At 39.0% G+C, this 115,343-nt stretch carries 88 protein-coding genes (2 of these 88 only partly in view); 11 read left to right on the top strand and 77 right to left on the bottom strand.

Features of this window, described 5'->3' with window-relative positions:
- The 21 genes from BV60_RS0109315 to BV60_RS0109215 form a co-directional block, all read right to left on the bottom strand.
- A protein-coding gene (locus BV60_RS0109315; RefSeq protein ID WP_029321199.1) for a response regulator transcription factor crosses the window boundary here: on the bottom strand, positions 1–600 show its 5' portion. Its footprint begins 75 nt before the window's first position; 600 of the gene's 675 nt are visible here — the first part of the coding sequence; the start codon lies at positions 598–600; its stop codon lies off the left edge, out of view.
- A gap of 41 nt (positions 601–641) precedes the next feature.
- Positions 642–1,310, bottom strand: a complete 669-nt coding sequence (locus BV60_RS0109310) for a hypothetical protein (RefSeq protein WP_029321196.1) — start codon at positions 1,308–1,310, stop codon at positions 642–644.
- Positions 1,300–3,471, bottom strand: a complete 2,172-nt coding sequence (gene glgX, locus BV60_RS0109305) for a glycogen debranching protein GlgX (protein WP_029321194.1) — start codon at positions 3,469–3,471, stop codon at positions 1,300–1,302. The genes BV60_RS0109310 and glgX overlap by 11 nt, the downstream gene beginning before the upstream one ends.
- Positions 3,472–3,646: 175 nt before the next feature.
- Positions 3,647–5,047: an oxaloacetate decarboxylase subunit alpha gene (locus tag BV60_RS0109300; protein WP_029321192.1), complete on the bottom strand. Its 1,401-nt coding sequence runs from the start codon at positions 5,045–5,047 to the stop codon at positions 3,647–3,649.
- 107 nt (positions 5,048–5,154) lie between these two features.
- Complete coding sequence (locus tag BV60_RS0109295; protein WP_029321190.1) at positions 5,155–6,306, bottom strand: sodium ion-translocating decarboxylase subunit beta; 1,152 nt, start codon at positions 6,304–6,306, stop codon at positions 5,155–5,157.
- A gap of 28 nt (positions 6,307–6,334) precedes the next feature.
- Positions 6,335–6,697 (bottom strand): biotin/lipoyl-containing protein, encoded by a 363-nt coding sequence (locus BV60_RS0109290; protein WP_029321188.1) that lies wholly within the window; start codon positions 6,695–6,697, stop codon positions 6,335–6,337.
- A 41-nt stretch (positions 6,698–6,738) separates the two neighbouring features.
- Complete coding sequence (locus BV60_RS21900; RefSeq protein WP_051656623.1) at positions 6,739–7,578, bottom strand: OadG family protein; 840 nt, start codon at positions 7,576–7,578, stop codon at positions 6,739–6,741.
- 14 nt (positions 7,579–7,592) lie between these two features.
- Positions 7,593–9,023: an acyl-CoA carboxylase subunit beta gene (locus BV60_RS0109280; RefSeq protein ID WP_029321184.1), complete on the bottom strand. Its 1,431-nt coding sequence runs from the start codon at positions 9,021–9,023 to the stop codon at positions 7,593–7,595.
- 177 nt (positions 9,024–9,200) lie between these two features.
- Positions 9,201–9,770 (bottom strand): SMC-Scp complex subunit ScpB, encoded by a 570-nt coding sequence (gene scpB, locus BV60_RS0109275; protein ID WP_029321182.1) that lies wholly within the window; start codon positions 9,768–9,770, stop codon positions 9,201–9,203.
- A gap of 7 nt (positions 9,771–9,777) precedes the next feature.
- Positions 9,778–10,530 (bottom strand): segregation and condensation protein A, encoded by a 753-nt coding sequence (locus tag BV60_RS0109270; RefSeq protein ID WP_029321180.1) that lies wholly within the window; start codon positions 10,528–10,530, stop codon positions 9,778–9,780.
- Positions 10,531–10,553: 23 nt separating this feature from the next.
- Positions 10,554–11,420, bottom strand: a complete 867-nt coding sequence (locus tag BV60_RS0109265; RefSeq protein WP_029321179.1) for a metallophosphoesterase — start codon at positions 11,418–11,420, stop codon at positions 10,554–10,556.
- Between the two features lie 117 nt (positions 11,421–11,537).
- Complete coding sequence (gene rpsU / locus BV60_RS0109260) at positions 11,538–11,714, bottom strand: 30S ribosomal protein S21 (RefSeq protein ID WP_022755619.1); 177 nt, start codon at positions 11,712–11,714, stop codon at positions 11,538–11,540.
- Positions 11,715–11,873: 159 nt separating this feature from the next.
- Positions 11,874–14,528 carry an alanine--tRNA ligase gene (gene alaS, locus BV60_RS0109255; RefSeq protein WP_029321177.1) on the bottom strand — a complete coding sequence of 885 codons (2,655 nt, stop codon included), beginning with the start codon at positions 14,526–14,528 and terminating at the stop codon, positions 11,874–11,876.
- A gap of 73 nt (positions 14,529–14,601) precedes the next feature.
- Positions 14,602–15,999, bottom strand: a complete 1,398-nt coding sequence (locus BV60_RS0109250; RefSeq protein ID WP_029321175.1) for a glycine--tRNA ligase — start codon at positions 15,997–15,999, stop codon at positions 14,602–14,604.
- A gap of 64 nt (positions 16,000–16,063) precedes the next feature.
- Entirely contained in the window at positions 16,064–16,675 is a 612-nt protein-coding gene (locus BV60_RS0109245) for a hypothetical protein (protein WP_029321173.1), read from the bottom strand.
- 102 nt (positions 16,676–16,777) lie between these two features.
- Positions 16,778–17,431, bottom strand: coding sequence for a DNA repair protein RecO (gene recO, locus BV60_RS0109240; protein WP_029321170.1), 654 nt, complete (start codon positions 17,429–17,431; stop codon positions 16,778–16,780).
- Between the two features lie 11 nt (positions 17,432–17,442).
- Positions 17,443–18,513 carry a GTPase Era gene (era, locus tag BV60_RS21040; protein ID WP_035777198.1) on the bottom strand — a complete coding sequence of 357 codons (1,071 nt, stop codon included), beginning with the start codon at positions 18,511–18,513 and terminating at the stop codon, positions 17,443–17,445.
- The gene (locus BV60_RS0109230; protein ID WP_029321166.1) at positions 18,494–21,439 is read right to left on the bottom strand and encodes an insulinase family protein; all 2,946 of its coding nucleotides are present in this window, start codon (positions 21,437–21,439) and stop codon (positions 18,494–18,496) included. The genes era and BV60_RS0109230 overlap by 20 nt, the downstream gene beginning before the upstream one ends.
- A 27-nt stretch (positions 21,440–21,466) precedes the next feature.
- A complete protein-coding gene (locus tag BV60_RS0109225) occupies positions 21,467–23,185 on the bottom strand; it encodes a hypothetical protein (protein ID WP_029321164.1) in 1,719 nt (572 codons plus the stop codon).
- A gap of 61 nt (positions 23,186–23,246) precedes the next feature.
- Positions 23,247–23,987 (bottom strand): YebC/PmpR family DNA-binding transcriptional regulator, encoded by a 741-nt coding sequence (locus BV60_RS0109220; RefSeq protein ID WP_029321162.1) that lies wholly within the window; start codon positions 23,985–23,987, stop codon positions 23,247–23,249.
- 18 nt (positions 23,988–24,005) lie between these two features.
- On the bottom strand, positions 24,006–25,412 hold the full coding sequence (locus BV60_RS0109215; RefSeq protein ID WP_029321160.1) for a hemolysin family protein: 1,407 nt from the start codon (positions 25,410–25,412) through the stop codon (positions 24,006–24,008).
- Positions 25,413–25,661: 249 nt separating this feature from the next.
- On the opposite strand from BV60_RS0109215, the gene BV60_RS0109210 reads away from it, so the two are divergent.
- A complete protein-coding gene (locus BV60_RS0109210; protein WP_156036055.1) occupies positions 25,662–26,675 on the top strand; it encodes a hypothetical protein in 1,014 nt (337 codons plus the stop codon).
- Between the two features lie 41 nt (positions 26,676–26,716).
- Here the strand turns inward: BV60_RS0109210 and alr are convergent, their stop codons facing one another.
- The 4 genes from alr to BV60_RS0109190 all read right to left on the bottom strand — a co-directional run bounded on the left by alr (position 26,717) and on the right by BV60_RS0109190 (position 30,966).
- Positions 26,717–27,922, bottom strand: a complete 1,206-nt coding sequence (gene alr, locus BV60_RS0109205) for an alanine racemase (protein WP_029321156.1) — start codon at positions 27,920–27,922, stop codon at positions 26,717–26,719.
- A 15-nt stretch (positions 27,923–27,937) separates the two neighbouring features.
- Positions 27,938–29,590, bottom strand: a complete 1,653-nt coding sequence (locus BV60_RS0109200; protein WP_051656622.1) for a bifunctional ADP-dependent NAD(P)H-hydrate dehydratase/NAD(P)H-hydrate epimerase — start codon at positions 29,588–29,590, stop codon at positions 27,938–27,940.
- Positions 29,562–30,251: a hypothetical protein gene (locus BV60_RS0109195; RefSeq protein ID WP_051656621.1), complete on the bottom strand. Its 690-nt coding sequence runs from the start codon at positions 30,249–30,251 to the stop codon at positions 29,562–29,564. The genes BV60_RS0109200 and BV60_RS0109195 overlap by 29 nt, the downstream gene beginning before the upstream one ends.
- 70 nt (positions 30,252–30,321) lie before the next feature.
- On the bottom strand, positions 30,322–30,966 hold the full coding sequence (locus tag BV60_RS0109190; protein ID WP_029321148.1) for a redox-sensing transcriptional repressor Rex: 645 nt from the start codon (positions 30,964–30,966) through the stop codon (positions 30,322–30,324).
- 310 nt (positions 30,967–31,276) lie between these two features.
- Between BV60_RS0109190 and BV60_RS0109185 the strand changes: the two genes are divergently transcribed.
- Positions 31,277–31,612 carry a hypothetical protein gene (locus BV60_RS0109185; protein ID WP_029321147.1) on the top strand — a complete coding sequence of 112 codons (336 nt, stop codon included), beginning with the start codon at positions 31,277–31,279 and terminating at the stop codon, positions 31,610–31,612.
- Between the two features lie 162 nt (positions 31,613–31,774).
- On the opposite strand, the gene abc-f is transcribed toward BV60_RS0109185, so the two are convergent.
- The 10 genes from abc-f to BV60_RS0109135 all read right to left on the bottom strand — a co-directional run bounded on the left by abc-f (position 31,775) and on the right by BV60_RS0109135 (position 50,879).
- Positions 31,775–33,772 (bottom strand): ribosomal protection-like ABC-F family protein, encoded by a 1,998-nt coding sequence (gene abc-f / locus BV60_RS0109180; protein ID WP_029321145.1) that lies wholly within the window; start codon positions 33,770–33,772, stop codon positions 31,775–31,777.
- Between the two features lie 106 nt (positions 33,773–33,878).
- Entirely contained in the window at positions 33,879–36,143 is a 2,265-nt protein-coding gene (bglX, locus tag BV60_RS0109175) for a beta-glucosidase BglX (protein WP_029321143.1), read from the bottom strand.
- A 47-nt stretch (positions 36,144–36,190) separates the two neighbouring features.
- On the bottom strand, positions 36,191–38,389 hold the full coding sequence (locus BV60_RS0109170) for a glycoside hydrolase family 3 protein (protein WP_029321140.1): 2,199 nt from the start codon (positions 38,387–38,389) through the stop codon (positions 36,191–36,193).
- Positions 38,390–38,508: 119 nt separating this feature from the next.
- Positions 38,509–39,720, bottom strand: coding sequence for an NADP-dependent isocitrate dehydrogenase (locus BV60_RS0109165; RefSeq protein ID WP_029321132.1), 1,212 nt, complete (start codon positions 39,718–39,720; stop codon positions 38,509–38,511).
- A gap of 48 nt (positions 39,721–39,768) precedes the next feature.
- Positions 39,769–40,449: a GntR family transcriptional regulator gene (locus tag BV60_RS0109160; protein WP_029321130.1), complete on the bottom strand. Its 681-nt coding sequence runs from the start codon at positions 40,447–40,449 to the stop codon at positions 39,769–39,771.
- Positions 40,450–40,512: 63 nt separating this feature from the next.
- Entirely contained in the window at positions 40,513–41,943 is a 1,431-nt protein-coding gene (locus BV60_RS0109155; protein ID WP_035777196.1) for a 2-isopropylmalate synthase, read from the bottom strand.
- Positions 41,944–42,102: 159 nt separating this feature from the next.
- Entirely contained in the window at positions 42,103–43,815 is a 1,713-nt protein-coding gene (locus BV60_RS0109150; protein WP_029321127.1) for a methyl-accepting chemotaxis protein, read from the bottom strand.
- A gap of 252 nt (positions 43,816–44,067) precedes the next feature.
- The gene (leuS, locus tag BV60_RS0109145) at positions 44,068–46,485 is read right to left on the bottom strand and encodes a leucine--tRNA ligase (protein ID WP_029321125.1); all 2,418 of its coding nucleotides are present in this window, start codon (positions 46,483–46,485) and stop codon (positions 44,068–44,070) included.
- 171 nt (positions 46,486–46,656) lie between these two features.
- The gene (locus tag BV60_RS0109140; protein WP_029321123.1) at positions 46,657–48,603 is read right to left on the bottom strand and encodes an EAL domain-containing protein; all 1,947 of its coding nucleotides are present in this window, start codon (positions 48,601–48,603) and stop codon (positions 46,657–46,659) included.
- Between the two features lie 185 nt (positions 48,604–48,788).
- On the bottom strand, positions 48,789–50,879 hold the full coding sequence (locus BV60_RS0109135) for an elongation factor G (RefSeq protein WP_029321122.1): 2,091 nt from the start codon (positions 50,877–50,879) through the stop codon (positions 48,789–48,791).
- A gap of 291 nt (positions 50,880–51,170) precedes the next feature.
- On the opposite strand from BV60_RS0109135, the gene BV60_RS0109130 reads away from it, so the two are divergent.
- Complete coding sequence (locus BV60_RS0109130) at positions 51,171–52,271, top strand: prephenate dehydrogenase/arogenate dehydrogenase family protein (RefSeq protein WP_029321120.1); 1,101 nt, start codon at positions 51,171–51,173, stop codon at positions 52,269–52,271.
- Between the two features lie 52 nt (positions 52,272–52,323).
- Positions 52,324–53,655, top strand: a complete 1,332-nt coding sequence (gene aroA, locus BV60_RS0109125) for a 3-phosphoshikimate 1-carboxyvinyltransferase (RefSeq protein WP_029321118.1) — start codon at positions 52,324–52,326, stop codon at positions 53,653–53,655.
- A 179-nt stretch (positions 53,656–53,834) separates the two neighbouring features.
- Here aroA and BV60_RS21895 read toward each other — a convergent pair whose 3' ends face one another.
- The 9 genes from BV60_RS21895 to BV60_RS21885 form a co-directional block, all read right to left on the bottom strand.
- Positions 53,835–55,151: an IS4 family transposase gene (locus BV60_RS21895; RefSeq protein WP_029321114.1), complete on the bottom strand. Its 1,317-nt coding sequence runs from the start codon at positions 55,149–55,151 to the stop codon at positions 53,835–53,837.
- Between the two features lie 211 nt (positions 55,152–55,362).
- Positions 55,363–56,613, bottom strand: a complete 1,251-nt coding sequence (locus BV60_RS0109115; RefSeq protein ID WP_029321112.1) for a nucleotide sugar dehydrogenase — start codon at positions 56,611–56,613, stop codon at positions 55,363–55,365.
- 11 nt (positions 56,614–56,624) lie between these two features.
- On the bottom strand, positions 56,625–56,969 hold the full coding sequence (locus tag BV60_RS0109110; protein ID WP_029321110.1) for a PilZ domain-containing protein: 345 nt from the start codon (positions 56,967–56,969) through the stop codon (positions 56,625–56,627).
- Between the two features lie 42 nt (positions 56,970–57,011).
- A complete protein-coding gene (gene queA / locus BV60_RS0109105; protein WP_304412895.1) occupies positions 57,012–58,091 on the bottom strand; it encodes a tRNA preQ1(34) S-adenosylmethionine ribosyltransferase-isomerase QueA in 1,080 nt (359 codons plus the stop codon).
- Between the two features lie 73 nt (positions 58,092–58,164).
- Positions 58,165–59,661 (bottom strand): aminopeptidase, encoded by a 1,497-nt coding sequence (locus BV60_RS0109100; protein WP_029321107.1) that lies wholly within the window; start codon positions 59,659–59,661, stop codon positions 58,165–58,167.
- Between the two features lie 83 nt (positions 59,662–59,744).
- Positions 59,745–62,165 carry a phenylalanine--tRNA ligase subunit beta gene (gene pheT / locus BV60_RS0109095; protein WP_029321104.1) on the bottom strand — a complete coding sequence of 807 codons (2,421 nt, stop codon included), beginning with the start codon at positions 62,163–62,165 and terminating at the stop codon, positions 59,745–59,747.
- A gap of 31 nt (positions 62,166–62,196) precedes the next feature.
- Positions 62,197–63,216, bottom strand: a complete 1,020-nt coding sequence (gene pheS / locus BV60_RS0109090) for a phenylalanine--tRNA ligase subunit alpha (protein WP_029321102.1) — start codon at positions 63,214–63,216, stop codon at positions 62,197–62,199.
- A gap of 291 nt (positions 63,217–63,507) precedes the next feature.
- Positions 63,508–64,701, bottom strand: coding sequence for an alpha/beta hydrolase (locus BV60_RS21890; protein WP_029321101.1), 1,194 nt, complete (start codon positions 64,699–64,701; stop codon positions 63,508–63,510).
- A 75-nt stretch (positions 64,702–64,776) separates the two neighbouring features.
- Complete coding sequence (locus tag BV60_RS21885) at positions 64,777–65,214, bottom strand: DUF2752 domain-containing protein (RefSeq protein ID WP_051656620.1); 438 nt, start codon at positions 65,212–65,214, stop codon at positions 64,777–64,779.
- Positions 65,215–65,432: 218 nt separating this feature from the next.
- On the opposite strand from BV60_RS21885, the gene BV60_RS0109075 reads away from it, so the two are divergent.
- Entirely contained in the window at positions 65,433–66,008 is a 576-nt protein-coding gene (locus BV60_RS0109075) for a TetR/AcrR family transcriptional regulator (protein ID WP_029321098.1), read from the top strand.
- A gap of 115 nt (positions 66,009–66,123) precedes the next feature.
- On the opposite strand, the gene BV60_RS0109070 is transcribed toward BV60_RS0109075, so the two are convergent.
- The 12 genes from BV60_RS0109070 to rsxC form a co-directional block, all read right to left on the bottom strand.
- Positions 66,124–67,725, bottom strand: coding sequence for an AMP-binding protein (locus BV60_RS0109070; RefSeq protein ID WP_029321096.1), 1,602 nt, complete (start codon positions 67,723–67,725; stop codon positions 66,124–66,126).
- Between the two features lie 68 nt (positions 67,726–67,793).
- Positions 67,794–68,033, bottom strand: a complete 240-nt coding sequence (locus BV60_RS0109065; RefSeq protein ID WP_029321094.1) for a phosphopantetheine-binding protein — start codon at positions 68,031–68,033, stop codon at positions 67,794–67,796.
- 27 nt (positions 68,034–68,060) lie between these two features.
- On the bottom strand, positions 68,061–69,446 hold the full coding sequence (locus BV60_RS0109060; RefSeq protein WP_029321092.1) for a condensation domain-containing protein: 1,386 nt from the start codon (positions 69,444–69,446) through the stop codon (positions 68,061–68,063).
- A gap of 178 nt (positions 69,447–69,624) precedes the next feature.
- Positions 69,625–70,785, bottom strand: a complete 1,161-nt coding sequence (locus tag BV60_RS0109055; protein ID WP_029321090.1) for an N-acetylmuramoyl-L-alanine amidase family protein — start codon at positions 70,783–70,785, stop codon at positions 69,625–69,627.
- A 75-nt stretch (positions 70,786–70,860) separates the two neighbouring features.
- On the bottom strand, positions 70,861–72,276 hold the full coding sequence (gene pyk, locus BV60_RS0109045; RefSeq protein WP_029321088.1) for a pyruvate kinase: 1,416 nt from the start codon (positions 72,274–72,276) through the stop codon (positions 70,861–70,863).
- A gap of 122 nt (positions 72,277–72,398) precedes the next feature.
- Positions 72,399–73,157, bottom strand: coding sequence for a heparan-alpha-glucosaminide N-acetyltransferase (locus tag BV60_RS0109040; protein WP_051656619.1), 759 nt, complete (start codon positions 73,155–73,157; stop codon positions 72,399–72,401).
- Positions 73,158–73,290: 133 nt separating this feature from the next.
- Positions 73,291–74,088 carry an RnfABCDGE type electron transport complex subunit B gene (locus tag BV60_RS0109035; RefSeq protein ID WP_029321085.1) on the bottom strand — a complete coding sequence of 266 codons (798 nt, stop codon included), beginning with the start codon at positions 74,086–74,088 and terminating at the stop codon, positions 73,291–73,293.
- A 10-nt stretch (positions 74,089–74,098) separates the two neighbouring features.
- Positions 74,099–74,686, bottom strand: a complete 588-nt coding sequence (locus BV60_RS0109030) for an RnfABCDGE type electron transport complex subunit A (RefSeq protein WP_029321083.1) — start codon at positions 74,684–74,686, stop codon at positions 74,099–74,101.
- Positions 74,683–75,591, bottom strand: coding sequence for an electron transport complex subunit E (locus BV60_RS0109025; RefSeq protein WP_330376235.1), 909 nt, complete (start codon positions 75,589–75,591; stop codon positions 74,683–74,685). The genes BV60_RS0109030 and BV60_RS0109025 overlap by 4 nt, the downstream gene beginning before the upstream one ends.
- A gap of 12 nt (positions 75,592–75,603) precedes the next feature.
- On the bottom strand, positions 75,604–76,206 hold the full coding sequence (locus BV60_RS0109020; protein ID WP_029321080.1) for an RnfABCDGE type electron transport complex subunit G: 603 nt from the start codon (positions 76,204–76,206) through the stop codon (positions 75,604–75,606).
- The gene (locus BV60_RS0109015; RefSeq protein WP_029321078.1) at positions 76,203–77,153 is read right to left on the bottom strand and encodes an RnfABCDGE type electron transport complex subunit D; all 951 of its coding nucleotides are present in this window, start codon (positions 77,151–77,153) and stop codon (positions 76,203–76,205) included. The genes BV60_RS0109020 and BV60_RS0109015 overlap by 4 nt, the downstream gene beginning before the upstream one ends.
- Before the next feature lie 17 nt (positions 77,154–77,170).
- Positions 77,171–78,487, bottom strand: coding sequence for an electron transport complex subunit RsxC (rsxC, locus tag BV60_RS0109010; protein ID WP_029321077.1), 1,317 nt, complete (start codon positions 78,485–78,487; stop codon positions 77,171–77,173).
- Positions 78,488–78,749: 262 nt separating this feature from the next.
- Here rsxC and BV60_RS0109005 point away from each other — a divergent pair, with 262 nt between their 5' ends.
- Positions 78,750–79,976 carry a ribonuclease H-like domain-containing protein gene (locus BV60_RS0109005; protein WP_029321074.1) on the top strand — a complete coding sequence of 409 codons (1,227 nt, stop codon included), beginning with the start codon at positions 78,750–78,752 and terminating at the stop codon, positions 79,974–79,976.
- A 132-nt stretch (positions 79,977–80,108) separates the two neighbouring features.
- On the opposite strand, the gene BV60_RS0109000 is transcribed toward BV60_RS0109005, so the two are convergent.
- Together BV60_RS0109000 and BV60_RS0108995 are read right to left on the bottom strand one after the other, a co-directional pair.
- Positions 80,109–81,386: an O-acetylhomoserine aminocarboxypropyltransferase/cysteine synthase family protein gene (locus BV60_RS0109000; protein WP_029321073.1), complete on the bottom strand. Its 1,278-nt coding sequence runs from the start codon at positions 81,384–81,386 to the stop codon at positions 80,109–80,111.
- Between the two features lie 92 nt (positions 81,387–81,478).
- A complete protein-coding gene (locus BV60_RS0108995) occupies positions 81,479–81,730 on the bottom strand; it encodes a hypothetical protein (RefSeq protein ID WP_029321071.1) in 252 nt (83 codons plus the stop codon).
- Positions 81,731–81,882: 152 nt separating this feature from the next.
- Here BV60_RS0108995 and BV60_RS0108990 point away from each other — a divergent pair, with 152 nt between their 5' ends.
- Positions 81,883–82,764 (top strand): helix-turn-helix transcriptional regulator, encoded by an 882-nt coding sequence (locus BV60_RS0108990; RefSeq protein WP_029321070.1) that lies wholly within the window; start codon positions 81,883–81,885, stop codon positions 82,762–82,764.
- 6 nt (positions 82,765–82,770) lie between these two features.
- Here BV60_RS0108990 and feoB read toward each other — a convergent pair whose 3' ends face one another.
- Both feoB and pdxR read right to left on the bottom strand, forming a co-directional pair.
- Positions 82,771–85,101, bottom strand: coding sequence for a ferrous iron transport protein B (feoB, locus tag BV60_RS0108985; protein WP_029321068.1), 2,331 nt, complete (start codon positions 85,099–85,101; stop codon positions 82,771–82,773).
- Between the two features lie 38 nt (positions 85,102–85,139).
- Positions 85,140–86,231: a MocR-like pyridoxine biosynthesis transcription factor PdxR gene (gene pdxR, locus BV60_RS0108980; protein WP_029321066.1), complete on the bottom strand. Its 1,092-nt coding sequence runs from the start codon at positions 86,229–86,231 to the stop codon at positions 85,140–85,142.
- Positions 86,232–86,359: 128 nt separating this feature from the next.
- Here pdxR and BV60_RS0108975 point away from each other — a divergent pair, with 128 nt between their 5' ends.
- Positions 86,360–86,965 carry an ECF transporter S component gene (locus BV60_RS0108975; RefSeq protein ID WP_035777192.1) on the top strand — a complete coding sequence of 202 codons (606 nt, stop codon included), beginning with the start codon at positions 86,360–86,362 and terminating at the stop codon, positions 86,963–86,965.
- Positions 86,962–87,663 carry an anaerobic ribonucleoside-triphosphate reductase activating protein gene (locus BV60_RS0108970; RefSeq protein WP_029321063.1) on the top strand — a complete coding sequence of 234 codons (702 nt, stop codon included), beginning with the start codon at positions 86,962–86,964 and terminating at the stop codon, positions 87,661–87,663. Before BV60_RS0108975 ends, BV60_RS0108970 begins: the two co-directional genes overlap by 4 nt.
- 116 nt (positions 87,664–87,779) lie before the next feature.
- Here the strand turns inward: BV60_RS0108970 and BV60_RS0108965 are convergent, their stop codons facing one another.
- From BV60_RS0108965 to BV60_RS0108950, 3 genes are all read right to left on the bottom strand, one after another.
- The gene (locus BV60_RS0108965) at positions 87,780–88,991 is read right to left on the bottom strand and encodes an ion transporter (RefSeq protein WP_035777191.1); all 1,212 of its coding nucleotides are present in this window, start codon (positions 88,989–88,991) and stop codon (positions 87,780–87,782) included.
- Between the two features lie 23 nt (positions 88,992–89,014).
- A complete protein-coding gene (locus BV60_RS21880) occupies positions 89,015–91,519 on the bottom strand; it encodes a GGDEF domain-containing phosphodiesterase (RefSeq protein WP_029321059.1) in 2,505 nt (834 codons plus the stop codon).
- A 463-nt stretch (positions 91,520–91,982) separates the two neighbouring features.
- Positions 91,983–92,432, bottom strand: a complete 450-nt coding sequence (locus tag BV60_RS0108950; protein WP_029321058.1) for an Hsp20/alpha crystallin family protein — start codon at positions 92,430–92,432, stop codon at positions 91,983–91,985.
- 439 nt (positions 92,433–92,871) lie between these two features.
- Here BV60_RS0108950 and BV60_RS0108945 point away from each other — a divergent pair, with 439 nt between their 5' ends.
- Positions 92,872–93,090, top strand: coding sequence for a hypothetical protein (locus BV60_RS0108945; RefSeq protein WP_029321056.1), 219 nt, complete (start codon positions 92,872–92,874; stop codon positions 93,088–93,090).
- A gap of 116 nt (positions 93,091–93,206) precedes the next feature.
- Here BV60_RS0108945 and BV60_RS0108940 read toward each other — a convergent pair whose 3' ends face one another.
- Positions 93,207–94,112 carry a LysR family transcriptional regulator gene (locus BV60_RS0108940; RefSeq protein WP_029321054.1) on the bottom strand — a complete coding sequence of 302 codons (906 nt, stop codon included), beginning with the start codon at positions 94,110–94,112 and terminating at the stop codon, positions 93,207–93,209.
- A 209-nt stretch (positions 94,113–94,321) separates the two neighbouring features.
- Positions 94,322–98,344 carry an endo-1,4-beta-xylanase gene (locus tag BV60_RS23485; protein WP_242840965.1) on the bottom strand — a complete coding sequence of 1,341 codons (4,023 nt, stop codon included), beginning with the start codon at positions 98,342–98,344 and terminating at the stop codon, positions 94,322–94,324.
- A gap of 381 nt (positions 98,345–98,725) precedes the next feature.
- Between BV60_RS23485 and BV60_RS0108925 the strand changes: the two genes are divergently transcribed.
- Positions 98,726–99,187 (top strand): hypothetical protein, encoded by a 462-nt coding sequence (locus BV60_RS0108925; RefSeq protein WP_029321052.1) that lies wholly within the window; start codon positions 98,726–98,728, stop codon positions 99,185–99,187.
- Between the two features lie 36 nt (positions 99,188–99,223).
- On the opposite strand, the gene BV60_RS0108920 is transcribed toward BV60_RS0108925, so the two are convergent.
- The 12 genes from BV60_RS0108920 to BV60_RS0108865 all read right to left on the bottom strand — a co-directional run.
- Positions 99,224–100,138, bottom strand: coding sequence for an aldose 1-epimerase family protein (locus BV60_RS0108920; RefSeq protein ID WP_029321050.1), 915 nt, complete (start codon positions 100,136–100,138; stop codon positions 99,224–99,226).
- Positions 100,139–100,157: 19 nt separating this feature from the next.
- Positions 100,158–101,060 carry a ribosome small subunit-dependent GTPase A gene (gene rsgA / locus BV60_RS0108915; protein WP_029321048.1) on the bottom strand — a complete coding sequence of 301 codons (903 nt, stop codon included), beginning with the start codon at positions 101,058–101,060 and terminating at the stop codon, positions 100,158–100,160.
- Between the two features lie 35 nt (positions 101,061–101,095).
- Entirely contained in the window at positions 101,096–103,099 is a 2,004-nt protein-coding gene (gene pknB, locus BV60_RS0108910) for a Stk1 family PASTA domain-containing Ser/Thr kinase (RefSeq protein ID WP_029321046.1), read from the bottom strand.
- The gene (locus BV60_RS0108905) at positions 103,096–103,839 is read right to left on the bottom strand and encodes a Stp1/IreP family PP2C-type Ser/Thr phosphatase (protein WP_026509747.1); all 744 of its coding nucleotides are present in this window, start codon (positions 103,837–103,839) and stop codon (positions 103,096–103,098) included. The genes pknB and BV60_RS0108905 overlap by 4 nt, the downstream gene beginning before the upstream one ends.
- 245 nt (positions 103,840–104,084) lie before the next feature.
- Entirely contained in the window at positions 104,085–107,153 is a 3,069-nt protein-coding gene (locus BV60_RS0108900; protein ID WP_029321045.1) for a glycoside hydrolase family 2 TIM barrel-domain containing protein, read from the bottom strand.
- A 126-nt stretch (positions 107,154–107,279) separates the two neighbouring features.
- Positions 107,280–108,110: a carbohydrate ABC transporter permease gene (locus tag BV60_RS0108895; RefSeq protein WP_029321044.1), complete on the bottom strand. Its 831-nt coding sequence runs from the start codon at positions 108,108–108,110 to the stop codon at positions 107,280–107,282.
- Positions 108,103–109,002 (bottom strand): carbohydrate ABC transporter permease, encoded by a 900-nt coding sequence (locus BV60_RS0108890; protein WP_029321042.1) that lies wholly within the window; start codon positions 109,000–109,002, stop codon positions 108,103–108,105. The genes BV60_RS0108895 and BV60_RS0108890 overlap by 8 nt, the downstream gene beginning before the upstream one ends.
- Positions 109,003–109,306: 304 nt before the next feature.
- A complete protein-coding gene (locus tag BV60_RS0108885; RefSeq protein ID WP_029321040.1) occupies positions 109,307–110,731 on the bottom strand; it encodes an ABC transporter substrate-binding protein in 1,425 nt (474 codons plus the stop codon).
- A 254-nt stretch (positions 110,732–110,985) separates the two neighbouring features.
- Positions 110,986–111,927 (bottom strand): helix-turn-helix domain-containing protein, encoded by a 942-nt coding sequence (locus tag BV60_RS0108880; protein ID WP_029321038.1) that lies wholly within the window; start codon positions 111,925–111,927, stop codon positions 110,986–110,988.
- Positions 111,928–111,995: 68 nt separating this feature from the next.
- Positions 111,996–112,976: a glycosyltransferase family 2 protein gene (locus BV60_RS21870; RefSeq protein WP_051656616.1), complete on the bottom strand. Its 981-nt coding sequence runs from the start codon at positions 112,974–112,976 to the stop codon at positions 111,996–111,998.
- A gap of 10 nt (positions 112,977–112,986) precedes the next feature.
- Positions 112,987–115,287 (bottom strand): CotH kinase family protein, encoded by a 2,301-nt coding sequence (locus BV60_RS0108870; RefSeq protein ID WP_081846632.1) that lies wholly within the window; start codon positions 115,285–115,287, stop codon positions 112,987–112,989.
- Positions 115,268–115,343, bottom strand: the 3' end of a protein-coding gene (locus BV60_RS0108865; RefSeq protein ID WP_029321032.1) for a DUF4956 domain-containing protein. The gene runs 596 nt beyond the window's last position; only the last 76 of its 672 coding nucleotides appear in the window; its start codon lies beyond the right edge, outside the window; it ends in the stop codon at positions 115,268–115,270. The genes BV60_RS0108870 and BV60_RS0108865 overlap by 20 nt, the downstream gene beginning before the upstream one ends.

The raw sequence follows: 115,343 nt of genomic DNA, 5'->3' as shown, positions 1-115,343 counted from the left end.
TTTTTTTACATGTGTATCTATTGTTCTGGCGTCGCCGAAATAATCGTAATTCCAAACATTATTGAGTATTTTTTCTCTCGAAAGAGCTATTCCTTTATTTTCTATAAAATATGTAAGAAGCTCAAATTCTTTAAAAGAAAGCTCAATCTCATTGCCATCAATCGTAACATTATGTGCAGCCTTATTTATTACAATCCCGCCTGCTTCTATAATATCCTCAGTTGAGCCTTGAGATGTTCTGCGTAAAATCGCCTCAACTCTTGCTACGAGAATTTTAGGGCTAAAAGGTTTTCCGATGTATTCATCAACACCAAGTTCAAAGCCCTGAAGCTCATCTCTCTCTTCTGTCTTGGCTGTCAGCATTATGATCGGCACCTTTGAATATGCTCTTATTTCTCTGCATACCTGCCAGCCATCCATTTTGGGCATCATCACATCAAGAATAATAAGTGCAATATCTTTTTCTTCAAAAAATAAATCAACAGCCTGCTGACCATCTTCAGCTTCAATCACTTCAAAATTATTCTTTACAAGAAAATCCCTAACAAGTTTGCGCATTCTGGATTCATCATCCACTACCATTATTTTTAATTTTTCCATTTATTTCACTCTCCTAAACAGAATATACTACGAAATTGTGTTTATTCTGTTTCTATTTCATCGCCATACTCAGTATCATCCTGAATCCTAAGGTCTCTTTCTTTAATTCTTACAGCCTTTTCCCGTTCCTTTAAAGAATCCTCCCATTCCGCATATCTGTTTGTAACGTTCTGTTTATAGTTTATTATGTTGTCACTTTCGGAATTTAAGGCAATTAAAAACATGCCCGCAACCATAATTGCAAGTATAAGGTTCATAGCAATGAGCACTATCATAGATGCTTTAACATCTAATTTTTTCTTTTTCGGAACCGGTGCTATGTACTGCCTTGGATGATACTCATCTTTCAAATCAACTTTTGTGAACTTTACATTTACAGGAATGGGTATAAGATCATTTTCACTTACACCTGCATTTATAAGTCTATCCCTTAATTTTGCAAGATAATACCACCCCACAGGTGTAGAAAAAATCTTATTCGTGATGGCTTTTTCGTATACCGCCTCCAAATCAACAATTCTTGTCGAGTGAACCTTCTGCCCGAGGACTTCAATTTTATGTTTATCCAATTCAGCTTTCTTTGCATCTTCTTTGGACAAAAATTCAAAGCCCTCAACTACGAGATTTTCTTCTTTCTCAGCAAAAGAAATGGATACAGATTCAGTATTTTCTCCTACATTATCCATCTTTTTTTCATTTTCATCTGCCATAGCCTTCTCCATAAGCAGCAATAAATACACTTACACTTCTGGCCTTAAGTCTCCAATTAGGTACAGATACAGGTTTAGGCCTGTTGTTAAAATATCTCTTATCCTCGGCAGCAGTATCAACCACCAGAGTCCAGTAAGCACCATCCGGAGGATCCGGTAAAGAAATCTGAATATCTTCCCAAAATACGTTTACAGACATAAGGACAATATCATCGTGTCCCTTTTTTCTGATAAATCCGGCAAACATAATACTGATAACCTTAGTGCTGTCACAAATATTTGTATTGTAAGGATGATCAGTAAATACTGAAATATTCGGATAGCCGGACATTGCAGGCTTTAAGTCCTTACGAATGCATGGATGCTTTCTTCTGAACTGTATCATGTCACGATAAAAATCAAAGTATTGCCTGTTTTTGGTATATAAATCCCAATTCAGCCATGATACTTCATTATCCTGACAATACGCATTGTTATTACCAAACTGTGTATTGGCAAACTCATCTCCCGCAAGGATCATGGGTGTTCCTCTGCTACACATAAGAACGGTAATGGCATTTCTCATCATTTTAAAGCGAAGCTCGTTTACCTCTTCGTTATCGGTTTCACCTTCATGACCACAATTCCAGCTTCTGTTATCGTTGGCACCGTCTGTATTATTCCAACCGTTAGCTTCATTGTGCTTTTCGTTATATGAAAACATATCATATAAAGTAAAACCATCATGGCAGGTAATAAAGTTAACAGAAGAATCGTAGCCGGCATAATTATACCCATACATATCCATAGAGCCTGTAATACGACGAACGGCTTCAGGAGCAGCCCAATATTCACCCTTGAGAAATGAACGTATGCTGTCACGATATCTGCCGTTCCATTCTGCCCATCTTCCCCAGGATGGGAATGAACCTACCTGATACATTCCACCGGCATCCCAGGCTTCAGCAATAAGCTTTACATCACCTAGAATCGGGTCAAAGGCAAGTCTTTGAAGAAGTGGCGGTGCTTCCATAGGCGCACCGTTTTGATCTCTTCCAAGAATACTTGCAAGATCAAATCTGAATCCATCAATTTTATATTCCTCAACCCAATAATGCAGGCATTCGACGATCATTTGCTGAACCATAGGATGGTTACAATTAAGCGTGTTGCCACAACCGCTGAAATTATAATAATCACCGTCAGGTGTCAGCATATAATATATATTGTTATCAAAGCCTTTAAATGAAATAAACGGACCGTTTTTGTTACCTTCAGCTGTATGATTGAAAACAACATCAAGAATAACTTCGATACCATTCTCTTTAAGGAGTTTGATCATTTCCTTTAATTCAAACCCCTCTCTGTTATATTCTTCAGTCGAGGCATAGCTTGTATTAGGCGCAAAAAAGCTTACGGTATTGTATCCCCAATAATCGAGAAGAGTTCTACCGTTCACAATTCTTTTGTCTCTTGTTTCGTCAAATTCAAAAATCGGCATAAGCTCAAGAGCTGTTACACCAAGCCTTTTTAAATAATCGACTTTTTCCATTATCCCGGCAAAAGAACCGCGACATTTGATGCCCGAGGATTCATCCATAGTAAATCCACGAACATGCATCTCATATATAATCGAATCACTCATAGGCGTTTTCAGCCAGCTGGTTGTCCCCCAGTCAAAGTCATTTCTGACTACTCTTGCCCTATAGGCCTCTTCAAACTTTATAGTCTGTCCCCAAACTCTCTGACCTGCAACAGCCTTTGCATAAGGATCCAAAAGAATATGGTTATAGTCAAAAAGCAGACCCTTGTCCTCATCCCAAGGTCCGTCAATACGATATGCATATTCCATATTTTCAATTGAAAGACCGAAAACAATCATGGAATGAACTTTTCCTATGCGATAATTTTCAGGAAAAGTAAGCGAAACATAAGGTCTCTCATCTCCTCTGTGATATAAGAGAAGCGTAACCTTAGTTGCTCCGTTAGAATAAACAGTAAAATTGACGCCATCAGGCAGAACTGTAGCGCCGTTGATGTCATAATACCCCGGACGAACCCTGAAGCCATTAATTGTTTCAGCAGCCAGAATTTGTCTGTTTTCTTCAGACTTTCTGTTTTCACGAAAATGAGGAAGTCCATAGTTATTCTGTTTTGGTCTTTGCCTTCTAAACTCCGTCATTAATCATTGCCCGGATATTATCCGGGATCCCCCCTTTTCATACTTAGAATTCAAAATACCAATAAAATACTATCATAATTGTATCACATATAAACATATATATGCAAAAAAGAACAGATATCCAAATATGAATATCTGTTCCTTATAAATTTTAAATTTATCTTTTGTTTAAACTTTAAGCAGGGTATGCACCATTCTTGGTATCTGCTGCTGTAAGGTCAACCTTTTCCTGCTGTGCAAGACGATATTTGAAGAAATCTGTTGCAACCTGAGGGAACAATGCATAAGACAATACGTCTTCATCCTGCTGCTTCCATTGTTTAACATCTTCCTCAAACTTAGGAAGTCCGGGAGCAAGCTTATCTGCAGGTCTGCATGTAATAACCTCTCTGTCGCCTATAATCTTCTTCTGAACTTCAGGATTGAAAGGTTTGATTGTCTTACCATATTCACCGGCAAGCAGATCCTTCGTCTGGTCTGTAGCAACCTTATATCTTTCACCCATAAGTACGTTCATAACAGCCTGAGTACCAACGATCTGTGAAGAAGGTGTAACAAGCGGAGGTTCACCAAAGTCCTTACGAACCTGAGGAATCTCCTCAAGAACTGTATTATACTTATCGCTTGCATTCTGTTCCTTAAGCTGGCTAACCATGTTGGAAAGCATACCACCGGGAACCTGATACATAAGAGTCTTAATGTTAACTCCAAGAACCTTAGCATCCATAAGTCCGCTCTTTAAGCACTCTTCTCTGTAAGGTCTGAAGTAATCAGCAATCTCAGCAAGAAGCTTCTGATCAAGACCAGAATCAAATTCCTGTCCCTTGAAGGCTTCTACCATAACCTCTGTAGCAGGCTGTGATGTACCAAGTGCAAAAGGTGAAATAGCGCAGTCAATGATATCAACACCTGCTTCAGCAGCCTTAAGATATGTCATACTTGCAACACCTGAGGTGTAATGTGTATGAAGATCAATAGGAAGGCTTGTAGCACTCTTAAGAGCTTTAACCAGCTTCTCTGCCTCATAAGGAAGAAGAAGTCCTGCCATGTCCTTGATACAGATAGAATCTGCACCCATTGACTCGATTTCCTTAGCAATGTTCATCCAGTATTCTTCTGTATAAGCATCACCAAGTGTATATGCAAGAGCGATCTGAGCGTGTCCACCCTCTTTCTTACATGTTTTTACAGATGTCTCAAGATTTCTTAAATCATTCAGGCAGTCAAAAATACGAATAATATCAATACCATTAGCAATTGACTTCTGAACAAAATACTCAACAACATCATCAGGATAGTGCTTGTAACCAAGAATGTTCTGACCACGAAGAAGCATCTGAAGCTTTGTGTTCTTAAATCCATCTCTTAATTTACGAAGTCTCTCCCAAGGATCTTCCTTCAGGAATCTCATGGAAGCATCAAATGTAGCACCTCCCCAACACTCTACTGAGTTGTATCCTACTTTATCCATTGTAGGAATAATGGGAAGCATAAGCTCTGTAGGCATTCTGGTGGCAATCAGTGACTGATGAGCATCACGCAGAACTGTCTCTGTAATCTTAATTGGCTTTGCCATAGTAATATCTCCTTTTCAATATTTTCATAAGGAAGTTCCGCTTTCGAGCTTTCAGCTCTCGCCGGAACAAAGTTCGATTACGGAAACCAAAGATTTCCTATCTCACTTTAAAATACTCCGAATACTGCCATAAAGGTTCCGGCAACAACTGCAGTTCCAACTACACCTGCTACGTTAGGTCCCATAGCATGCATGAGAAGGAAGTTGCTGGGATCATACTCTGCACCAACCTTCTGAGATACTCTGGCAGCCATAGGAACAGCAGAAACGCCTGCCGATCCGATAAGGGGATTAACCTTACCGCCTGTGATAACGCACATCAGCTTACCAAACAATGTTCCGGCAGCAGTACCTATAACAAACGCTATAAGACCAAGAACTACAATCTTTATAGTTGTTATATTGAGGAATGCCTCAGCACTTGTTGTAGCACCTACAGAAGTACCAAGCATTATTACAACGATATACATAAGTGCATTGGAAGCTGTTTCCTGAAGCTGACGAACAACTCCACTTTCACGGAACAGGTTACCAAGCATCAACATACCGATAAGAGGTGCTGTTGTAGGAAGAATCATACTTACAACGATCGTAACAATAATAGGGAAAAGAATCTTTTCAAGCTTTGAAACAGGACGAAGCTGCTGCATGCGAATCTTTCTTTCCTTTTCAGTTGTAAGAAGCTTCATAACCGGCGGCTGAATAATCGGTACAAGTGACATGTACGAATATGCTGCTACGGCAATAGGACCAAGAATTGTGGTCTGGTTAAGCTTTGTTGCAAGGAATATAGATGTAGGACCATCTGCTCCTCCGATAATTGAAATAGCTGCAGCCTGCTGATCGTTAAATCCCATGGCAATAGCCATGAAATAAGCTGAAAAGATACCAAACTGAGCAGCTGCTCCCATAAGGAAGCTCTTAGGGTTAGCAATAAGCGGGCCAAAGTCCGTCATCGCTCCAACTCCCATGAAGATAAGTGAAGGCATTATAGCCCACTCATCAAGCAGGTAGAAATAATATAAAAGTCCGCCTACACCGTTGGATGACTTCTCGATTGAAATCATAATATCAGGATAGATATTAACCAAAAGCATACCGAAGGAGATAGGCACTAAAAGAAGTGGCTCGAAATCTTTGGCGATTGCAAGATACATGAATATCAGCGCAACGACTACCATGATATAGTTACCGGGAGTCATTGTTGTAAATGCTGTTTGCTGCCAGAGATTCGATAATGTGTTTACAATGTAATCCATTTAACGACCTCCGTGTGAGTCTCCTAATTTAGTTCATTGTTGCAACAACGCCGCCGGCTTCAACCTGATCACCCACAGCAACGTCGATACTTGCGATTGTTCCATCCTGAGGAGCAACCATAGGAATCTCCATCTTCATTGATTCCATAACAACAACGGCATCACCCTTCTTAACTGCCTGACCTACAGAAGCCTCGATCTTAAGGACCTTACCTGCTGCACCTGCTGTTACCTTAACGCCGCCTGCGCCGGCACTAGCCTTCTTAGCAGGTGCTGCGGGAGCCTTAGGTGCTGCTACGGGAGCTGCTGCTACAGGAGCGCCACTGCCTGCACCTTCCTCTACAGTTACATCATATACGTTTCCGTTAACGGTAATTGTATAATTTTTCATTATATATATCCTCCTAAAAAATAAGCTTGAATTCTGATATTTTAAGCTCTTTTCCAATTGCTTGCTTTGCCAACCTTACGAACCGACCTTACAACAAATCCATCACCGGTGTTGCCCTGACTTGCTTCATAAGCTGCTATAGCTGCTGAGATTACAGCAACAAGCTCTGTATCATCAGAAAGCTCTTCTTCCTTCTCTGCAATCTGAGAAGTAACGGTATCCATTGATTTCTGTGTAATCTCTTTATTGGTCTCCGTTTTTTTCTCAGTCATCTTATTAATGAGCGGGAATAAAGAAATAACCAAAGCAATTATAATAAGTACAGTAAATGCCATTCCCATACCAAGAAGTGTATTAAGTCCGGCACTTCTAAGCTTCTCACCGGTTGAATGATTAACATTGACTGAAATAAGTGTGGGAACACCTTTTCTATCAAGTGAATATTCAAGGATTGCCGTATGTGCATTATTTCCGGTTCCTTCAATGATCGCATCAACCATCAGAGCACCATCTTTGTTTACATAGTAGGTAAGATCCTTGACGCTGATATCTTCTGCAAGTGTCTCGGTGCTGTTAAAACCGATTTCATTAATCGCATCATACCAGTTCTTATATCCGGCGAAGAATACATCATAAGTATTCTCATCAAAGCTGTCTTCTAATTTATCCTGGAAATTGTCAGGTGTTATACCCTGCAAATACATAGTTTCAAAGTACTGGTCTTCGATTGTCTGGGCATATCCCATCAGACCATCCTTTGAAAATACACTTTCATCATATCTGCTTCCGGCTACAGTATTATACTGAATATTGTCACCACATGCAGATAGACCCAGCATGCAGATAAGGGTAACACCTAAAGCAAAAATCTTATGCTTCACTGTCAGGCTCCTCCTTATACTGTAGTGTGCTTCCTCACAGGGCGCTCTTCACGCTTAGAGTAAAGCATTTCAAAAGCTCCTATTACATATTTTCTTGTGTCTGCAGCGTCGATGATCGTATCAACATATCCTCTGCCTGCAGCACTTTCTACATTGTTCTGGAGTCTCTCGTAAGCAGCTGCTGTATCTGCCACAGTTGCAGCGTCCTTGCCATCAGCAATGATCTTAGCAGCGTGCTCTGCATTCATAGTACCGATTTCTGCATCCGGCCATGCAAATGTCATATCTGCACCTATAGCCTTTGAGTTCATAACAACATATGCACTACCGTAAGCGGTTCCTGTAACAACATTAACCTTCGGAACTGTAGCTCCTGATAATGCAGCAACAAGCTTAGCTGCACTCTTTGCAACATGTCTTTCATCACATTTTGTTGCGCCGAAACCTTTAACATTTGTAAGTGAAAGAACAGGAATTTCAAAAGCATCGCAGAAGTCAACCATATCTGCTGCTTTTTCACATGCATGAGCTGTAAGAACATTATCAAACTTTTCAGCAACTTCACCGTTCTCATCATAAACAGCTCTTCTGTTTGCGATAACGCCAACAGTTGCACCGTTTAATTTAATAAAGCCTGTTACCATCTCCTTTGCATATCCGCGCTTTGTTTCAAAGAAGATTCCGTTATCGGAAATCTGTCTAAGCATAAGTGCCGGATCATCAACTGATCCATCGAGATTTTCACATGCGCGATTAAGATCGTCTGCACATTCTTCAAAATTCTCTGTATCTTCATTGTTTGAAGGAAGTAGTGAAACGAGTTCTCTGATCTGAGCATAGATTGCCTGTTCGTCAGCTGCAACGTCTACGTTTCCGACCTCACCGCTCTGCCATGAAGCAGATGATGTATCGCATTTTTCCTTACTGTTACCTTCAAGGACATTAGGAGAATTAACAAAGAGTTTTCCACTGTTTTCTTCCATGAAAGTAAAATCTGTCATTGTCGGGAAAAGTGCAAGACCGCCACCACATGATCCAAGAATTGCTGTGATCTGCGGAACAACTCCTGAAGCACTTACCTGCTTGCGATAGATCTCGCCGAATGCATTAAGTGCATCAGTTGCCTCCTGAAGACGAAGTCCAGCTGAATCGATAAGACCGATTACCGGTGCTCCCATCTTAAGAGCCATATCATAGAGACCTGCTATTTTTTTAGCATGCATCTCACCTACAGAGCCGCCGAGAACGGAAGCATCCTGAGCATAAACGTATACAAGCTTACCGCCAATAACGCCATAGCCGGTTACTACACCATCAGAGGGTGTCTCTGTCTGCTTCAGATTGAAATCCGTGCTTCTTGCCTTAACCTGAGCGCCGATTTCAACGAAACTGTTTTCATCAAGCAGAGAAAAGATTCTCTGACTTGCCTGAGAAGAACTACTCATTTCTTCACCTCCGTAATATATTTTTAAGTGGGAAATAGCTTTTGTCTATAAGAAAATGTGGAGCAACTTTCAGATAGCCAAAACCACAACTTAAGTCAGAATATAGTATAGCACAAAACAAGGGCATGGAGAATACTCCACGCCCTTATTTTATGCGGAATTATATTATTTTTATATTTAAACATCAAGTTTAACACTTATTTCCTGTTCGGCTTCCTGTTTGAATTCTTCAACCCTCACAGCATCCAGTGCCGGAAGCTCTTCGAGAGATTTAACCCCAAAGCTTCTAAGAAACTGCTCAGTCGTCCCAAACAGCAACGGTCTTCCCGGAGCATCAAGTCTTCCCAGCTCCTGAATAAGATTGAACTCCACAAGCCTGTTGACAGCATGATCACTGTTTACGCCCCTTATTCTTTCGACATCAAGACGGGTAATCGGCTGTTTATAAGCAATAATCGATAAAGTTTCCATAAGTGCATCCGTAAGAGTAATCTTCTTAGGAGTTTTAGCAACCTTTATCAAATACTCATACATCTCACTTTTTGTACAAAGCTGGATGGAATCTTCAAGTTCAATAAGTCCGATACCGCTATCCGTTCTATCGTATTTTTCCTTAAGATAAGCAATCTGTTTACGAACATCCTTCAGATCCTCATCCAATGCATTACAGATTGCCGCTACAGAAACCGAATCCCCCATTGTAAAAAGGATTGCTTCTATAGCTGCCGCTCCTTCTTCTTTTGTCATATCTTCCTCACTTGGCTGCTCTGTTTGATGTGATCATAATATCACCAAACGTCTCAGTCTGTTCAATTTCTATATCGCCTATCTTCATGGCTTCAAGTATTACCATGAAGGTAACTATAATCTCTACCTTGCTGCCCTGTTTTTCAAGAAGTTGTTTAAAGCTGAATCTCTTGTGTTCTCTGATATATTCTTGAACATAAACAGTTTTCTGGTCAAGATCCACCGATTCCTTCTCTATTTTGCCAAATTTACTTCTGATAGGATCAACCTTATCCTCTTGTCTTCTAAGTAAAGCCTGAAAAATATCGTTAAGCTTAGCAAGATTGGCATCACCTATAAGTGTGTCGTAGTCTATAGGTTCTTCATATGACATAACTTCCGGTGGAATGCTTTTTTTCCTGTACATATGTGTATCAGCATTGATCTGACGTTCACGTAGCTCATCAGCCATAAACTTATACATCTTATATTCAAGAAGTTTCTCGACAAGTTCTGCTCTGGGATCTTCTTCTTCGCCTTCCTCATTAACTTCTTTAGGCAAAAGCATCTTACACTTTATATCAACAAGCGTTGCAGCCATAACCAGGAATTCACTGGTAACTTCCATGTCATCTCTCTGCATGGCTCTGATGTAATCCATATATTGCTCTGTTATGACAGCAATAGGTATATCATATATATCTATTTTGTTTTTATCTATCAGATGAAGCAACAGATCAAGAGGTCCCTCAAAGACCTGAAGCTTTACTTCCAGTGCCATTATAAGCTATCCTCGTTACTGATTTATTTATCCGAAATAATTTTTATCACACAAAGCTCTCCGGGATTATTAAACCTTATCGGAACCGAATGTGTGGAAAGCCCTCTGCTTAATACCATTTTCTTATTTGTTAACTCAAACAGTCCGCCGTCATATTTAGGAAACAATACCATCGCAGGTGATATCACACCTCCAATAAAAGGAATCCTTATGATGCCACCGTGGACATGACCCGAAACAGTAAGATCAGCACCCCATTTTACATAGTCTTCAAAATAAATCGGATTATGTGCGATTAATAATTGGAATCTGCTTTCGCACGGTTTTCCAAAATATTGTTCTATATGGTTCTCAGGCATGGGGCGTTTTACAACTTTTCTGAAATATTCATACCCAAGCTCAAGACCATGGATTTCCATGTTATAGTCTTCCAGATAAGTGCCTGTATTTCTCAAATGAACACATCCTGCATCGGTTATTTTTTTAGCATACTTTGTATATACTTCTTTTCTGTGGCCGCCAAGAAGATCCATTTTGTATTCATGATTGCCATTTGCAGCATAAACAGGATATCTTGAACATAGTTTTGCTACAAAATCCCCGATTTCTTCGTAATGATCCTGTCCGGATTCATTAAATGCCGTAAGTAAGTCGCCTGCTATAAGAATGATATCCGGAGATATTTTGTCTATAGCTTTAAGTAATTCTGAATTTCCTTCACCGAATTGTTTCTCATGGAGATCCGATAAAAGACAAAATACAGCATCCTTTTTTATTTTATCCGAATGAATCTCATAGTTTCTCACAACAAAGTGATTCATATCATGATAAATGATCGCAATAACTGACAATATCAATATCGCAAACACTATCGAAATAATATATATCATATTTTGTCCTATGAATTTGCGGAGTAATTAGTAAGAAATGTATTACATAGAAATTCAGACAGATTTCTTATGTAATAAAATAGTCCTTGATTTAAATAAACCAAGGACTTATTTTTATTAATTATATTTACGTTTTCTAGCTGCTTCAGACTTTTTCTTACGCTTTACGCTTGGCTTCTCGTAATGTTCTCTTTTACGAATCTCCTGCTGGATGCCAGCCTTAGCACAGCTTCTCTTAAAGCGACGTAATGCGCTGTCTAAAGTTTCGTTCTCTTTTACAATAACTGTTGACATTCTCTACTCTTACCCTCCCTTCAGACCCTTCCTTAACGGGCACCAGGGTTATTTGCTATGTCTTTGAGCATTAGCCCACATAACATCTATAGATTATACCATAATTTCAGGCCCCGTCAAGAGCAAATTAAAAAGATCTAAAAATATTTATTTATCTATTTATTTTATCTGTAATTCAAGTGCTTTTTCTGTTTCAGCAATAGCATCAGGAATACCTGCAGGATTCTTGCCACCTGCCTGTGCCATATTAGGGCGACCACCACCGCCGCCACCTACTTTACCGGCAATTGCTTTTACAAGGTTACCTGCATGAGCACCCTTTGAAATAGCTTCTTCGGTTGCCATAGCCATAAGGTTAACTTTGCCGTCAAGTTCGGAAACAAGAACTACAACACCTTCACCAAGTTTACCCTTAAGCTGGTCTCCAAGATCTCTAAGGCCGTTCATGTCAACTCCCTTTACACTCTGTGCAATAAGTTTAACGCCCTTAATATCCTTTACGCTATCCATTACATCCCCAAGAGCAGCCTGCGCTTCCTTGCTCTTAAGCGATTCATTTTCGCTCTTTAATGCTTTAAGCTCTTCCTGAAGCTTCTTTATCTGAGTAAGAACATCAGATGTATTTGCTTTAAGAAGTTTTGCTGCATCATTAAGAGTAGCCTCTACATTCTTGTAATAATTTCTGGCATTATCACCAGTAAGAGCCTCTATTCTTCTCACACCGGCAGCAACACCGCTTTCCGAAACAATCTTAAACATGCCTACATGGCTTGTATTTGATACATGAGTACCACCGCAAAGCTCAATAGAGAAATCCCCCATCTTTACAACACGTACTCTGTCGCCATATTTCTCACCAAACAGAGCCATTGCTCCGGTCTTTTTGGCTTCTTTCATTGTCATCTCTTCCGTAACAACAGGAAGGGCCTCAGCAATCTTCTTATTTACAAGATCTTCAACCTTTTGAATCTCATCAGGAGTCATAGCCTGATGATGGCTAAAATCAAATCTTGTCTTATCAGTATCCTGATAAGAACCTGCCTGCTCTACATGGTCTCCGAGAACTTCTTGAAGAGCCTTCTGAAGAAGATGCGTAGCTGAGTGATTTCTGCAGGTCTTTGCTCTTTCCTGTGCATCAACCTTAAGAGAAACTTCATCAGAATTCTTAAAGCTGCCGCTTACAACAGTTCCTACATGCGCAGTTCTTCCACCTGCTACATGAACAGTCTCTGTAACTTCAAATTTCGAACCATCTTTTCCGAGAATAACACCTGTGTCACCTACCTGGCCGCCCATAGTGCCATAGAAAGTTGTTTTGCTTGTAATTATTGAGCCCTGCTCGCCTTCCTTAAGTTCATCTGTTAATGCATCACCTGATGCCATAGCTACAATACTGCCATCGCAGTCAAGTGCATCATAACCAAGGAACTGCACCTGAACAGATTCATCAAGCCCATCAAATACACCTGCTCCTGTACTAAGGTTTGCAGAGAAGTTTTGGTTATCTCTTGCCTTCTGCTTCTGCTCTTCCATAGAATCTGCAAAACCCTTTTCATCAACAGTGAATCCTTCCTCACCGGCAAGTTCAACAGTAAGTTCTACAGGGAAGCCGAAAGTATCGTAAAGGAAAAATGCATCCTTTCCTTCTATTTCTTTCTTGCCTTCAGCACCGGTCTTATCAAGAATCTTCTTAAATTCTTTCATACCGTTTTCAAGAGTTGATTCAAAACGAGTAATTTCTCTTTCAAGTTCTGTAAGAACAAACTTGCGATTCTTATCAAGATGTTCATAGCTCTCAGCATACTCATCTATATATATCTTCGCAACGCCAAGAATCTGATCCTTGTTAAGACCAAGTGTTCTTGCATGTCTTACGGCACGACGAATAAGTCTTCTTAAAATATATCCCGCTCCTGTATTTGAAGGAAGAAGCTTAGCTTCATCTCCGATAAGCATAACGGAAGTACGTGTATGATCAGCAAGTATCCTCATTGATCTTGTGGTTTTTTCGTCAGCCTCATATTTGATTCCGCTTTCTTTTTCAATGTATGCAATAACAGGTGCATGCAGATCAATCTTATAAACGTCATCAACTCCGTTAAGGAAAGCAAGAATACGCTCAAGTCCCCAACCTGTATCAACGTTTTTCTGAGAAAGAGGTGTTAAATGTCCGTCATGATGTTTCTCATACTGCATGAAAACATCATTACCTATTTCTGTATATTTTCCGCAATGACATCCGGGACCGCAATCAGGGCCGCAATCAGGAATATCCTTTACATAGAACATCTCACTATCGGGACCACAGGGACCATATTCAAGTCCCCACCAGTTATCCTCAGCAGGAAGGTAAAAAATATTCTCAGGTTTAAAGCCTGATTCAATACGATATTTAGCGCCTTCCTCATCCCTCGGTGCATTCTCATCACCTGCAAAAACAGTAGCAGCAAGATGATCTGCATCGAATCCAAAGAGCTGAGTTAAAAGTTCGAAGCTCCACTGACAACGCTCCTTCTTAAAGTAGTCACCAAGTGACCAGCTTCCCATCATTTCAAAGAATGTACCATGACTCTTATCACCTACAGAATCAATATCATTGGTACGAACACATCCCTGAACATTGCAGAGTCTGGTTCCCATAGGGTGCTTCTTACCAAGAAGATACGGCATAAGAGGCTGCATACCTGCAACATTAAACATAACACCTGTTGACCCGTCAGATACAAGTGAAACCGCACCACAATCAACATGTCCTCTGTCTATATAAAACTGCTTCCATGCCTTACGCAGTTCATTTGCTGTAAATTGTTTCATATATTCTATAAACTCCTTTGTTTTTCAATACCTTTCCGTCTCGAAAACTTATTAAATAAAGTTTTTAAATGTATCAGAAGGTAAACTTATCTGCAAAGTATGCTTCAAGTTCATCAATTGCAACTCTTTCCTGTTCCATACTGTCACGGAAACGAACAGTAACCTTTCCGTCTGTCTCAGAATCAAAATCATATGTTACACAGAAAGGAGTACCAATTTCGTCCTGTCTTCTGTATCTCTTACCGATATTTCCTCTGTCATCAAATTCGCAGTTATATTTCTTTGAAAGCTGAGCAAAGATTTTTTCAGCGCCTTCGTTAAGCTTTTTGGAAAGAGGAAGGACCCCAATCTTAACCGGAGCAAGTGCGGGATGGAAATGAAGAACTGTTCTTACATCTCCTTCAGCAATTTCTTCTTCATCATAAGCGCCGCAAAGGAAAGCAAGTACAACACGGTCAGCTCCGAGTGAAGGTTCAATAACATAAGGAATGTATCTTTCATTCTTTGTATCATCAAAGTATGTGAGGTCTTCCTTAGATACCTCCTGATGTCTTGAAAGGTCATAGTTGGTTCTGTCAGCAATTCCCCAAAGCTCACCCCAGCCAAACGGGAACATGAACTCTATATCACTTGTAGCTTTGGAATAGAATGAAAGCTCTTCCTTATCATGGTCTCTTACTCTCATTTCTTCTTCCTTCATACCAAGAGATTTAAGCCAGTCAATGCAGAACTGTCTCCAATACTCAAACCACTCAAGATCTGTTTCAGGCTCACAGAAGAACTCGAGCTCCATCTGTTCGAATTCTCTTGTTCTGAAAGTAAAGTTACCCGGTGTGATCTCATTTCTGAAAGACTTACCAATCTGACCAATACCGAAAGGAATCTTCTTTCTGGATGTACGCTGAACATTTTTGAAATTAACAAAAATACCCTGCGCTGTTTCAGGTCTTAAATATACAGTATTCTTAGCATCCTCTGTAACACCCTGGAATGTCTTGAACATAAGGTTGAACTGACGAATGTCAGTAAAGTTGTGTTTTCCGCATGACGGGCATGGAACATTATGATCATCGATGAACTTCTTCATCTCCTCCTGGCTCCATCCGTCAACAGATGATTCAAGTGTAATATTGTTCTCAGCAGCAAAATTCTCTATAAGCTGATCAGCTCTGAAACGCTCATGGCACTCCTTACAATCCATAAGAGGATCTGAGAAGCTGGAAAGGTGACCTGAAGCTACCCAAGTCTGAGGATTCATAAGTATAGCGCAATCAACACCTACATTGTAAGGGCTCTCCTGAATAAATTTCTGCCACCATGCCTTCTTTACATTATTCTTAAGTTCAACACCGAGATTACCGTAATCCCATGTGTTTGCAAGACCACCATAGATCTCACTTCCGGGATAGATAAAGCCCCTGCCCTTTGCAAGAGCAATGATTTTTTCCATTGTTTTTTCATTTGCTTTCATAACCAAAACCTCTTTCCGAGCAATACGCTCATTTGTTATTTATTTAGAGCAACATGCTCATATATTACTTATCTAAAACCATGCATACGGCTGTATCATCGGCTACTGCTGAGAAATCTGCTGTATTTTTATCAACAAGAGAAATGCCGCCGGATACATATTTTATTTTATATGGAACGGAAATAATATTTTTTGACCCTGAAATAATCACATGTTTATTTTCAAGTTTATCGACTTTCTCGCTGTCTATAGCATTCCCATCCTTATCAACAAGTGAATTTACATCTATCTGTCCGGATAATCTGGCTTCCGATACTGTTTCATATACAAGAGTCTCATTATTGAAATGAGCATAATCGGATGCACTTGCGAATTTAATTACGAGTTTTACTTTTTCGCCATCCTTATCGATTGATTTAAGTGATGCTGTATTCTCCCCGTTTGATACAACAAATGCATTTATTTCATTTTCAGTCATCTCACGAAGTTCATCAATACTGTAATAGCTTTCATTAAAATCTTCAACCATTGTGCTGATTACAGAACCGTCTTTTTTTATTTCGATTGAAGATCTGTCACTTTTCCCACTTTCAGAATCGTCTTTGCAGGCTGTAAGCATAATGGAAAATACGATTACGAAACACAATATAAAATTTATTGATATTTTTCTTTTCACAAGGATAACCTCATATACACAAAAATTAACATGCCCTCTACGCACACTTTTATGATTATATAACGCATTTTATGCTTTTTCAAATATTTACCAATTAAAAAATCAGGTTTCTATCATTTGTATCATTTCAAGACTATTTAATTTACGATCAATGAACGTCTTCCTATATATATCACAAATATGAAGAAGCTCATAAAGTACGTCCTTTGTAACAGCAAACGAATATAGTTTTCCTATAGAGCTGGTTCTTATAAACTCAAGTGTATATGCAGTAGATTCTTCATACTTTCTGTCCGTTGGAATACCGGGATATTCTCCATTTATTACGAGACTTTTTATCTCGTACACACATCTTACAAGTTTATTATCGAAATTCTCAGCCTCCAGAGCGCGAAGTGATTGATATAAAAGCTTAAGAAGCTCACGCTCATCATTATTTTCTCTTGAATAGTAATCAGCAAGTTCAAGAAAAAACATTCCATACATGGAACCATTAAAATCATTTCTGAAAAATTCAAAGTAGTTTACAATTCTCGCTTCCTGAATTGTATAAGATGTTCTGCCTTCATAGAGCTTGAATTCTCCAAAACAAAAAGGCTCAACAACACCGGAAAGATGATTTCCGGGGCGTCTTGAGCCTTTAGCAAAGGCTGAAATCTTTCCACGTTCGGAAGTGAGAATTGTAACAATAAAGTCATAATCTCCAACAGGAGCCCTCTTTATTATTATTCCGTTTACAGTGGTAAATTCAACCATTTATTCCTCGATTACTTAGTGTTCTTATATCCAAAGTTCTTCATTTGAACAGTGTCATTTCTCCAGTCTTTTCTGACCTTTACAAACAGCTGAAGATTAACCTTACAACCAACCATATTTTCAATATCGCCTCTTGCCTGTGAACCAATCTCTTTAAGCATTGATCCACCTTTACCAATAATGATCCCTTTGTGAGAATCTCTTTCACAAATAATGGATGCTTCAATATCCATTATTTGAGTCTCGTCGGAAACATCAGCAGCATCTGTTGCACCACCTTTTAAGGCTGCAAGCATAGCTTCAAGATCATTGTTGCTTTCACTTTTTCCTTTTTTGGGAGGATGCACATGCTTTGATTTTTTCTTTTTAACGGGAGCAGTCTGTTTCCTTGTTTTCCTTGTTTTCATTGTTTCCACTGTAACTGCAATACCATGAGGAACTTCATCCGAAAGAAGCCTGAGTGCCTTTTCGCGGATTATTTCACTGACAATATCTCTTTCAGATTGATCAGTAAGAGTTTCATCATCATAAAAAGGATCTCCATAAGGAAGTCTGTCAAACATCTTTTGCATCAATTCATCAAGATTATTACTTTTCAGTGCGGATACCGTCACAATGTCGGCGTAATCCATTTCCTTTTTATAAGCATCTATAAAGCTTTGCAAATCGTCAGCGGAAACGGTATCTATCTTATTTATTACAAGAATCACCTGCTTACCGCACTCCCTCAGCTGATCGATTATCATGTGTTCTCCGTCACCTATAAATGTGCTCGGTTCAACAAGCCAGAGTATAAGATCTACTTCTTCCATGGTTTTAGTTGCCACATTGACCATGTATTCTCCAAGTTTGTTTTTTGACTCATGTATTCCGGGAGTATCCAAAAAAACAATCTGTCCGCGATCATCTGTATAAACCGTTTGTATTCTTCCACGTGTAGTTTGTGGTTTATGAGAAGTAATAGCAATCTTTTGACCTATCAGATGATTCATCAGTGTAGATTTTCCTACATTCGGTCTTCCTATAAGAGTAACATAGCCGCATTTTAAACTTAAATTTCTATCATTCAGATTTTCCTGCATAAATAAGCTGCTCCACTTTCCCAAATAAATCCTTGCTTTGTACAATCTTATTGCCATCGCCTACAACACACAGACATTCATCTTCCATAAATGCATCCACGTATGCTGAAAGACTTCTTATCTTTTCAAGATCGGTAGCAAGGAGCGAATCTCTGTCCTTTTGAATATCTTTCATATTTGCTTTGCAAAGATAAGCAGTAAGTCCGTAAGCGCCCTTTGTTGAAGGTGTTTTGGGTGTATCAAGATCACTGATCGCACCGATAACAAACTGATTAATTGTTCTCTCATCAGCGTCAAAGTTCTTGATATATTCCGATGCTTCCTTAAAGACATCAATACTTCTTGAAAGATGTGGATCCCTGTAAGTAACAAAGTATGAATCGCCGTTTTTGGAAAAGCCGCTCATGCAGCCGTAAGCACCTCCAAGTACACGGATGTTTTTCCATAAATAATCATATCCAAGCATCACCTTAAGCACTCTTAATGCACCATCATACTTTAATCCCTTCGAAGCATAATTGCCTGCTCTGCAAACGTACTGCACCTGTCCTGCTGTCTGGAAGCCTTCATTTTCCTTATTGCACTCCACTTTAAATCCGGTTGTATTTATTTCCTCAGTATGGAGCTTATTTGCAAATGAAATTACCTTTTCTTCAAATCCGTCATACTCTTTCTCTGATGCAGTATAGTCAACAAGAAGATTCTCCGGTCTGAAAATAATTTCACATAACTCTTTCATATTACCGGCAATTTCATGTGCTGTTGCTTTATTATCAGCAAGCTTTTCCCTCACCTCTTCAAGCATTCTGTATCCACCGATGCCTGATACCATATCAGAAATCTTAGCAGCCTCCGACACATATGAAAGCGCACGAAGTGCTGCACTGTGATGTCCTGCACCTGCAAGCTCGGAGCGAAGTCTGCTACAGGTTTCATCGAGAATTTCCAAAAGTCTTTTCTCATCCTCAAACCTGGTCTTTAATAAAATTTCCGTAACAAGATCAAATGCCTTATCAAGCTGCAAATATAATGCCTTTGCTGCAACCTCAAAGGTGGTTGTAAACTTTTTAACATCACCTGAATCGGTGTATGTACTTATTGATGCATTTATTCCACCGGTCTGAAGATTTATCTCATTATAAAGATCAGTATATGAATAGTTCTCTGTATCCATAAGTCCGAGTAGCAGCTTCAAAAGAGGTGTATACGGAAGAAGTCTGTCCGGAACATTTTTCATGTCAAAAACAAAATTTATATAACCGATTTCATTTGTAAAGATATTGTGGAACAGAATCTTTTGTTTACCGGCATATCTTTCTTCGTTAATGAATTTTTCAGCTTCTTTCTTTATATCATCTCTTGTAAGAAGCGGTATTTTTGCAAGATCCTCAGGATTGTCAGGTTCCTCCTGATATTCTTTAAGTTCAGCTGTTTCTCTCACTATCGCGGAAATTTCTTCATCACTTAATGCTTCTTTATATTTCTGAAGTTTCCGGCAGAGTTCTTCATCCTTTTTCTCTGTTAAACCTTTTTCAGGTTCCATTATCAGAACTGTGCTGTGCGTATTATTCAGAAGATATTTCTCTATAAGCCTTTCAAAATATCCTGTATCTACTTCTTTTTTCAACTCTGCAAATGTAGCATTTGCTTCTATGTTTATCCACGGCTTTGTATCATCATACAACCAGCTGTCCATAACCTGTAATCCATAAAGAAGTCCCTTAGGAAATCTTCCGAAATCAGCTTCTCTGTACTTAAATTCATCAGCATTTATCCCGGCAAGAAGTGCCTTTTTATCAATGCCGTTCTTTACCTGATTTTTCAGAACATCTTCTATCGTTTTTAAAAATTCGTCTTTTTGCTCCGGGTTGGCATTTTTAGCAACTATTGAAAAGACAGGCTGAATTATTCCATTGTCATAATCACTGAATACTTCGCTTCCGATTCCCTTATCAATAAGTGCCTTCTTTATCGGAGCTCCGGGCGCCGAACAAAGTGCGTAATCCAAAATATCAAAAGCTATATAGAATTTCGCATCAAGACTGCTTCCGACAGAATAATTTAAAGTAAGGTATGTATTATCTTTTTCCGATTCCTCATTCATGATCGGATACTTACAGCAAACTGTTTTTTGCTTCTCAAACGGAGTTTGAAGTCCGATTTCGGAATTCACATGAATGGAATCAAAATGAGACAAATATTTTTCATCAATATATTTAAGTTTTTCTGCCATATCCATATCTCCGTAAAGATAGATATAGCTGTTTGAGGGATGATAATATTTCCTGTGAAAATCAAGATATTCATCGTAAGTCAGATTATATATTTCATCAGGATCTCCGCCGGATTCTTTTCCATAGGTTGTATCAGGAAAGAGAGATTTTCTTATTTGTCTTGCAACTACCTCATCAGCTGAAGAAAATGCGCCCTTCATTTCGTTATAAACAACACCATTGATCTTCAATTCGTCATCGGCGCTGTCCATTTCGTAATGCCAGCCTTCCTGCTTAAAAATCTTATCCGTGTTATAGATATTGGGATAAAAAACGGCATCCAGATAAACATGCATAAGATTCTGGAAATCCGCATCATTACAGCTCGCAACCGGATAAACGGTTTTATCCGGATATGTCATGGCATTGATAAATGTATTGAGCGATCCTTTAACCAGTTCAACAAAAGGATCTTTTATAGGAAATTCCCGTGATCCGCAAAGTACAGTATGTTCAATTATATGTGCAACTCCGGTGGAATCCTTGGGTGGAGTTCTGAATCCAATGTAAAAAACCTTATTATTATCATCATTCGCAAGCAGTGCAACTCTGGCACCTGTCTTTTTATGTCTGACAATATAACTGTCTGAATTAAGGTCCTCTATTCTTCTATGCTCCAATACTTCATATGTATTAAGCTCTTCAACTCTCATCAACATTAACCTCGTAAAAACTAATAATTATATATCGAAATCATCACCGGGACCGGTAATAATATCAAAGTCATCTTTATCCTCCGAAGTACTCTTTGCATCGGGTTCTTCCGGATTCTTACTGTCTTCCTGAACTTCATTTTCTTGTTTCTTCTTTGCAGGTCCTATCGATAATACTCCGATATCAGACATTTCCTGCCTTTTCATATTGAAGTTCGGAACAAGATCCTCCTCGTCTTCATCGCCTGTAGGTAAAACCATACCTTCAGGAACAAATCTTGGAGTTTTCTTTTCTTCGTCTTTTTTCTCTGTTTCTTCTGAAACTAAATCTTCGCCGATTTCATTTTTTTCTGATGTTTCATCAGTAGTTAAAGATTTATCCAAAGCTTCTGTCTCATTTTTTGTTTTAGCTTTAGATTCATCTTCATCTTTGCCTATCGGATCTTTTGAAGATACTTCATCTTTTTCTGCTACTTCTTTAGATTCTTCCGTGATATCTTTAGCGATATCATTATACGCTGCACATGATATTCCGCAGCTTATAAGTAATACTATTGCAGTGATTATAAAAACTTCACTGTTCATGACCGTTTCACCGAGAAATAGTGATAAAACAATTCCAATTACCGAAAAAGCAAGCCAGGGAACTATTCTCTCACATCTGTCACGAATAAGAGTAAGCCATGCAGGAAGTAAAGCAGCTGCAAGCAGCCCCACTGCAAAATAGGTGTTGGGAATAGAATCATTTATCATTTTGATCCAGGAACTGTCATTGAATCCGTAAAATCTCCAGGTCCAGGCATGATACGTATCATAAATTCTGTCTATTCCACCTTCAAGGGCAAGCATGCCTATAAAAGCGGCCACTCCGGAAAACAAAGCTAATATTTCGTTTATGCAAACATTAAATGTATCGCCGCACATATCAGCAAGCATCCATGCGCTTAAAGCAAACACAATAACCACAGCACTGCCGGCTTCAAAGTAAATCATCGCACCTGTAAGTGCGCCAAAAATCACACTTATAATTTTATATACAATATGATTGCCTATACTTTTTTCAAAGCCCTTTACATAAATTACAGCAAGTAAAAGTTCAAATGCAAAGGCTGTTAAAATCAGCTGATCCGAACCTATTTCCCGGGTTGAGTAACCAAATGCGGGTATTGCTAACAGTAAGCCTCCTGCTATGATGGCAGAAGCCATTCCCATGCTTAATCTTACCGCTATGTACACAAAAACAGCCATAGCAATCCTAAGTGCAATATTCAATAACAAAGCAGCTCCCAATGTATTCCCAAGAAAGCTGATCACACTTCTCAAAAGTCCTACATACAGGCTGTCTGCAATACCAAAAGTCTGTACATTCTGCGTATTTTGAACAACAATTGCACTATCATAAAGAGAGATATTCCCGCTAAATTCAGTTACAAGCATTGCATATCGGCTGTAAGTAAATATCCCTGTAATAATAAGCGCTATAACAATAACAATTTCAAGCCATATAGGTCTTCTAAAATTGTTTACATTTTCAATATCATTGATTTTGTCTCCAATGATACTGAGAATCCATGAGATAACAAGTGAAGCAATCGCACATGCCGCGATCCCAACACCTGCAACAAGATATCTGTTATAAGATGGAAGCAGCCCCGAAACAAAGCCGGTAACTCCTATGGCAAATATCATTCCAAGAACATACATTACCCCGACACAAATTCCAATCCATGTCTTTTTCAGCTTCATCTCAAGGCCTCCCCATAACCTGTTATATTATTTTTTTATAATAAACAATTGATGCAACGTTTTATTCTACAGAGCTGTCATCCCAGTTGTGATAAACAGCCTGAACATCATCATCTTCTTCAAGAATATCAAGAATTCTCTGAATGCGCTTAACATTTTCCTCATCAGTAACTTCAACATAATTCTGAGGAATCATTGTAATCTCAGCAGATACTGTTGCAATCTTCTCATTCTCAAGTGCTTCAACAACACCCTGGAATGCCTCGGGAGTTGTAAGAATTTCGTAGCTGTCCTCTTCCTCATTGAAATCATCTGCACCAGCATCAAGTACAAGCATCATAAGGTCGTCAGCACCCATTGAGCACTCTTCCTTATCGATAAGAATCTGACCCTTTTTATCAAACATGTATGATACGCAGCCCTGTGTACCGATATTGCCGTTGCCCTTTGAAAAAGCGGCTCTTACATTTGCAGCTGTACGGTTTGTATTATCTGTAAGTGTGTCAACGATAATAGCGGTACCGCCCGGACCATATCCTTCATATGTAAGATTCTGATAATCAACACTGCCATCAGCACCTGCAGCCTTCTTAATACCACGCTCGATTGTGTCATTAGGCATATTGTTAGCCTTTGCTTTTGCAATAACCTGAGCAAGCTTAAAGTTATTGGACGGATCAGGACCGCCTTCCTTAACTGCTACCGCAATCTCACGTCCGATTACTGTGAAGATCTTACCTTTCGCAGCATCGTTTTTCTCCTTCTTATGCTTAATGTTAGCAAATTTTGAATGTCCTGACATTGTATCCTCCTAAATAAATTAAATTTCTGTATTTTCCTGATCGTCTCCGGTTTTTTCGGATTTGTTTTCCGTGATTCTTTTAACCAGAACGCTTTGGATCATGTGATTTTTTACTGAAAGAATCTTGAAGGAATAACCTCCGATCTCAGCAGTAAATTCTTCCCCCTCCTTCGGAATTCTGTCGAGTTTTGAAATAAGAAGTCCGTTGACTGTTTCAAAGTTTGCATCATCAAACTCTATTCCAAATCTGTCCTCTAGATCCTCAAGAGGTGTTTTTCCTTCTATTATGAACTCATCTTCATTGGATGTTGCCTCTATGTAGTCCTCATCCTTATCATATTCATCCATAATATTTCCAACAATCTCTTCAATGATATCTTCCATTGAGACGAGACCTGCGGTTTGTCCGTACTCATCGATAACTATAACCATCTGAGTCTTGGACTTTTGCATATCATGAAAAAGGCTGTCTATATTTCTTGTCTCCGGAACATTTCTCGGTGATCTTAAAAGACCTCTGGTCTTCCTTAAAGGCGTATCATCATCAGTATGCTCTGAAAGCTTTTTCATGGCATCTCTTATATGAAGTATACCGATAATATGGTCTATATTATCAAGATATACAGGAAATCTGCTGTTATTCATATTAAGCATAAAATCAACAGCTTCCTTCAGCGTGGTATTGCCATCAATACATACCATAGCATTTCTGTTGGTCATAATGTCCTGTGCCTGTTTATCGGAGAACTCAAATATGTTGGAAATCATATCTGCTTCCGAATCCTGCAAAACACCCTGTTCCTGACCTTCCGATACCATGGATTTTATCTCTTCTTCAGTTACATCATTGTCATCAGCATCCCAATGAAAGCCAAAAATCCTTAAAATTCCCATGGCCGTTAATCTGATAAGACCTGTAAACGGACTGAAAAATCTGATTATAAGTGTAATGGCTCCAACACCGAAATACGCCCATTTCTCAGGGTATCTTGTCCCAAGCTTTCTAGGAATCAAAACACCTATGGTAAGGACAACGTACATAAGAATCAGAACAGCAATTACATATGACAATATCTGTGATACAGCACTATTTTGGAAAAGGCCGCCTATGAGACCATTAGTGATACTGCTTAAAATCCTGATATAGATCACACCGAGGATCATATTTATAAGAAGAGTCAGAAGCTGAATCGTATTTATGTATTTTCCGGGAAACTCCAGGATTTCATCCAGCTTTTTTGCTGTCTTCTTTTCTCTAAGTAAAAGCGGTGATTCTTTATCATCATCTTTATCGCCGCCAAGCTTAAGATCATCGGGCTTTAAATTCTCAATTGCAGCTCCAAATCCGTAACAGAGCATGTCAATCAGAATCATAAAAACAAATATCAGAATAAAAGCAGTGGCAGTGGGCCCACCATCGTCCATCTATATTCATCTCCTTTGCTAAAAAAATCGCAAAATGCGTCAAGATAAAATATAGCATTTTGCATGGATACAGTCAAGAAAACGTGTTTTCTCTTACCTCTTGTCATCGTTTTTTCGTTAAGCTAAAATAAGAACATGATTTCAGTCTTTTTTGAGTTCCTGACAAGGGGACTTATATGGATAATAAAAAATATATTTGATATGATCGCCTTTTTCCTGCGCCAGTTATTTAGACTGCTGCGCTTATTTTTGGTACTTTTACCAATATCGGGTGCTGTTTACAGTATTTTCTTTTTTATTCTTACCGTTGAGATTATAGCCGGCGAATCTGTTTTTTCATCAATTATTCCAATTGAGCTTGATGCTTTACCGGTTCGAGCACTAATACTTGATACCCTGGTCGGATACCTCAATCTGTTATCCGGATATGGGGGAACTCTTATGTATTTTATCCTTATTCTCATCCTTTTAATACTCATTTTACCTATTTCCATAACCTTTATAGCAATAGGTACATTTGTATATGCAGTAAAGTATCTTCTTGTCTTTATCGTTGCTGATTTGGCATTATATCTTTTGGGTAGTCTTATACCCGGAAAAACTCCGGGTAAAATATTAAAAAGGCGCTATAAAAGGCTGTTCCCAAAATCAGGCAGACGTCTTGATGAAAAAAGCTATAGCAGATGGCTTGATCGTCACAGTGAAGAATTTGATGACGACAGCTATGGAAAGACTTCAAGAAAGAGTCCTCTTGAAGAATTTTACGAAGAGACAGAAAATGACTACGATAATGACAATACATATGATAATGACGATGATTTCTATGAAAGTGCATATTCAGACGATAATTTTGAAGATGATGATTATGACGGCTATATAGAAGCTTCAGATTATTATGAAGATTCTTTTGAAAAGTATGACAGAAAACGATTCCCTAATATTCGAAATCGGAAAAGAAGTCATGATCTATTTTTCAAAATCTCTGAGGACGACCTTGATAATACCGATGATACAGATGAGTATGATGATCTTCGTATAGAAGACAAACGAAAAAGCAATAGGGAAAAGAAACAGCAGCAAAGCAACAAACCAAATTCTGTATCCTCGTTTAACTTTTTCGCCGGCTGTACTACGCTTGAATCAGCCACAAAAAAATACAAATCTCTGGTAAAGCTTTACCATCCTGACAATATGGATGGCGACACAACCGCTCTTCAGGAGATAAATGTCCAGTATAATTCAATAAAAAAGCGACTTAGCTGATAATTTAAGCTAAGTCGCTTTTTTCTTATAGAAAATCACTATCACACTTCATAAGGCTTTAAAATTTTACCCTCTTTAGCATAGAGTCTCGGAACTCTGTGATTCAGATTACAGGTGAATTCATAATTGAATCTGCCACTTAATTCTCCGAGCTCCTCAACCGTTATCTTTGCGACTTCATTATCACCATAACCGGATTCAGCCCGGCCTATAAGTATTACTTCATCGCCTTCCTTAGCATTTGGTATTGAAGATACATCAACCATAAACTGATCCATGCACACTCTGCCAAGTATTCTGGCCTTTTGGCCATGTATAAGCACATAGCCTCTTCCTCCGGAAAGACTTCTGGGATATCCGTCGCCATATCCGACAGGAATCGTTGCTATTCTCATGCGTCTGTCAGATACAAATGTTCCGCCATAGCTTACAGGCGTATTTTCAGGAATATCCTTAATAAAAGATATGTGACTGTAAAGTGAAAGTGCCGGTTTTATGCATATCTTATCTCTGCTCACCTCTTCGGAAGGCCACATTCCGTACATAGTGACACCGCATCTAACCATATCCATATGCGCTTCGGGCATATCAATTATGCTTGCACTGTTTGAACAATGTACAATCGGGATCTTATAATCATTATCTGCTTCAACCTGAGTAACAAAATTCCCGAATTCCTTTAACCTGTTATGCGCATCAGACAGATCTGCTTCATCTGCTCTTGCAAAATGAGTAAATATTCCTTCAACCTCAATGCCCTCTGTTTTAAGAGCTGTCTTTATGAAATTTTCACCGTTTGCGTCAGGTCTTATTCCGATTCTGCTCATGCCACAGTCAACAGCTATATGAACATGAAAAATCTCATTTCCTCCCTGCGCTCTTCTCTTTTTTACTCTTTCAGAAAGGTGATTGAGCATATCGTATCTGAAAACAGCAGGCCTTATGTTTTCTCTTAACATTCTCTCGTAAGCATATGGAAATGTATATCCCAAAACCAGAATCGGTTTGCTTACTCCGGCCTCACGAAGCTCAAACGCTTCCTCCGCTGTTGCCGTTGCAAATCCCCATATATAGGCATCATTTTGCAGCATTCTCGCGATAGGTACTGCACCGTATCCATATCCGTCTGTCTTTACAACTGCAAGCATCCTTGTGTTTCTTGGTAGCGAATTATACATATTTTCAACATTTTGTGAAATCGCATCCAAATCTATTTTTGCATAAACTCTTGAAAATTCATCCAGCATTATTTATTGCCTCTTTTACAAAATATTACTTTGTCCGGAGAAAATATCCCTGAGACCTCCGGAAATGTCTCTGGCAGTCATACCCTGCCTTCCGTTTTTTATCGCAGCCATATCTCCGGCAACACCGTGCATATAAGCACCAATTGCAGCAGCTTCGGTAACATTTGAAAAACCCGAAACCACAAGTGCACCAATAAGTCCTGCCAGCACATCTCCGCTTCCTGCGGTAGCCATTCCGTCATTTCCACTGAGATTAATAAAACATCTTTCTCCATCAGTAATAAGACTTCTGGCATCTTTACATATAATACACGCATGAAATTCTTTTGCAAGCTTTATGGTTTCATCTATCATACATAGTCTGCAATCATGTATGTTTTTATCTATAAGTCTGGAAAACTCAGCAAGATGAGGTGTCATAACCATATCCGCTTCGTAACCGCAAATAAGTTTTCTTGTTTCCTCATCATCAGATATTATGTTTAGCGCATCAGCATCCAAAACCAATGGGAGCTTTGCATTTTCCAAAATTATACTAAGGATTTCTCTTCCTGCCTTTCCCTTTCCGATACCCGGACCGCAAACAACGGCATCGGACCATAATAAAGCATTTAAAAGATTATCTTTTGCAGCTTTAAATACTTCGCTTTCATTTGTATCAAAGTCTTCCTCGCAATATATATCTGTCATTGCCTCTGGAAGAAGTGTTTGAACCGCAGAAAGATTTGTCTTTTCAGTAAAGACACGCACCATTCCAGCGCCGCTTCTCAGGCAGCTCTCTGCGGCCATAATACATGCTCCGCTTATTCTCTTTGACCCTGCGGCAATAAGAACTTTTCCGAAAGATCCTTTGTTACCTGCCGGATTTCTTTTCGGAAGTAAAAGCTTAGCCATTTCGGAAACATCAGGTATATCTATATATTTGAACCTTGGAGGTTCATTAAGAAATCCATCATCGGTAATTCCTATATTTACAATATGAATCTCTCCGGAATGAGCAGCCCCTGGATAAAAAGCACAGCCCATTTTCAGAAAGCCGAAGGTAACAGTTTCATCAGCACAGATTGCATGTCCCTGAACCTGACCTGTATCTGCATTTATCCCTGTAGGTATATCTGCAGAAATTACGTGAGGTGCTTTTTCATCAAAATCCTCCTTCGAGTAGTTAATCTCACATACTGCAGATTTGTAGTCACCTTCAAGATCTCTTGTGCAACCTATACCAAGCATGGCATCAACAATTACCGAACTTCTTTTAATCTCGTTATTTATACTTGAAGCATCAAAATCAATCACTGTAACACCGTAAGACAGGGCAATTTTCAGCTGCTGTTCACATGCTTTTGTTCTCTTTGAAGAAGCTGCTTTTTCATTCAGCTTGTGGTTGACAAGCACAAGAACAACAGGAATATCATCCTGATGCAGAATTCTTGCAGCAGCTATTCCGTCACCACCGTTATTTCCGCTTCCTGCAAATATCAGCACTCGTCCGCCTGCGGGCAATGACTTTTTTACATATTTGCATATAGAAAGCGCCGCCCTTTCCATCAGAACATCCTGAGGGATTCCAAAGTGATCTATCGTAGCCTGATCACATCTCTTCATTTCGGCAGCGCTTACTACATATCTTGAGTTTTTATCAACTATCGGTAAATTTTTCTTCGTCATATATTATCCCATCACGTTCTTCCATTCCCGGCTTTACAATAGGGTGCCTTCTTTCCGGATCGTATTTTAAGTCAAACAGGTCTATAACTTCAGGGCCAAATATATTGTGCATATATGAATAAACGTTAAAATTTTCTATCTCCTTTTCCTGCATCCGTATAATATTCTTTTTTAGCTGGACCCTTACCTGGGATACCCATTCATCAATCGCAGTTATTTCAACTGTATTGTCATGTATCCTTTTGTAAAATAGCTCCATAGTTTCAACCATGAGCTGATAGTTAACCTGGTATATTTCCCTGGGAAGGCCAAGCATTTCATCCTCACAGCCTTCTATTTTCTCATTACATTCCTTGATCAGCCTCGTGTGGTCATCCATTTCGGCTTCAAGCTTTTTTCTTTGTTTTGGATTTTTGTCAGCGTCATCCCTTAAAACAACAATTTCTCCAAGAAGCTTCTTTTTAAGACGTTTTATGTCTTTAATCTTCTCTCTTATTTCTTCCTGCTTTGCAACAAGCTTAATAAGCTCAGCCTCAATCCCTTTAATTTTTGCGGTCTTGGGGCTTAGTGTAAAAAGCTGTTGCCATTTTTCATCTTTGAAAAGGATAGGCACATCCTTTCCAATAAGTGCATCGGAATAATTATTGTCGCTCTTGGCCATATCGGAATCCTCATGCTCTCATCTGTAAACGCATGGTTTTAGCTGTCTTCTACCGGTCTGAAACCGATTCTTACTTTTTGTGGGAACTTTCATATCTGTCAATACTGTAAGACAGCTTCATAAGTGAATCCGAAAGATGAACATTTTCAACCTGTACATACGGTGGAACTTCAAGATCTACGTGTGCAAAATTCCAAATTGCTTTAATACCGCATTTTACAAGTTTATCAGCCATTGGAACAGCCTGATCCTTCGGGATTGTAAGAACAGCTATCTCAATTTTGTTTTCCCTTACAAAACTTTCGATCTCCTCTATGGGCCTTATCTCTATATCACGAATCTTCTTTCCGTGAAGATCCGGATTTAGATCAAATGCACCTTTAAAAATAAAACCTCTGTTAAAAAAATTATTATAACCTGATAACGCCTGCCCCAAATGTCCCGCACCTATGATAATAAGTGTGTGCTCTCTACCAAGCCCTAATATTTTTCCTATCTCTTCATAAAGATATTCTACATTGTATCCATAACCTTGCTGCCCAAAGCCTCCAAAGTTATTAAAGTCCTGTCTTATCTGAGAAGCAGTTACCTTCATGATATCGCTGAGCTCCTGAGAAGATATGCGGGTAATTCCCTGATCCTTGAGTTCTCCGAGATATCTGAAATATCGTGGCAGACGACTTATAACCGCCTGAGAAATTTCTTTTCTCGCCATGTTTCCTCCAACCATGTATTTCTCCGAATATATTGCGCTTTTAATATTTTGCTCTAAAAATCCGGATATTATAATTATACTATCTGTTAAAATATAGTCAATGTAGACAAATGAATACACAATAAGGTTTTGCTTTTATTTTTTGAAGTAAAAAAATTCTTTCAGCATAGATATTTACTGATAAAATAACTTTCGACTATAAGTGAATTTGTTTTTTCTTTAATAACAAATTTATAAATAATTTCTAATTACCCTTTATAATACAAGTATGTGACTATGTCGTTTTTTAAGTATATGAGGTCATAAAATTATGGGAATGTCTATTGGCGGATTAGGCGGATATAACGTCTACCAGGCACAGCCTATGAATATGTCTTTATCAAATCAGGCACCTGTTTCAGATGTCTATGATAAGCATAAGGCTGTGGGCGACATTGCAACAGTTGCTCCCGTTGTATACCCAAATGCACAGGAAGTGAAGGTTGGAGAAGTCGCAAGCACTGATGGTAAGGAAGAATCATTAAAGGTCAATCAGCAATTTAACCAGATTGCATCTAAGTTTGGCAGTGCTACAGTTGGTTATGGGCGTGATCTTAGCGGTTATTCCTATGGACAAAGCGGCGGATCTTTTGATGCTTTTGCCTGATATATAATTCAGGAAAGACTCGTTAGACGCTCGAAGAAATCCGGAACATCAAAATCCCGGACATATATAATCTTTCAATTTACAAACAGAGTTCTTTTAAAGTTGAAAGATTATATATGTCCGGGACTTTTTATCCTGATATTTCATGTAAATCAATGGTATTTATTCACTTAGTGTTGCCCATTCATCATAAAGAATGCCAAGTCTTTCCTCATTAGCGGTCAGTTCATCGGATAGCTTTCGTACTTTTGCAAGATCCGTTGCAACAGAAGGGTCCAGAAGTTCTTCATTAATCTTTTCATTTCTTTCCTCCAGTTTTGCAATCTCATCTTCACATTTTTTTATTGCAGCTTCCTGTTTACGTTTTCTGGCAGCTTCTTCTTTTTGTGCTTTCCAGTCTGCAGCTCCCGTACTTCCATTATCAGATGGAGCCGTCTTGGAAGCGCCTGCAAGCTTACCGAAAGAGCTACCCTGCGCAGCTTCGGAAGCATTCATATCTATTCCCCTTCCAAAGCTTGAAGCATTACCGCTTTCAGTGAGCACCCTGTTTGTCTGTTCCTCACAGTGTTCCATGTAATAATCGTAATTACCCAAATAATTAATCAATCTACCGTGAGTCAGGTCAAGTATTCTTGTAGCTGTTTTATTAATAAAATATCTGTCGTGGCTGACATAAAGTACCGTACCTTCATAGCCGCTTATAGCATCCTCAAGAATTTCCTTACTGGTTATATCCAAATGGTTTGTAGGCTCATCAAGAATCAGAAAATTCGCATCTGAAAGCATAAGCTTTGCAAGTGAAACTCTGCCCTTCTCACCGCCTGACAGATCACCTATTCTTTTAAACACATCATCTCCGGTAAACAAAAATGCGGCAAGTGTGTTTCGAATCTCTGTATTATTCATAGTAGGATATGCATCTGACAGTTCTTCAAATAAAGTTTTTTCATCATGAAGAACCTGATGTTCCTGGTCATAGTAACCAATATGTACTTTTACTCCCAGAGTTATCTCACCGTCATCCAAAGATTCCATGCCATTTATTATCTTAAGCATGGTTGTCTTTCCTGTTCCGTTATCGCCGATAATAGCAACCTTTTCACCGCGCTTTACATCAAAGCTAATGTTCTCAAACAGCTTCTCACTTCCAAAGGATTTCGATATGGAATCCACATGCATTACGTCATTTCCGCTTATACATGAAGGCGTTAACGTTATTCTCATATCATCGCGAATTTCCGAAGGCTTTTCGAGACGCTCTATCTTATCAAGCATCTTCTCTCTGCTTTCAGCTCTCTTGATACTTTTTTCTCTGTTAAACTGTTTTAATTTTTCAATAACTTCTTCCTGATGCTTTATCTCAGCCTGTTGGTTAAGGTATGCCTTGAGCTTTGCAGCTCTTATCTGCTCACGTTTTTTTGCATATGCAGTATAGTTTCCGATGTAAACATCTGCGCTTGTCTGATCTATTTCAATAACCTTCCCGGCTATTCTGTCAAGGAAATATCTATCGTGTGAAACTATTAGAACCGCACCCTTATAGTTCATAAGATAGCCCTCAAGCCATTTAATGGAATTCATATCCAGATGGTTTGTCGGCTCATCCAGAATGATCAGATCCGGACTTTGTAATAACAATTTTCCAAGAGCGACTCTTGTTTTCTGTCCGCCGGAAAGAGTGGAAATCCTCTTATCAAATTCCTCCTCTGAAAAGCCAAGTCCCTTAGCTACTCCAACAACTTCGCTTTCCCAAGCATATCCATTCTTTAACTGAAAATCATGATTCATCTGAGCATAACGTTCCATGAGTTTATCAAGTTCATCGCCTCTTAAAACGTTCATCTCCTCTTCAGCTCTTCTGATTTCCTTTTCCAGATCAATGACATCACGCTTCATTTCCCTAAGCTCTTCATAAATACTGTGAGCACTGTCAATGTTCTGATTCTGAGCAAGATAACCAACGGTTGTATCTTTAGAAAGAGTAACCGTACCGGTATCAGGTGTAAGCTCGCCTATCAGCATTCGGATAAGTGTAGTTTTTCCTGCCCCGTTTATTCCAACTATGGCTGCTTTTTCATTATCTTCAATATGAAAAGTAACACCCTTTAAAATATCTTTTCCATCAAATGACTTTGATAAGTCGTGACAATTTAAAATCATAAAATCACTCCAAAAATAATGTGTGCCCCAAAATTTTTACGGGCACACATTAGATTATCACGAATAAATATATTGAGCAAATGCCATGTACTTTATATGTCTGTACTTATTCAAGTACAAAGTCCGCTTCATTCTCCGTCGCTGAGTCGACACCTATAAATACTTTGAATTTTCCTTTTTCACTGTCATACACATTATCTATCGTCCAGAAGCGAAGCATTTCCTCATTTATTTCAAAAGCTACCTCTGCCTCTTCCCCAGGGAACAGTCTTACTTTCTTAAATCCCTTAAGTTCCATTTGGGGACGTACTCTGCTGGCAGAAATATCTCTTAAATATAACTGCATTGTCTGTGTTGCCGGTACAAGACCTGAATTTTTAACTTTTACAGACGCTGTAATTTTGTCTTTTTTCGAACCCGGGACTTCTTTTTTCAATGAAGTTTTGTCAAGAACGATATCTGAAATCTCAAATTCCGAATAAGTCAGACCGTATCCAAAGGGATATCTTGCCTCATTTGGGCAATCAAGATACCTTGTAGTAAAATCGCCTGGTCCCTCTTCAGGCTTTGGTCTTCCTGTATTAAACGCATTATAATGTATAGGCGCCTGCCCTACCACCCATGGGAAACTCATTGGAAGTTTTCCCTGAGGTGAATGTATTCCGCTTAATACATCCCATATTCCGTGTCCGCCTTCTGTTCCCGGTCTCCAGCAGATCATAAGCGCATCGGAGAGCTCCGGAATATGCTCAAGATCAAGCGGTCTTCCTGTAAAAATAAGTGTAACAAGCTTTTTAGCATTTTTTCTGATTCCATAAAAAAGCTCCATCTGTATATCCGGAAGCATGATATCAGCACGGCTTGTGGATTCTCCTGACTGTCCTAAATCCTCACCCAGGCAAAGGACAACTGTGTCTGCCCAGTTTGCAACTTCCATTGCTTCAGCGTAAAGTCTTTCATTTGTCTCTTCAAAATCATCATCGTGATATTCACCATTACCTATTACCGTATCATTGTCGAGGACGGTGCTTCCTTTTGCTACCCGCACTATTGTGTTCTGCTTATCATCCGCACTGATTGCCTTATTCATTCCAAGATAAAGACTTACTTTATCTGCCTCTCCCGCAGCCTCCATGAGTGTAACATTCTTTTCCGGATCAAGTGATAAAGCCCAAGAGCTGTGAAGCTTCTTTTCAACTGCGTAAGGACCGATAATAGCAATTTTCTTATCTTTAAGAGGAAGAGTTTCTTCCCTGTTTTCAAGAAGAACCAATGACTTTCTTACAGCATCCCTTGCAACGTTTCTGCTTTCTTCAGAAAGTGCTATTTCCTTATGTCTTTCATCACAGGCTCCATGATACGGATCTTCAAAAAGGCCCAGATCGTTTTTAAGATTAAGGATACGCATAACAGCTTCATCAAGTAATTCTTCCTTGATCTCTCCGCTATTAATTAATTCCTCAAGATTAGCAGCATAACTTTCGGTGCACATGTCGATATCTACGCCTGCTTTAATTGCAAGTTCCGCAGCTTCCTTTAAGTCCTCGGCAAATCCCCAGGGCACCATTTCACCAATAGCTCCCCAATCAGAAATAAGAACTCCGTCAAATCCCATTTCTTTTCTGAGGACATCACGCATAAGCCATTTATTGCCCGAAGACGGTACACCGTTCAGGGTGTTGAAGGACGTCATCACAAGTCTGGCACCTGCATCTATTGCTTTATTATATCCCTTTAAATACTGATCTCTTAAGGCATATTCCGAAAGCTCACAATTATTATAATCACGCCCGGCTTCCGCTGCGCCGTATGCGGCAAAATGCTTCACACATGCAGCCACATGTTCTTTATCGGAAATAGAATCACCCTGATAACCTTTTACCATGGCAGCAGCCATTTCACCGTTTAAATACGGATCTTCTCCTGTTGATTCCATTACTCTTCCCCATCTGGCATCTCTTACAAGATCAACCATAGGTGAAAAGGTAACCTGAATACCATCTGCAGCAGCTTCCTTCGCCTGAATTGCAGCACCCTTTCTTGAAATCTCGGGATCAAAGGTTGCTCCTTGTGCCAGAGGACATGGAAATACGGTATCATGGCCGTGAATTACATCAAGCATAAACAGCATTGGTATATGATGCGGATGATTTTTTACATATTCCTCCTGAATTGCTTTTACCTTATCCGCACCGTTTACTCCCAAAATACTCCCCGCAAGTCTTTTTGCCTTATCTGTTGCTTCATTTTCGGCAATACCGGTGACAGCAGCGTCCTTTTCAAAAGACCACCCGGGTATCTGCACCAGCTGCATTATTTTTTCTTCAATCGACATATCTTTTAAGAGTGCATCTAAATCTTCTCTCTTCATTCTGTACCCTCCGTATCATCTATGAAAATTGTTTAAGTTAATAAGTTTTAATCAACTCTGTTTCTTACATATTTTTCCCATCTGTCATCCTTTATCTGGCCGCTCCAGTTAAGACCAAAGCCAAAATCGTATGAATTACCTGCAGAATCAAGATAGGGATCATAATCAAAAGGAACATCCTCAAAGTGTTCTTCTACTGTTTCCATATTTTTCGGAAGACAAACAGGAAGCATAGCTGACGGCTCAGCCTTACCGCTTATTATAGATAATACAGCCCCGCTCTCAACTCCGAAATTAACCAAAACAGCATCAGCATATTGTTCAAATTCAGCAACAATGCAGGGATTATTCATACGAATTGAAACTATAACGGGCTTATCTCCCATAAGCTCTCTTGCCTTTATAACAAGATCAAGATCACTTTCATTTGCAGCTTTATTTGTTTTTCCTTTGTAGGATCTGTTTGAAGATTCCTCCCTGAAATCTCCTCCTGCTATACTGTTATCACGTGCTTTATCAGCAGTATATGGTCTGTACATTAGTGTGACCGGTCTGTATCCGGTTTCTTCCGTATAACCATCGCTTATTGGACTTTCAATAAAACAAATAGCCATATCTGCCTTTGCAGGATCATCTGTTACATCATAGAAAGCTTCTACATCATTTTTACAAGCTCCCGGGATATCCAAAGCTTCAATCATGTTTCTCATAAAGCCTTTATGCGCTTCAATATGTCGTCCGGGTATATAAACTTTCATTCTTTCCTTTACAGGAAGAACTCCGTTATTCTTAACCATGACTATGCTTTTTATCTGCGCTTCAAAACCGGCCTCAACGAACTCATCATAACTTAGAGTTTTGCTGCTGCTTTCAGGATCAAGGTATGGATTCTCAAAAAGCCCGCACCTGAAACTGTTTAAAAGAAGTCTTTTCGCACTTTCTTCAAATCGTTTCCTCATTTTTGCTTCACCATATCGCTCACAGCCTATACGATATGCATCCAGAATGGGGTTAATGTCATTATTTCCGCCAAACTGGTCAACTCCGTTTTCAATTATGCAAAGATGTCTTTCAGCTTCGGATAAATCTTCCATACCGTAACACCTTGAGCCAAAGGAATCAATCTTATCGGAGGGATCCTGTGTTATTCCCCAATCTGTACATATAACACCATCAAAACCGTATTTTTCCCTCAGAAGATCGCCAATTATATATTTGCTATAGCTGTTTCCCACATTTTTTCCTGAAGGGTCTACTCCATAGCTGATTGTGTAATAAGGCATTACTGCAGAAGCTTTTCCTGTACCCTCAAGATTAAAAGCACCCTCAAGAAAAGGCTTTAAATGCTCGTCTAAGTTGTTTCCCGGATAAACAGCATATTTTCCGAATGCATAGTGAGCATCACGTCCCGCTTCACAAGGACCACCTCCCGGCCAATGCTTTACCATTGCAGCTACGCTACCTGGCCCCCAACCGTTTTCATTATCATTCTGAAGTCCTTCACAATATGCTTTTGCATAATCAGTAACAAGTCTGCTGCTTTGACCGTAGGTATCGGAGACTCTCATCCATCTCGGCTCGGTGCCAAGGTCAATCTGCGGTCCGAGTTCTGTTGTAATGCCCAGTGCTCTGTATTCCTTAGCCGCTATCTTTGCAAATTTTTTCACAAGATCAGGATCGAAGGTTGAAGCAAGTCCAAGTCCCAATGGCCATTTACTTGTATCTCTTGCTTCTGTCTTAAATTCTGCCGAAGCACTTCCCGCAGCATGCCTTGGGTCTGAGCTTGTGTTTACAGGAATACCATGTGGCATCTCTTCACATAATGCCTGCATTTCATTATTCCATTTTGCAGCAACCTCACCATTTTTCAGTTTCATGGCAAGAACATACCTGACATGATCTTTTGTCAAAAACTTTCTTTGCTGATCTGTAAGTTCAAAATCCTCTGCTCCGCTTTCCTCGAAACTCTTACCGCCCCTATAGGTTGCGCCGAACCAATCACCGGAACTTGCAGGAACAACCTGATGTGCGCTATACATCATTAGACCGGCAATTTCTTCAACGGTAAGTCTTCCGGCAAGATCATCTGCTCTTTCTTCGGGTGTAAGTCTCCAATCCTCATAAGGTAAAAGTTCTCCCGTACGTTCTAAGTCCTTAAAGAAAAGGCCGTCTTTTTCAATTATTCCGGCACTAACTGTACCTAAAGACGGACCATTAGGATTATTCACAATTTTAATTTTGACCATGCATAATACCCCCCTTTTGACTGTACCCAATGTAATAATAATAACATACTGCACCGCCAATAAGAAAGAATGCACTATAAAAGGAAAAGCCTTCCCGATCCGGAAAGGCTTTAACTCTTTTATTTTGATATTTTCTCGTATGTTTCTCTGATTGCCTTAATAAACTGCTCTGAATTTAATTTCTTTGCATTAGGATTACTTGTGATCAGAACAAGGTCACCTGTCATCTTACCGCTTTCGATTGTTGAAAGTGTTGCTTTTTCCATCTTATCAGCCCAATCGATAAGTCCCTGTATTTTGTCAAGTTCACCGCGCTTTCTCATAGCTCCGGTCCAAGCAAAAATAGTTGCTACAGGATTTGTTGATGTTTCTTCACCCTTTAAGTATTTGTAATAGTGACGTTGCACAGTACCGTGAGCTGCTTCGAACTCGTAAATACCTTCGGGAGAAACAAGTACAGATGTCATCATTGCAAGCGATCCGCAAGCTGAAGATACCATATCACTCATAACATCTCCGTCATAGTTCTTACATGCCCAGATAAATCCGCCCTTTGACTTCATTACTCTGGCAACAGCATCATCAATAAGTGTATAGAAATATTCTATTCCTGCAGCATCAAATTTATGTCTGTAATCACTTTCAAAAGTTGTATCAAAAATCTCACGGAATCGTGCATCATATGTCTTGCTGATAGTATCCTTAGTCGCAAACCAGAGGTCCTGTTTTGTTGAAAGCGCATATTCAAAGCATGCCTTTGCAAAGCTCTTTATTGAAGCGTCCTTGTTATGAATACCCTGAATGATACCCGGTCCGTCAAATTCCTGAATTGTCTGTCTGATTTCCTTACCGTCGGCACCTGTAAATACAAGCTCTGCCTTTCCGGCACCGGGAACAGCAATCTCAACATTCTTATAAACATCACCGTAAGCATGACGGGCAAGTGTAATAGGCTTGTCCCAAGTCTTTACATTAGGTTCAATTCCCTTAACAAGAATAGGTGCTCTGAAGACAGTTCCGTCGAGCATAGCACGAATTGTTCCGTTAGGACTCTTCCACATCTGCTTAAGGTCATACTCTTCAACTCTGGCAGCATTAGGTGTGATCGTAGCACACTTAACTGCAACTCCGTATTTCTTTGTGGCATTAGCACTGTCTATTGTAACCTGATCATCTGTCTCGTCGCGATATTTTAACCCCAGATCATAGTATTCACTCTTAAGCTCAATATAAGGCTCAACAAGCTCTTCCTTAATCATCTTCCAGAGAATTCTGGTCATTTCATCTCCATCCATCTCAACGATTGGGGTGGTCATCTGTACTTTCGACATAGTGTCTCCTCTCTTTAGTGATTTTTATATTTTATGTCCTTTTGCATCTTATGAAAACTTTTCCAAAAGCCCATTCCTTACCATATTATCATATGCACTGCGCATGTGCCTATTGGCAATTTCCTCAGCTCTGTCAGGATCCTTGTCGCGAATCGCTTCCATGATCGCACGATGCTCATCATTGCAATCCTTGCCTCTTTTTCCCGCAAGTGTTTTTTGTCTTATCTGCCATACATATTGATGATAATCCTTTAACAGATGTTCAAGCATTTTTGAGTCACAGGATTCATATAATATTGTATGAAATCTGTTATCAAGCTCTGCCAGCTGGTCAGAATGTCCTTTTTGTTCATGAAAATCCGCAAGATAGACAATCTCTTCAAGTTCTTCCATCTGTTCGGGAGTAATATTATCACAAGCCCATCTTGCGCATAAGCCTTCAAGCCTTGATCTTATCATATATATATCCCGGATATCCTTGGCACTTATTCCTACAACATAGGCTCCTTTATTAGGAATAATCTGAACCAGCCCTTCAAGTTCCAATTGGCGCAGCGCCTCTCTAACAGGAGTCCTGCTGACTCCCAGTTCCTTTCCGATCGCTACTTCTTTTAATTCCTCATGATCAGAATATTTACCATTAAGAATATCCTCACGGATTCTGTGAAAAACCCTTCCTCGCAGGGAGTATTTATCAGTTACTTCCTGTTTTAAATCCTTCTTATCCATATTCCCTCATCTATTAAACTCTTGGAATAATAAATTTCATTATTCTATATATTTATGAAATCATTAAGAAAGCTTTATAATTTCACCATCAGTTACTTTTATACCGATAAGCTCTGATACCTCATCTATTTTCTTAGTAAGCTCTTCATCATACATTACTGTAACACGGCCGCTTGCATATTCACCGTCAACCCATTCCTTTAATATCTGAACAAGCTGATTGTCCTTACCGATAGCTTTATCTCCCTTTAAATGATAATGAACATTTATCCAATGAGCTATTCCCGCAAGACCCGATGTATTGGAAACAGCACTTACCGGCGGCCTTCCAAGGAACTTATCAGTATCAAAAATATTGTATATTTCCTCGTTTTTAAGAAGTCCGTCAGCATGAATGCCTGCTCTGGTAACATTAAAGTTTTTACCTACAAAAGGTGTCTGAGGGGGAATATGATAACCAAGCTCCTTCTCATAATATCTTGCCAGTTCAGTAATAACCTGAGTATTCATACCGTTAAGAGTTCCCTTAAGCTGTGCATATTCAAATATCATAGCTTCAAGAGGAGTATTACCTGTTCTCTCACCGATTCCGAACAATGAAGCATTCACGCCTGAACATCCATATAACCAGGATGTTGTTGAATTTGTAACCGCTTTATAAAAATCGTTGTGACCATGCCATTCTAAAAGCTCACTGGGAACACCTGCATGAGTATTAAGTGCATAAATTATTCCCTGAACACTTCTTGGAATAACGGCACCTGAAAAATTAACGCCGTATCCCATAGTATCGCAGGCACGAACCTTTATCGGAATTCCATACTCCTTACGAAGCTTCATAAGTTCTACGCAGAAAGGAACAACAAACCCATAAATATCTGCTCTTGTAATATCCTCCAGGTGGCATCTGCAGGCAATGCCTTCTTCGAGACAATCTCTGATAATACTAAGATAATGATCGAGTGCCTGTTTTCTTGTCATCTTAAGCTTCAGGAAAATATGATAGTCCGAACAGCTTACAAGGATACCTGTTTCCTTCATTCCTATCTCTTTAACAAGCTTAAAATCTTCCTTACTTGCTCTTATCCAGCTTGTAACTTCAGGGAACTCATAGCCTCTTTCCATACACTTATAGACTGCATCCCTGTCTTTTTTACTGTAAAGAAAAAATTCACTGGCTCTTATCATTCCATTTGGTCCGCCGAGTTCATGAATCATATCATAAATCTTTACAATCTGCTCAGTCGAATAAGGTGCTCGTGACTGCTGTCCATCGCGAAATGTTGTATCTGTGATCCATATATCCTTTGGCATATTGTGAGGAACAATTCTGTCATTAAACGGAATCTTAGGCACCTCATCATAAGGAAACATATTTCTGAAAACATTGGGTTTTTCAACATCATTAAGAATATACATATGTTCCTCAATCTGTAACAGATTGTTTTTATCATTCATAGTTACTGGTCTGTTTTGAAATGTCTGATCCTGCATTTTATTCCTCCTGTGAAAACTTCCTGATACCTTAAGCAAAAAAGTTAATGTCTTATGTTTGCATTATTGTATACAATAATACTTTGCATGTCAACGCTTTAATGTAATAAAGTGCAAAAAAAACGGGAAAGATATTATCCTTCCCGGAAGCATTCAGTATTACCTTAGTTTAAACTGATTTATTATTCTTGTGAGATCTTCTGACTGTTCAGTTAGTTTTTGCGAAACGTTACTTGATTCCTGGGCGGTTTCGGAATTACTTTGGACAACCGCTGATATCTGATCAATGCCATCGTTTATTTCTTCCATACTTGAAGCCTGCTGTTGTGCCATTTCACCTGTCTCGGAGATCATCTCTGTTATCTCAGATACAGAATCCTGCATTTTTTGAAGAGCGGCCTGTGTCTCACCAACAACGTCATTTCCGTTTCTGATTTCTTCCATTGTATCCTGGATCAGCTGATGTGTATTCTTGGCTGCTTCAGTACTCTGTGTAGCAAGAGCGCTTATTTCTTCAGCAACAACCGCAAAGCCTTTACCGGTATCTCCGGCTCTTGCCGCCTCAATTGAGGCATTCAAAGCAAGCAGCTGTGTCTGTTTTGCTATTGATTCAATTGTATTGGTAACCTGCTCTATCTCGTTTGATGCTTCAGTAATCCTAATCATAGCGTCAGTAACAAGATGCATTTTTCTTGCACTTGCATCAGCATCATCTCTTACCTGATCTGCCATACGTCTGGATTTCTCAGCTGTTTCAGCCATAGTCTTAGTCTGAGCTGTAATCGTATTTACAGATGCTGTAAGTTCCTGAACTGCTGCAGCCTGGTCCGTTGAGCCTTCAGCAAGATCGGTTGCGCCTCTGCTCATACCACTTGCTCCCTGTGAAACATGATTTGAGGATTCACGAACATGGGATAATGTATCGGACAGTGAATCGGTAATATTATTCATAGCTTCATTTATAGGAGCAAAATCACCTTTATACAAAGAGGGAGTAAGTGTTCCTTTTGTAAAATCACCATCAGCAACAAGATTTAAGGTTTCTCTTATATCAGAGACAATCTTTTCGGTTGCGGAGGTGGAATCACTGAGGTCTTTGGCAAGCATTCCAAGTTCATCGTTTGATACATAATCAATATTTATATTAAGATTTCCTTTTGCCATTTCGTCAGCTGCTTTAGAAATTTCTTTAACCGGAACAAGTATTGATTTTGAGAGCTTTTTCTTAACATCTACAATATACATTAACAGTAAAATAACAATAAGCAGTGTTAGTGCACTCATAGCAAAGCCCAATATCAAGGCATTTCTATATGCTTTTTCAGCTGATTCTGTTGAACTGCTTGATACTGTCTTAAAATCCTTTACTACAACATCAATTGATGGATAAAGCGTGTCATTAAAATAATAAAAAATCTCTTCAGAGCTTGAACCATCATTAAACATGTTTCCTAGAGTCACACCGTTTGCTTCAACCTTCTTCAGATCCGAGGAAACCTGATTAATAGCCGTTTTATCATCAAGAACCTTTGAAAGCTTTGTCAGAGTAGCATCAAAATCCGCAAATTTATCCATTGCTTTTCCAAGCTGTTCCTGTCTGATCCCTTCATCCGGCGATGATAATGCCCAAAGAAAAGCTTTTGACAGCGCCTGAATGTCAATTCTAATATCAGCCTGCAAAGTATTCATTGTGTAATATTTTGTATAAATCGTTCTAATCGATAGCATAGCGGAAAAAATTGTAATAACCAGGATTGCTACTGCAACAACAAACATGATTATTATCTGTTTGAAAGTAGAACTGAATTTTTCCTGCACTTTCATGTCCCGAATATTGTTTTCGTCAACACTGATCAGATTTCTTATACTCATATTTTTCCCCTCATTGTAAGACCCAAGTGAATAAACCTGCAGTTATACCTCAGGTCAGTCCAAAGTTTTCATAAAGCTTTTGCCAATATAGAAACAGGATTTAAATACCTATATATATCTTACTCTATCATTTCCAAAATAAACATTATAAATGAACGATTTTTCAAAAATTTAATAAAAGCCCCATGCCGATTTCCGACATGGAGCTCTTCATATAAATAACATTGAATTTCTGAGAAAATTCATAAAATATTATTTCATAACAATATTTACAATCTTACCCGGAACATAAATCTCTTTGATAATATTGCCATTAAACTTACCGGCTATTGCTTCCTTTGCTTTTGCAAGTACTGCATCTTTAGGATCATCCTTACCGATTGAAATTGTAGCACGTACCTTACCATTTACCTGTACAGCTATTTCTACAGTATTCTCAACAGTAAGTGCCTCATCAAACTCAGGCCATGTCTGCTGGTAAAGTCTTCCCTCGCCGCCTATTCTCTGCCAAATCTCTTCAGTAATATGAGGCGCTACAGGATTGAGCATTGTGATAAGAGTCTTATACTCAGCCTTATTAACTGAATTCTTTTTATAGAAGTCGTTAATAAGAGACATCATTGCAGCGATTGCAGTATTGTATTTAAGGTTTTCAAAATCATTTGATACCTTCTTAATGGTTCTGTGCATCTCACCCTTAAGGTCATCAGAATACTCGTCGCCATCAACTAAAATATCCTGCAGCTTCCAAACTCTCTCAAGGAATCTTCTGCAACCCTTAACGCCATCCTCGGACCATGATGCAGCCAGGTCGAATGCACCAATGAACATCTCATATGTACGAAGAGTATCCGCACCGTAATCCTCAACTATATCATCAGGATTAACTACATTGCCGCGGGATTTACTCATCTTCTCGCCGTTCTCACCGAGAATCATTCCATGGCTAGTACGTTTCTGATAAGGCTCTGATGTAGGCACAACACCCTGATCAAACAGGAACTTATGCCAAAATCTTGAATACAGAAGGTGAAGTGTTGTATGCTCCATTCCTCCATTGTACCAGTCTACGGGAAGCCAATATTTAAGTGCTTCCTTGCTGGCAAGAGCTTCTGTATTTGTAGGATCCGTGTATCTAAGGAAGTACCATGAAGAACCTGCCCACTGAGGCATTGTATCTGTCTCACGCTTTGCAGGGCCGCCACAGCAAGGGCATGTTGTATTTACCCAGTCAGTCATTGCAGCAAGCGGTGATTCGCCATTATCTGTAGGTTCATAGCTGTCAACCTCGGGAAGAAGAAGCGGAAGCTCTGATTCATCAATCGGAACATATCCGCATTTTTCACATTCAACAATCGGAATAGGTTCTCCCCAATATCTCTGACGTGAAAATACCCAGTCACGAAGCTTATAGTTCACCTGCGCATGTCCGATCTTCTTTTCCTCAAGGAAGGATATCATCTTTTCCTTAGCTTCACTGACAGAAAGTCCATTAATAAAGTCTGAGTTAATGAGTACACCTGTAGCAACATCAGTAAATGCTGCCTCATTAACGTCTACCTCTTCTCCATCTTTTGCTACAACCTGAATAATCGGAAGACCAAATTTCTTGGCAAATTCCCAGTCTCTGTCATCATGTGCGGGAACGGCCATGATTGCACCTGTTCCATAACTCATAAGTACATAGTCTGAAACCCAGATTGGAATTTCTTTACCATTTACAGGATTTACAGCACAAAGACCGTCAATCTGAACACCGGTCTTGTCCTTTGCAAGCTCTGAACGCTCAAAATCTGATTTTTTGGATGCTTCCTCACGATATTTAAGAATCTCATCAAAATTGTTTATCTGATCCTTATACTTATCAAGATAGGGATGCTCAGGAGATACTACCATATATGTAGCACCGAAAAGAGTATCACAACGTGTTGTATATACTGTGAGTACATCTTCTGTTCCTTTGATTGAGAAATCAACCTCGGCACCTGTAGATCTTCCAATCCAGTTTTTCTGAGAAACCTTTACTCTCTCAATATAATCAACACCGTCAAGTCCGTCGATGAGTTTATCTGCGTACTCTGTAATCTTCAGCATCCATTCGCTCTTAACCTTGCGAACTACTTCTGAACCGCATCTCTCACAAACACCATTAACCACTTCCTCGTTTGCAAGTCCTACTTTACATGAAGTACACCAGTTAATAGGCATTTCCTTTTTGTATGCAAGTCCTGCCTTGAAAAGCTTTAAAAATATCCACTGAGTCCATTTGTAGTAATTAGGATCTGTTGTATTTATTTCCCTGTTCCAGTCAAAGGAATAACCCAAAGAATGAAGTTGGCTTTTGAACTTTTTAACGTTGTTTGCTGTTACGATCTTAGGGTGAATATGATTCTTGATCGCATAGTTTTCTGTAGGAAGGCCGAATGCATCCCATCCCATGGGATAAAGTACATTATAGCCCTGCATTCTGCGCTTACGTGCAACAATATCAAGTGCTGTGTACGGACGCGGATGTCCTACATGAAGTCCCTGTCCTGAAGGATAGGGGAACTCAACAAGAGCATAGTATTTGGGCTTAGTATAATCATTACTTGCAGCGAATGCATTTTCATCATCCCAAACCTTCTGCCACTTCTGTTCAACTTCTTTGTGATTGTATAACTCTGACATTTGAGGTACCTCGTTTCTGCTAAATTAAAGCATAATGAATAGATTTTCTATTTCACTTATGAACAGTACAAAATTTTAACATATTAAAGTATCACATTCAAGCGAGGTACCTTTACTATAGAAGCATATTGAAAAGTTTTTTATTTAAGAATGGTTATGAACCCGAAATTTTTATTTTTTCACAAAATATTTTTTCAGATTTTCTATCGGGGCAGGCTTTGCATAATGATATCCCTGAATATAATCAAATCCACGTTCAATACTGAATTTTTTCTGTGACTCATCTTCAACACCTTCAATCAGAGTGACAAAGCCATTTTTCTTGAAGAATTCAATCATATAGGAAATAATATCATCCACTCTGTCATCCTTTAGCGATTTATAAAGCAGGGATTTGTCGAATTTTATAGTCTGTACCGGAACATCCACAACTCTCTCAAGGTTAGAGTAACCGGTCCCGAAATCATCCATATAAAGCTGTATGCCCTCACGGTTAAGCATATTCATATTATGTTTTACAGCATCATAATTTTCAGCCATCATGGATTCCGTAAGCTCAAGTCTTATAAGCTTTTGGTCAATTTTATAGCTATGTATAATATCCATTATTTCTTTGTAAAAAGTTTTATCGGTAAAATCAGCTGTGGAACAATTTATGGTAACAGCATCAAAGTCATATTCACGGGCAAGCTCTTCAACAGCCTTACAAACCTTATGCATCATTATTACAGTAAGCGAATGGATGCAGTTGTTCCTCTCAGCTATTTTAATAAATGAATCCGGCGGTATCATTTTCCCATCAATAGAAAGACGCATAAGTGCTTCCGCGGATCTGAACTCCTCCTTCTCAACACTGTAAATAGGCTGAGCATAGCAAAGTATTCTATCATCATCAGGATCCATCTTTGCCCTTATATCAGTGAGCGTCTGCTCAATTTTGTATATCTCATCAAAATCTCTAAAATCCGTACCATTGGCAAAATAATATACATTATCACCATCATTAAGGTACTTGTCTTTTAAATATCCCAAAAACAGCTGTGTACATTTATTTCCGGCAGCAACAAATCTTCTGCTGTCACCGCAAACGCCAAGAAAATAATGTATGTTATCTTCACTTCTTTCATAAAACCCATCAAGGATATCCCGCATCTGTTCTGAGTAATTTTCCGCATCTGATCTTTCCTTAATTTCAAGCATGGCAAGGAAAGTGCCGTAGTTTACTCTGTACATCTGAATTTTCCTTGATATACTTTCAATTTTTCTGCATACTCTTGCCATTTCTATTGAAAGTATTTCGTAGTTTGGTGCAAGAGAGCTGTCCGATAGCTGAGGAAAATCAATATATGCTATATAGAAAATTTTTCCTCTCCTGTTATTGGTAATAAATCTGCTCTCAAAGGCACTCGCATTCTGACAACCTGTTTCTTCATCATAAGGGTTGGAATGAAACAGCTGATAACAGATAACAAATACCATGACATAGGTAATACCACTAAAAATTGCATGCCTTGAATATATTTGAAAAATCAGGATAACTATTTCAATTGGAGTTACAAGAAATGTAGCTCTTAAAACTATACGGGCTACAGTTTTTCGCCTTAAAAAAAGGACTACAAAACACAGAGCGGAACATCCTATTCCAGCAAGCGAATAGAATCTTGTAAAATGAGTAATATCAATGCCGTCTGTTCTTACATAAAACAGATTCTTCATTGCAATCTGGAACACCATTCCGGCAAAGTAAACAGAGGCAACCAGAATATACAGCATTATAATTACTGATCGTTTTCTAAGTCTTTTTTCACTTAAGAGATTTATATAGTTAAAGATAACAACAATTATTATTGCATAAAGAATGAGGTATAATGCAATAAATGCCGTAAATACATTTCTGTTATAGTACTCATTGACACTGCTTGAGAGTTTAACAATTATAAGTTGCACTATTATTGCCAATATGGCGACATGTGTTCCCACTACCAAAAAAACAAAAGGTTTTGACTTTTTTGGTTTTGTCAAAAGCATAAAGATTATAAGCAAGACAGAAAAATACAGTCCTGCTATCTCACCTATAACATCATAATGAAGACCACCATACATTCCGAAATCTGGCATATTATGCCTCCAGGATCATTTGAACATAGTATTATCACAGTACCATTTTTATCGTAGCATACAGATATAAGTACTAATTAAAGAAACTCTTAAATAATTATGAAGAGCGCTATTTTCTTATATAAATCAGCATACAAAAAAAGACTGACATCTCAATTGAAATGCCAGTCCTTCAAATGTTTTATTTAATCTTCTATTCCGTTTTCCTTAACCTTTTCAGCACGTGCTGCAACTTCCTTCTGCTGTATGTCTGAAGGAGCCTGTTCATAACGGGTAAAGCTGTACTCGTAATCGCCGGCACCACCGGTCATGGATCTGAGTGTTGTGCAATAGCCATAAAGTTCCATCATAGGAATATCAGCTTCGATGATTTGCTTACCATCACCTGTAGGATTCATGCCGAGTACACGGCCTCTTCTCTTATTAAGATCACCCATTACATCACCGGTAAATGAATCCGGCACAGTAACCTTAAGTGTAGCTATAGGCTCAAGGAGCACAGGAGTTGCATCCATGAATCCCTTTTTAAATGCGTTGCTTGCAGCAACCTTGAATGCCATTTCAGAGGAATCAACCGGGTGATAAGATCCGTCATAAAGCACTGCCTTTACACCAACAACGGGATATGCAGCCAGCGGTCCTCTCAAAGAAGCTTCAGCAATACCCTTTTCTACAGCCGGGAAATAGTTCTTCGGAACTGCGCCGCCAACTACTTCCTGCTCGAAAATATATGGTTTGCTATCGTCTCCCGAAGGCTCGAAGCGCATCTTAACATGTCCGTATTGTCCATGACCACCTGTCTGCTTTTTATATTTATATTCCACATCGGAATTCTTACGGATTGTCTCTCTGAAAGCAACCTTCGGTTTATCAAGATCAATACCTACCTTATATTCATTAAGGAGCTTGCTTACGGTTATTTCAAGGTGCATATCGCCCATACCGTATATAAGTGACTGATGGTTCTCAGCATCGTTAACAACTTTTAATGTAGCATCTTCAGCTGCAAGCTTTGCAAGAGACTGTGCAATCTTATCAATATCAGCCTTATTCTGCGGCTTATATCTCATATAAGTATAAGGCTCTGAAATATCCATCTTTGCATACTGTACAGGATTAGCCTTTGTTGAAAGTGTGTCACCTGTTGAAACATCAATCTTCTGAAGCGCACCAAAGTCACCTGCATGAAGCTCCGGAACCTCTAATGTCTTATTACCCTGCATAACATAAAGCTTACCAATCTTAACCTCGGTATCCTTATTGGAATCATACATTAGATCATCTGTCTTAAGTACACCTGAGCGAACCTTGATCATTGAATATTTTCCAATGAAAGGATCCATCATTGTCTTAAATACAAATGCTGTCTTAGGCTTTGAGAAATCAAAGTTAGCTTCGAAAATCTCATTAGTCTTCATGTTGATACCTGCCATCTTACGATTTTCCGGTGCAGGCATGTATTTAACAATATCATCAAGAAGGGTGTAAACGCCCTGTGCAAGAATACTTGAACCCATCTCGATAGGAACGATCGATCCGTCACATACGTTATTTCTTAATGCAGATCTGATTTCCTGCTCTGAGAAAGTGTCACCGCTGAAATATCTGTCCATGAACTCTTCACTGGTTTCAGCTACAGCTTCCATGAGAGTATCACGATACTGCTTTAAATACTCAACATTATATTCAGGAACTTCACACTCAATAGCATCCTTACCCTGCCAACGGAAGCCCTTTTCCTGAATAACGTTTACATATCCGACAAATTTTTCATTTTCACGTGTAGGAAGATTAAAAGGTGCAATCTTCTTTCCATATTTATCTATAAGATCCTGCACTACCTGTCTGTAGGAAGCATCATCTATATCCATATCAGAAACAAAGAACATGCGAGGAATTCCATACTTTTCGCAAAGTTCCCACGCTCTCTCTGTACCCACTTCAACACCTGCCTTACCGGAAACCACGATAATGGCAGCATCAGCAACGCTCATAGCCTCCTGTACTTCACCAACAAAATCGAAAAAGCCGGGAGCATCAAGAAGGTTAATCTTATGATCATCCCATTCAAGTGCGATACATGTTGTGCTGATCGAAAACTGACGCTTCTGTTCCTCTTTATCAAAGTCACTGATGGTATTTCCATCAGATACCTTACCCATTCGGGAAGTAATTCCTGCAAGATAAGCCATTGCCTCAGCAAGTGAAGTCTTTCCTGCTCCCCCATGACCTAAGAGTACGACGTTACGTATTTTGTCACTTGTGTAAACTTTCATCTTTTGTTCCTCCAAGTCTTAAATTATGTTGGGAAATATTTACGAGATATATTTAGATTTCCCCTAACCCTATAGATATATTTTACTAAAATTGTGCATACAATACAAGTAATTCGGTCGAATTTGCACAATAGGATAAAAAACTAATATAAAAGTAGTGCTTTGCAGCTAAATTCATTGATTTTCGCACTTTAACGTGTTATAGTAATTTCGATTTTACCTTAGTTTTAGCTAACATTTTTACGTACATAAATGAATTCTATATATAATTAAGGAGACTATTCCAAAACAATGAATACAGATAATCTTACTTGCGGTTTTATAGGCCTTGGTCTTATTGGCGGTTCTATGGCAAGAGCACTTAAGGCTAAAAATCCCAATATCCGTATAATTTCATACACTCCTCACCCTGAGACATCACTCAAGGCAAAAGAAGACGGAATTGTAGATATTGCATGTGAAACAATCGATGAGAGATTTTCGGAATGTGATTACATATTTTTATGCGCACCTATTGAACGAAATAACGATAATTTAAAACTCATAAAACCTTTTCTCAGTCCAAAAACAACTCTCACTGATATTGGCTCTGTTAAGACAAGTATTCACGAGCATGTTAAGGAGCTTGGTTTAGAGGAACAGTTTATCGGCGGTCATCCCATGGCAGGTACTGAAAGAATCGGATATATCAATTCCAAGGCATCCATCCTTGAAAATGCTTTTTACATTCTGACAAAAACCGATAAAACTTCAGATGAAAGGCTTTCTAACTATAAAGAACTGGTTGAAATTATGGGAGCAACACCTCTTATTATTTCCTATGAGCAGCATGACTTTATTACAGCTGCAGTAAGCCATGTTCCACACGTTATAAGTGGATGTCTCGTTAATCTGGTACATGACAGTGACTCTTCGGATGGCCTTATGAAAATGATCGCTGCAGGTGGTTTTAAAGACATAACAAGAATTTCTTCTTCTTCACCTGTTATGCTTCAGCAGATCTGTCTCACCAACCATAAAAACATTTCTGTACTGCTTGATAAGTACATCACTTATTTAAATGAAATGAAAAAAGTTGTTGATGATGTTGACGGCGATGGGCTTATGAATTTCTTCTCTTCTGCAAGAGAATACAGAGATTCATTTAATGATCTTCGCAGAGGCCCCATACAAAAAACATATGTCATTCGCGTAGATATAGCGGATGAACCCGGCAATATAGCTTCCGTAGCTACTCTTCTGTCTGTAAACGGAATCAATATCAAAAACATCGGTATTGTTCATAACCGTGAGTTTGAGCACGGTACATTAAGTATAGAATTTCATGATGACAAAGCCATGGAAAAAGCTGTAAAATTACTTGAGACTCATGGATATCCGTCGGTTGACTGATACCCTTAGATACATAAAAATTTGACTTGAATATTTATAGAGGGAATTAACCATGATTAGTATTGAAAAAAGTTTAAAGCCCTTAAAGGGCAGTATCTTTGTTCCGGGAGATAAATCCATCTCACACAGAAGTATAATGTTTGGTGCGATTTCTGAAGGCACAACAGAAATTACCGGCTTCTTAAAAAGCGGTGATTGTCTTTCGACAATAGAATGCTTTAAACAACTGGGCATCCAAATTGAGCATTCCCAAAGGCCTATGAACGGAGTTCCTACAATTACGGTTCATGGAAAAGGACTCCACGGACTTAGTGCTCCATCTTCAACAATTTATACCGGAAACAGCGGAACTACTACCAGACTTTTATCCGGTATTCTGGCAGCACAGCCTTTTGATTCCATGATTACCGGTGACAGCTCCATTGAGAGACGTCCGATGAATAGAATAATAAAGCCTCTGACTCAGATGGATGCTGACATCTCATCCGTAAAAGGCAATGATTGTGCACCTCTTTTGATCAAAGGAGGAAAAAGACTTCGCGGAATCACTTACCATAGCCCTGTTGCTTCTGCACAGGTAAAATCATGTATAGTTCTCGCAGGTCTGTACTCAGAAAGCGACACTGTTGTTTATGAGCCTGCACTTAGCAGAAATCATACAGAGATTATGCTCCGTGCTTTTGGAGCCGACATTCATAACGAAGTAGCTGTAAGAGGAAGCTCTGCAACTATTCTTCATCCGGGCTCACCGCTTCGCGGAATAAAAGTGAATGTCCCCGGTGACATATCTTCTGCCGCTTATTTCATAGCAGCCGCCTTACTTGTTCCCGGATCCGATATTGTAATTCATAATGTCGGTATCAATAAAACAAGATCCGGTATTCTCAGCATACTTACACAGATGGGTGCCGATATTCAGCTGGAAAATGTCGATGAATCCATCGAGCCCAGAGCTGATTTGCATGTTCGTTATTCCGATCTTCACGGAAATGAGAACGGAAGATTTGAAGTGTCAGGCAAGCTTATTCCTACTATGATAGATGAGCTTCCGATTTTTGCAGTGGTTGCCGCAACCGCAAACTGCACCACTATCATTAAGGATGCAGCAGAATTAAAAGTTAAGGAATCAAACAGAATCGATACTGTATGCAATAATCTCAAATCCATGGGTGTTGATATAGAGCCCACTGATGATGGAATGATTATTCATGGAGGTAAAGGACTTCGCGGGGCTGATATTGATCCCGAAGGCGATCACCGAATTGCCATGAGTTTTGCTGTTGCTGGCCTTGCTGCAGAAGGCTCCACCAGAATACTTGACGAGAAATGCGTTGGTATTTCATATCCTGAATTCTTCAAAGATTTAAGAAGTCTTTCGGTATAATATACAGTATTTAAAAGAGCTTCCCTTTTGGGCAATGTCATTAAGTTAGTATGACAATACAAAAATGGCAACAGACTGAGGATGAAGTATTTTACTCTTCATCCTCAGTTTCTTCTTTTTAGGGCATAGCAAATAGACGGATTTTCTCCGCCAAAATAAAATTATGCAGCTTATTGTTTTTATGCTACTCTGTATAGGAAACTATGATATATCTTGCCAGTTAGTTTTCTTTCCCGATGTCTATCTGGCCTTATAGGAACTAGATTTTTTGATATAATGGTTTCCAAATCAGGTGATGATGCCTTTCCTCGATAGAACAATCTACACATATGCACTGCAACCGAAAAATTCGCTTTATATGTATGTTTCCTTTGCTTTTTATCAATGACTACGTGCGAGGTAATCATTTCAGCAAAGTTATACATTATAAGATGTGCGTAGATTTCTTGTTGGATGCACATCACCTTTTTTGAATGAAAATCCAGCATTCCTGTTGTATATTTCAGGTCTCTGAAAGATGTTTCTATTCCCCAGCGAACTGCATATAATTCTTTTAGCTTTTCTGGCGGATATGTATCTGGTTCAAGATTAGTGAGTACCGTTTCATAGCCATTTTCTGAGATCTTAAATCGAACAATCCGGAATCTAAGATTATAACTAAGTGTTGGATCTGCTTTTCTTGATTTTGATGGAAGATAATCAAATGTCGAAGTGGCTGGTATAAATTTATAATGATTCCTGTCCTTGTATAACTCTTTGGTTTCTTTGTTTTGTCGGCGTATCAAATTCATGGATATAGGTACATCGTATTCTGGTTTCTTTGGAAGGTCATAACCCTCTTTCATTCCTGTTTTTCCATCTTTTATACGAATAAGAAAATACCATCCTTTTTCTTGAACGTGAGCCATGTTGTTATAAGATTCATAGCCTCTATCAGCAATTACAATGGCTTTTGGTATATTTGATCTATCTATCATTTCTGCAAAAGCTTTATGTTCGTTGGCTATTCTATCTTTTTGGATAATAGCATCACTATAGATACAATGCTTAAGATCATACAGCGCATTCAAATGTAGTAAGTTGTATGGTTTTTGGCCATTTGAGCCAAGATAAAATGAGTCGGTATCTTCTGGGTCGGTAGCTATTTGAATTCTGGAACCATCAACCGCTAATAAATGAATCTCTTCTTTAAATGTACTGGTTATTTCATGAGAAAACTCGCGGAATACTTTCAGAAAAGCATTAGGACTGATCTTACAACGTTGTTGCGAAAACGCTGAAGCAGTAGGAACATCAGACGATGCATTAAAAAAATCTATCAATTCATTAGTCAGGCTTCCACTTTGCATTCCGATTATGCCTGTGATCAATTTCTCCATAGTAAGTTTCCTTTTGCGTGAAAAATCCTTTTCTGGATTAATGCAATACAATTTAGAGTTTTTCACTACTCTACGAATATTTGACATCAAAAGATTTTTTAGTTGTTTGGGTTTCATGTGCACCTCCTTGAAATCGAGAATTATGCTTACAATTTCAAGGGCCGCTTTCGCTACCTCTAAATAAAATCAGTAGCGAAAGCGGCCGCACTTTTCATTCATTCTGTCAACTATTTTCGCAGAAAAAAAGACCCCTATACCATTTCTGGTATAAGAGTCTTATTTCCGTCACCCTTAACTTAATGACATTGCCCTTTTGGGAAGCTCTTTTTTAGTCTCTTCGGAAAATATCTCTTGAATAAACTTTATCTGAAACATCATCCAGACATGAGTCATAGCGGTTAGCGATTATCGCACCACTCATTTTTTTAAACTCTTCAAGATTATTTACAACTTTGCTGCCAAAGAAGGTTGTGCCATCTTCAAGTGATGGTTCATAAATAATTACTGTAGCGCCTTTGGCCTTAATCCTCTTCATAACTCCCTGTATACTGCTCTGTCGGAAGTTATCAGAATTACTTTTCATTGTAAGTCTGTAAACGCCAATAACAACTTCATGCTCCTTTTTTACATCATAGGAGTCGCTGTTACCGTATGCTCCTGCTATATCAAGAACTCTGTCAGCTATAAAATCCTTTCGTGTTCTGTTTGATTCAACAATAGCCTCAATAAGATTCTCCGGAACATCAGAATAATTTGCAAGAAGCTGTTTCGTATCCTTAGGCAGGCAATATCCACCATAGCCAAAAGAAGGATTATTGTAGAAATCTCCCACTCTGGGATCAAGGCAGACACCTTTTATTATCTTATTGGTATCAAGTCCCTTCATCTCAGCATAAGTATCGAGTTCATTAAAGTATGATACTCGAAGCGCAAGATAAGTGTTTGCAAAAAGCTTTACTGCTTCAGCCTCAGTGAATCCCATAAACAGCACATCCGTATTGTCCTTAAGAGATCCTTCTTTTAAGAGATCTGCAAATGTATGCGCTGCTTTAAGCAGATTCTCGTCAGATTCATCTACTCCGACAATAATTCTGCTGGGATACAGATTATCATATAGAGCTTTTGACTCTCTTAGAAACTCTGGACTAAAAAGCAACTTGTCAGTTCCTGATTTTTCTCTGATCTTAGTCGTATAACCAACGGGGATTGTACTTTTTATGACCATAAAAGCGTCAGGATTCACGCTCTTAACAAGTTCAATTACCGCTTCAACGGCACTTGTGTCAAAGTAATTCTTTTTACTGTCATAGTTAGTCGGAGCAGCTATAATAACAAAATCAGCATCCCTATATGCTGATTCTCCGTCTAAAGTAGCTGTAAGGTTCAGTTCTTTTTCAGAAAAATACTTTTCAATATATTCGTCCTGAATCGGTGATATGCGTTTATTTAGCATATCCACTTTTTCTTTGATAACATCAACTACTGTAACTTTGTGTTTTTGCGACAGTAAAGTCGCGATTGAAAGTCCGACATAGCCGGCACCTGCAACCGCGATCTCCAAGTCCTTAAAATCACGCATGATATAATCCTCTACATTTCTTCAAGTGTCTCCTGGACTGTCTCGTATACTGAGATTCTCTGCCTGTCGTATTCAGGCATCCCAATAAAAATAGCACCGTATTCATAGCTGTCTTCAAGAGCTGTGCCACGTACTATTTTAATAAATACATGGAGAACCTCTTTTGTCCAAAGAGTAAGGTTACACTCATAATTATCCCCCATAGTCAATTGAAGGTCTGACTGAAATCCCATTCCTGCGCGTGATGCATTTATTACAGAAATAGCTACAGCTTCAGGTTCATCATTGCTTCCAATAGGGTTCATGATAAGTTCACCGTCAAGGTCAAGTCTTCTATATTTTCTTCTTTCTTCCATAATATCCCCCTCGAATAAATATGTACTTATAATAAATATAGCTTAAATCTCATCATCAGTAAAGAAACAAGCATCTCCAAAACTAAAAAACCTATACCTTAATTTTATGGCTTCGTTATAAGCATTTAACACATTTTCTCTGCCGGCAAGGGCTGAAACAAGCATAACCAGCGTTGATTCCGGAAGATGAAAATTTGTAATAAGACAGTCTGTTACCTTGAATTTATATCCGGGATAAATAAATATGGAAGTATTATCTGCGCATGGTTCAATATGTCCATTTTCATCCGCAGCACTTTCAATTGTTCTGCAGCTTGTGGTACCGACACAAATTACTCTGTGCCCACCTTCTTTCGCCTTGTTTATTTTATCCGCAGCTTCTTTATCCACCTGATACCACTCAGTGTGCATGTGGTGCTCAAGTACATTTGTAACTTTAACAGGTCTGAATGTACCAAGCCCCACATGAAGTGTTACATATGCAAGATCAATTCCTTTATCCTGAATCTTCTTAAGAAGTGATTCCGTAAAGTGAAGTCCGGCAGTAGGTGCCGCTGCTGAACCCTCATACTTTGCATAAACTGTCTGATACATATTCTTGTCCTGAAGTTTATGCGTAATGTATGGAGGAAGCGGCATCTCGCCAAGCTTATCAAGAACTTCTTCAAAAATTCCTTCGTAATAGAATTGAACAAGGCGGTTGCCCTCTTCAACTATATCCAGAATTTTAGCCGTAAGGCTTCCGTCACCAAAAGTCACTTCCGCACCGGGGCGAAGCTTCTTTCCGGGTTTTACAAGTGTCTCCCAGATATCATTTTCTTTTCTTTTAAGCAAAAGGATTTCTACTGCTGCTCCGGTATCTTTTTTCGTACCAAGAAGTCTTGCGGGTATGACCTTAGTGTCATTAAGTACAAGGCAGTCCCCCGGCTGAAGATAGTCTATGATATCATGAAAAATTTTGTGTTCAATCCTTCCCGTTTTTTTATTCATCACAAGAAGCTTTGCATCGTCGCGGGCAGGAAGCGGATCCTGTGCGATAAGTTCTTCGGGAAGATCAAAATAATAATCACTGGTGCGAAGTCCAAGATTCGGATCATTTGCATCTGTTTTTATATTACTCAAATTGTACTCCTTCTATAAACGCATGTTTTTATCTGACTCATGCCGGTCTGATACAGTCTATAGAACCAAATAATTACATGTTCGTTAAGCATGCTTTATTAAGAAATGTCTTGTAGCCCCTAAGTGCCTCATAAATATCAACCTTTGAGGTTGCTTCCCAGGGTGCGTGCATGTTAAGAACAGCAACGCCACTGTCAATTACATTCATTCCGTAAAGTGCAAGAATATAAGCAATTGTACCGCCACCACCTACATCGACTTTTCCAAGCTCTGCAGTCTGGAAGGTAACGTCATCCTCTTCAAAGATGCTTCTGATATGTGCTATAAATTCTGCGTTTGCATCATTTGATCCTGACTTACCGCGACTACCTGTAAACTTATTAAATACAGGTCCCAAGCCAAGATATGCAGCATTCTTCTTCTCAAACTGTCCTGCATACATAGGGTCGAAAGCAGCGCTTACATCAGATGAAAGCATGCATGAATTAGCAAGACATCTTCTAAGGCCAAGGTCACTATACTCACCGCAAAGGTTCATAAGTTCAGCCACAGCATTCTCAAAGAATCTGCTCTGCATTCCTGTTGCTCCGACGCTTCCGATTTCCTCCTTATCGACAAGTATGCAGCATCCTGTCCTTGTGAGGTTTTTAACTTCAAGCAACGCTCTCATAGACGGATATGCGCAAACTCTGTCATCCTGTCCGTATCCAAGGATCATTGAACGGTCAAAGCCTGCATCTCTTGCTTTTCCTGCAGGAACAATTTCAAGCTCTGCTGAAAGGAAATCCTCTTCTTCTATTCCGTAAAGGTCATTGAGAATACCAAGAATTCCACGCTTTACGGCACCACTTATCTTGCCGCTCTCTTCTTTTTCAGCCTTTTCATAATCAACTGCATACTGCTGACCTTCGGTAAGCTTTGAATTCTTCTTTTCCTCTTTTTTCTTTTCATCATTTTCGATCACAAAAGGTCTGCTTCCGATGACAAGATCCAGAGCTTCACCCTCTACAACGGTAGCTGCTTTCTTGCTCATGAGATCTCCGGAAAGATGAATAAGCAGATCGCTTATGAAAAATACCGGATCATCCTCATCCTCACCAACATTCAGCTGAACGGTTGTGCCGTCTTTTTTTACAACTACACCATGTATAGAAAGCGGAATCGCAACATAAAGGTACTTTTTAATACCTCCATAGTAATGTGTATCAAGATATGCGATACTTGTATCTTCATAAAGCGGGTTCTGCTTTACATCAATTCTGGGTGAATCAATATGTGCGCCAAGAATATTCATACCGTTTTCAAGAGGCTCTGAACCGATCTGGAACATTGCAATGGATTTGTTCATCCATACACTGTAAACCTTATCACCCTTTTTAAGCTTTGTTTTTGAACCTATAAGAGTGTTAAGTTCACGATAGCCTGCCTCTTCAATTTCATTCACAATACAGTCAATAGCTTCACGCTCAGTCTTGGCATTATCCAGGAAGTTCTTATAATCTTCAGCAAAAGCATCTACTTCCTTAAGCTGCTTTGCATTATATTTTGTCCATACGTTTGTCTGCTTCATTTTTCGTCTCCTTATTTCTTTATCAATCATGTCCAGATTGATATGACCCGCCTACATTATAATGCAGGCAGGTCATTAGTCAATTAACTTCTGAGATTAATGTTCATGCTCTCAAGACCGTTAAGGATTTTCTTCATAGCTCCGTTTACTTCATCATCAGCAAGTGTCTTTTCCTTGTCTCTGAAAGCAAGTGAATAAGCCATTGACTTAAATCCTTTTTCAATCTGTGATCCTTCATAGATATCGAACAGCTCAAGTTTCTCTAGTTTTTTACCGCCACGCTGTCTTATCATCTTCTCAATATCACCGGCTGTAACTTCAGTAGGAACAACCATACTGATATCACGGGTTACAGCAGGGAATTTTGCAATTCCTGTATATACGCGGTTGTAATTAGCATGAGGAACAATTGAAGGCAGATCAAGTACTGCAATGTAGGTTCTTGTTCCTATACCGTAATTGTCAAGAACTGCAGGATGAACTTCTCCAATATAACCTATCTGCTCACCATTAAATGAAATCTTAGCCTGGCGTCCCGGATGAAGGAATGTTTTCCCGGCCTTGGCATCATATTCAAGGTTATCGGACATACCGATCTGTCCAAGGAATTCTTCCACAGCACCTTTCATTGTAAAGAAATCACCTTCTCCGTAGAAGCCAAGAACAAACTGTGATCTCTCATCGGGAAGTTCTTTTAAAGGAAGCTCTTTAGCAAGATAAATATTCGCAATCTCATAGAGCTTAACATCCTTGTTTCTGCGCTTATAATTTGTCGCAAGGCTTGTAAGAATAACATTGAGCGGAATTGTTCTCATTATTGAGAAGTCCTCACCGAGAGGATTTGAAATCTTTATAGCATTTCTCTCCGGTGCATCCTCAGACAGTAAAAGCTTATCAAATACCTTGGGGCTTTCGAAGGAATAACCGTAAGCCTGCGAAAAGCCGCAGAACTGCGCAACTTCTCTTGCTGTCTTTTCTACAGTCATCTTAAAGGTAAGCTTTCCTGTAGTAGGTGCATTCTTGGGAAGTGTTGAAGGAATTTTGTCATATCCGTAAAATCTGGCAACTTCCTCTGCAATATCGCACATACCGATAAGATCCTGTCTGAAGCTGGGGATGATGATTTCATTTGCAGCTTCATCATATGTAAGTTCTTCTCTTGCAAAAATATCAAGCATTGTCTGTTTGTCAATATCTGTTCCGAGAAGAGCATTGATTCTGTCGGGCTCGAATTTTATTCTGTTTAAAGGCTTAATGGGTTCTTTTGCTTCAACGATACCCAAAGTAACCTTACCGCAGCCAAGTTCGTTAATTAACTGGCATGCACGATTGATGGCATCTTCTGCATTGTTTGGATCAAGACCTTTTTCAAAGAATCCTGATGCATCTGTACGAAGTCCTACTCTCTTTGAACTCTTTCTGATATTGGGGCCGTTAAAGGTAGCTGCCTCAAAAAGAACAGTCTTGGCATCCTCTGTGATCATTGAGTTTTCTCCACCCATGATTCCACCGATAGCAACTTCTTTCTCACCATCACAGATCATGATAACTTCACTGTCGAGGTTTCTCTCCTGACCGTCAAGAGTTACAAACTTTTCACCGTCCTTAGCACGCTTAACGATGATCTTATTACCTGCTATTGTGGAAAGGTCAAATGCATGCATAGGCTGACCATACTCAAGCATTACATAGTTGGTAATATCAACGATGTTGTTGATAGGTCTTACACCGTTTGCAGCAAGACGTCTCTGCATCCATTCAGGAGAAGGACCAACCTTAACATCTGTTACGACTCTTGCGCAATAACGTGTGCAAAGATCTGTATCCTTTATTTCAACAGAAATATAATCTGATGCTTTCTCTGAAGTCTCTTCAACCTTGACCTCCGGAGCTTTAAAAGGAAGCTTGAAGGTAGCAGCAGCTTCTCTTGCAATACCAAGAATGCTATAGCAGTCAACACGGTTACTGGTAACCTCAAATTCAAAAACAGTATCATGAAGTCCTAATATTTCAACAGCATCAGCACCAACCTTGGTATCCTCGGGAAGAATATAAAGTCCATCCTCGGGAGCGTCGGGGTAAAAATCCTTGGAAGAACCAAGCTCTTCTATAGAGCACATCATTCCATAGCTCTCGATTCCTCTGAGTTTACCTGCTTTAATCTTAATACCCTCTTCAGGATTCGGACTTCCGTCATGACCGCCAGCAACTTTGCCACCATCAAGAACAACAGGAACCTTATCGCCTTCCTTCATGTTCTTTGCGCCTGTAACAATCTGAATTTTCTCTGTTCCAATATTAACCTGGCAGATTACGAGTTTATCAGCATCGGGGTGCTGCTCAATCTTGTCAATCTGGCCTACTACTATCTTTTCCAGGTTTTTATCGAGGCGATGGAATCCCTCACCTTTTGTTCCGGAAAGTGTAAGCGCATCAAGAATTTCCTGATCGCTTGCATTTAAATCCGGTACATATGCTTTTATCCATGATAAATTTGCGTCCATTGCGCAACCTCTCTTTCTACTTAGTAATTAATTAAAACTGCTCTAAAAATCTGATGTCATTCTCGTAAAGAAGTCTCATATCATCGATTTCATATTTAAGAACAGCAATACGCTCAAGTCCGAGACCGAACGCAAAGCCTGTATACTCATTAGGATCAATTCCGCTCATTTCAAGAACGTGAGGATGAACCATACCGCAGCCAAGGATTTCAATCCATCCTTCACCCTTACAGAAACGGCATCCTTTACCTCCGCACTTAAAGCAGCTTACATCCATTTCTGCAGAAGGTTCTGTAAACGGGAAGTGATGAGGTCTGAATTTAACCTTAACATCTTCTCCGAATATTTCCTTTGCAAACTCAGCAAGAGTTCCCTTTAAATCAGCAAATGTAATACCTTTATCGATAACAAGTCCTTCAATCTGATGGAAGCTGGGACTATGAGTAGCATCAACCTCATCTGCTCTGAATACACGACCCGGAGCGATCATCTTAATTGGAAGCTTGCCCTTCTCCATCTCATGAACCTGTGTTGAAGAAGTCTGTGTTCTAAGAAGCAGATCACCACTTATATAGAAAGTATCCTGTTCGTCCTTTGCAGGATGATCTGCAGGAATGTTAAGAGCTTCGAAGTTATAATAATCCTTCTCAACTTCAGGACCCTCAGCAACTTCATACCCCATACCGATGAAAACATTCTCAACATCCTCAAGAGTAATTGTGTTGGGATGACGATGCCCTACATTATTTTTCTTTGCGGGAAGAGTTACATCTATTGTCTCGCTCGCAAGCTTTGCTTCAAGAACAGCTGCTTCAAGATGCTTTTTAGTATTCTCGAGGCTCTTTTCTATTTCTTCTCTTACCTCATTTACCATCTGACCGACCTTAGGTCTGTCCTCAGGTGCAACATCCTTCATGCTTTTAAGAATGCTTGTAAGTTCTCCCTTTTTACCAAGGAAATTAACACGAATATCATTAAGCACATCGAGAGCATCTGTCTCATTAATCTGCTTGATCGCACTTTCCCTGATCTTGTCTAATTGCTCTTTAATCATTTTTACCTCCTGTTATCTAAAAAGTCCCTTACATCTTCCGATGTAAGGGACGAATAATATCCGCGGTACCACCCTGATTCCTGCCCATCAGGCAGACTCTCATTTCAAATGTTTAATTTTAGCTCCAATGCGAAATTTCCGAACTGTCTTTACCAAACAGGCTCTCAGCCAGTGACCTGTCTCTCTTTATGGAAAACAGAACATCCCGGGGTTGCCCCCACATCTTCAACGCTCTGCAAACTAGTTTAACGATGGTAACAAAAAAAGTCAAGGATTTACTGTAATTGCTTATTCACTATCATGCTTAAAAGCTATCTGTGCAAAATTATAAAATCCCTGATACCAGATGTGGAAATCATGACCTCCGGTCATTTCCTGCCACATAAAGTTTTCACCGTCTACAAACTTATCGCTTAGAGCAGGCAGGTTCTTGGCTGCTGCAGAAGCACTCTGATACGCTATTCTATCCTGTAATCCGCATATATTATACAAATAATAAATAGGATATTCGCAGTTTTCAAGAATTCCGGCTGTTTTTGCAGCAGGATAGCTTGTAGGTGCAGCGGAAAATGCCCCGAAATATCCGAAAATGTCATTGCATTCATCAAGTCCTATATTGATCGTCTGCATACCGCCCATTGACAAACCTGCTATTGCCCTGTGAGCACGAGCCTCTGAAAGATCATATCCGGCCTCATCGTATTCACCATAGGTACTGTAATGGGAATCAAGATAAGGAATAAGGTCATTTCGAAGTTCTTCTCCGAACTTATAGAAGGAGTCAATAAGCTTTGTATCCTTTTTTGTATCGGAACCCGCTCTGCCGTTTGGTGTAACTACAATAAACGGTTCTATATCTCCATAATATGCAAGGTTATCCATAATAGCCTTTACCCTTGATGTGCTCTTATTAAGCCCCCATTCATCCTCATCTCCGCCAATTCCGTGAAGAAGGATCATTACATTATATTTTTTCTCTGTATCGTAGTTCGGCGGCAGATATACATTAGCTTCCTTTGTGATTTCGCTTCCATCACCGGCATAATCGTGTCCTGTATATGATATATGCTCAATTGTCCCCGCTTCGTCTGTCCTTAAATTAGTATATTTAGGAAGAACATGTTCTCCAATTTCTGCTGTAGGAGTACGGTCTTGGGATTCATCTGTATTTGTACTTTCGGTCGCTTCCTCCTGTACGGATGTCTCCTGTTCTATCGCTTCAGCATAGGCATTCTCATTTGCTTTAGCTTCATCTTTCTCAAGTATTTCTGCATCACCTGTCTCATCTTCAGACAAAACTTCATCTTCAATTATTTCAGAAGCCTCTTCCTCAATAATCTCAGGCTCATCTGTCTTAGCCGTGCTTTCTTCATCCACTGTTGTGACAACCTCTGCATCTTTTGCAGTATTTGCTTTAGCATTTCCACATGCTGTTAAAAATCCCATCATCATGATCAATCCCCATATATATTTTTTTCTCATAGTAAGCCTACCTCCTGAGTACTAATTATCGTATGATTAAAAACCAAACTCTACTTGATTATTGCTAACAGCTACTCACTTAGAAATGATTAATCCAAAAAGAGGATGTGAAATAATCCCGGGAATATTTCTGTAGATAAAAAAGATGCCTGTCACTATTCCTATGCATATAAGAAACATGTTCTCCCATGTCTTCATCTTAGTACTTCCTGTTCTGATAAGAACTACTGCCTTGTAAATCAGAAACAGAATGAGCAAAGGCATAACAGTAACGGAAAGAATATTATAACTTATTGCTCCTTCAATATTTCCATGTAAAAGCTCAAGATAGGCGTGGGTCATTCCACAGCCGGGGCAGCTTAGCCCTGTAATAAGCTTAAATACACAGGGAATACCGTAACCTGTGACAATGTACACAATAGCATTTAACATAAGTATAGCTGCAATTATTGCAGCCTCTTTAAATGCAGAAGATATATTTTTATTTTTCAGAGTATTATTATTGTTTTTCATATTCAAATCATTTGTCTTCTTTAATAATTATCCTGTCTTCATATTATAGCTCATCATATTATAATCCCTGTTTGTTTTATGGCAAAGGGTAGTGTTCTGTCTATCTTACATTCAGTCAGACAAAAAATATCATAAAAAATTATTTCAGATATTGTAATTACTGATATATAATAAGACCTGATATTTACTTATAATTCCGTATGAAGGGGACTTTATAAATGAATGAACTTGATGAACGTTACAGCACTGCAGAAGATGCAATAATAGATGCTTTTTTTCTTCTTATAAAAGAAAAGGATTTTGAAAAAATTACAGTTGCGGATGTTATAAAAAAAGCAGGTATTGTGCGAAGCACCTTTTATAATCACTATGAAAATGTACCTGCTCTTGTAAGCGCTGCCGAGGATAAAACAATAAATGATATTTTTCATATGATGGAAGGATTCCATGCAGAAAATGACAGAGACCTGTGCAGGTCCTATTTTCTTGCAATATGTAACTACACAAAGAAAAACCCGTTTCTTGCAAGCCTTCTCGAAAGCGCCAGAGGAGACGCATTCTTTGAAAAAGCAATGACAATGTTCCATCAGTATGTTTCAAAGGTCTCAGATACTATAACAGGAAACAGTGTTTCCAAAGAGAAATACTCATATCTTATTGCCGGTATCATTGGATGTAATATCGGTATTCTTCACAAATGGACAGCTGATAATTTCAATGCACCTGCTGAAAACATTGCAGATATACTTACCACTATTTTTCTAAACGGTATTCTGCCTTTCATGAATGAATAAAAAGTGTTTTTTATATACCATACAAAAACATCAGCCCCAAAATGCTTCTGTATTAAGAAGCACTTGAGGCTGTTTTCATTTTTATAAAACCATTTGTATTCTTTAACCGATTTTATTATGCTGCAGGATTTTCCTTTAGTGCATCCTGTCGCTTTATCTTACCTGTTGAGTTTCTGATAAAAGGCGTACTTCTTACAACAATAGCTGTGATATGACGATATGTGGGCTGTCCGCTGTTATATTCATCAATAAATTTCTGAAGCTCCTCATACAGATCTGTAACTGATAATCCTTTCTTTTCTGCAAGCTCGGCTTCAGGATATATTCTTGCAGTTAATCCGTTGTTTTCACCGGTCACTATTACTTCTGCTATAAGCGGATTAAGTGCCAGCTTATTCTCAATCTCCTCAGGTGAAACATTTTCTCCGTTGGACATGATAATAAGATTCTTTACTCTTCCGTTTATGAAAAGATATCCGTCTTCATCAAGATATCCTTTATCTCCTGTATGAAGCCACCCATCCTTTAAGGTTTCCGAAGTTTCTTCCGGCATCTTGTAATATCCCTTCATTACGCTGCTTCCACGTACAAGTATCTCACCGTTTTCAAAGCCGATCTCAACATTGCTAAGAGGTCTTCCGATAGAACCGGGCTTGTGATTAGTCACAGTATTAGTTGTTATAACAGGAGAACATTCGCTCATTCCATAGCCTTCAAGAATATCAACTCCATACTCTGCAAATTTTTCAATGTAAAAAGGATCAAGATGAGCTCCACCTGTAAAAATTATTCTTAAGTTTCCGCCAAATACTTTCTCAGCTATGTTCTTTTTTACAATTGAAAGAATATCTTCCGACATCGATGTTTTGCCTGAAAAAAGGATTCCCTTTTTATCCTTTGTGGCACTTTCATTCTTCATTTTTTCAATTGCATCCGCTTCAACTGCCGAAACCTTCTTATAAATTGTTTCAATCATCAGCGGCACCATAAGCATGACCTCAGGCTTAAAAATTCCCATGTTTCTTACCATATGCATAAATGAATCATTGATACATATAGTTGTTCCAAGAGACAGAGTCTTAAGCCAGTCCATTACAAGACAATACGCATGATGAATCGGAAGAACACTAAGAGTCACACATCCTGGAGCTGCATCATATTCAACAGCCCTGACGTTATCTGAGAGATTTTCCTGCGTGAGCATAACGCCCTTACTCTTTCCTGTGGTACCGGAGGTATAGATAATTGTTGCAATTTCATAATCCGATGCGCCGGAAATATTTATAGTGGTTACCGGGAATGTACCAAAGTCACTCTCTGTAAGCATCCAGATATCTCTGATTTTTGGGCAATCCCTAAGCACCTTTTCCTTAAGAGATGAACGGGTTGCTCCTAAAAATAACGCTTCGGAATCTGATCTTTGAATAAGCTCTATAAGCTCTTCATCAGGAAGATTTGCATCCAAAGGAACCGCTATATTAACTCCTGTAACAATTCCAAGATATGCCTCAATCCACTCCGCAGAACTTGTACCGATAAGTGCTATATGAGAGCCTCTGTATTTCTTGTTATCAAGATATGCTCTTATATTTCTGACCATCTGATCAAGCTCACCGTATTTCTTTTCTTTAATTTCCTTTTTCTCAAGCCATCTGACTGCCGAAAGGCTATTATATTTACTGACTGCTTCATCCCAAATGCTTCTAATGTTTTTCATACTATTCTCCGTTCCGAATATTGCATTAAAACTACTCTTTTATAGTACCTGCCATGAATTTATTTTTTTCAGCCTGCCATCCGGAGCTCATCCAAAAGTTCAAGAGCTTCGCCAACAGTATGGATTTGTGTAGCTCTCTCCTGCTCAAGTTCAACATCAAATTCGTCCTCAAGCTCTCCGAGAAAAGACATAAAGTCCAGTGATGAAAAACCAAGATCCTCGCGAAAACGAAGGGCATTTTTCATATCCTTAGGTGATACCTCGCAGTACTGTGCAATTATTTCCTTAAATTTCATTTCCTTACTCATAATTTTTCTCCTCTCTCATATAGATATTTATACTGTTTCCATTATCTCCCCTACTGTCATGTCAGGATTTTGAACCCCGGTAAACAGAATTCTCATAAGATAATAATTCAATAGCTCCATGTCCTTTTCATTAAGCTGAACTGTCTGATAATGGTATGAAAAGTTCATTCCTCCATCTTCAGTATGTGAAACCGTAAGATACATTTTTTTGGTTGCAGCTCCGTTTGCAAACCATTTTGCATGCATCGGAATATTCTTAAGAAATGGATTTTCCATTTTTACCGGCATGGGCTGATATGTTAAATAGCAGCTCTCATAGGTAGTATCCTCCGGTGTGTTGTATCTTTTCCTAATTTCCTCATATATAAGTGCTGGATCATAATTGCTGTGCATATAAATCTTGTTTTGAACATTTTGTATTTCATATGCAGCAGAGAGAAAATCCGTATCAGGACTGATAACAGTTCTGCAAGGGAACATGATTGTTCTGCTTCCGCCTGATGTCCATTCATCCTTAGTTGACCTTCTGGATATAAAGTTCTGAATTGAAATATCCTCCTGACCATTATTCTGTTTTGAAAGGTATGTCCTTATCCCAAGCAAAAGAAGATTTGTCATTGAGATACCGTGATTCATGCAAAAATCAAATAGTTCTTTTGAAGGACCGGCCTCAAGTTTATAATCCTTTACTGCAACAAACAGTTCCTTTCTTTCTATATCAGCACTTCTGAGCTTTTTATTATTATGATATTTTCTTGATTCCTCCAAAACCGAAGGCCCCTGAATATCTGAGTAAAGAGGCTCTCCCAGTTGATCAAGCTGATCATCCCAGAATTTTTTGTCCTTTAAAAATCTCTTTTCGTTTCCGGCCTTTTTTAGATCATTTTCAAGTACTGTCTCAAAATCAGCCAGATCTGAAGGATATGGGGAACCGAATTTGTAATGCGTATACAGTGACATGATATCGTTGGTCATTACCACAACTCCGCAGGAATCAATGAGCCTGTGATCCATATGTATGAAAAATCCCCTGTAACCGTCAGGGAGCTTCATCATATAAACATCGCACATAGGAATGTCATCACCATCAAAAGTCTGATATGCCCAGCTCTGCATCAGATCATCCGCTTCCTTCATAGTCATCCCGGATAAATCCTTAAGCGGAATATCTCTATGGTCCTTTTTGATAATGTACTGACTCACACAGCCTTTTTCATCAGCCTTTGTAAAGCGGACTCTCATGCAACCGTATCGTTCCATTTCAAGCTCTATGCACTTTTTTAAAAGTCCGAAGTCAAGCTCAGCTTTTAAGGCTGCAACAATACTAAGTCCCGAAACCTGCTGAGTCCCATATTCTCTTATCCATCTGTAATGCATGTTCTGTGCCGCTGTCAGCGGATATGTTTTTTTCATATCGTTTCCTCTTTTTCCTTTATTTCTCTTGACAAAACAGAAGGTATCATAATTATTTTCAATAATCCATACCCCTTTTGGTTTAATGAACACATGCATAAAAAATGACCGAAACATATCAAACACATTTCTTTAAAGTGTTCGATATATTCGGTCAAAACAAATTCTAAAACACTATTCAGTTTGCAAAAAAGTTATCAATGCCGTTTGCTATTCCTAAAACCATTTGTGTCTGATAACTTTCAGATGCCATATTCGTATCCTCTGTTGGATTGGTCATATATCCCATCTCTATTATCGTTGATGGAACATTTGCCCAGTTGATACCTGTCATGGTATCCGTTTCCCACACGTACTGTTTTTTGCATCCGGTAGCAGCAACAAAAGCATCAAGCACACAATCCGAAAGCTTTCTTGATTGTGAATAATAAGCTCCGTTATAAGGATTAGAAGGTGTCTGACAAATTGTCATCGCACCGTTTACGGAACTGTCATCGCTGCCATTTCCATGTAATCTTACAAATGCCTCCGCACCTGCATTATTGGCAATCTGTGCACGGTCTACATTGCTTAAGCTTACATCATTGGACTCTCTCGTCATTATAACTGTATATCCGCGATTAGTCAGTTCTGCCTTAAGCTTAAGTCCTACATCCAAGGCCATCTGGTATTCAGCAAGCCCTGTAGTCCTTCCTGAAGTACCTCCGGTCACCTTCATTTTCATAGTTGACGAACCCGGCCCGTTTGGTTCTTTATCAGTCATGGCTTTTGACTGATGTCCGGGATCTATAACAACTATATGCCCTCCTGTGTGTGGAGTCTGCGTTGCCACAGCATTTACAGCTTCACTTTGTCCCGCATTCTGTTCTTCTGTTTTGTTTTCGGCTAAATCTTCTCCGGTTTCTTCCGATGATTCTTCTACAGCTTCGTCAGCAGGCAGCTCTTCTTTTGCAGAGGCATCTGCCTGCTCTAAATTGTTTGAACTATTTTCTGCGGAAGCATCAACGTTTTCTGCGTTGTCTTTATCATCCGAAATATTCTCATTCTTACTGTCATCTGCAAGAGCCTGCTCATTTGTATTTACTTCTTCGCTTTCCGAAGCATCATCCTGGCCGGTGTTTTCGTTGCCGGTCTGCTCGCTTATGACTGTATCATTCTCATCAGCAATTTTTGTATCATCAGTTTGAGCATTTTCTGTATTACTGTCATCTTCTAACGGTATCTGTTCAAACAGCGTATCAGCAGCCTCTTGATTTTCGATATCGGTAGCTTTATTGCCACAGGCATTTGCTGTAAGCATAAGACATATAAGCACATAGGTTATCCATCTTTTTTTCATTTAAACATCACCCCTCCGGTTTTATAAAAAGCCAAAAGCGCAATTCTTATACTTACGCTTTTGGCTCTTTTATTATCAAACATCCTCAATTTTTATAAGATTGGTGTTACCGGATTCACCGTTTGTCACACCACCTGTGATAACAATTTTATCACCTTCTTTGAGGTCAAAGGTTTCAATAGCCACCTTTTTAGCACTGTAGAACAGAACATCTGTTGAAGGAAATACATCACACATCTTGGGAGTAACAGCCCATGAAAGTGAAAGCCATCTCCAGGTCTTCTCATTAGTTGTAAGACCAATAATATCAACAGGTGAACGGAATCTTGATACCATTCTGGCTGTACGTCCCGAAAGCGTGCATGCAACAATAGCCTTTGCATCAAGGTCTATTGCCATACCACAGGTTGCATGTGAAATAGCATCGACATCATTTTTTATAATGAAATCATAATTGTAAAAACGCCTGTTGTAATGGATGTTCTGCTCTGTAGTCTCTGCTATTTTAGCCATTGTCTCTACAGCCTGAACAGGATAAGCACCGGCAGCTGTTTCGCCTGAAAGCATTATAGCACTTGTTCCGTCATAAACAGCATTAGCTACGTCAGAAGTCTCTGCTCTTGTGGGACGAGGATTATGAATCATTGATTCAAGCATCTCTGTAGCAGTAATAACACGTTTACCAAGCATACGGCACTTTGTTATAAGATCCTTCTGGATAGCAGGAAGCTGCTCAAAAGGAACTTCAACACCCATATCACCGCGGGCAACCATGATTCCATCACATTCCTTACAGATTTCTTCGATGTTATCATAGCCTGACTGATTTTCAATCTTTGCTATAAGCTGAACCTTGTCATTGCCGTTATGGGCTTTTAAGAACTCGTGAACATCAACAAGATCCTGTTTTACAGAAACAAATGAGCATGCGATGAAATCAACATCATTCTCAACACCGAAAAGTATATCGGATTTATCCTGCTCTGAAAGATAAACCTGTTTAATATGTTTTCCGGGGAAGCTCATGCTCTTCTTATCGGAAAGCTCTCCTCCTGTTACTATCTCTGTTTCAATCCTGACACCATCAGTTGAAAGAACCTTAAACTCAAGAAGTGCATTGTTAAGAAGAATTCTGTCACCTTTAAAAAGCTCCTTAGCCAGATTCTTATAGCTTACGGAAACTATTGTGTCATCACCCTTAATATTCTCGGTGGTAAATGTGAACTTCTTACCTGCTTCAAGCATAACCTTGCCGTTTTTAAAAGTTCCTATTCTGTATTCAGGTCCCTTCGTATCCAAAAGTATTGCAATAGGAAGTCCCAATTCCTTACGTACTTTTTTTATCCTCTTAATTCTTGTAAGCTGTTCCTCATGATCTCCGTGTGAAAAATTAAGTCTTGCTACGTTCATTCCTGCCTTGCAAAGAGCTGCGATCATCTCCTCAGATTCGCTTGCAGGACCAATTGTACATACAATCTTTGTCTTTCTCATTAAAGTCTCCTCATTTTAAAGTAAATTACTGAATTAATATAATATAACAAACCTTAATAATCCATATGTAAAATAACTAAGAATATAGTCTTTTTTCTCAACTTTATCTAAGGAATACGTTTTCATCGAATGATCATTGTCACTGCATACAATACAGGCTGATGAAGCATATATACTAAAAGTGAATATCTTCCCAAAAACGAGAGCGGCTTTATGTCCGCATGAAAAATTTTACTATCAAATCTGCTTTTTAATACATCATGTAAAAAATAACCGGCAAGAAACAAAAAAATCCATGGCATAAGTGAAAAATAATCCGAAGAATAAAAGCCCTTTTGCATAAAGCCCAAATATGTCAAAAAGGAATTCTGCAATCCGTCAGTGCCACCCTGTCCGAAAAGGATCTGCGGAAGGTAAAGCTTTTTTATAAACAGATTGATAAATCCACTATTTATACTTTTTGTCATTGCAAACAAAATAATGCTGACAAAGAGGCCCCAAAAGGGATCGATTTTTGCAGGTATCATTTTCATGGCCAAGCCAATAAGTATCATACATGAGCCAAGCATTGTAAGAACCCCGAAATATACCGGAGCTTCAGGAAGAAATATCTCTGTAACACAGGTTATGATGATGCCGCATAAAAAAACAATTATACCGTTTCTTACAGGCTTTCTTGCAAAATGCATGCAAAAGCCTGAAATAGTAATAAAGGTCCAGCAAATGCTCTGTTGCCACAGATAAGAGCCAAATGTTCCGTACCATGGCATATCCATTCCGTTTATATATTTAAGATCCCAGCAAAAATGATACAGGATCATACTTATCATCGTTAAGCCTCTGATAGTGTCGATGATCTCAAGGCGATTCTTAGCCAACATAAATTTTTCCTCACTCCTCATCCATAAGCACAAAAGAACCCCGGGATATATATACTCTGTTCCAACGGACTTCACACGATAAAGTGTAAAGTCCGGAATGAATATATATCCCCGGGGCAAAGCTCTTAAATAATTACATAGCCTGAATTGCTTTCTTGGGGCATTTCTCGGCACACAGTCCGCAATGTGTACACTTGTCCTGATCGATTGTTGCAACATTGTTTTCTACAGTGATTGCACCTGATGGACAATTTTTCTCACAAATATGACAGGCGATACAACCAACCTTACAGTACTTATTTACAGCCTGACCCATATCCTGTGATTTACATCTTACAGATTCTGTCGCATCATAAGGAATCAGATCAATAAGATGTCTGGGACAAATATTGATGCACTGTCCGCAGGCTTTACATTCTTCCTTATCGACAACTGCAATTCCGTTTACAATGTGAATTGCATCAAACTGACATACATTTACGCAGCTTCCTCCGCCAAGGCATCCGAAGGTACAGGTCTTCGGACCAGCACCGGGCACCTGATTTATAACACGGCAATCTTCAGCTCCATAGTATTCATATCTCTGAGTAGCCTTGTCGCAATCACCGCCACAATGAACATATGCGACCATTCTCTTTGCGTCTCCGGCATCTACACCCATTATCTCAGATATTTTTGCTGCAACAGGAGGTCCGCCAACCGGGCACTGACTCACCGGAGCATCCCCCTTTGCTATAGCTGCAGCGCATCCTGAGCATCCGGGGAATCCGCAGCCACCGCAGTTATTTCCCGGAAGTGCTTCCAAAATAGCCTGTTCTTTCTCATCAACGTCTACATGCAGTTTCATGTCCGCTACGCCAAGAATTATGCCTATAAGAATTCCGGCACCCGCAACTACTGCTGTAGCTATGAGTACACCACTAATCATAATTTTCTCCTTTTCATCGTAATGCAGAAAATCCCGTAAATGCAATTGCCATCAGTCCGGCTGCCAGAAGTACAGTAGGCATTCCTTTAAAAGGCTTGGGAATGTCATTAAATTGTATTTTTTCACGAATGCCGGCAAGAATTACAATCGCAATTGTGAATCCTACAGCTGTTGCAAATCCGCAGATAGTACTCTCCAAAAGGCTGTATCCGTCTGTTACGTTATTAAGTGCTACACCGAGAACCGCACAGTTTGTTGTGATAAGCGGAAGGTAAACACCAAGTGACTGATAAAGGGATACAACGAATTTCTTAAGGAACATTTCCACGAACTGAACCAGCATCGCAATAACCATTATGAAAACAATGGTCTGCAAAAATGAAAGATCAAGTGGTGAAAGTATAAATTTGTAAATCGCATTGGTAACAAGGGATGCCAGTGAGATAACAAACACACAGGCCATACCCATACCAAAAGCCGTCTCTGTTTTTCTTGAAACACCAAGGAAAGGACACAGTCCAAGGAATTGGCTAAGTACTACGTTATTAACAAGAGAGGCCGTTATCATTATGGATAAAAGTCCGATTATGGTATCTGTCATTTCTTATCCTCCTCTCCGGGTGTAATAACTTCCTTTATTGCTTCATTACTTTTTCCTACAGGTACAGGTTCTTTTTCAGGAGCCTTAATATCTGATAGTTTGATAGTTTCAGGCTTTGTTTCAAGAGCAGCCCTCTCCTTTGCAAGAAGTTCTTCCTTAACCTTCTTTGGATCCTTAATTTCAACATCGCTGCAGCATCCGCCTACTCCAAATTTTGAAGTATCTTTGCCCTTCTTTTCCATGTTGAATTTAATCTGATTCATAATAGCAATAAGTACAGCAAGAACAATAAACGCGCCAGCCTGCTGAATAAAAATACGAATAGGCTGATACTGGCTGAAGAAATACCCTACAGGTCCCGGAACCACAGAGCCTTCACCAAATATCTGAACGTCAAACATTGTTCCGCCGCCGATAAGTTCTCTGAAAAGTCCGATAACAGTAATCGCACAGGTAAAACCTATTCCCATTCCGATTCCGTCAAAGAAGGAAGGAATAACTTTGTGCTTTGATGCATACGCCTCTGCTCTACCGAAGATAATACAGTTAACAACGATAAGCGGAATATAAACACCAAGTGCCTGGTACATAACAGGAACATATGCCTGCATAACCAGCTGTACCAATGTAACGAAAGATGCGATTACTACAATAAATGCAGGAATACGCACTGTATCCGGTATTACTTTTCTCAAAAGCGAAATAACCGCATTACTAAGTGCCAATACAAATGTTGTTGCAAGTCCCATGGTAAGACCGTTTATGGCAGACGTTGTAACAGCAAGTGTAGGACACATACCGATCATCAGAACCAATGTCGGATTTTCAACTATAAGGCCGTTCAGGAAACGCTCCATAGGGGTGTCCTGTTTGAAGCCTAAAGCTCCTTTTTTCTCTTCACTCATATGAACACCTCCTTAATTGGCAAGCTCAGCCTGAAAATATTCAACAGCTGCATTAACACCGTATGTTATTGCTTTCGAAGTAATGGTTGCACCTGAAATTGCCTCAATCTCACTCTCAGAAGAAGCTGCATTTTTAGTAACTGAAAACTGTGCTGCAGGCTTTCCTGAAAACTGAGGTACAATAACCTTCTCAGCATTCATTCCAAGGCCGGGAGTTTCATTTATAGAGATAAGCGAAATCCCATTAACTTTGGAATCATTTGTAATTCCGACAGAATACACTATCTTATCTCCGTATCCGCCGCTTGAAATCTGAATAACGTAGCCTATTCCGTTTCCGGAGCCGTCAACAGCTTTCTTCACATCAAGAATGGAAATCTTACTGTAATCTGCATTGCTTAAAATTTGGGATGCAGTAGCTTCATTTAACTGTGCATCTTCAAAATCTGCAGCATCGGGGAAAACAGCCTGGTTCGCTTTTATCAGAGACAGCTGCTCCTGATAAGCTATAGGCTCCTTTGTAACCTGGTAAACAGCGCCAAGTGAAATACCGGCAACAAAAGTTATCACGAAAAGAATGAGTGCATTTTTCAGCATTGTTTTTATATCTGTCATGCCCTTTTCTCCTCCTTCTTTTCTACGGGTCTGATACCGAACGCTCTCGGAATCGTATATTTCTCGATAAGCGGAACGATCAGATTACCGATAATGATCGCATATGAAACGCCCTCTGCGGACACCCCGAATACACGGAAGATTCCGGTAAGAACACCGAGGAAAACGCCATATATATATTTACCCTTCGTAGTAATAGGACAGGTTACATAATCCGTGGCCATAAAGAATGCACCAAGCATAAGACCGCCACCTGCAAGCTGTGCGGAAATATATGCACCGTTAAGTCCATGACCACCAAACAGGATTATGAATAGTACAAATGAAATGATGTAGGATCCGGGAATCTTTAAGTCTATGATTCCAAGCATAATAAGAATACATGCACCGACTACTATGGCAATCATAGAGGTCTCACCAATAGTTCCGGGGATATTACCGATAATCATATCTATAACCTTAACATCCTCACCTGCTTTTAATGCAGCAAGCGGTGTTGCTGAGGTATAGGTATCGGTTGTAAAGTTGGTCATGAGAGCCGGAAACGAAATAAGCAAAAAGCATCTTGCACCAAGTGCCGGATTCATGAAGTTCTGTCCAAGGCCGCCAAACAGCATCTTTACAACGAGGATTGCAAATATACCGCCGATTATCGGAAGCCACCACGGAGCTGTGCATGGAAGGTTCATACCAAGCAGAAGCCCTGTTACAACCGCTGAAAAATCAGTTACCGTTATCTTTTTGTTTAAAATCTTTTCATAACAAAATTCGGTCAAAACCGTTGATAACACAGAAAGCACGAGTATTATCAGTGCGTCTATTCCGAAATTGTAAATGCCAAAGCCTGCAGCCGGAAGAAGTGCTATGACAACCCACATCATGATGTTTGAGGTCGTCACACTGGACCGAACATGCGGATTTGACGAAACTTTCATCATATCGCTCATTGTTTTTTTCCTTTCGTTTACTTCTTCCTCTTTCCAAGCTGTATCTTACGCATACCCTTGATCAGCTGAGTGAGCTGTCTTCTGGCAGGGCAAATGTAACTGCAGCATCCACACTCGCAGCACTCCATACCGTATTCGGCAAGGAATTTTTCTTCCTGTCCGTTCTCGACATCATCAGCCAGATTCTTGGGAATAAGTCTCTCAGGGCAAACATCAACACACTTAGCACAGTTAATGCAAGCGCTTGGTTCCATGGCTGACACAGCATCCTCTGTAAGGCATGTAAGTGCCGATGCAGTTTTGGTCGTGGGAACATCAAGATCAAACAGGGCAAATCCCATCATAGGTCCGCCTGATATTATTTTTGCGGGAGCCTTGACAAAGCCGCCTGCGTCATCAAGAAGCTCTCTGTAGTTTGTTCCTATTCTGACCTTATAATTTCTGGGGTCTGTAACCGCATCACCGGTTATGGTAACAATTCTCTCCATAAGAGGTCTGCCTTCCATAACCGCTCTGCTGATAGCACACAAAGTATCAACATTATCAACTATGCAACCTGCATCTGCAGGAAGCATTGAAGAATTTATCTCTCTCTTTGTACATGCATAAATAAGCATACGTTCAGCACCTTCAGGATATTTAGTCTGAAGTGCTTTAACCATTATCTTATCGTCATCTTTTGTGAGTTCACGGAATTTTGCAATACAGTCAGGCTTGTTATCCTCAATGGCCAGAATCCCCCTTGCATTAGGAAAAAGCGAAACCGCAATCCTAAGCCCACTCAGAAGAAGCTCAGGATCCTCAATCATACGACGATAGTCACTCGTAAGATAAGGCTCGCACTCCGAGCAGTTTGCAATTACGTATTCGATTTTCTCTGGTTCTTTAGGAGATAATTTGACTGCTGTCGGGAATCCCGCACCTCCCATACCTACAACACCGGCCTCACGTATGAGGTCGATCTTTTCCTTGGTTGTAAGTTCCTCAAGAGGCTTTGTAGGAAGCATCTCGCCCTCTTCGTAGAGGCCGTCATTCTCGATGATGATACTGTCACACATACCCCCTGTAGCGAGTCTGCGCTTCTCAATTCCCTTTACTGTTCCGGATACCGATGCGTAGATCGGTGCTGAGACGAACCCTGCCGCTTCCGCAATCTTCTGTCCCACCAGTACATGATCGCCTTTTTCAACAATAGGCTTTGCAGGTGCTCCGATATGCTGAGATATCGGATAGACAAGATCACCCTTTGGCAGAATTTCCTTGATGGGTTTATCCTTCGAAAGTTCTTTACCTTCGTAAGGATGCACTCCTCCCACAAAAGTTAATTTAGCCATTTCCTACCCTTCCTTTTTTAGCCATTTAAGGCCTTATTTTTTTGTTCAGAATATTATTATTTAAATGGAAATATAAAAAGAAGCCCCCATAAGAATAATTTTATTCCAAACGAATAAAAATTCTGCAATTATTATACTACAAAATTTGTCCTATTAGTCAGATTTTAATAAGAAATCTACTCATTTATTTTCACAATTTCTATGATAAAATATATATGTTTGTAGATTTATTAAATTTTTTTAGATTTTCCGGAGAAATGGTATGAGAATAATTGACGAAATTATCGAAGACGCAGCTGAAGGATATCCCCTTGAAAGGATCTGCAATTCCCCTGAAGAAATATTATTTATAGATATTGAGACTACCGGGCTTTCACCAAAAAGTAGCGTGCTTTACCTTATCGGATGTGCCTATTACAAAAACGGCATCTGGAATCTCAGACAATATTTTGCAGACAAGCGCGGTGAAGAAGAAGATGTACTAAATGCTTTTATGTCTTTTGCAAAGGACTTTAAAATCCTTCTTCATTTCAACGGTGACAGGTTTGATCTTCCGTTCATAAAGTTTAAATGTGACCGTTTCAAAATAATCAATGTGCTTGAAAGCTGTGTTTCACTTGATATATACAAGCGTCTTGCACCATATAAAAACGTATTGGGGATTCCCGACTGCAAGCAAAAAACTATCGAGCTTTTTCTCGGCATAGACAGAAATGATGTATATTCCGGTGGTGAGCTCATAAAAGTTTACAAGGATTATCTTATAGAACAGGATGAAAAATCATACAATCTCCTGCTTCTTCATAATGCAGATGATGTTCGAGGAATGTTTTTACTTCTTCCCTCGTTGTATTACCATGACCTGTTCAAATCACTTTTGGACAGAAATGTTGTCCTTTTCAGAACAGATGCTCCTGAATACCCTCAGGTAAGAACCGGCTTTTCAATTGACGATTGTTCCGATAATGAAAATCCTGATGCGGTTATAGATCTGCCTGTCAGAGCCATGAAGGTGCAGGCCAATTATTACAATGATTATCAAGGCAAAGAAAAAGAAGAGATCATCATGAAAATATCTCTTCCGGACACTCTTCCCTCATCAATTGGCGGATCTGCCGACGGCTGCTTTTTTAAAGCAGAAGGTGACACTGCAACCTTAAGGATCCCGCTGCTTGAAACCGAGCTCAAATATTTCTATAACAATTATAAGGACTATTACTATCTTCCTTCAGAAGATCAGGCACTGCATAAGTCTGTTGCACAGTTTGTGGATAAATCCCATAGAGTACAGGCGACGGCTGCCAATTGCTATACCAGAAAGCCGGGGCAGTATCTTATGGAGTGGGATGCAATTTTCTCTCCCGTATTTAAAAAGGATTACGACGATAAGGGTCTTTATTTCGAACTTACGGATGACCTCAAAAAAAGCCGTGCTGCTATGAGTCTTTATGCTGTCCATGTAATGGCGCATGTTATTGAAAGAGCATAATTTGGACAACTGATCTAAGTGACATAAATTCCTGCAAAAAAATGAAGTTTCATTCTAATGAATATAACCAAAAAACCTCATCCTGCGAAAAAATGCAGAATGAGGTTTTTCCTTATCTACATAATGTTTTTATCATGCAAGTGCCTGTTTAATATCATCAATCAGATCTTCCTTATCTTCAAGGCCACATGAAATTCTGATAAGTCCTGCAGGAATACCGGCTGCTTCAAGCTGTTCATCTGTCATCTGACGATGCGTTGATGTCGCAGGGTTCAGACAGCAGGTACGCGCATCTGCAACATGAGTTTCAATTGCACAAAGCTTTAATTTGCCCATAAACTCCTCTGCTGCTTTTCTTCCGCCTTCAATTTCAAAGGATACAACACCGCATCCGCCATTTCCCATATATTTCATGGCAGTATCATAATAAGGATTACTCTTAAGACCGGGATAATTAACCTTTACAACCTTGGGATGATTTTCAAGGAACTCGGCTACCGCAGTGCCATTTTCAACATGACGCGGCATGCGTACATGAAGTGACTCAAGGCCAAGATTTAAGTAGAAGGCATTCTGAGGTGACTGTATGCTGCCAAGGTCTCTCATAAGCTGAGATGTAGCTTTTGTGATAAAGGCACCTTCTTTTCCGAATTTTTCAGCATAAACAATTCCATGATATGACTCATCGGGTTTTGTAAGTCCGGGGAATTTATCAGCGTGTGCCATCCAGTCAAATTTACCTGAATCAACAATAGCTCCGCCTACTGATGCTCCATGACCATCCATATACTTAGTGGTCGAATGTGTTACAATATCTGCTCCCCATTCAATAGGTCTGCAGTTTACCGGTGTAGGGAAAGTATTGTCTACGATGAGTGGCACTCCATGCTCATGAGCTGCTTTTGCAAATTTCTCAATGTCAAGAACGGTAAGAGCAGGATTAGCAATAGTCTCACCAAAAACAGCCTTCGTATTGTCCTGAAATGCTGCATTCAATTCCTCTTCTGAGCAGTCAGGTGCTACAAAGGTTGTAGTAATTCCCATTTTAGCCATTGTTACTGCCATAAGGTTAAAGGTTCCGCCGTATATTGACGCAGATGAAACGATGTGATCTCCTGCTTCACAAATATTAAACAGCGCAAAAAAATTAGCTGCCTGTCCGGAAGATGTAAGCATTGCTGTAGTTCCTCCCTCCAGTTCAGCAATCTTTGCCGCAACGTGGTCATTTGTGGGATTCTGAAGTCTTGTATAGAAATAACCGGAAGCTTCAAGGTCAAACAGTTTTCCCATGTCACTGCTGGTATCATATTTAAAGGTTGTTGACTGAATAATGGGAATTTGTCTGGGTTCTCCGTTTCCGGGTGTATATCCCCCCTGAACACATTTCGTATTTAATCTGTAATTTTTCATATCATTGCTCCTCTTCATCTATAAAAATATTTTTATTACTCAAATAGTTCCGGTGCTGTTACTGCCTGACAATCCTGTTCCCTATACGGTTATTATAGTTTACGGCCGTTTAAGAACCAAAATACCACAGATAAAATGAACATAACTAAAGTAACCAATACAAGAACCGCTTCTATTATCAATGCAATCTTCCATTTAAGATGCATTTCCTTGATATTCTGCGGTCTGTCTGGCCACGATACCATTAGTATTGCTCCCATTACACCGCTGAGTGTAAGGGTTGTCGCTCCAACAAGAATGAAAATGTCAAGCATTGGATTCACCTCTATATTATTAGCCGACATAACCTGCCTCATCAAGTGTTTTTTATTCATAAGGCAGATATTTATGATTTTATTCTACATTTATGAATATTCAACTACCATTAAAACTCTATTAAAACTTGGTAAAGTATGTTAGTTTCTTTATATATGTTATTGCATGCCCGGAGATTTTTATGAAAAGAAATTTAAAGACCGAATTTAGCACAAGACAGTACATGCTTTCTCGTGATTTCGAAATATATTATTACAATGACAGAGCTATCCCCGATGTAAAAGCGCATACACATGATTATTATGAGTTTTATTTTTTCATTGGCGGTCATATCATCATGTACATTGACGGTAAATCCTTCGTTCCTACTCCCGGAACAATGATAGTTATTCCGCCCGGAGTAGCTCACTTCGCAAGGCTTCTTGACGGCGATATGCCCTATAGGAGATTTGTTTTCTGGGTTACCGGTCAGTTTCTTGATTCTCTTGCCAATATATCAGAAGACTATCTGTTCCTTACCGACAAAACAAAAACTACCGGTAATTTTTTCATTCATAAATTTAATGAAATTGAATTCAATACTATTCAGGGAAAGGTATTTACTCTTATAGACGAAATTCATTCCAGGCGTTTCGGACGTGATGCAAAAATCCTTATCCTTGTAAGTGATTTTATGCTTTCAATCAACAGAATTGTCCATGAAGCAGAAAATCCTTCCATCGGTGAATCGGCACCGGATTCACTCTATCAGAGCATAATCCAGTATATTGAGACGCATATTGACGAGGATTTGTCTTTGGATATACTTTCCGACAGATTTCACGTTAGTAAGTTTCATATTTCACACCTGTTTACGGATACAAATGGTCTCCCTCTGCATAAATACGTAACAAAAAAGCGCCTTAGCATGTGCAAAGACGCCATTTTAAACGGGCAGGATATTCGCGCCACCGCAGAAGCCTACGGTTTTAACGATTATTCAGTTTTCTACCGCGCATTTGTTAAAGAATTTGGCAAGTCACCAAAGATATACCGAAATGAAATTATTCAGGAAAAGAAATAGTATACATTATCGGATTATAAGGCTTGTCACAAAGGCAACTATCCATGCAATCGCGCACTGCCATAATACAACGCAGGCAGCATACTTGATTCCGAGTTCTCTTTTAATAGAAGCAATCGCTGCAACACATGGTGTATACAGGAGTGAAAACACCAGAAGTGATGCAGCTGCAGTGGTACTAAGCGCAGATGAAATATCTCCCGGAAAAAGTATTTCCATTGTTGCTACAACACTCTCTTTAGCAATAAATCCGCTTATAAGTGAAGTCACAACTCTCCAGTCCCCAAGTCCTATAGGTTTGAAAAAGGGGACCAGAATTCCTGCAATAGCTGCCATAATACTGTCTGCAGAATTATCTGTCAGATTAAGATGCATATCAAAACTCTGTAAAAACCACACTACGATCGTTGCAATAAATATAATACTGAATGCTTTTGTCAAAAAGTCCTTTGCCTTTTCCCAAAGAAGCTGCATGACATTCTTTACTCCGGGCATTCTGTAGTTCGGAAGTTCCATAACAAAGGGCACTGCTTCTCCCTTAAAAACAGTATTCTTAAATATAAGTGCAACCAGAATTCCAACTATAATCCCAAGCAGATACAGGCCTGTAATTATAAGCCCCCCACGCCTTGGAAAAAATGCTGCCACAATAAAGGAATAGACAGGTACCTTCGCAGTACAGCTCATAAAAGGAGTAAGCAGAATCGTCATTCTCCTGTCACGTCTTGATGGAAGTGTCCTTGTTGACATAACCGCCGGAACCGTACATCCGAAACCTATCAGCATGGGAACTATGCTTCTTCCGGAAAGACCTATTTTTCTTAAAATCTTATCCATAAAAAATGCGACTCTGGCAATATAACCACTATCTTCCATTATGGACAAAAAGAAGAACAGTATAACAACTATCGGCAGAAAGCTGACAACACTTCCAACACCTTCAAATATTCCCTGTATAACCAATCCTCTGATTGCTTCGTTCACTTCGCCTTTCAGCATCCATCCTTCAACCAGATTCTTAATACTATCTATCCCCGCAGCTAAAAGATCTTGAAAAAACGGACCTATTATATTGAAGGTAAGAACGAAAGTTATCCCCATTATAAGGATGAAGAACGGTATAGCGGTCCATTTCCCTGTAAGAACTGAGTCAATTTTTTCAGACCTTATTCTCTCCTTACTTTCTCCGGGTTTAACCACTGTCTGCTCACATACTCTTTCGATGAAGTCATAGCGCATATCCGCAATTGCGGCGCTTCTATCCATACCACTTTCATTTTCCATCTGAACTATGGTATGCTCAATAGTCTGCAGTTCATTTTCATCAAGTTGCAAGCTTTTAGCTATAAGATTGTCGCCCTCCATAATCTTGGTTGTAGCAAATCTTAATGGTATTTCTCTTTTTTCAGCATGATCCTCAATAATCGATTCAACAGCATGTATCGCTCTGTGAATAGCACCGCCATGATCACTCTTCTGACAAAAATCCTGCTTTTCAGGTCTTTCCTGATATTTTGCTATGTGGACTGCGTGTCTTATAAGCTCCGCAACGCCTTCATTTTTAGCAGCAGATATCGGAACAACCGGAACACCAAGAAGTGCTTCCATCCTGTTTATGTCTATTGAGCCGTTGTTTCCTCTTACTTCATCCATCATGTTAAGAGCAACAACCATGGGAATGTCCATCTCGAGAAGCTGCATCGTAAGATACAGATTTCGCTCAATGTTCATCGCATCAACAATGTTGATTATAGCATTAGGTTTATCGTTTAAAACAAAATTACGCGAAACGATCTCTTCACTACTGTATGGAGACATTGAATAAATTCCGGGAAGATCTGTTACAAGGGTATTGGGATAACCTATTATAGGTCCGTCCTTTCTATCCACTGTAACACCGGGAAAATTACCCACATGCTGATTGGCTCCGGTCAGCTTGTTAAATAAAGTCGTCTTTCCACAGTTCTGATTACCTACAAGCGCAAAGGTCAGTGTGCTCCAATCAGGTATTTCCTTCTCATCGTTTTTGTTGTGGTATTTTCCATCCTCACCAAGACCGGGATGTTCAGAGGTTTCTATCTTTGTAATTCTCTCATGTTTATTTTTTCTGTCATCAATCCTGGATACTTCTATCTTTTCAGCATCGGAAAGCCTTAAAGTCAATTCATATCCATGTATCTGTAATTCAATAGGATCTCCCAGCGGCGCATATTTAATAACAGTCACCTCAGCTCCGGGGATAACTCCCATATCAAGGAAGTGCTGTCTAAGCGCTCCTTCACCGCCAACCTTGGTTATCACTGCGGAATGTCCAAGGGATAATTCCTTTAAATTCATATTTCATGCCTCATTTCATTTATATTAATTCATTTTCATTATACATGATTATTTCTGTTTTGACGCCTGACCTTGTTTATATGTCTTTCAAAATCTCCGCTCTCAATAAGTGCTGCTATAACCAGCTGATCAAGAGTAGGTACAGGGCATTCGTAAAAGCCTGTTTTTTCCTCAAACAGTTCCAGAAGATTTTCCGGAAGAACCATGTATGCTGCTCTCACATTGCTGCCTATGGTTCTGGTAAAGGTATTTACATATATTACTCTCCCCTCGCTATCAAGTGAAAAAATCGTTTCCTCAGGTTTTCTGCTTGGAGTAAACTCAGATTCAAAATCGTCTTCTACAATAAAACCTTCTTTTTTTCTGCTCCACTTTAAATATTCTCTTTTTTTGGAGGCCGATGCGGTAACTCCGCTCGGGAAGCTTCTGTATGGTGTGATATGAAGAACATTCATAGTTCCATTCCAAAGCTCATTACTCTCTATCCCATCCTTTCCAAGATTCAGCATTTCAATATTTGCCCCTCCGGCCTCATATACCTTGGCAATCTTTTGATAGGAAGGGCTCTCGATGCCATACACGATGTCTCTGCCAAAGGTCTGCACGATAAGGCCGTACAGATATTCCGCTCCAGCCCCGATTATTATCTGATCCGGCATTACCTCAAGTCGCCTTGACCTGCTAAGATACCTCGCGATTGCATTCCTTAACTCTACAGTCCCTGCCTTTGGTGATTTGTTCATTATATAAGAATCGTATTCACTAAGAACTCTTCTTACAGTCTTTGCGTAAATTGAATATGAAAACTTTGGCGCACTTTTGGTACTTGCGTTATTTATTTTCTCACTTATCTTCCTCTTGTTTTCGACTGGAAACAGATTTCCATCATCAATTCCGGTATATATTTCTTTATCATCAAAGCTTACAAAGTATCCGCTTTTTTCCTTAGGTGTTATAAATCCTTCCTCGGAAAGAAGCTCATAGGCATGTTCTATGGTAATAACACTTACGCCTGTTGCTTCAGCCATTACCCTTTTTGAAGGTAGCTTTGTGCCTGTTTTATATCTTCCGTTTATAATATCTTCTTTTACCTGTTCATATACCTTCAGATATCTCTTATTGTTGTCCATGCCTTCCTCATTTCTGGTTATATAAAAAAATCTAAATCTGATATTTTTAATACTACCAGTTTGATGATATATTATGGGCAGTTAATTAGTCAACGGAAAACAATATAAAAATTAACACGGAGGAGATTATGAGAAACGATCACGTTACAAAAATTACTTACGCAGGACTCATGGCAGCTCTTTGCTATGTCGGTTATGCTGTATTCCCCGCTATCAATGCTTCAGGAACCAAGGTTCATCTGGGCAATGCATTTGTAGTACTCGGCGCATTATTATTGGGAGGTCTTTACGGCGGACTTGCCGGAGCGATAGGCTTATCTCTTGCAGATATCATCTCCGGCTACGCAGCCTCCGCACCGAGAACCTTTATCTGCAAGCTTGTAATAGGTCTTGTTGTCGGACTTGTTGCCCACAAATTCGCAAAATTATCCGATGATCACAAAAAGACCTATGTTATGAAATGGTCTGCTTTGGCGGCTATCATCGGCCTTGCATTTAACTGTGTATTTGAGCCTGCTCTTAAATATGTATGGTATACACTCCTTACTCCCAATGCAGAAAAAGCAGCTTCAGCAATAAGCGCTCTCGTTGCAGTAACAACTTATGCAACAATAATTAATGCAGTTATTAATTCTCTGCTTGCTGTTATTCTTTACAATGCACTTCGCCCGGCACTTTTTAAGGCAAATCTTTTTCCCGGAATAACAAGGCATGAGTTCAAACAGGCATCATGAAAATACATGGCTTACAAAAAATGACATTATTGGACTTTCCGTCAAAAGTTGCAGCAACCGTCTTTTTAGGCGGTTGCGATTTTAAATGTCCGTTTTGTCATAATTATGAAATCGTAACAGGGAAGCTCGCTCCCGTAATGGATGATAACGAGTTATTTAGTTTTCTCGAAAAAAGGAAAGGGCTCTTGGACGGTGTAGTCGTTACCGGAGGTGAACCATGCTTAAATCCGGGACTTCACGATTTATTACAATCTATAAAAAACATGGGATTTCTTGTTAAGCTAGATAGCAACGGTTTCCATCCTGAAGTACTGCAAAAGCTTCTTTCAGAAAAGCTATTGGATTACATTGCAATGGATATTAAAAATTCCAGAGAAAAATATGCACTTACCTGCGGGTTGCCATCTCTTGATATTTCTGTTATTTCAAAAAGCATCGATATCATAATGAACTCCGGTGTAGATTATGAATTCAGAACTACGGTAGTCCATGAATTACACACTGATTCCGATTTTGATGATATAGGCAGTTGGATTTTGGGGGCAAAAGCTTACTACCTGCAGCAGTTTACCCCAAGAGATACTGTGCCTGATAAACATCTCACTGCACCTGCCACAGATGATCTTATCCGTTATAAAGATATTGTAAGAAAGTATGTACCCAATACAGATTTGCGTGGTGTAGATGCGTATGCATAGTAAGTACAGCTACTCGCAAAGTGCTCTGCTCAAAATAAAATAAGCATTCCCTTATTTACACCGTCCCCAATTTTAATTTTTTTAGGGACGGTATCTTAAGTAAGGGAATGCTTTTTTTAAACTTTAATCTCATCCTCTTCAGGAAGATGTACCTTTGAAATCACTACTATAGTGTCACCTTTTTGAAGCTTTACTCCGCCTTTGGGAATTATGGTTCTTGGGCCTCTCTTTATAGACAACAAAATTGTCTGTCTTGGGAAATCCAGATTCCTTATAAACTGATTGTTCCATGGATGTGTCGGACCAAGTGTAACCTCCTTTAAAGACATAGGCGTATCATTTTTAAGAGACTGAGCACCTATGATAACCTTATCGCCTTGTTCAAGGACAATATTTCCATTTGGAATGATAACATGTCCCTGTCTTTGTATCATTGCAATAAGGGCACCATGAGGAATATCTATATCTCTTATCTTTTTTCCGACCCATTTATCTTTTAAATTCAGCTGCACTTTTATAAAGTGCATATCTATTGTTTTAGAATAATCTCCCATGTGTTTAAGCTTAGTATATTGTTCCACAAACCCTGCGGAAATAATACCTGTAGGAATAGCTACCATCAGCACACCGAGAAATGCAAGAAATATTCCGAATACTTTTCCTAAAAAGGTCACAGGATAAATATCACCATATCCGACGGTAAGAAGCGTAGAAGCAGCCCACCAGATTCCCGAGAATGCATTTTCAAAAATCTCCGGCTGAGCCTCATGTTCAAGTGAATACATGCAAAGACTTGAAGCAAGCATCATTACGGCGATAATAAACAATGAGGACAAAAGCTGTTGGGCTTTGCTTTTTATAATCTCATTGATAACGTTTAGCGAATCATAGTAGGCATTAATTCTAAAAAGCCTTAGCACCCTGGCGACCCTGAACATTCTAAACGCTGCTGCTCCGGCCGGAAAGAAAAAAGGAAGATAGTATGGCAGAAAGCTTAGAAGATCTATTATTCCTATAAGTGAAAAGAAATAAGAAATGATCGCCCTTAATTCAGATTTATCTGGATAAATGCATTTTGCGCATACAAGCCTTAAAATATAATCGATAGCAAAAAACAATACTGTCCAGTACTCAATACGACTTAGCAGTTTTCCGTACGCTGCATCAATATTCGAAAACGTAGACATAAAGGCAGCTGTCAGATTTAAAAGAAGTGCTACTATTCCGACAATATCATATGCAACGCTTGGAAAATCCCCCATATATCCAACGGATATTATTCTGAAGAGTTTATTTCTATACTCTTCGAACTCATTACTTTTTTCCACAATATTATCCCCTATGTAATATTTTATTTATCTCCCGCATCAAACAGTATCGCTTCTGATGGACTTAGCGGTTTACTGAAGTAGAAGCCCTGGATTATGTCAGCCTTAAATAGTTTAAGCCTCTCATACTGCCATTTTTCCTCGACACCCTCAACTATAACACGCTTATCAATGTCGTGGACAAGCTGAATTACATCTTTAATAAAAGAGTCCTTTCCATCCACAAGATAACTGTCTACCAATGATTTATCAAGTTTCACATAATCAACCGGAATATAAGTCAGGTATCCAAGTGAAGAATAGCCTGTTCCGAAATCATCCATTAAAAGTTTGATTCCAAGCTCTTTTAGCTGGTCAAACAGACGCTCTGCCTGCTCTGTTCTTTCAAGAAACAGTCCTTCAGTTATTTCTATTTCGATAAATTCTCCTGAAATATTATAACGTGAAAGAAGGTCTTTTATAAAGTCCGCATAGCTCGTATCACCTATCTGATTACTTGAAAAATTAATAGAAACAGGATGTAATTCATAACCTTCCTTGCGCCATGTTGCAAGCTGTTTTATTACAAGCTCCGTTGTAAGCCTTCCAAGTCTTCCGATCCATCCGCTTGTTTCGAGTATAGGTATAAACACATTAGGATATAAGCCCTCTGCTTTCATTCGAACAAGAGCTTCAAAGCCTGAAACTTTCTTTGTTGCCGCATCAACCTGAGGCTGATAAACCATGTAAAAGCCGTTATTATCAAAGGCATCAAGGATCTTTGCCTTGATCTTGTTTTCTTCACGTACTTTCTTTTTAAGTTCATCAGCGTATTTGAACGCTTTATTACGTCCCCGCTGCTTTGCTTCATACATTGCTATTTCAGCATTCATAATATGCTGATCCGGTAAGGTTACGCCATCTGAAACAGAAATTCCTATACTACAAGATAAGATAATAGTCTCATCCCCAACAGGTATAGGAGTCCTGAAAATGTCCATGATTTCATCTATTGTCTCAGAATTTTCATCAATCTGTTCCTTCGGGACCATTAATAAAAATTCATCACCGCCGTATCTGGCAATCATCCATTCACGCTCTTTTGCTATGCTCTCAAGATTACCGGACAGATATTTAAGTATCTCATCGGCAAGCTGGTGCCCATAAGTTTCGTTTACATCTTTAAAATTATCTATATCAATCATAAGAATAGAATAGATATTTTTTATAGTCAGATTATTTCGCAAATATTCAACAGCACTTCTTCTGTTAAGAATATCAAGAAATTCATCATGTTCAGCCTGATATTTTAGACGGTCCTTAGATTTTTCAAGATCATCCCGTGATTTTTTCAGTTCGTTGTTAGTTTCATTACCTATTAAAACAGTGACATATACTCCCATCAAAAGGAATACCATGGAAAGAAATATCAGTCCCATGGTAGGGAATATTTTTCCGTACATATCAAAGAATGTCAGCGGATGATTAAAGACTACAACATCCTCAGGAAGCAGTGTTTCATCTATTCCAAACTCTTTAATCTCCGAATAATCAAATTCAGCATAATGCGGAGTCTCTACAACAAGACGCTCTCCGCTTACAGGATTATCCGTAAGAATATTTGTCATTACAGTAGCTGCAGATTTGCATTGAAATACAAAGTCCATTCCTATACTTCCAAGTACCCCGTCAGAATACCCGCTCGAAAAGTTTCTCATAATCGGAACCTTTGTATTATTTGTTATGATATTTGTCATTTCATTTGTTGAATGAACAATTTTGGAGGAATCAGTAAAGCAAGTCATGTAAATCAGAACTGAATCCTTGGGGATAGACTGTAATATTTCTGGCAGATCCTCAAAAGGAACTGTAGCTACATTTATTTCATTGAACTCGTAACCCTGATACTTCTTTTTCATTCTGTTGTAAAGCACCATATCTGCGAGTCCTGCAGGCGAACTGTCATGTATTCCGTAATATTTTTTTCTGTCCGGCATTAGCTGTATAGAAAGGTCAATTGTATCTATAAGATAATCATTTTCAAAAAAGCCATACATTCCATACCGTTCAACAGCCATCTGTGCCAATGTCATATTATTAACACCAAAGAAAACCAGAGGTATATCGTCAAATAATTCCTCCTTGTATTTCATGGCAAATTTTACTGCTTCATCATCTCCGAGCATTACACCGTCATAATCATTTTTTATATCAACCCGATTAATAAAATAATCATGAAAAGTCTCTGTGTCCTTAGCAGAACCGTGTTTCTTTGCATCCATAAACATAACGTCAAATTCAATGCCGTTAGGATCAAAGCTTTCTCTAAGTCCTTCTATCTGAGGATCAAAAGTATAATATTGGGAATTATAAGAAGACAACAAAAGAACTCGATGCTGTACCTCGCCCTTGTAAGCAGGTTCATCCATCGAGGTTTCTTCATCCGTCGTCACAAACTGCCTTAAAAATATAACAGCTATAATAAGGCAAAGGACGCTTATCATAATTAATACAACTCGTATTTTTTCAAGCGTAGACTGTTTTGCCATAAAAGAAACACCGACCTCATTATGATATAAATAATTCTACCACTATAAGTATCGGTTCATTATAAATTAAAGAGAATGTATATTTATTTATATTAAATATTGCGTAAATTTTTTATAAATAGTGTAGTGTCTTTCCTTACGCCCAGCCCCAAGACATCCATTCGGAAATGCATGTTTTCATCTTCGGTGTGATTTCTAAGACTCAAAAATGAAGGGAGCTCTCCACTCAGCGTTGTTCGTAGCAGTCGAGCTCACTTCATTTCTTCATCTTGAAAATCATCATCCGTGTCCGAGAACTGCACATTTCCAATCGGATACCTTGGGGCTGGACTGCCTATGAAAAAGAATCCAGAATACATAGAAAAAAACATAATTATGAGCATGAAGAAGGTGCTCCGCCAAGATGAAAGTCCGGCCACCAAAAATAGTTCAGTGGCCGGACATCAATTAAACTTAAAAGTATTTATCCTTCAATCATTATCATCTTCTTTTCAGGAACTTTAGGCTGTTCTTTCTTAGGAACGCAAAGACTAAGTACTCCATGTCTGAAGCTTGCCTTAATATCCTCTTCTGTAAGGTTCTCACCAATATAAAAGCTTCTCTGCATTGATCCGCTATAACGCTCCTGTCTGATAAGTTTGCCCTTATGATCCGTCTCATCCTTATCAAGTCCCTTAGCAGCACTTACTGTGAGATATCCATTATCAAGTTCAAGCTTAATCTCTTCCTTCTTAAATCCCGGAAGATCAATATCAACTTCATAGTGATCATCGTTCTCGTGAACATCAGTCTTCATCAATCTGTCGGCATGTCTTCCGTAAAGCTTCCTCTCGGTGTTATCAAAATCTCCAAACATCGGGAAATCAAACCAGTTATCAAACAATTTCTCATCAAAAATACTAGGCATCAACATAATAGTTACCTCCTTATATATAAATGATATTTATAAACTTTGAGCATTAGGGACAGAAGCCTTATAAATTATTGCTTCCTGTTTCTGTTCCCTTGTTCTATAACTGTTATAACACTTGTTAGCACTCTTGTCAAGTGAGTGCTAATATTTTTTATAAGTAATCCGCATGCAAGTAAACATGCGGATTTTAAGAATTTCTTCATTTTTTTCGGCTGAATTTGTGGCATGTTTTCTATGAAAAAACTGTTCTCAGGTTATTTTCTTTAGGCTTTTCTGCTGCAAAGTTCGTAGGATAAATTTGTGAAAGAGATTATAAAGAATAAATAAGTGCTAATATTCTATTTCTGACGAAATATTAAGAAAGAAAACACAAAATGATAACAAAATTACGTTATTATCTCTTTTATGGTATTTCAAATTTTAAAAGGAAGGTAGGCGTATGAAGATACTCGAATCAAAAATTGCTGAATATGTTGGGAATTATGCAAGAAGACACGGATATCCGCCAACTGTTGAAGAACTTATCAGGGTGTTTGGCATATCCACAATTATATGTATGATGTTTTATATACTTAATTTGTACAGAATCGGAATGATCAGAAATTCTCTCTTCTTCGGGACAGGAAATCTACAGCTCATTCCTATGAAGGTAAAATAATCAAATAGCTAAAACGTGTGCCATAAGGCGCACAATAAAAAAAGTCGGAACCTTGCTAATTTCGGTTCCGACTTTTTTTATTTGAACAAAGTACTTAGCACGAAATCATAATTTTTTTAGTCTGTCTGTGCATGGCTTTCAAGCTTCTCAACGAATCTCTGTCCCATCTCACTAAGCTGTGCCCCTTTTCTGATAATGTACCCGAAAGTAAGATTTTCTTCCTCTTTTAATTTTATATGAGTAAGATCGGAAGAATTAAGGCTGTCACCAAGCATTGCAGCTCCTACAGCGTAGCCGTTAAGTCCCAGCATGAGTTCTATTGATGTAGCTCTCTCATTGGTACTTATTATTTTTTTGTAATCGTAAGTAGCAAGTGCTTCTTCCCTATAGTAGAAAGAAGTGTTATCCCCCTGATCAAATACCATACAGGGATAATCCTGAAGTTCCTCAAGAGACAATTCCTCTTTATCTGCAAGAGGATGGTCCTTTCTTAAGTAAACATAGGTATTCCTCGTAAACAAAGTGTGAAATTCAAGTGATGCATCTGCAAATATTTTTTTGAATGTATTCTTATTAAAATCACTGAGAGCGATCACTCCTATCTCACTCTTCATGTTTTTTACATCTTCAATGACTTCGCCTGTCTGAGTTTCCTTTATTGAAAACTGATATTCATCAAGGTCGTATTCTTTGACGGTATCGATAAATGCATTTACGGCAATAGTGTAATGCTGCATCGAAACCGAAAAAGTCGGCTTGTCATTTTTTGTGTTGAGATACTTGTCTTCAACTTTCTCGAACTGTTCCACCGCGTTTCTTGCATAAGCTATAAATGAGGCACCTGCGGATGTCGTAACAACTCCATTGTGGACTCTTTCAAAAATCTGAATACCAAGCTCCTTTTCAAGATCCCTGATCGCACTGGAAAGTCCCGGTTGAGATACATATAATCTGTCAGCAGCTTTTCTCATAGAGCACTCTTCATCGATTGCAATTACATATTTAAGCTGTAATATAGTCATTTTTTAACTCTCTCCTCACCTATTTAATGCTTGTTTTTATCTGACTCATACCGGTCTGTTGCCTAGTACTGCTGTCATAATACAGCATATACTATAGCATAGATTATTCCTTTAATTGAATTTTTTTCATAGATACTAAAAAACAATTAAAAGATAAAAAAGGCTGCCAACACTTTGTGCAGCAGCCCTCTTTAGACTAAATAGATTTTTTAATTTAATGTATATCCGATAGTACTACCGATTGAGCCATCACCGAGTACACCAAACTCAATGCTCTGTCCATTGCTAAGATGTGCATTCCAGTCTACAGGTGTTATTACAAAATAATCACCGTCTTCTGTTACGCTTACATTCCAACTTGAACCGATTGTTATATCACTCTTCTTAAGCTTCAGTGTCCAGGTGTTAACATCACTTCCGGAATTATTGGAAATTTTAAAGCTAACCTGGTAGCCGCTACCCCAATTATTGATTGAATACTCAAGGTCAAGAGCGCCTGATAAAGGATTTTCGGGCTCTACAGGTGTGGGCTCCGGTTGAGGCTGAGGTTCCGGTACAGGCAAAGGCTCCGGTTGAGGCTGAGGGTCTTCCTGCCAAGGATCAGTAGCAGGTTCTTCATTTACAGGCTGTTCCTGGCTGCCACTGTTCTGCTCCTCATTTATCTGCTCAAACTGCCACTGCTGATTAGGATTGCCATAGTAAGTCCACTGACACACATTAGTACCGTCGCTTGTCTTATGCTCATAAACATCAATGTTCTTTGTTCCGTTTGAAGCTTTTGTAGCGATTGTATATATACCATCGTTATCTGTCTTCTTTACTACAAACTTCTGGGCATCTCCGCCATAACCCTGATAAATTCCGATGTTTGCGCCATCTTCATTTTCACCGTTTGCTACATCAAGCATTACGTTACCGAGTTTGCTTGTAAGTGTAATAAATCCATCATCTGTATTTGTAACATACCATTTCTGTCCATCAACGCCTGTTCCTGTGCTGATGCATACATTTACCCATCCATCAGCACTGTTTCCTTCAACAGTAAGATATTTCTGAGAAAGTGTATTCTTAAGATAATACCAGCCATCATTAATACGTGCTGCATCATGATTGTCACCTGTATTTGCAGGTTCATCAGCCGGCTGAGGATTTTCCTGCTGAGGATCATCAGAAGGCTTGGGTGTAGGAAGCGGCTCAGGTGTATAGCCTGTTGAAGGTACACCGAACGCTTCAGTATAAGCCTGGATTACCTTATCATATGCCGGTTTCTTTGATGTAGGTGTGCTGAAAAGAAGCGGCTTTGCATTATTGATCCAGGTAACCTGATCTGAAAGTCCCCACCATGTAATTCCTGTAATCTTACTTCCATTCTTCTTAAGTGCATTTATGTTCTTGTAAAGAGTATATACGTAGTTAGACAGATCATTATCACCCTTGTTTGTAATATCCATCTCTGTGATCTGCACTTCAAATCCGGCATTTAGGAAGGATTTGAGAGCCTGAGTATAGTAATCCGGAGAAGGATAGTTAGTTCCGAGGTGAGATTGCATACCAACACCTGAGCATATTTTCTGATCTGAGTTGATGTAATTTACAAGTTTGATTACATCATTAACTTCCATATATGTGTTGTAATCGTTGTAGAAAAGGCTTACCTTACCTGCAAGACCAAAATAATCAAGTGTCTGATAAGCATAAGTAAATGCTTTCTTTACATATGATGCATTTGTCTTGTTATTGCCGTAAACTGCTTCCCAACCGGAATTGCTTGCATGAAGGATTTCATTTGCAATGTCCCATGCATATACAACACTGCCGTAATCACTTAAGTAAACATGATTCATAACAGTCTTTACATACATTTCAAGACGGGCATCCATTGTGGACTGATTTACAAATCCACCGTTTCCTGCATAATTGTTTCTAAAGAACCAACTTGGTGTCTGTGAATGCCATACAAGGGTATGGGCTCTCATTCTAAGTCCATTCTCATAGCATATCTTCATAACTTCATCAACTGTATTGAAATTAATCTGAGGAACATATGCTTCCTTGTAATTATCCGGAATATAGTATCCGCGATTCTTTGCATCCGCAACGGAAATAAGTTTTGCTGAACCGCCAAGAAGTGCATCCGGCTTCATCTCATTTTCAAGCGTAATACTGTTATAGTTCTTCTTCAGCAGTGCCAGTGTATTGACATCGCGAAGCTGATAAAGATTGATGCAGGTTCCTGAGTAGCCGAAGGTATGTCCGTAGGTATTTAAGAGTGTAAGGTCTGAAGGATTAAGTGCCTGTCCCTGGCCTTGATTTCCACCCTGGTTACCACCCTGATCAGCAGACTGATTACCACCCTGAGACTGACCTTGGCCGCTGTCCCATGTAAGGTAATCGATATATGCATCCCAAGTTCCATCATCAGATGTAACCGTAAGCTCTACAGTAGTTGCTCCTGTAGCATGGCTGACATTCTCTATAGTATATTCTGCGGGATATTCATCTCCGAAATAAAAGGTTCCCTTTGACTCTCCGCCGATCTTAAGGTCGACTTTAGCCATGTTCTTACTATCTGATGCTCCACGAAGTGTAAAATTATGAGTGCCATATGCAAAGTACTGGTCAAAGCTAACCGTATCTTTATTTGCATAAAGGACAGCACCGTTAAAAGGACTTGTAATAGTGCCTGTATACTGACCACTCTTGGTCATGTTCTCGCACTCAACCTTATTATTATTTACCTGGCTGTCATTTCCGCCCTGAGTCTGACCCTGGTTATCATTCTGACCCTGATTACCGCCTGCTGTCTCACCCTGAGCAGTTGCTTTCCAATAATCAAACTCAAAGCTTCCGTTGAATACAAAGCAAATGTTTTTAACTCCGGTAACATTCTTCATAGAGCCTGTAAACTCTGTATTCTTGTTATTTGTATTAGAAAGATTTATGGTACCGAGAAGGTTACCGCTTGGACTTCCCTCTCTTACCTGAATCGTTCCTGTGCCTCTGCTGTTTACGCTAACCGTAATTGAACTAAGTCCTTTTGAGAAATTAACTCCCTTAACTTTTGTGTAATCACCGTTAGAAATACTGTCAACCCATGCAGTACCATCACCGTTTCCTGATACACCTATTCCGCACTGAGTAAACATTGTCTCAGCCTGAACAGCTGAATAGGGATCAACATATGAAGTCTGCGATACACCGGTCATTGAAGGTGTAAGGGAACTGATCTTACCATTTGATACACTTAACTTATCAATCTGAGTTGTTCTGTAACCAAGGCTCTTACCTATTACTTTTGACTCAACAGATCTTGTGTGATAAGCAAGGTAATACTGTCCGCCAAATTCAAAAATCTGGTGATGGTTGTTACCTGTAGAACCATTGAAGAACACACCGGGATTTTTCATAACCTCGCCCTGATATGTAAAAGGTCCCATCGGGCTGTTACTTGTCATGTATTCAATGGCTGCATTGTTTAATCCACCGCTGCAATTCCAGTTTGAGCAATAGGAGTAGTAATACTTGTTGCCAATCTTATTGATTCCGGAATCCTCAAACAGATACGGTGCATCAATGGTTGCTGCAGACCCGGAAACGCTTATCATATCACTGCCAAGTTTTATAACTCTTGCTGTCTTGGGATGTGCATACTGATTATTCGGTATTCCGCCACCAAAATAAAGATATCCTGTCCCGTCTGAATCAACGAGTACAGCAGGATCAAACATCCATGTAACTCCGCTGCATCCGGGTGTCGCACCTGTTATAAGTGCTTTTCCAATAGGATCCTTCCAGGGTCCTGTGGGTGAATCAGCTGTCAAAACACCGATTCCGCTTCCATTATTTGCAAAATAAAGGAAGAATTTATCCTTACCGTTAATCTTCTTGCTTGTGATGCAAGGTGCCCATGAATTTCTTGCCCACTTTGCTGCTCCGCTGCTTCCGGCAATCTTAAAGCTGCCATGATCTGTCCAGTTCACGAGATCTTTAGAAGAATAACAATTTAATGTGTCGATTTTGCCATAAGTATTTTCGTTATTACCTGCAAGTTCCTGAGAATCATTTGTAGCATAGATATAAACTGTATCATCATATACCATAACTCCCGGATCTGCGCCGTAGTTCTGAGAAACTACCGGGTTATTCTCGTTATCCCCTTTAACATAGCTTCCTCCTACTACGCTTGCAGCTAACGTGTCTGTTCCGTTTCCTATGATTAGCCCCCCAACCATCATAAGAGACAATAAAAACGTTAAACGCTTTTTCATTGCTACCCCTTTCTTCTTCCATATCGGCTTTTGTACGTTTGCATGTAAGGTATTGCGCTTTACCTCCCATATAACTTGCTCGAGCAAATCAATTCTAGCAATAATTGTTTTAGCGCACTTACCAGTTATTGCACGTATTTACTCATATATTGCTTTTTTGAACGAAATTTTTGTGCACTTTTAAACATTTTCATCCTGTCTTCTCACTCTTATATGTGCACATTTTTGTATTTGTACATTTTTCCGATGATTATAATACAGATTTCGAATATATATGCTATACTTTCCTTGATGGAAATAAAGCATCATCAACAAAAATCAGGAAACATGAGGTATTAAATTGCAATGAATGATCACGAAAAAAAAATTACTGTACCGGATGAAAAAATAAAAGAACTTATAGACAGTGCCATCGTTATGTGTGATAAGATGGCAAATATTGAATTAAATGCTCATGACAGAGCTTCTCTTTCAAAGCTGGATAATGTTATTGAACAGATAAAAGGATTGAAGAAAAAAAATATTGTGACTGAGGAAGTCGCCCGTAATATTGCAGTTCCTTTCGGAGTTCTTGCCGGTGAAATAATGCTAAATGACAGACTTCGCAGTGAAGGCTTTTCCTTTATATCAGCTATAAATGCAACCGTCTCTGATGCGGGAGCACCTATTGTAATTGCTGATAAGTCAAGAATCAATACAATCGATACTATTTCAATGATTTATAAAGTACTTACAGATGATGGTGATTCCAAATCCACATTGAATCAGTTTTATGAAGCTTTTACACTCATGTTGAAAATAATGTAAAGAAAAAAAGCGCTCAGCTAATGAGCGCTTTTAAAATTATTCAAAAAGACTTATTGTATACTTTGCGTCAAAGGTATCATCTGCTGACAGGAGCTGTCCATGCTCTCTTTCCGAAAGTTCACCATTAAATCCTTCTGCGTCAGCTCTTCCATACCAGGGTTCAAGGCAAATAAAAGGTGCATTCTTCCCGGTAGGTGACCATATACCTATAAGCGGAGCCTCGAAGTCAACCCTTACAAATATATTCCCTGCAGCATCCATAATACCGGCGCTTGTAATCTGCTTGTCTTCGAGTATTATTGCACCACCATCAAAGGTATGCTCATCAACAATTATTTTACCATCTTCAGGAGTGAATTCATAAGTCTCATTAGCTGCAAGCGGATCATGGAACTTTCTGATAATCAGTGATTTCCCGGAATAAGAAATATCTTTTTTACCGGCTTCCTGTCCAACCTCGCTATCTCCGAGAATAACCTTGTTTCCTTCAAGCGTTCCCTTTTCGTCAAGCTCACAATTAAATGCAGGATGAGCTCCTATTGAAAAAGGCATTGTAGCGCTGCCTGTATTCTTAACCAGCCATGCTACAGATATTGTATTATCCTTCAGCTCGTAAGAAATCTGAAGTTCAAAATCAAAGGGATATTTTTTCAAAGTGTTTTCATCGGACTTTAACACAAAAACAGCTTTATCGTCAGTGTTTTCAGTACATTCAAATTCACAGTCCCTGGCAAAGCCATGCTGTCCCATATCATAGGTTTTACCATCATGACGGTATTTTCCTTCCGCAACTGCACCAACGAACGGAAACAAAACAGGTGATGTACGACCCCAGAATTTTGCATCACCGCACCACATATATTCCCTGTCACCAATTTTCGCACTCTTAAGCTCCGCTCCATGTGTATCAATCTCAGCAGAAATAGTCTTATTATTTAACTTTATGCGCATAGAATCATCTCCTTTTTAATTATCTGTATACTGGCTTCGCATTTTTTAATTCTTCATAAATAATCTTATAGTTATCATAGCGAACCTTTGATATCTCGCCTTCTTTAACCGCTGTCTTTACTCCACAGTCAGGCTCAGCTATATGACTGCAGCCACCGAATCTGCAATACGGTTCATACTGCTCAAATTCAGGATAATAATACGGGAGTTCTTCCGGAGTTATATCCTTTAATGCAAGCGATGTGAAACCGGGTGTATCGAAAATGTATGTAGAATTCTCTTCATCTGATAGTGCCGGAATAAAAAACATTTCGGAATGTCTGGTAGTATTACGTCCGCGAGATATTTTTTTACTAAGCTCACCGGTTTCCATATCAGCTTCAGGATGTAGCTTATTTAACAATGATGATTTTCCAACACCACTTGGTCCTGCAACCACTGATGTTTTCCCTTTTAGCTTTTCGCAAAGCCTGTCTATACCGGCTCCTTCATGTACACTTATAAAAATAACCTCATAACCGCATTTTTCATAAGCATCCATAAGCTCCTTCTGTTCCTGTTCGGATGCCAAATCCTGCTTGTTAAAACAGATGATTACAGGTAATTTATTCCTTCTCATCTGTATAAGAAATTTATCCAGAACATTATAATTCGGATCAGGTTTAACAATCGCAAACAGAACAACCGCCTGGTCGACATTAGCGACCGGCGGTCTTATAAGTTCGTTCCGCCGGGGCAATATTTTTGAAATATTGCCGGTTCCGGCTTCCTCATCAATTATTTCAATATCAACATAATCACCAACAAGTGGCTTTATATTGTCCTTTCGAAAAATGCCTTTGGCTTTGCATTCGTAAACTTTGGTACTTCCTGTATTAACATAATAAAAGCCGGCAATTCCTTTAACAATCCTTCCCTTCATAGGTGCTCCCAGGTTGTGCAATTATATTTTTATAGTTAACTCTGTGTAAATGTAACTGCTCTTGTTACCGTATACTCTTCAGTATGTCCCTCGATTACATTACCATACTCATCTGTTGTAGCAGGGCTGGTCGCGGTATAAGTAAAAGTTATCACACCTGTTGCAGAAGTAAGTCCGGTACGAATAACTCCTGTAATAGGAAATGAAGCAGTTGTTGTATCCAAAAGTGATGTCCCATCAGCTGTAACAAAAGACACATGAACAGATACTCCATTAGTATAGTTCTGCCCTTCTGTGGGAGCTGCTATATCTCCTGAAAAGCTATAGGAAACGCTTGTAGGACCAATAGACTTCTCCATGTCTATTGAAGTGCCGGGTTCTACTTTCGTTCCAACCGGCTGGCTCTGAGCTGTAACAATATCCACACCATAGGTATCATTATTTACATCAACAACTCTGCCCTGAGCAAGGCCTGCTTCAGAAAGTGTTGCTACCGCTTCATCTATTGAAAGACCTACCAGATTAGGTACAGATACCTTCGTATCCTGTTCCTGCGTCGAAGCGATGGTTGAAGCATCAGCAGCAACATCAGCAGTTGAAGCCTGTGCTGAAGACTCTGCTCCTTTTCCTGTGCTTACGGTAATCTTAACAGTTGATCCGCTCTCAGCATATTGTCCGCCCTCAGGCTCCTGAGAAACAACTGTGTTCTTTGCAAGAGAGCTGTCGTCATCTTCTATTTTTTCAAATTTGAAGTTCTTATCCTTCAATGCTGTAACAGCCTCAACATATGAAAGACCTGTAACATCAGGAATCTGTATTCCGTTAACAACAACCGCTTCGCCGGTTATACTCTCTGTCTGAAACTCCTCTTCTGTAGTATCTCCAAGAATTCCAATACTCCTACCTACGAGAATAATAACTATTATTCCGACAAGAACCGCACCAACCACTGCCAGAGCGATTGTAAGTCGCTCGATTCTGGCACTGTCAACATATCCTCTTCTGTCATATGCATCCTCGTCGTCTTCATAATCATCACTGCGATGTCTGCCATAATCCTGATTATGTCTCTTATGATTCTCATACTCACGCATAACATCAGAGTTAAGTCTCATCTGCTCTGTGTCGGTCAGACTTCCAATGCTCTTTGCTTCAGCTTCGGAAGCAACTCTTGTTGCACTCTCTTCATCAGGATCAACAAGATTTACAAAATCCTCGTCCGGAGTAATAAGTGATCTTTTCAAATCGGTAATAAGCTCTGCCGCGCTCTGATATCTTCTGTCAGGGCTCTTCTGACAGCACTTCATTACTATCTTTTCAACACTGATAGGTATCTCATCACTAAATTCAGCAGGCGAAGGCAATTCTTCCTGAATATGCTTAATAGCTATTGCAACGGTTGTATCACCGTTAAACGGAAGTCGCCCTGTAAGCATCTCAAAAAGAGTAATACCAAGGGAATATACATCACTCTTGGCATCGGAATAACCACCTCTTGCCTGTTCAGGTGATGTATAGTGAACAGATCCCATAACGTTGGAAGTAATAGTGTTACTGGTTGCAGCTTTAGCAATACCAAAATCCGTAACCTTAACTTTTCCTTCCTTCGAAATAATTATATTCTGAGGCTTGATATCACGGTGAATAATGTGATTATTATGGGCAGCCTCAAGTCCCATTGCAACCTGAATCGCAATACTGACTGCCTCCTTCACCGAAAGCCTTGATTTCTTCTCTATATATCTCTTAAGGGTAATACCATCAACAAGCTCCATTACAATATAATGGATGCCGTTCTCATCTCCAACATCATACACGTTAACAATGTTAGGATGCATCAGTCCGGCAGCAGCCTGGGCCTCAACTCGGAATTTCGAAACAAAATTGTCATTTTCTGAAAATTCCTGTTTTAAAACCTTTACGGCAACAGGCCTGTTCAATTTATGATCTTTTGCCCTGTAAACATCAGACATACCGCCGGTCCCTATTTTTTCAAGGATCTCATAACGGTCTCCGATCATCATTCCTATCTTAATCATTCAGCTCCTCCGTCAGCAAAAGGCTCAATCAGGATAACAGCGATATTGTCCTTACCGCCATGCTGGTTTGCCATATCCACTAACTTCTGTGCCTTCTCTATAATATCGCGTTGTCCACTGACGATCATGCGAATCTCCTGATCCTCAAGCATATTGGTAAGCCCGTCGGAACACATGAGCACGATATCCCCCTTTTCGAGCTCAACATTAAAGAAATCCACATCTACAGTATCATCAGCTCCAATTGCGCGAGTAATGATATTTTTCTCTTTATGAGTACGAGCCTCTTCAGGATCAAGACCACCTGCTCGCACCATCTCCTGTACCAATGAATGGTCACGGGTTATCTGTCTGATATCATCACCTATGACATACAGTCTGCTGTCCCCCACATTAGCAACCTGTAAATAACGCCCCATAACGGTTGCTGCAACGACTGTTGTTCCCATGCCATAAAGATGCTCATCTTCAGCAGCTTTCGCTCTCAGTTTCTGATTAGCTATCTTAATTGCATTTTCGAGAATGCGTACCGGATTCTGTTCAAAAGATCTCTCAATCTCTTCAACCATTGTATTAACTGTAAACTTTGATGCATAATCTCCGGCATTGTGACCGCCCATTCCATCAGCTACGATAAATACATTTGACAGATTACCGATCCGTCTCTCGGAGGAAAATACATAATCCTGATTCAGTTTTCGTTTCTGACCTATGTCAGTTATGGAAAAAGTCTTAAGCAAGGATGCCTCCGATCAATTAGTAATTTTTCAGCAAAAAGTTTTTCTGAATTTCGTTCAAAAAAGAACCTATGCCAATTAACAAATATACCACAAAAAGGGCATTTTGACAATGTGTATGGCGAGATATCAAAGCCCTCATCAATCTGCAGCGCAAACGGATGAGGGCTCTATTTTTTTTGATGCTTTATTATTTCTGATATTTAAGGTAATTCCTTGGTCTTATCAATATATGCAGCCCCTAGCGATCAAATCCCCTTAAACCAGAAGGTAAACTTTAGATTCTTTTCAGCAGGTAATCTGAACTCCGCAAGAGGTCTTGCTCCCCAGCTGTCATCCCCCGCAATGCCCATCTGCTGCATTGCTGCACGAACAACAGTGTAATGAACCTGTGGAAGTTCATATGCATGCATCGCATTTTCAACTTCATGAGGTGTATAAGGAAGAGCGCTGAATGAAATATTATCTCCGTAAAACTCCATTCCTCTTCCTTTGAGGTCTGTTACTTTTGCCCATCTGACATCACACTTGTTTCCACATTCCTGAGGAACCAGATATTTAGCCATGTTATCGGCTACTTTATTTTTGTATATACCGATTTTTCCGCCACGTTTTCTGTCCTCATAAGTTTCCTCTGCTCCAAGGCCGTACCAGGTGAGATTATCATAATCAGCATTCAGTTTGAAAAGCATTCCAAACTCAGGCATATCCGGAAGTCCTTTTACAGCATCATAATTCATCTCTGTCTTAATTGTTCCGTCACCAAATACTTCATATGTAACGACACATTCTGACTCCGGTGTGGTAGGCAGATAATAGGTGTACTCAATAGTTACGCTATTCTTACCTTCAGTAATCTTTGGAAATGTCATCGGTGCATCAGGCTTACCCTTTACGGAAGCATACATACTTGCTATTTTCCATTGAGCGTATCTTTGCTGCATCATACTTCCGCAATCATTATCGTTAGGCGCTCTCCAGAAATTCGGCGAAGGTGCTTTTTCTATCATCTCTCTGCCTGCAAACACATATGAGCAAAGTCCTGCCCCCATAGTTGAAAACAAAGCAGAAAAATTATCGCCATGAATTCCGATATTATTCTTTCCGTGAACAATCCTTAAGCTTTCTGCACACTTAAACGGCTTTGAAATCTTTTTAATAACGGTCTGTCCAAATGCTATTTCATGGCCTGCATCAGCCCAAATTGTTTTCTCTTTAAGACTAAAGGACACAGTAAGTACAAATTCAAGAGTCCCGCTAGTGAGCGCATATCCTGTTTCGTACTCCATCATGGCTCCAATTATTTCCTTTGGAATGCTGAAGGCTTTATTGGATAAAGGCTTAACTTCACATTCCATTGGCATCTCTAATATTTTTTCACCGTTTGCAAGAAGAATTAGTGCTGTGTCAAAGCAGTCTGTATTTACAAAAAGGTTCTTGTTTATAACCTTAAATTTGTTCTTTTCAAATACTACAGAAATATTCTGATAGTTGAACTTAACTTCCTGCATCTTGGGCGAAGCCGTTCTGTCACCATAAGCGATTCCGTTTCCACTGAAATTATAATCCGAAGGTCTGTCATAAAAATCTCCGCCGTAGGCTTCGAAATATTTACCGTACCTGTCTTTCTTCAAAATACTCTGATCGATATAATCCCAGATAAAGCCACCCTGATATCTTGGCTCAGTATCTGTAAGATCGGTGTAAAGATGCATTCCGCCACAGGAATTTCCCATTGCATGAGTATATTCACAGCAGATAAAAGGTTTGTCCTTTTCATTCTTCAAAAATTCTTTAATAGCCGATACAGGAGGATACATCTGGCTTTCCATATCAGATGTGTCATTAAAATGTCTGTCATGGAACAGTCCTTCATAATGGACAAGTCTGGTTTTATCATGCTCTTTAAAACGTCTGCTCATAGCATACGGAACACTTCCGCCAAATGACTCATTTCCGATTGACCATATAAGAATAGACGGATGATTCTTATTTCTGTGGAAGCATGAATCCACTCTGTCAAGCATCATAGCCTTCCACTCTTCTTTATCCTTCGGAAGAATAAAATCTTCAGTCTCTATGCCTCGCTCATATGGTTCCCATGTTCCATGTGTTTCGAGATTATTCTCAGCTATCATGTAAAGTCCATAGATGTCACATAGTTCATAAAGTGCTGAATCATCAGGGTAATGACTTGTTCTTATCGCATTGATATTGTTCTTTTTCATAGTAACAACATCCTGAATCAGCTCTTCTCTGCTTGGAACACGACCGTTTACATGACTAAACTCATGCCTGTTTACACCCTTAAACACAATACGCTTGCCGTTAAGCTGCATGATTCCGTTTTTCATCTCAAATTTGCGGAGGCCAACATATTGACGAATGACTTCATATACTACACCCATTGCATCTGTAATGGTGAGATAAAGTTCATATAAATTAGGTTCCTCTGCGCTCCATAAATGTATTTTTTCAAAGTCACAGCTTCCTGTTGTTGTGCCTGATGATGAAAGCGGGATTTTTCCTTCGAGAACTTTTTCTCCTTTATACAAAAGTTTAAGTTCCATCATACCATTTCCGGAGGTTGCAGCATTTATTGCAAGACTTGCCACTTTAAAATCATCAGAAAGCTGTGTCTCTATGGTAAGGTCAGAAACATGTACCTTTGGAACCGCATAAAGATAAACGCTTCTGAAGATTCCGGAAAATCTGAAGAAATCCTGATCCTCGCACCAGCTGCTGGAGGTCCATTTAAATACTCTGACAGCGAGCTTATTTTCACCCTTTATAAGTGCATCCGTAAGATTGAATTCAGACGGATCAAAGGTATCCTCACTGTATCCAATATATTTTCCGTTAAGCCACAGAGCAAAACCGCTCTCAACACCCTGAAAAGATATACAGATTTTTTCGCCCTTAAAATCCTTTGGAAGCGTAAAAAGCTTTACGTAATCTGCAACCGGATTAAATCTCTGCGGTATCTCACCGGGTCTTATATCTTCAGAACCATCCCAGGGATACTGAATGTTTACATACTGCGGTCTGTCATATCCCTCCATCTGAATATGAGCCGGTACATTAATTCTGTCCCAGCCGGTTGTATCATAGTCTTTTTCCCAAAAAGCTTTTGGTGCATCATTTATATTTTTTGAATAGTGAAAATGCCATACTCCGTCAAGACTCAGTCTATAACTGTTTTTTCCTGCTAAAAGCTCTGCCATTGATTTATATGCTATATGATCAGAATGCGCAGGTAATCTGTTTTGCTGGAAGATTTCAGGATTTTTAACTATCTCATATTGAAACTCTTTCATAAAATACCCCTTTATTACAGTAATTATTGCAAAAATCAAGCGTAGGGAAAGAATTTATTCAGCTTTCTCCTACGCTCGCTAAATGATTATAATGTTCCTCGAAGAACCAAGTCGTTCACCAGGTGATTACTTAACTGATCCTGTGATACCTTCCGTGAATTGCTTTTGCAGAACAAAGAATACAATCATTGTAGGCAATGAGCAGAACAAAACACCCATCATAAGCATACCATAGTCAATTGTGTAGCCACCTGCCAGGTTGGCAATAAGCATAGGCATTGTCTGAGCTCTGTTATCTGTCATAACTACTCTCGGCCACAGATAAGCATTCCAGGAATTCATAAATGTAATAACCGCTGCTGCAGCATATGTAGATTTCATTACCGGCATATACATACGGAAGAAAATCATCATTTCGGAAAGTCCGTCAATTCTTGCAGCCTCCATAATATCCGGAGGAAAATTACGCGAGTTCTGTCTGAACATCATTATCATAAACGGAGTAGATATTGCCGGAAGTGCAAAGCCCCATACTGAATTAAGAAGCTTCATCTTACTCATCATGGTGAACAACGGAATCATTGTAGCAACTCCGGGAATCATCATTGCCATAAGAAGAATTGCGAACAGTATATCCTTAGCTTTGTCATGATAAAGTTCGAAACCATATCCTGCAAGAGAACAGATAAATATGCACAGGATAGTCTGAACTGTTGAATATAAAATTGAGTTTCCAAAAGACTTCCACAGATTGGAACTGTTTACAAGGTTATTAAAGTTCTGAACCATGTAATTACCAAACCAGATTTTACCTCTTGATACATCAACAGTCTGGTTGGTTGCTGCCGTGATCATCCAAAAAAGCGGAAACACGGAGAAAAATGATACTATTATCAAAAAAATGTATGTAGGAATTAGCCTTCTCTGAATGGCACTTCTATTCTTTTTCTCAGTCACGTGAATCACCTACTTTCAAATTGATAGCAGCAAGTACTGCAACAAGTACAAGTACAAAGAATGACATCGCAGATGCATAACCGAAGTTAGCAACACCCTGTCCGAATGAGTTATTGTAAATGTAATGAGACATTGTAATTGTTGTATTTGCAGGTCCACCGTTTGTCAGGTTTACTGACTCATCAAAGAGCTGAAGTGTACCATTTATTGACATGATGAATGTCATGATAATTACAGGCTTAAGAAGCGGAACAGTCATGTACCAGAAAGTTTTCCATGCGTTAGCGCCGTCAATCTTAGCTGCCTCATACACTGAATATTCGATATTTTGAAGTCCGGCAAGATAGAATACCATGTTATATCCTGTCCAGCGCCATATCAGCGCTATGATAATAACGAATCTCGCCGTATTAGTCTGGCCAAGCCAGTTAATGTTTTCATGAATAATGCCAAGGTTTGTAAGAATAATATTTACAAGACCCTGAGTAGCAAATATTGATCTGAAAATAAGTGCATATGATACAAGTGATACTGCACAAGGAAGGAATACACAAGTACGGAAAAGTCCGCGGAACTTAAGATCCTTATTATTCAGAAGCTGTGCCAGAAGTATTGCAAGAATAAGCATGATCGGCACCTGAATGATCAGATATAAAAATGTGTTTCCAACAGATTTCATGAACATCTTATCCTGAAACATTCTGATGTAGTTATAATTCCAGGGATCTGCCCATTTGAAGTTCTTACCTGTACCCGTCTTAAAAGAAGTAATAAACGCCTGTACCATCGGGTAGAAACTCATTACTATTATCATCGCGGATGCAAGAACAAGGAATAACCAGCCTGCAGCTCTCTGCTTAGCTAAAAGGCTCATCTTCTTTTTCTTTTCCATTTTTGTTCTCCTTAAAATTTTTAGCTGCAAGAGAAATATATTTTTACAATACAAGTCCCTTGCCCCTTATTATGCTGAAATATCTCCTAAAATATACGGGGAATCGGAAAACCGATTCCCCGATAAAACCCTCTCTAAAAAACCCTAATTTTAATTGAAGTTATGATCTTACTTCACAAGGTAGTTCTGATCTCGCTTCGTAAGGAAGTTTTGATCTTATTTCACAAGGAAGTTCTGATCTCGCTTCGCTCGCCAGAACAAAGTAGTACACTAGGCTCGAAAGGACCTCGCCAAGTGATTACTTTTACTGTCCCATTTCGAACTTAACCTGATCTTCAGCACCCTGAAGCTCTGTGTCGAGGTCTGATCCATTGATTACGTTTGTAATAGCTGCCTGGATATATGTACGAGCGTTATAGTGATAATCACTCTGCTCAACTACAGGAACGTTAGCACCCATGTTAACGATGTCAGCATAGATTGACTGGCCGTTGAAGAAGTCTACGCCTTCCTGGTAAACATCAGACTTAGAAGCTGAGATGCATGTTCCGATAACACCACCGTTACGAAGAGCGTTGTCATATGTATCCATAGCACCTTCACCGCCGCCGAATGTGTAAGCAAGGAAGCTCTTAGCAAGTTCAGGCTTTGAGCAGTTAGCTGTTACATAGAGTGAAGAACCACCGTTAGCAGCATAACCTTCTTTACCTGTAAGTGTAGGAATTGTTGTGATCTGCCACTTACCACTGTTCTCAGCAACCTGCTCCATTGTAGGAATGATCCAGTTACCGTTGAATACACCTGCTACCTGATCGCCGATGATAGAAGTATCTGTGTACTCTGACCAGTCATTGCAAAGGTAGATAACACCGTCCTGAGCACCTGTGATGATAACTTCAAGGATCTGTTTAAGTGTATCGTTGCCTACGAAGTAAGGCTGTCCATCCTTCCACTGTGACTGACCTTCAGCCTGCATCATCATGTAAGGAAGATCGTCTCCGTTGTGGTCCATTGAAAGGAGATACTTTCCTGTCTTCTCCTTAACATCACGACCGATCTCAAGCCATCTTTCCCATGTGATACCTGTTACGTCATCCATTGTGTAACCGCACTCTTCAAGGATATCTGTACGATATGCAAAGATTGATGTGCCGTTATCAACAGGAGCGCCGTAATGCTTACCATCGATTGTTGAGTAAGAAATCTTCTCAGCACCGAGGTTGCTCCAATCAATACCTGCATCCTCAAGATCAATCCAAGCATCCGGATAGTTTGTAACATAGCTCTGGATGTAGTGATCCTGGAAAAGAACGATGTCAGGAAGCTGTGAATAGTCACCTGAGTTAGCTGCAAGTGTTACAGCGTTCTCAACGTCAGATGAAGCTGACTGCTCGATGATGTTGAGCTTGAACTCGGGATCAACAGTCTGATAAGCCTTCTCAGCTGCCTCAAGTGCAGGAATATTGAAGTTCTTATCCCAAGCATAAACTGAAAGCTCATGCTCGCCTTCGGATGAAACATCAGCTGTAGGAGCAGCTTCTTCAGCAGCATCTGTTGCCTCTGTTGTCTCTGCGCTATCAGTAGCTTCTGTTGTCTCAGTGCTATCTGTAGCCTCTGTTGTTTCATTTGAAGTTGTAGCTGTGTCAGCGCTTCCGCTATCGCCGCATCCTGCAATCATAGAAAGTGTCATTGCAGATGCAAGTACTATTGATAATGCTTTTCTTTTCATTATTATGTCCTCCCTAATGAAAATAAAATTAGTATCTTACTTGATTCTATTTTCAAGTGATTACCCATCAGATGATTTTAGGCATTTTGACTGAAATAATCACTCTCTGAATCAAACATATGTATATTATACCAATGAAACATAAAAATAATGCACATTTTTATAACTAAAATGTGCATTATCGACCAATTATGAACAAATTTTGAATGAATTTTGAACAAGCTTAAATGATTAAGTTGCCCATTTTAAGCCATTTACCATCCTTTTAAGGCATGAATGTTATAATCCAGGAGTTTTCCTACATAATTCTCCTTATTTTTCTTCCACTGATATGGCGAAGTGCCCAAAAACTTTTTAAAATTCCTATTAAAGGTAGACACATTGCCAAAGCCACATTCCACAGCAACTATTTCCATAGGATGCTCTGTTTTTCTCATTGTATCACAGGCCTTTTGAATTCTGACCAGATTAAGATAATCCATCGGCGCCATATTAATGATGTCCACAAAGGACCGTCTAAAATGTGTTTCACTCATATTACATACATTGGCAAGGTCAAGCGCACGTATCTCATCAGCATAGTTTTCTTCTATATACTCAATTGCCGGCTTAATGCTCATTATATCAGCGCCGCTTTCTCTTTCTATAAGTGTAGGAGCCTCCGCATCCATGGACTTATGCATCCGCATTATCAAAAAAGCCAGCGTCTTTATAAGGTTCTGAGTTGTTTCCTTGTAATAGGGCTTTTTATCCCTCATCTCCTCCATTATCCGTTTTATGATCTCAGCCATCTGAGGATTCTCATCAGCATGTATCAGGTCAGCTCTCTTATTAAGAATCGTTATTGCTTCCCTTTGTTTTGGAACATTATCCGGATACATCTGCTCCGCAACAAGCTCAACATCGAAAAACAGATACTCCCAGAAGTTCTCCTCTTTACTGTTTGTTGTATGAGGATAGTTAGGCGGAATCGTAGTAAACATATCTGTTTCATAATCACTGGTCTTCTCATCGAATACCACTATTCCTTTTCCATATCTGCAATACCCCACTTCAAAAAGATTATGAAAATGCAAGGTATTTATAGCCTCGCCATAAACCCTGATCCATTTCTCACCAAGAAGGGCCAGACAACTCTGCCCCTGAGGTATTTCGTAGAAACGGAATTCAATTGTTTGTTTCTTTTTTCGTCCCATATGTCATCCATTAAATAATTCTAAAAATGCCTGCCCATATATTGTATGAACAAGCATAATTAAATCCTTTATCCCCTTAAAAAATCTCTAACAAAATCATAGACTTCAAAACTAATACAAAATAGTAACAATCTAATTTTTTCTGATAGTTTAACATGTGGAATAAGTCTTTTAGCTATTTTTCTATATTCCGTTACCTGTCGGTCAATCTCTTTAATTACATCCGATTCGCGGTGTTCCTTCTTCCAATAGATTAATTTTCTTGTTCCTTCTCCAAACCTGAAAAGAGCAAAATCATAATATTCTTTATTTATAAAATAATTAATTGTTCTAATTATAGAGTCAGTAGAATCAAGATTACTAAGCTTAAACTTACTACGCATTATGCTTCCTTTAGACAGTGTTTGATAATATATAACTTCATCTAATATATATACTTTAGTAGTATTTTCCATTATGTCAGATATCACATATTCATCCTCATAATTTCGTCCCTCAGGAAATCTAATGTTTTGAAAAATATCTCTTTTATATAATTTCCCCCATATAATTTCCCATAAATATGACTCTATATCATACATCATGGATAAAACATCAACCGGATGCACAATTTTGTTTTGTAAATTATTTGGAATTAAATTAGTGCTTTCTAATTCACCATTATCATAAAATTTGCTATAGTTTCCTATGCATATATCAACATTCATCTCTTTCATTTTAACTAATAAACTTGATAATGCGTTATCTGCTATACTATCATCGCTATCCAAAAAAAATATGTATTCTCCTCTGCATATATCGAGCCCCGCATTTCGTGCAGCACTTAAACCTTTATTCTTCTGATGAATAGCAACCACATTAGGATTATTCCTGGCATAGTCATCAATTATTGCCCCCGAAGCATCAGTGCTTCCATCATCTATTAATATAATCTCCATATCTACATTTTTCTGATTCAATACACTTAAAATACATTTATGTAAATATTCCTCCCTATTGTAAATAGGAATAATTATCGAAATCATATTCGTAATTATTTCATCATTCATAAAAACCATCCTAATATATATTTACTTCTTTTTTATATTCATCTATATAGAATCGCATATTGCTCTCCCTTATCTGAGCAAATTCTTTCATATACAGTACATTTTGTTTCCATCCATCATATGAATATGATTCATCATAAGAATTCACATCCTTAAATATCTTTTTTAGCTTTGTTAACCAACCATCTACAATATGCCATCTTAAATAATGAGCCTCAATTTCAGGACCATAAAGCTTCTCAAAATACTCTATTCTTGATAGAACGTTTTCCTCTGAGAATACAGTATTTAAGCATTCTTCAAATCTTGAAAAAAATCTGTCTCTAAAATTATTATTTTTTATAAGCCCATTAATCAACTCACGATTAGCAGCGTAAACATATGGAATTTCTCCTATTTTTTCACTATCATATTTTTCTTTCAAAATAAATTCTACAGAATTATAATTCGGATACAAAAAGGTGTTATCTGCATCGTAAAAAACAAAACGCCATTTATTATCACCATAAGATGCATCTTTCTGATCGGCCCTCCAAATTTTAAAATTATTTCCAGGCCAATCACAATTAGCAAAATACATCTCAGCTATGTAATAATCAATAAAATTATCTATATCAACTCTTTCGCATACATAATCATATGAAGCCTTATCTGACATATCATGCTTTTTTACATAATCAATCAAATTATAGTAATCGTGTAAATCTTCTTCTGATCCGTTACATATATCAGGAACAAATGGTTCAACATCTGTGTTTAGTTCTATAAGTACCAGTTTTGAAGAATCTATACCATAATGCCTTGAAAAATAGCTTTCATCATAACGTTCTCTAATATTATGAATTCCCCAATACTCACCATTTATAAATAATACAGAAGGCTGTGCTGCTAAATATGGGACATTCATATCATCAGAAATCAGTGAATGCGCCAAAACATCGCAAAACATCGTTCGATTAAAATCATTTCCGGAATTTCTTAAAGTGATTTCTTCAATCCCATCGTTTGCATAAGAAAAAGCTGAAGGCACCTCCTCAAAAATATCATTTGCAAATAATTCATTATTGTCTATTACTTCAAGTTTTAAACTCTTTTCAGCATATATTTTTGAGCCTTCACCTGCTATTGATAGCAGAGTATTACAATTTGATATTTCATTTCCTTTGCTATCAAATATCTCAACATAAGCTTTAACCTTACCATTGTCATTATAATTAGCACCTGACAAATAATTTTGTTGTTTCTCCTTATTGTACTTTTTCCAATAATATGCAGATTTTCCTGGCACATATATGCCATCCCGTTCATCAAATAATTCATCAGAATTTAATGATAATGAAATAATATCAAAAGTAGTATCAGGAGAAATAAAATAGGAACCTGTCACTATATCTTCAGATAGGACCCCATTTTTCATGGTACGTGCCTTAACCACTGTTCCCTTATAGAAATATTTATTTTCCCACTTGTATTTAAATGTATAATTTACTGTAGTTTTTACATTGGCAATATTATTAGGTTCACAGTTCTTATTTGTTATTTTTATCGGACCTGAATAACGCTTGGATGTAGGCACCGGATTCGATCCATCCATCGTATATAAAATAACACTATCTTTATCCATGGAAGAAATCGATAATTCAAATGAATTGTTGTAAACACCGGATTTTTCAGACAAAATCGGTGCCATTAACGCTTTATCCGTCTTAACACCATAAGAAATTGGCGTTGCATTATTCGATTTACCTGGCGAAGCATTTGAAAGCAATGCTAAAGTTTTGGGATTTTTAGAAGGTCTTCCAACAGAAATACCGGGATTAACACTCGTATTGATAAAAACCTCATCTATACAATTAAAATCTTTATCATTTAACGTAATAACATCATCATCATTAATCAAAAAATCCGTATGCATTTCTGCTTTATCAGTAATTTTATTCTTACCGGATGCCCATACAACAAGATACTCTCCTGCGTCTAGTTCATAGTCAGGAAAGTACCATCTGTTAGCTTTTCCGGCATGATCAGCAATTGACATTCCAAAAAGATTGACCGGATTTGATCCATAATTATAAATTTCTATCCAGTCACTGTTATCCCCATCTATATCCTTTTGCAAGCCAAGGTTTGCATACATCACTTCGTTAATGCAAAGAGTAATTCCTGTCTCGTTTTCTTCATATTCGTTTATATCTTTGTACTCTTTTTTTATACATAAAAACATAGTAAAAAGCAGTATTACAAATGATATAATCCCAATTATCCTATAAACACGACGGTGTTTCAAAGCTTCACCCCGCAATTTCCCCATTATATGTCACAATATTAATAGCATTAACCCCTTCAATAGTTTTAATGCTCTTTACT

Source organism: Butyrivibrio sp. AE3004 (assembly GCF_000703165.1).
GTDB lineage: Bacteria > Bacillota > Clostridia > Lachnospirales > Lachnospiraceae > Butyrivibrio.
This window is presented reverse-complemented; position numbering and strand designations above follow the sequence as displayed.

What these genes read in the sequence shown, in the direction of transcription:
- BV60_RS0109310 (WP_029321196.1), bottom strand. Translation starts at nt 1,310, where the DNA reads ATGGCAGATGAAAATGAAAAAAAGATGGATAATGTAGGAGAAAATACT.
- glgX (WP_029321194.1), bottom strand. Translation starts at nt 3,471, where the DNA reads ATGACGGAGTTTAGAAGGCAAAGACCAAAACAGAATAACTATGGACTT.
- BV60_RS0109300 (WP_029321192.1), bottom strand. Translation starts at nt 5,047, where the DNA reads ATGGCAAAGCCAATTAAGATTACAGAGACAGTTCTGCGTGATGCTCAT.
- BV60_RS0109295 (WP_029321190.1), bottom strand. Translation starts at nt 6,306, where the DNA reads ATGGATTACATTGTAAACACATTATCGAATCTCTGGCAGCAAACAGCA.
- BV60_RS0109290 (WP_029321188.1), bottom strand. Translation starts at nt 6,697, where the DNA reads ATGAAAAATTATACAATTACCGTTAACGGAAACGTATATGATGTAACT.
- BV60_RS0109280 (WP_029321184.1), bottom strand. Translation starts at nt 9,023, where the DNA reads ATGAGTAGTTCTTCTCAGGCAAGTCAGAGAATCTTTTCTCTGCTTGAT.
- scpB (WP_029321182.1), bottom strand. Translation starts at nt 9,770, where the DNA reads ATGACAAAAGAAGAAGGAGCGGCAGCTATAGAAGCAATCCTTTTTACA.
- BV60_RS0109270 (WP_029321180.1), bottom strand. Translation starts at nt 10,530, where the DNA reads ATGGCACTGGAAGTAAAGCTTCAGGTCTTTGAGGGACCTCTTGATCTG.
- BV60_RS0109265 (WP_029321179.1), bottom strand. Translation starts at nt 11,420, where the DNA reads ATGATATATATTATTTCGATAGTGTTTGCGATATTGATATTGTCAGTT.
- rpsU (WP_022755619.1), bottom strand. Translation starts at nt 11,714, where the DNA reads ATGTCAACAGTTATTGTAAAAGAGAACGAAACTTTAGACAGCGCATTA.
- alaS (WP_029321177.1), bottom strand. Translation starts at nt 14,528, where the DNA reads ATGAAACAATTTACAGCAAATGAACTGCGTAAGGCATGGAAGCAGTTT.
- BV60_RS0109250 (WP_029321175.1), bottom strand. Translation starts at nt 15,999, where the DNA reads ATGAAAGCAAATGAAAAAACAATGGAAAAAATCATTGCTCTTGCAAAG.
- recO (WP_029321170.1), bottom strand. Translation starts at nt 17,431, where the DNA reads ATGGTTGAATTTACCACTGTAAACGGAATAATAATAAAGAGGGCTCCT.
- era (WP_035777198.1), bottom strand. Translation starts at nt 18,513, where the DNA reads ATGCAGGAAAATCTGAATGATAGAAATTTAAGTTTAAAATGCGGCTAT.
- BV60_RS0109230 (WP_029321166.1), bottom strand. Translation starts at nt 21,439, where the DNA reads ATGAGAGTTGAAGAGCTTAATACATATGAAGTATTGGAGCATAGAAGA.
- BV60_RS0109225 (WP_029321164.1), bottom strand. Translation starts at nt 23,185, where the DNA reads ATGAAGCTGAAAAAGACATGGATTGGAATTTGTGTCGGGGTAATGTAT.
- BV60_RS0109220 (WP_029321162.1), bottom strand. Translation starts at nt 23,987, where the DNA reads ATGTCAGGACATTCAAAATTTGCTAACATTAAGCATAAGAAGGAGAAA.
- BV60_RS0109215 (WP_029321160.1), bottom strand. Translation starts at nt 25,412, where the DNA reads ATGGACGATGGTGGGCCCACTGCCACTGCTTTTATTCTGATATTTGTT.
- alr (WP_029321156.1), bottom strand. Translation starts at nt 27,922, where the DNA reads ATGCTGGATGAATTTTCAAGAGTTTATGCAAAAATAGATTTGGATGCG.
- BV60_RS0109200 (WP_051656622.1), bottom strand. Translation starts at nt 29,590, where the DNA reads ATGACGAAGAAAAATTTACCGATAGTTGATAAAAACTCAAGATATGTA.
- BV60_RS0109195 (WP_051656621.1), bottom strand. Translation starts at nt 30,251, where the DNA reads ATGGCCAAGAGCGACAATAATTATTCCGATGCACTTATTGGAAAGGAT.
- BV60_RS0109190 (WP_029321148.1), bottom strand. Translation starts at nt 30,966, where the DNA reads ATGGCGAGAAAAGAAATTTCTCAGGCGGTTATAAGTCGTCTGCCACGA.
- BV60_RS0109185 (WP_029321147.1), top strand. Translation starts at nt 31,277, where the DNA reads ATGGGAATGTCTATTGGCGGATTAGGCGGATATAACGTCTACCAGGCA.
- abc-f (WP_029321145.1), bottom strand. Translation starts at nt 33,772, where the DNA reads ATGATTTTAAATTGTCACGACTTATCAAAGTCATTTGATGGAAAAGAT.
- bglX (WP_029321143.1), bottom strand. Translation starts at nt 36,143, where the DNA reads ATGAAGAGAGAAGATTTAGATGCACTCTTAAAAGATATGTCGATTGAA.
- BV60_RS0109170 (WP_029321140.1), bottom strand. Translation starts at nt 38,389, where the DNA reads ATGGTCAAAATTAAAATTGTGAATAATCCTAATGGTCCGTCTTTAGGT.
- BV60_RS0109165 (WP_029321132.1), bottom strand. Translation starts at nt 39,720, where the DNA reads ATGTCGAAAGTACAGATGACCACCCCAATCGTTGAGATGGATGGAGAT.
- BV60_RS0109160 (WP_029321130.1), bottom strand. Translation starts at nt 40,449, where the DNA reads ATGGATAAGAAGGATTTAAAACAGGAAGTAACTGATAAATACTCCCTG.
- BV60_RS0109155 (WP_035777196.1), bottom strand. Translation starts at nt 41,943, where the DNA reads ATGCAGGATCAGACATTTCAAAACAGACCAGTAACTATGAATGATAAA.
- BV60_RS0109150 (WP_029321127.1), bottom strand. Translation starts at nt 43,815, where the DNA reads ATGAGTATAAGAAATCTGATCAGTGTTGACGAAAACAATATTCGGGAC.
- leuS (WP_029321125.1), bottom strand. Translation starts at nt 46,485, where the DNA reads ATGTCAGAGTTATACAATCACAAAGAAGTTGAACAGAAGTGGCAGAAG.
- BV60_RS0109140 (WP_029321123.1), bottom strand. Translation starts at nt 48,603, where the DNA reads ATGCCAGATTTCGGAATGTATGGTGGTCTTCATTATGATGTTATAGGT.
- BV60_RS0109135 (WP_029321122.1), bottom strand. Translation starts at nt 50,879, where the DNA reads ATGAAAGTTTACACAAGTGACAAAATACGTAACGTCGTACTCTTAGGT.
- BV60_RS0109130 (WP_029321120.1), top strand. Translation starts at nt 51,171, where the DNA reads ATGAATACAGATAATCTTACTTGCGGTTTTATAGGCCTTGGTCTTATT.
- aroA (WP_029321118.1), top strand. Translation starts at nt 52,324, where the DNA reads ATGATTAGTATTGAAAAAAGTTTAAAGCCCTTAAAGGGCAGTATCTTT.
- BV60_RS21895 (WP_029321114.1), bottom strand. Translation starts at nt 55,151, where the DNA reads ATGAAACCCAAACAACTAAAAAATCTTTTGATGTCAAATATTCGTAGA.
- BV60_RS0109115 (WP_029321112.1), bottom strand. Translation starts at nt 56,613, where the DNA reads ATGCGTGATTTTAAGGACTTGGAGATCGCGGTTGCAGGTGCCGGCTAT.
- BV60_RS0109110 (WP_029321110.1), bottom strand. Translation starts at nt 56,969, where the DNA reads ATGGAAGAAAGAAGAAAATATAGAAGACTTGACCTTGACGGTGAACTT.
- BV60_RS0109100 (WP_029321107.1), bottom strand. Translation starts at nt 59,661, where the DNA reads ATGAAGCAGACAAACGTATGGACAAAATATAATGCAAAGCAGCTTAAG.
- pheT (WP_029321104.1), bottom strand. Translation starts at nt 62,165, where the DNA reads ATGGACGCAAATTTATCATGGATAAAAGCATATGTACCGGATTTAAAT.
- BV60_RS21890 (WP_029321101.1), bottom strand. Translation starts at nt 64,701, where the DNA reads ATGAGAAAAAAATATATATGGGGATTGATCATGATGATGGGATTTTTA.
- BV60_RS21885 (WP_051656620.1), bottom strand. Translation starts at nt 65,214, where the DNA reads ATGAAAAACAATAATAATACTCTGAAAAATAAAAATATATCTTCTGCA.
- BV60_RS0109075 (WP_029321098.1), top strand. Translation starts at nt 65,433, where the DNA reads ATGAATGAACTTGATGAACGTTACAGCACTGCAGAAGATGCAATAATA.
- BV60_RS0109070 (WP_029321096.1), bottom strand. Translation starts at nt 67,725, where the DNA reads ATGAAAAACATTAGAAGCATTTGGGATGAAGCAGTCAGTAAATATAAT.
- BV60_RS0109065 (WP_029321094.1), bottom strand. Translation starts at nt 68,033, where the DNA reads ATGAGTAAGGAAATGAAATTTAAGGAAATAATTGCACAGTACTGCGAG.
- BV60_RS0109060 (WP_029321092.1), bottom strand. Translation starts at nt 69,446, where the DNA reads ATGAAAAAAACATATCCGCTGACAGCGGCACAGAACATGCATTACAGA.
- BV60_RS0109055 (WP_029321090.1), bottom strand. Translation starts at nt 70,785, where the DNA reads ATGAAAAAAAGATGGATAACCTATGTGCTTATATGTCTTATGCTTACA.
- pyk (WP_029321088.1), bottom strand. Translation starts at nt 72,276, where the DNA reads ATGAGAAAGACAAAGATTGTATGTACAATTGGTCCTGCAAGCGAATCT.
- BV60_RS0109040 (WP_051656619.1), bottom strand. Translation starts at nt 73,157, where the DNA reads ATGTTGGCTAAGAATCGCCTTGAGATCATCGACACTATCAGAGGCTTA.
- BV60_RS0109030 (WP_029321083.1), bottom strand. Translation starts at nt 74,686, where the DNA reads ATGACAGATACCATAATCGGACTTTTATCCATAATGATAACGGCCTCT.
- BV60_RS0109025 (WP_330376235.1), bottom strand. Translation starts at nt 75,591, where the DNA reads ATGAGTGAAGAGAAAAAAGGAGCTTTAGGCTTCAAACAGGACACCCCT.
- BV60_RS0109020 (WP_029321080.1), bottom strand. Translation starts at nt 76,206, where the DNA reads ATGACAGATATAAAAACAATGCTGAAAAATGCACTCATTCTTTTCGTG.
- BV60_RS0109015 (WP_029321078.1), bottom strand. Translation starts at nt 77,153, where the DNA reads ATGAGCGATATGATGAAAGTTTCGTCAAATCCGCATGTTCGGTCCAGT.
- rsxC (WP_029321077.1), bottom strand. Translation starts at nt 78,487, where the DNA reads ATGGCTAAATTAACTTTTGTGGGAGGAGTGCATCCTTACGAAGGTAAA.
- BV60_RS0109005 (WP_029321074.1), top strand. Translation starts at nt 78,750, where the DNA reads ATGAGAATAATTGACGAAATTATCGAAGACGCAGCTGAAGGATATCCC.
- BV60_RS0109000 (WP_029321073.1), bottom strand. Translation starts at nt 81,386, where the DNA reads ATGAAAAATTACAGATTAAATACGAAATGTGTTCAGGGGGGATATACA.
- BV60_RS0108995 (WP_029321071.1), bottom strand. Translation starts at nt 81,730, where the DNA reads ATGTCGGCTAATAATATAGAGGTGAATCCAATGCTTGACATTTTCATT.
- BV60_RS0108990 (WP_029321070.1), top strand. Translation starts at nt 81,883, where the DNA reads ATGAAAAGAAATTTAAAGACCGAATTTAGCACAAGACAGTACATGCTT.
- feoB (WP_029321068.1), bottom strand. Translation starts at nt 85,101, where the DNA reads ATGAATTTAAAGGAATTATCCCTTGGACATTCCGCAGTGATAACCAAG.
- pdxR (WP_029321066.1), bottom strand. Translation starts at nt 86,231, where the DNA reads ATGGACAACAATAAGAGATATCTGAAGGTATATGAACAGGTAAAAGAA.
- BV60_RS0108975 (WP_035777192.1), top strand. Translation starts at nt 86,360, where the DNA reads ATGAGAAACGATCACGTTACAAAAATTACTTACGCAGGACTCATGGCA.
- BV60_RS0108970 (WP_029321063.1), top strand. Translation starts at nt 86,962, where the DNA reads ATGAAAATACATGGCTTACAAAAAATGACATTATTGGACTTTCCGTCA.
- BV60_RS21880 (WP_029321059.1), bottom strand. Translation starts at nt 91,519, where the DNA reads ATGGCAAAACAGTCTACGCTTGAAAAAATACGAGTTGTATTAATTATG.
- BV60_RS0108950 (WP_029321058.1), bottom strand. Translation starts at nt 92,432, where the DNA reads ATGTTGATGCCTAGTATTTTTGATGAGAAATTGTTTGATAACTGGTTT.
- BV60_RS0108945 (WP_029321056.1), top strand. Translation starts at nt 92,872, where the DNA reads ATGAAGATACTCGAATCAAAAATTGCTGAATATGTTGGGAATTATGCA.
- BV60_RS0108940 (WP_029321054.1), bottom strand. Translation starts at nt 94,112, where the DNA reads ATGACTATATTACAGCTTAAATATGTAATTGCAATCGATGAAGAGTGC.
- BV60_RS23485 (WP_242840965.1), bottom strand. Translation starts at nt 98,344, where the DNA reads ATGGTTGGGGGGCTAATCATAGGAAACGGAACAGACACGTTAGCTGCA.
- BV60_RS0108925 (WP_029321052.1), top strand. Translation starts at nt 98,726, where the DNA reads ATGAATGATCACGAAAAAAAAATTACTGTACCGGATGAAAAAATAAAA.
- BV60_RS0108920 (WP_029321050.1), bottom strand. Translation starts at nt 100,138, where the DNA reads ATGCGCATAAAGTTAAATAATAAGACTATTTCTGCTGAGATTGATACA.
- rsgA (WP_029321048.1), bottom strand. Translation starts at nt 101,060, where the DNA reads ATGAAGGGAAGGATTGTTAAAGGAATTGCCGGCTTTTATTATGTTAAT.
- pknB (WP_029321046.1), bottom strand. Translation starts at nt 103,099, where the DNA reads ATGATTAAGATAGGAATGATGATCGGAGACCGTTATGAGATCCTTGAA.
- BV60_RS0108900 (WP_029321045.1), bottom strand. Translation starts at nt 107,153, where the DNA reads ATGAAAGAGTTTCAATATGAGATAGTTAAAAATCCTGAAATCTTCCAG.
- BV60_RS0108890 (WP_029321042.1), bottom strand. Translation starts at nt 109,002, where the DNA reads ATGGAAAAGAAAAAGAAGATGAGCCTTTTAGCTAAGCAGAGAGCTGCA.
- BV60_RS0108885 (WP_029321040.1), bottom strand. Translation starts at nt 110,731, where the DNA reads ATGAAAAGAAAAGCATTATCAATAGTACTTGCATCTGCAATGACACTT.
- BV60_RS0108880 (WP_029321038.1), bottom strand. Translation starts at nt 111,927, where the DNA reads ATGGGACGAAAAAAGAAACAAACAATTGAATTCCGTTTCTACGAAATA.
- BV60_RS21870 (WP_051656616.1), bottom strand. Translation starts at nt 112,976, where the DNA reads ATGAATGATGAAATAATTACGAATATGATTTCGATAATTATTCCTATT.
- BV60_RS0108870 (WP_081846632.1), bottom strand. Translation starts at nt 115,287, where the DNA reads ATGGGGAAATTGCGGGGTGAAGCTTTGAAACACCGTCGTGTTTATAGG.